General features: G+C 42.9%; 93 protein-coding genes, 1 tRNA gene and 5 pseudogenes. 48 read left to right on the forward strand and 51 right to left on the reverse strand.

Features of this window, described 5'->3' with window-relative positions:
* A partial coding sequence (locus tag EAE93_RS16200; RefSeq protein ID WP_214040141.1) for a helix-turn-helix domain-containing protein occupies window positions 1–77 on the reverse strand: 77 nt, incomplete at its 3' end.
* A gap of 437 nt (window positions 78–514) precedes the next feature.
* Between EAE93_RS16200 and EAE93_RS16205 the strand changes: the two genes are divergently transcribed.
* From EAE93_RS16205 to EAE93_RS16220, 4 genes are all read left to right on the forward strand, one after another.
* A complete protein-coding gene (locus EAE93_RS16205) occupies window positions 515–979 on the forward strand; it encodes an antitoxin PaaA2 family protein (RefSeq protein WP_036813788.1) in 465 nt (154 codons plus the stop codon).
* 17 nt (window positions 980–996) lie between these two features.
* Window positions 997–1,305 carry a type II toxin-antitoxin system RelE/ParE family toxin gene (locus EAE93_RS16210; protein WP_036813791.1) on the forward strand — a complete coding sequence of 103 codons (309 nt, stop codon included), beginning with the start codon at window positions 997–999 and terminating at the stop codon, window positions 1,303–1,305.
* Window positions 1,306–2,182: 877 nt separating this feature from the next.
* Window positions 2,183–3,397, forward strand: coding sequence for an RCC1 domain-containing protein (locus EAE93_RS16215; RefSeq protein ID WP_214040100.1), 1,215 nt, complete (start codon window positions 2,183–2,185; stop codon window positions 3,395–3,397).
* Between the two features lie 81 nt (window positions 3,398–3,478).
* Window positions 3,479–4,789 (forward strand): RCC1 domain-containing protein, encoded by a 1,311-nt coding sequence (locus EAE93_RS16220; protein ID WP_214040101.1) that lies wholly within the window; start codon window positions 3,479–3,481, stop codon window positions 4,787–4,789.
* 575 nt (window positions 4,790–5,364) lie between these two features.
* Here EAE93_RS16220 and EAE93_RS16225 read toward each other — a convergent pair.
* From EAE93_RS16225 to recG, 3 genes are all read right to left on the reverse strand, one after another.
* Window positions 5,365–5,625 (reverse strand): hypothetical protein, encoded by a 261-nt coding sequence (locus EAE93_RS16225; protein ID WP_046395291.1) that lies wholly within the window; start codon window positions 5,623–5,625, stop codon window positions 5,365–5,367.
* Between the two features lie 96 nt (window positions 5,626–5,721).
* A complete protein-coding gene (locus EAE93_RS16230; RefSeq protein WP_214040102.1) occupies window positions 5,722–6,000 on the reverse strand; it encodes a hypothetical protein in 279 nt (92 codons plus the stop codon).
* Window positions 6,001–6,655: 655 nt separating this feature from the next.
* Window positions 6,656–8,737 carry an ATP-dependent DNA helicase RecG gene (recG, locus tag EAE93_RS16235; RefSeq protein WP_214040103.1) on the reverse strand — a complete coding sequence of 694 codons (2,082 nt, stop codon included), beginning with the start codon at window positions 8,735–8,737 and terminating at the stop codon, window positions 6,656–6,658.
* Window positions 8,738–9,178: 441 nt separating this feature from the next.
* Between recG and EAE93_RS16240 the strand changes: the two genes are divergently transcribed.
* From EAE93_RS16240 to EAE93_RS16300, 13 genes are all read left to right on the forward strand, one after another.
* The gene (locus tag EAE93_RS16240; RefSeq protein WP_036778403.1) at window positions 9,179–9,745 is read left to right on the forward strand and encodes a tyrosine-type DNA invertase; all 567 of its coding nucleotides are present in this window, start codon (window positions 9,179–9,181) and stop codon (window positions 9,743–9,745) included.
* Between the two features lie 426 nt (window positions 9,746–10,171).
* A complete protein-coding gene (locus EAE93_RS16245; protein ID WP_046395295.1) occupies window positions 10,172–10,798 on the forward strand; it encodes a fimbrial protein in 627 nt (208 codons plus the stop codon).
* Window positions 10,799–10,915: 117 nt separating this feature from the next.
* Window positions 10,916–11,659, forward strand: coding sequence for a fimbrial biogenesis chaperone (locus EAE93_RS16250; RefSeq protein ID WP_214040104.1), 744 nt, complete (start codon window positions 10,916–10,918; stop codon window positions 11,657–11,659).
* Window positions 11,628–12,263, forward strand: a complete 636-nt coding sequence (locus tag EAE93_RS16255; protein WP_332009205.1) for a fimbrial protein — start codon at window positions 11,628–11,630, stop codon at window positions 12,261–12,263. The genes EAE93_RS16250 and EAE93_RS16255 overlap by 32 nt, the downstream gene beginning before the upstream one ends.
* A 62-nt stretch (window positions 12,264–12,325) precedes the next feature.
* On the forward strand, window positions 12,326–13,015 hold the full coding sequence (locus EAE93_RS16260) for a fimbrial protein (RefSeq protein ID WP_214040105.1): 690 nt from the start codon (window positions 12,326–12,328) through the stop codon (window positions 13,013–13,015).
* 163 nt (window positions 13,016–13,178) lie between these two features.
* Window positions 13,179–13,757: a fimbrial protein gene (locus EAE93_RS16265; RefSeq protein WP_214040106.1), complete on the forward strand. Its 579-nt coding sequence runs from the start codon at window positions 13,179–13,181 to the stop codon at window positions 13,755–13,757.
* Window positions 13,758–13,813: 56 nt separating this feature from the next.
* Window positions 13,814–14,551: a fimbrial biogenesis chaperone gene (locus tag EAE93_RS16270; protein WP_250151059.1), complete on the forward strand. Its 738-nt coding sequence runs from the start codon at window positions 13,814–13,816 to the stop codon at window positions 14,549–14,551.
* Window positions 14,552–14,579: 28 nt separating this feature from the next.
* Complete coding sequence (locus tag EAE93_RS16275) at window positions 14,580–15,374, forward strand: fimbrial biogenesis chaperone (protein ID WP_036813816.1); 795 nt, start codon at window positions 14,580–14,582, stop codon at window positions 15,372–15,374.
* A complete protein-coding gene (locus EAE93_RS16280) occupies window positions 15,334–15,501 on the forward strand; it encodes a hypothetical protein (RefSeq protein WP_214040107.1) in 168 nt (55 codons plus the stop codon). Before EAE93_RS16275 ends, EAE93_RS16280 begins: the two co-directional genes overlap by 41 nt.
* 18 nt (window positions 15,502–15,519) lie before the next feature.
* Window positions 15,520–18,255, forward strand: coding sequence for a fimbria/pilus outer membrane usher protein (locus EAE93_RS16285; protein WP_250151060.1), 2,736 nt, complete (start codon window positions 15,520–15,522; stop codon window positions 18,253–18,255).
* A gap of 119 nt (window positions 18,256–18,374) precedes the next feature.
* Complete coding sequence (locus EAE93_RS16290) at window positions 18,375–19,724, forward strand: hypothetical protein (RefSeq protein WP_214040109.1); 1,350 nt, start codon at window positions 18,375–18,377, stop codon at window positions 19,722–19,724.
* Window positions 19,725–19,855: 131 nt separating this feature from the next.
* Window positions 19,856–20,347: a CaiF/GrlA family transcriptional regulator gene (locus tag EAE93_RS16295; RefSeq protein ID WP_036813822.1), complete on the forward strand. Its 492-nt coding sequence runs from the start codon at window positions 19,856–19,858 to the stop codon at window positions 20,345–20,347.
* A gap of 96 nt (window positions 20,348–20,443) precedes the next feature.
* Window positions 20,444–20,830, forward strand: coding sequence for a hypothetical protein (locus EAE93_RS16300; protein WP_214040110.1), 387 nt, complete (start codon window positions 20,444–20,446; stop codon window positions 20,828–20,830).
* Window positions 20,831–20,868: 38 nt separating this feature from the next.
* Here EAE93_RS16300 and spoT read toward each other — a convergent pair whose 3' ends face one another.
* Genes spoT through gmk form a run of 3 tightly spaced genes read right to left on the reverse strand, consistent with a single transcriptional unit; the run spans window position 20,869 to window position 23,957 of the window.
* Window positions 20,869–22,986 (reverse strand): bifunctional GTP diphosphokinase/guanosine-3',5'-bis pyrophosphate 3'-pyrophosphohydrolase, encoded by a 2,118-nt coding sequence (gene spoT, locus EAE93_RS16305; protein WP_110086257.1) that lies wholly within the window; start codon window positions 22,984–22,986, stop codon window positions 20,869–20,871.
* Window positions 22,987–23,003: 17 nt separating this feature from the next.
* A complete protein-coding gene (gene rpoZ / locus EAE93_RS16310; protein ID WP_011144672.1) occupies window positions 23,004–23,279 on the reverse strand; it encodes a DNA-directed RNA polymerase subunit omega in 276 nt (91 codons plus the stop codon).
* Window positions 23,280–23,333: 54 nt separating this feature from the next.
* Window positions 23,334–23,957 carry a guanylate kinase gene (gene gmk / locus EAE93_RS16315; protein ID WP_214040111.1) on the reverse strand — a complete coding sequence of 208 codons (624 nt, stop codon included), beginning with the start codon at window positions 23,955–23,957 and terminating at the stop codon, window positions 23,334–23,336.
* A gap of 344 nt (window positions 23,958–24,301) precedes the next feature.
* On the opposite strand from gmk, the gene EAE93_RS16325 reads away from it, so the two are divergent.
* A complete protein-coding gene (locus EAE93_RS16325) occupies window positions 24,302–24,739 on the forward strand; it encodes a type II toxin-antitoxin system HicB family antitoxin (protein WP_214040113.1) in 438 nt (145 codons plus the stop codon).
* Between the two features lie 240 nt (window positions 24,740–24,979).
* Here the strand turns inward: EAE93_RS16325 and EAE93_RS16330 are convergent, their stop codons facing one another.
* The 8 genes from EAE93_RS16330 to EAE93_RS16365 all read right to left on the reverse strand — a co-directional run bounded on the left by EAE93_RS16330 (window position 24,980) and on the right by EAE93_RS16365 (window position 34,594).
* On the reverse strand, window positions 24,980–25,894 hold the full coding sequence (locus EAE93_RS16330; protein WP_250151061.1) for a hypothetical protein: 915 nt from the start codon (window positions 25,892–25,894) through the stop codon (window positions 24,980–24,982).
* A gap of 841 nt (window positions 25,895–26,735) precedes the next feature.
* A complete protein-coding gene (locus EAE93_RS16335) occupies window positions 26,736–27,578 on the reverse strand; it encodes a peptidase associated/transthyretin-like domain-containing protein (RefSeq protein ID WP_250151062.1) in 843 nt (280 codons plus the stop codon).
* A gap of 819 nt (window positions 27,579–28,397) precedes the next feature.
* A complete protein-coding gene (locus EAE93_RS24670) occupies window positions 28,398–29,990 on the reverse strand; it encodes an RCC1 domain-containing protein (RefSeq protein ID WP_250151063.1) in 1,593 nt (530 codons plus the stop codon).
* Window positions 29,991–30,780: 790 nt separating this feature from the next.
* Window positions 30,781–32,199, reverse strand: coding sequence for an RCC1 domain-containing protein (locus tag EAE93_RS16345; protein WP_110086254.1), 1,419 nt, complete (start codon window positions 32,197–32,199; stop codon window positions 30,781–30,783).
* 81 nt (window positions 32,200–32,280) lie between these two features.
* Complete coding sequence (locus EAE93_RS16350) at window positions 32,281–32,976, reverse strand: RCC1 domain-containing protein (RefSeq protein WP_110086253.1); 696 nt, start codon at window positions 32,974–32,976, stop codon at window positions 32,281–32,283.
* A 667-nt stretch (window positions 32,977–33,643) separates the two neighbouring features.
* Entirely contained in the window at window positions 33,644–34,030 is a 387-nt protein-coding gene (locus tag EAE93_RS25120) for a KilA-N domain-containing protein (RefSeq protein ID WP_332009212.1), read from the reverse strand.
* Window positions 33,999–34,277, reverse strand: a complete 279-nt coding sequence (locus tag EAE93_RS16360; protein ID WP_036779863.1) for a helix-turn-helix domain-containing protein — start codon at window positions 34,275–34,277, stop codon at window positions 33,999–34,001. The genes EAE93_RS25120 and EAE93_RS16360 overlap by 32 nt, the downstream gene beginning before the upstream one ends.
* Window positions 34,274–34,594, reverse strand: coding sequence for a type II toxin-antitoxin system RelE/ParE family toxin (locus tag EAE93_RS16365; RefSeq protein WP_214040114.1), 321 nt, complete (start codon window positions 34,592–34,594; stop codon window positions 34,274–34,276). The genes EAE93_RS16360 and EAE93_RS16365 overlap by 4 nt, the downstream gene beginning before the upstream one ends.
* A gap of 468 nt (window positions 34,595–35,062) precedes the next feature.
* Here EAE93_RS16365 and EAE93_RS16370 point away from each other — a divergent pair, with 468 nt between their 5' ends.
* The 3 genes and pseudogenes from EAE93_RS16370 to EAE93_RS16380 form a co-directional block, all read left to right on the forward strand.
* Window positions 35,063–35,317 carry a hypothetical protein gene (locus EAE93_RS16370; RefSeq protein WP_214040115.1) on the forward strand — a complete coding sequence of 85 codons (255 nt, stop codon included), beginning with the start codon at window positions 35,063–35,065 and terminating at the stop codon, window positions 35,315–35,317.
* Window positions 35,314–35,955 (forward strand): AAA family ATPase, encoded by a 642-nt coding sequence (locus tag EAE93_RS16375; protein ID WP_036814297.1) that lies wholly within the window; start codon window positions 35,314–35,316, stop codon window positions 35,953–35,955. The genes EAE93_RS16370 and EAE93_RS16375 overlap by 4 nt, the downstream gene beginning before the upstream one ends.
* Window positions 35,864–36,118, forward strand: a pseudogene (locus EAE93_RS16380) (zinc ribbon domain-containing protein); the annotation flags it as partial. The gene EAE93_RS16375 and the pseudogene EAE93_RS16380, both read left to right, overlap by 92 nt.
* 431 nt (window positions 36,119–36,549) lie before the next feature.
* Here the strand turns inward: EAE93_RS16380 and EAE93_RS16385 are convergent.
* A pseudogene (locus EAE93_RS16385) lies at window positions 36,550–36,872 on the reverse strand (CcdB family protein).
* The gene (locus EAE93_RS16390) at window positions 36,872–37,114 is read right to left on the reverse strand and encodes a type II toxin-antitoxin system CcdA family antitoxin (RefSeq protein WP_036768299.1); all 243 of its coding nucleotides are present in this window, start codon (window positions 37,112–37,114) and stop codon (window positions 36,872–36,874) included. The pseudogene EAE93_RS16385 and the gene EAE93_RS16390 overlap by 1 nt, the downstream one beginning before the upstream one ends.
* Before the next feature lie 154 nt (window positions 37,115–37,268).
* Between EAE93_RS16390 and ligB the strand changes: the two genes are divergently transcribed.
* Window positions 37,269–39,161 (forward strand): NAD-dependent DNA ligase LigB, encoded by a 1,893-nt coding sequence (gene ligB, locus EAE93_RS16395; protein ID WP_250151064.1) that lies wholly within the window; start codon window positions 37,269–37,271, stop codon window positions 39,159–39,161.
* On the opposite strand, the gene EAE93_RS16400 is transcribed toward ligB, so the two are convergent.
* Entirely contained in the window at window positions 39,155–39,772 is a 618-nt protein-coding gene (locus EAE93_RS16400; RefSeq protein ID WP_036779852.1) for a trimeric intracellular cation channel family protein, read from the reverse strand. The two genes, ligB and EAE93_RS16400, sit on opposite strands and share 7 nt — an antisense overlap.
* 134 nt (window positions 39,773–39,906) lie before the next feature.
* On the opposite strand from EAE93_RS16400, the gene EAE93_RS16405 reads away from it, so the two are divergent.
* Window positions 39,907–41,196 (forward strand): DUF3748 domain-containing protein, encoded by a 1,290-nt coding sequence (locus EAE93_RS16405; RefSeq protein ID WP_214040116.1) that lies wholly within the window; start codon window positions 39,907–39,909, stop codon window positions 41,194–41,196.
* 62 nt (window positions 41,197–41,258) lie between these two features.
* Here the strand turns inward: EAE93_RS16405 and EAE93_RS16410 are convergent, their stop codons facing one another.
* From EAE93_RS16410 to EAE93_RS16420, 3 genes are all read right to left on the reverse strand, one after another.
* Window positions 41,259–41,579: a YceK/YidQ family lipoprotein gene (locus EAE93_RS16410; protein ID WP_036779848.1), complete on the reverse strand. Its 321-nt coding sequence runs from the start codon at window positions 41,577–41,579 to the stop codon at window positions 41,259–41,261.
* Between the two features lie 636 nt (window positions 41,580–42,215).
* Window positions 42,216–43,469: a valine--pyruvate transaminase gene (locus EAE93_RS16415; RefSeq protein ID WP_036814394.1), complete on the reverse strand. Its 1,254-nt coding sequence runs from the start codon at window positions 43,467–43,469 to the stop codon at window positions 42,216–42,218.
* A 206-nt stretch (window positions 43,470–43,675) separates the two neighbouring features.
* Window positions 43,676–44,233 carry a DNA-3-methyladenine glycosylase I gene (locus tag EAE93_RS16420; protein ID WP_214040117.1) on the reverse strand — a complete coding sequence of 186 codons (558 nt, stop codon included), beginning with the start codon at window positions 44,231–44,233 and terminating at the stop codon, window positions 43,676–43,678.
* A gap of 195 nt (window positions 44,234–44,428) precedes the next feature.
* Here EAE93_RS16420 and glyQ point away from each other — a divergent pair, with 195 nt between their 5' ends.
* The 3 genes from glyQ to EAE93_RS16435 all read left to right on the forward strand — a co-directional run bounded on the left by glyQ (window position 44,429) and on the right by EAE93_RS16435 (window position 47,699).
* On the forward strand, window positions 44,429–45,343 hold the full coding sequence (gene glyQ, locus EAE93_RS16425; protein ID WP_036814305.1) for a glycine--tRNA ligase subunit alpha: 915 nt from the start codon (window positions 44,429–44,431) through the stop codon (window positions 45,341–45,343).
* Between the two features lie 9 nt (window positions 45,344–45,352).
* Window positions 45,353–47,422, forward strand: coding sequence for a glycine--tRNA ligase subunit beta (gene glyS / locus EAE93_RS16430; RefSeq protein WP_214040118.1), 2,070 nt, complete (start codon window positions 45,353–45,355; stop codon window positions 47,420–47,422).
* 200 nt (window positions 47,423–47,622) lie between these two features.
* Window positions 47,623–47,699, forward strand: a tRNA-Pro gene (locus EAE93_RS16435).
* Window positions 47,700–47,797: 98 nt separating this feature from the next.
* On the opposite strand, the gene EAE93_RS16440 is transcribed toward EAE93_RS16435, so the two are convergent.
* The 4 genes from EAE93_RS16440 to EAE93_RS16455 form a co-directional block, all read right to left on the reverse strand.
* The gene (locus EAE93_RS16440) at window positions 47,798–48,874 is read right to left on the reverse strand and encodes a methyltransferase domain-containing protein (protein ID WP_250151065.1); all 1,077 of its coding nucleotides are present in this window, start codon (window positions 48,872–48,874) and stop codon (window positions 47,798–47,800) included.
* Between the two features lie 131 nt (window positions 48,875–49,005).
* Entirely contained in the window at window positions 49,006–49,341 is a 336-nt protein-coding gene (locus EAE93_RS16445) for a PadR family transcriptional regulator (protein WP_214040119.1), read from the reverse strand.
* Window positions 49,342–49,709: 368 nt separating this feature from the next.
* Entirely contained in the window at window positions 49,710–50,945 is a 1,236-nt protein-coding gene (locus EAE93_RS16450; RefSeq protein WP_036814311.1) for a cytochrome P450, cyclodipeptide synthase-associated, read from the reverse strand.
* 85 nt (window positions 50,946–51,030) lie between these two features.
* Window positions 51,031–51,807, reverse strand: a complete 777-nt coding sequence (locus EAE93_RS16455; protein ID WP_235319518.1) for a tRNA-dependent cyclodipeptide synthase — start codon at window positions 51,805–51,807, stop codon at window positions 51,031–51,033.
* A 1,027-nt stretch (window positions 51,808–52,834) separates the two neighbouring features.
* On the opposite strand from EAE93_RS16455, the gene EAE93_RS16460 reads away from it, so the two are divergent.
* The 14 genes from EAE93_RS16460 (at window position 52,835) to EAE93_RS16525 (ending at window position 69,975) form a co-directional block, all read left to right on the forward strand.
* On the forward strand, window positions 52,835–53,755 hold the full coding sequence (locus EAE93_RS16460) for a DMT family transporter (protein ID WP_110087118.1): 921 nt from the start codon (window positions 52,835–52,837) through the stop codon (window positions 53,753–53,755).
* 446 nt (window positions 53,756–54,201) lie between these two features.
* Window positions 54,202–55,143 (forward strand): cysteine synthase family protein, encoded by a 942-nt coding sequence (locus EAE93_RS16465; protein ID WP_046395278.1) that lies wholly within the window; start codon window positions 54,202–54,204, stop codon window positions 55,141–55,143.
* Window positions 55,144–55,145: 2 nt separating this feature from the next.
* A complete protein-coding gene (locus EAE93_RS16470; RefSeq protein WP_036814321.1) occupies window positions 55,146–55,709 on the forward strand; it encodes a phosphoribosyltransferase family protein in 564 nt (187 codons plus the stop codon).
* A gap of 103 nt (window positions 55,710–55,812) precedes the next feature.
* Entirely contained in the window at window positions 55,813–56,733 is a 921-nt protein-coding gene (locus EAE93_RS16475) for a DMT family transporter (RefSeq protein ID WP_110086671.1), read from the forward strand.
* Between the two features lie 11 nt (window positions 56,734–56,744).
* Window positions 56,745–57,992, forward strand: coding sequence for an ATP-grasp domain-containing protein (locus tag EAE93_RS16480; protein WP_214040120.1), 1,248 nt, complete (start codon window positions 56,745–56,747; stop codon window positions 57,990–57,992).
* 628 nt (window positions 57,993–58,620) lie between these two features.
* Window positions 58,621–60,231, forward strand: a complete 1,611-nt coding sequence (dppA, locus tag EAE93_RS16485) for a dipeptide ABC transporter periplasmic-binding protein DppA (RefSeq protein ID WP_036814323.1) — start codon at window positions 58,621–58,623, stop codon at window positions 60,229–60,231.
* Between the two features lie 227 nt (window positions 60,232–60,458).
* Window positions 60,459–61,478 carry a dipeptide ABC transporter permease DppB gene (gene dppB, locus EAE93_RS16490; RefSeq protein ID WP_036814325.1) on the forward strand — a complete coding sequence of 340 codons (1,020 nt, stop codon included), beginning with the start codon at window positions 60,459–60,461 and terminating at the stop codon, window positions 61,476–61,478.
* A gap of 10 nt (window positions 61,479–61,488) precedes the next feature.
* A complete protein-coding gene (dppC, locus tag EAE93_RS16495) occupies window positions 61,489–62,388 on the forward strand; it encodes a dipeptide ABC transporter permease DppC (protein WP_214040121.1) in 900 nt (299 codons plus the stop codon).
* Window positions 62,389–62,400: 12 nt separating this feature from the next.
* Window positions 62,401–63,381 carry a dipeptide ABC transporter ATP-binding protein gene (dppD, locus tag EAE93_RS16500; protein ID WP_036814330.1) on the forward strand — a complete coding sequence of 327 codons (981 nt, stop codon included), beginning with the start codon at window positions 62,401–62,403 and terminating at the stop codon, window positions 63,379–63,381.
* A complete protein-coding gene (gene dppF / locus EAE93_RS16505; RefSeq protein WP_036814335.1) occupies window positions 63,378–64,397 on the forward strand; it encodes a dipeptide ABC transporter ATP-binding subunit DppF in 1,020 nt (339 codons plus the stop codon). Before dppD ends, dppF begins: the two co-directional genes overlap by 4 nt.
* 357 nt (window positions 64,398–64,754) lie before the next feature.
* Complete coding sequence (locus tag EAE93_RS16510) at window positions 64,755–65,726, forward strand: isopenicillin N synthase family dioxygenase (protein ID WP_036814341.1); 972 nt, start codon at window positions 64,755–64,757, stop codon at window positions 65,724–65,726.
* Window positions 65,727–65,759: 33 nt separating this feature from the next.
* On the forward strand, window positions 65,760–66,500 hold the full coding sequence (locus EAE93_RS16515) for a hypothetical protein (protein WP_036814346.1): 741 nt from the start codon (window positions 65,760–65,762) through the stop codon (window positions 66,498–66,500).
* Window positions 66,501–66,676: 176 nt separating this feature from the next.
* Complete coding sequence (locus tag EAE93_RS16520; protein WP_214040122.1) at window positions 66,677–68,197, forward strand: MFS transporter; 1,521 nt, start codon at window positions 66,677–66,679, stop codon at window positions 68,195–68,197.
* A gap of 134 nt (window positions 68,198–68,331) precedes the next feature.
* On the forward strand, window positions 68,332–69,975 hold the full coding sequence (locus EAE93_RS16525) for an OPT/YSL family transporter (protein WP_236545713.1): 1,644 nt from the start codon (window positions 68,332–68,334) through the stop codon (window positions 69,973–69,975).
* Here EAE93_RS16525 and EAE93_RS16530 read toward each other — a convergent pair whose 3' ends face one another.
* Window positions 69,976–71,001: an AraC family transcriptional regulator gene (locus EAE93_RS16530; RefSeq protein WP_052105921.1), complete on the reverse strand. Its 1,026-nt coding sequence runs from the start codon at window positions 70,999–71,001 to the stop codon at window positions 69,976–69,978. It abuts the gene before it with no gap.
* Between the two features lie 545 nt (window positions 71,002–71,546).
* On the opposite strand from EAE93_RS16530, the gene EAE93_RS16535 reads away from it, so the two are divergent.
* Together EAE93_RS16535 and EAE93_RS16540 are read left to right on the forward strand one after the other, a co-directional pair.
* Entirely contained in the window at window positions 71,547–72,254 is a 708-nt protein-coding gene (locus tag EAE93_RS16535; protein ID WP_214040123.1) for a HAMP domain-containing protein, read from the forward strand.
* Window positions 72,255–72,432: 178 nt separating this feature from the next.
* On the forward strand, window positions 72,433–73,923 hold the full coding sequence (locus EAE93_RS16540; RefSeq protein ID WP_036814357.1) for an insulinase family protein: 1,491 nt from the start codon (window positions 72,433–72,435) through the stop codon (window positions 73,921–73,923).
* Between the two features lie 42 nt (window positions 73,924–73,965).
* Here EAE93_RS16540 and EAE93_RS16545 read toward each other — a convergent pair whose 3' ends face one another.
* Together EAE93_RS16545 and yhjD are read right to left on the reverse strand one after the other, a co-directional pair.
* A complete protein-coding gene (locus EAE93_RS16545) occupies window positions 73,966–74,172 on the reverse strand; it encodes a 2-hydroxymuconate tautomerase family protein (protein ID WP_036814360.1) in 207 nt (68 codons plus the stop codon).
* A 53-nt stretch (window positions 74,173–74,225) separates the two neighbouring features.
* Window positions 74,226–75,218, reverse strand: a complete 993-nt coding sequence (gene yhjD / locus EAE93_RS16550; protein ID WP_214040124.1) for an inner membrane protein YhjD — start codon at window positions 75,216–75,218, stop codon at window positions 74,226–74,228.
* A 150-nt stretch (window positions 75,219–75,368) separates the two neighbouring features.
* On the opposite strand from yhjD, the gene EAE93_RS16555 reads away from it, so the two are divergent.
* From EAE93_RS16555 to EAE93_RS16565, 3 genes are all read left to right on the forward strand, one after another.
* Entirely contained in the window at window positions 75,369–75,560 is a 192-nt protein-coding gene (locus EAE93_RS16555; RefSeq protein WP_011144706.1) for a hypothetical protein, read from the forward strand.
* A gap of 539 nt (window positions 75,561–76,099) precedes the next feature.
* Entirely contained in the window at window positions 76,100–77,494 is a 1,395-nt protein-coding gene (locus tag EAE93_RS16560; RefSeq protein ID WP_051560903.1) for a DUF6973 domain-containing protein, read from the forward strand.
* Window positions 77,495–77,735: 241 nt separating this feature from the next.
* Complete coding sequence (locus EAE93_RS16565) at window positions 77,736–78,284, forward strand: hypothetical protein (protein WP_036783164.1); 549 nt, start codon at window positions 77,736–77,738, stop codon at window positions 78,282–78,284.
* 247 nt (window positions 78,285–78,531) lie between these two features.
* On the opposite strand, the gene EAE93_RS16570 is transcribed toward EAE93_RS16565, so the two are convergent.
* The 3 genes from EAE93_RS16570 to EAE93_RS16580 form a co-directional block, all read right to left on the reverse strand.
* The gene (locus EAE93_RS16570; protein WP_214040125.1) at window positions 78,532–82,974 is read right to left on the reverse strand and encodes a hemagglutinin repeat-containing protein; all 4,443 of its coding nucleotides are present in this window, start codon (window positions 82,972–82,974) and stop codon (window positions 78,532–78,534) included.
* Window positions 82,975–83,039: 65 nt separating this feature from the next.
* Window positions 83,040–84,707, reverse strand: coding sequence for a ShlB/FhaC/HecB family hemolysin secretion/activation protein (locus EAE93_RS16575; RefSeq protein WP_214040126.1), 1,668 nt, complete (start codon window positions 84,705–84,707; stop codon window positions 83,040–83,042).
* A gap of 657 nt (window positions 84,708–85,364) precedes the next feature.
* The gene (locus EAE93_RS16580) at window positions 85,365–85,955 is read right to left on the reverse strand and encodes an inclusion body family protein (protein ID WP_036783173.1); all 591 of its coding nucleotides are present in this window, start codon (window positions 85,953–85,955) and stop codon (window positions 85,365–85,367) included.
* A 512-nt stretch (window positions 85,956–86,467) separates the two neighbouring features.
* On the opposite strand from EAE93_RS16580, the gene EAE93_RS16585 reads away from it, so the two are divergent.
* The 3 genes and pseudogenes from EAE93_RS16585 to EAE93_RS16595 all read left to right on the forward strand — a co-directional run bounded on the left by EAE93_RS16585 (window position 86,468) and on the right by EAE93_RS16595 (window position 89,533).
* Window positions 86,468–87,196 carry a LuxR family transcriptional regulator gene (locus EAE93_RS16585; RefSeq protein WP_036783176.1) on the forward strand — a complete coding sequence of 243 codons (729 nt, stop codon included), beginning with the start codon at window positions 86,468–86,470 and terminating at the stop codon, window positions 87,194–87,196.
* Between the two features lie 448 nt (window positions 87,197–87,644).
* Window positions 87,645–88,349, forward strand: a pseudogene (locus EAE93_RS16590) (PTS transporter subunit EIIC); the annotation flags it as partial.
* A gap of 11 nt (window positions 88,350–88,360) precedes the next feature.
* Entirely contained in the window at window positions 88,361–89,533 is a 1,173-nt protein-coding gene (locus EAE93_RS16595; protein WP_214040127.1) for a MalY/PatB family protein, read from the forward strand.
* Between the two features lie 437 nt (window positions 89,534–89,970).
* Here EAE93_RS16595 and EAE93_RS16600 read toward each other — a convergent pair whose 3' ends face one another.
* The 20 genes and pseudogenes from EAE93_RS16600 to tssI all read right to left on the reverse strand — a co-directional run.
* A complete protein-coding gene (locus EAE93_RS16600; protein WP_214040128.1) occupies window positions 89,971–90,279 on the reverse strand; it encodes a hypothetical protein in 309 nt (102 codons plus the stop codon).
* A 773-nt stretch (window positions 90,280–91,052) separates the two neighbouring features.
* Entirely contained in the window at window positions 91,053–91,715 is a 663-nt protein-coding gene (locus EAE93_RS16605) for an Imm43 family immunity protein (RefSeq protein ID WP_250151066.1), read from the reverse strand.
* Window positions 91,716–92,156: 441 nt separating this feature from the next.
* On the reverse strand, window positions 92,157–92,531 hold the full coding sequence (locus tag EAE93_RS16610; RefSeq protein ID WP_214040130.1) for an SMI1/KNR4 family protein: 375 nt from the start codon (window positions 92,529–92,531) through the stop codon (window positions 92,157–92,159).
* A gap of 2 nt (window positions 92,532–92,533) precedes the next feature.
* A complete protein-coding gene (locus tag EAE93_RS16615; RefSeq protein ID WP_214040131.1) occupies window positions 92,534–92,947 on the reverse strand; it encodes an HNH/ENDO VII family nuclease in 414 nt (137 codons plus the stop codon).
* Between the two features lie 9 nt (window positions 92,948–92,956).
* Window positions 92,957–93,067, reverse strand: a pseudogene (locus tag EAE93_RS25125) (RHS repeat-associated core domain-containing protein); the annotation flags it as partial.
* A gap of 212 nt (window positions 93,068–93,279) precedes the next feature.
* Window positions 93,280–93,615 carry a hypothetical protein gene (locus EAE93_RS16625; RefSeq protein WP_214040132.1) on the reverse strand — a complete coding sequence of 112 codons (336 nt, stop codon included), beginning with the start codon at window positions 93,613–93,615 and terminating at the stop codon, window positions 93,280–93,282.
* A complete protein-coding gene (locus EAE93_RS16630) occupies window positions 93,608–94,018 on the reverse strand; it encodes a hypothetical protein (protein WP_214040133.1) in 411 nt (136 codons plus the stop codon). Before EAE93_RS16630 ends, EAE93_RS16625 begins: the two co-directional genes overlap by 8 nt.
* Before the next feature lie 85 nt (window positions 94,019–94,103).
* Window positions 94,104–94,496 carry an immunity 50 family protein gene (locus EAE93_RS16635; protein ID WP_214040134.1) on the reverse strand — a complete coding sequence of 131 codons (393 nt, stop codon included), beginning with the start codon at window positions 94,494–94,496 and terminating at the stop codon, window positions 94,104–94,106.
* 9 nt (window positions 94,497–94,505) lie between these two features.
* The gene (locus tag EAE93_RS25620) at window positions 94,506–94,667 is read right to left on the reverse strand and encodes an HNH/endonuclease VII fold putative polymorphic toxin (protein WP_214040148.1); all 162 of its coding nucleotides are present in this window, start codon (window positions 94,665–94,667) and stop codon (window positions 94,506–94,508) included.
* A gap of 102 nt (window positions 94,668–94,769) precedes the next feature.
* Window positions 94,770–95,150, reverse strand: coding sequence for a hypothetical protein (locus EAE93_RS16645; RefSeq protein WP_036814391.1), 381 nt, complete (start codon window positions 95,148–95,150; stop codon window positions 94,770–94,772).
* 9 nt (window positions 95,151–95,159) lie between these two features.
* A pseudogene (locus EAE93_RS25625) lies at window positions 95,160–95,654 on the reverse strand (HNH/endonuclease VII fold putative polymorphic toxin); the annotation flags it as partial.
* 108 nt (window positions 95,655–95,762) lie between these two features.
* Window positions 95,763–96,203 carry a hypothetical protein gene (locus EAE93_RS16655; RefSeq protein WP_214040135.1) on the reverse strand — a complete coding sequence of 147 codons (441 nt, stop codon included), beginning with the start codon at window positions 96,201–96,203 and terminating at the stop codon, window positions 95,763–95,765.
* A gap of 372 nt (window positions 96,204–96,575) precedes the next feature.
* Window positions 96,576–96,704, reverse strand: coding sequence for an RHS repeat-associated core domain-containing protein (locus EAE93_RS25135; RefSeq protein ID WP_269468845.1), 129 nt, complete (start codon window positions 96,702–96,704; stop codon window positions 96,576–96,578).
* Between the two features lie 214 nt (window positions 96,705–96,918).
* Window positions 96,919–97,224 (reverse strand): hypothetical protein, encoded by a 306-nt coding sequence (locus EAE93_RS16660; RefSeq protein WP_214040136.1) that lies wholly within the window; start codon window positions 97,222–97,224, stop codon window positions 96,919–96,921.
* A complete protein-coding gene (locus EAE93_RS25630; RefSeq protein ID WP_214040137.1) occupies window positions 97,224–97,382 on the reverse strand; it encodes a toxin C-terminal domain-containing protein in 159 nt (52 codons plus the stop codon). Before EAE93_RS25630 ends, EAE93_RS16660 begins: the two co-directional genes overlap by 1 nt.
* 136 nt (window positions 97,383–97,518) lie before the next feature.
* A complete protein-coding gene (locus tag EAE93_RS16670) occupies window positions 97,519–98,067 on the reverse strand; it encodes a hypothetical protein (RefSeq protein WP_214040138.1) in 549 nt (182 codons plus the stop codon).
* A complete protein-coding gene (locus EAE93_RS16675) occupies window positions 98,064–102,638 on the reverse strand; it encodes an RHS repeat-associated core domain-containing protein (RefSeq protein WP_250151068.1) in 4,575 nt (1,524 codons plus the stop codon). Before EAE93_RS16675 ends, EAE93_RS16670 begins: the two co-directional genes overlap by 4 nt.
* A 15-nt stretch (window positions 102,639–102,653) precedes the next feature.
* The gene (locus tag EAE93_RS16680) at window positions 102,654–103,106 is read right to left on the reverse strand and encodes a DcrB-related protein (RefSeq protein ID WP_214040139.1); all 453 of its coding nucleotides are present in this window, start codon (window positions 103,104–103,106) and stop codon (window positions 102,654–102,656) included.
* 57 nt (window positions 103,107–103,163) lie between these two features.
* Window positions 103,164–103,532, reverse strand: coding sequence for a hypothetical protein (locus EAE93_RS16685; RefSeq protein ID WP_051560905.1), 369 nt, complete (start codon window positions 103,530–103,532; stop codon window positions 103,164–103,166).
* Window positions 103,526–105,798, reverse strand: a 2,273-nt coding sequence (tssI, locus tag EAE93_RS25340; protein ID WP_214040140.1) for a type VI secretion system tip protein TssI/VgrG, incomplete at its 5' end; no start/stop codon positions are given. The genes EAE93_RS16685 and tssI, both read right to left, overlap by 7 nt.

Raw genomic sequence — 105,798 nt, forward strand, 5'->3', positions numbered from 1 at the left:
ACCGCACCGAACTGAGCATTGAGATAATCAGCCTGTTCGGGTGTCGGGTAAATGCGGACTTTGGTGGCTCTTAACATCATCAGCGCTCATCGGGATAGTTTATGTATTTTAACCGCTTTTTTTGGCCATGTCCCCCCCAAGCTGCCAGTGAACGTGATGGTTAATAACCTGAAAGCCCTGCGGGCTTTTCGCCTTATATCACCTCCCGCATTGGGCGAGGGTTTACGGCGGATTTTGCTAAAATGGCTCGAATAGCTATTATGGTTAAAAATGCATGGAGCTACCAGTAATCAAAATAGCCAACCGCCAACCAAGATGATTTTTGGACCCCGCTCGTCAAGTGAGAGCATTTCTGGCGGGAAAGTCTGGGGAGGTGGTGTTCTGCTCCGTTTGGTGAACGGAGCTTAATGTCCATTAAATGTTGTCCAACCTTTTTTGTCTAGGTGATTGCGCATTTACTAGGAAACATGCACAATCAACCCTGTTACTTTCATCACCCTATAAGGAGTGAATCATGAAAAGCATGACCATTGAGCAGCTACGCGCCGCAAGCGATTCCGGCGGCGTGGAAGGTGTGACCCTGAAAGGGCAGGGCGGAACCTTCCTTGTGCAGATCGCAACCCGCAGCGGTGTCGCCGCTTTGCTGGCGAAGGCCCGCAGCCAGGAGCCGCGCCGTTTCGGCAACCCCATTGCCGCCCTGAACGTGTTGCGCGACGTAGGCATCACCATCGGCCAGTTCGACGCCAGTGAGTGGAACCCGGACGAGAAAGAAGAAACCGCTGGCAATCGTGGCCGGGCCGAGGCAATGCGTAAGGCCCACCAAGCCGCCGCCTACTCGGAGTGGCTGGCCGCCGAGATTCAGGATGCTATCGACGACCCGCGCCCGAATCTTTCACACGATGAGGTTATGGCCGAGATGGACGCTGATATTGCCGCCTTGGCCGCCGAACACAAGCCTGCCAAAAGGAAGCGCGCTTGAGCGCGGCTGGCTGATTTATGGCGAAAGCAAAGACCCCTTACCGCATCGAGTGGCGACCGAAGGCCCGCGAGGATTTGCGCGCCATTGTTCGATACATAGGCAAAGACAACCCGACCAGGGCGCGCAGCTTCGGTCAGGAGCTACGCGACAAGACTTTGCCGCTTGCGCAGCACCCGGAGCTTGGCCGCACCGGGCGGCCCGGCCTGCCGGATTATGTGCGCGAGCTGGTCGCGCATCGGAACTACATTATTTTTTATCGCGTGCTGGACGAGGCGCGCACCGTCGAAATTTTGCGAGTGAAACACGCGACGCAGCAAACGCCGTGACATGGTGACAGCGGATCTCCCAGCAGGAGATGGAGAGCGTAAAAAAGCGCCCCAGACTTTTTTATGCTCTCAATTAAAAGGGGTAGTGGCCGGGTAGCTGCGATAACTGCCAACAAATGCAGGGCTGGCGTAGCCCCGCATTTACTATTGCTTAATGCTTTAAGATGACCAGCGACATTTCGTCACACAGACGATATCCGCAGCTTTTAACTTGCTCTTTGCTACCGTTGTCACTGACTTTGTAATATTGTCCGTGAATCATAATCGTCTAATAGATCATTCTGAATGTCGATAATGAATGGGTATTGCTCTCTCGATTTAGTTAATCTATTAAGTATTATTTTGTTATTGCAGACCATTAACCAATGGCTGAGAAAAATATAATAATTCAACCTATGGAATATTCACTTTAAATTTTATCACTCCCGCTCTCTACGAAATAGTTTTTAATGTAAATCCTAAAGAAAAAAAGTAATTCATTTCTTTATAAATAGAAAATATATTGCGCCCCTTTTGGTGATTTTTATTCTTTGCTTTTACAGATAATACTTAGTAGATTAAGTTACATGTATGCGTATTAATAAAAGTAGCAATAAGGATGTACATTCCCCCTAAATTCTGTTGCCCAAGTCTCATAATTTTAATTTTTACGCTTTATCGATAAAAAATAATCTAAAACCAACTACCAAAAAATCAATTTAGTATTAACCTATAATTGTCAGTCGATAATTTTTTTCTATTATCTTCTTCATCAAAGAATAGTTAGTACTAAATTGCAGTAGAAATTCAGCTTAACCCGCAAGGGATAGGTTTTATGGCATAGATTCCCCTGTGGGTAAGAAGGTTAATCCGATATCACCATCATTAGGAGAATAATATGAATCAAAATAACGAGCCATCACCAAGCATGGATGCCGAAGGTAATCCTATCAAGCAATATTGGCAACCGGACAGGAGTAGCGCCTCTGAGAATAATACTTCTATCGCTTCTACCAGAGGGGCAACCGCCATGTTATTACCAAGTGGCAGAGTGATAGCTTGGGGAAATGACCCTAGTAGTCAAATCCCGCCCGATATTGCCGAATTGCAGGATATCGTTAGTCTAAGTGCAACCGATGACGCTTTCGCTGCTCTGCGGAAAAACCGTAGTGTGGTTGCCTGGGGAAATGAAAACGAAGGTAATGGTGGTGAAATTCCGCCAGAAATTGCCCAATTACAGGATATTATCAGTTTAAAGGCAACAGGTTCTGCTTTCGTGGCCCTTCGGGCAAACGGTAGCATAGTTGCCTGGGGAGATGAATTTTATGGCGGTAAAATACCTGATGAAATTGCCCAATTGCAGGATATTACCAGCCTGAGTTCAACAATAAGCGCATTTACTGCCCTGCGGGCAAATCGCAGCGTGGTCGCTTGGGGAATTAAAAATTGGGGCGGTCAAGTTCCGCCAGAAATAGCTAAATTGCAGGATATTGTCAGTATCAGTGCAATAGTTTCTGCTTTCGCAGCTCTACGGTCGAACCGCAGTGTTGTCGCTTGGGGGTTCAAGAACTCAGGTACTCAAATCCCGCCAGAAATAGCTCAATTGCGGGATATTGTCAGTCTAAGCGCCACAAATTTTGCTTTTGCAGCCCTACGGGCAAATCACAGTGTTGTTGCTTGGGGCGACCAATCTTCGGGTGGCAGTATTCCGCCGGAAATTGCCCAATTACAGGATATCGTCAGTCTGTGTACAACATCGAGCGCTTTCGCGGCCCTGCGGGCAAACCGTAGTGTGGTCGTCTGGGGAGGTGATGATATCAAAACCCCACCAGAAATTGCCGCATTGCAGGATATTGTCAGTATCAGCGCGACAGAAACCGCATTTGCAGCTCTACGGATGGACGGCAGTGTAGTCGCTTGGGGATATGGCAATTATTCAGACAATGATCACGGTAATCAAGGCAATCAAGTCCCACTTGGGATAGCTCGGTTACGAGATATCGTTAGCCTAAGCGCATCAAGAAACTCATTTACAGTATTGAGAGCTGATGGTCAGAGAGTTGGTTGGGGATCGGCTAATGATAATAAATTGCATAATGAATATGACAATTAATTAATCCATTAAGCAGAGGTTTTACGGTACAGACTCCCTGTGAGTAAGGTAAATCCGATATAACCTTATTAGGATAATAATATGAAACAAAATAACGAGTTCTCATCAAACAACCTATTCCCGCAATCTGGGATTGGAATACATAGTAACTCTGACAACAAGATCTCCATCGCTTCTACTTACGACTCAACTGCTATGTTATTACAAAATGGCAGTGTGATCGCTTGGGGGAGACGCCGTGTACCGCCAGAAATTGCCAAATTACGGGATATCGTCAACCTGAGTGCAACAAATTATGCATTCTCTGGCCTGCGGGCAGACCGTAGCGTGGTCGCTTGGGGAAATTCGTGGTATGGCGGCCAAGTTCCGGATAATATTGCCCGATTACAGGATATCGTCAGCCTAAGTGCAACAAATAGTACTTTCGCTGCTCTACGGGCAAACCGTAGCGTGGTCGCTTATGGCGGCCAAGTTCCGGATGATATTGTCCGATTACAGGATGTAGTCAGCCTAAGCGCAACAGATGGTGCTTTCGCTGCTCTACGGGCGAACGGTAGCGTGGTTGTTTGGGGAAATCAGGACTATGGCGGCCAAGTCCCATCTAAAATTGCCCAATTACAGGATATTATCAGTCTGAGTTCAATAGGTAATACTTTCATTGCCCGGCGAGCAAACTTCCGTGTAGTCACATGGGGTAGCTATCCTATGCCCCCTGAAATTGCAAAATGGCAAGATATTGTCAGCATAAGTGCAAACAATCTCGCGTCCGCAGCTCTGCGTGCGAACGGTAGCGTGGTTGCTTGGGGAGATGAACGTTATGGCGGCTATGGCGGCTATGGCCGCCAAGTTCCTCCAGAGATTGCCACATTACGGGATATTGTCAATATAAGTGCAGGAAAGAGGGCATTTGCTGCCTTGCGAGCAGACCGTAGCGTAGTTGCCTGGGGGGATAGTAGCTCAGGAGGTGTAATTCCACCCGAAATTGCCGCATTAAAGGATATCATCAGCCTACATTCAGCAATAGGCTCATATAATATAGGAAGCTCATTCACAGCTCTACGGGCAGACCGCAGCGTGGTCTCCTGGGGTAATATCAGTGTTCCACCCGAAATCGCCAAATTAAAGGATATTGTTAGCCTGAGTGCAGCAAAGGATGCTTTCGCTGCCCTACGGGCGAACGGTAGCGTGGTTACTTGGGGATACCAAATGGGTGATTATAATGAAAAAATCCCTGGCTCTAACGTCCAGGTTCCTCCCGGAATAGCCCGATTACAAGATATCGTTAGCCTAAGTGCATCAAAAAATGTATTCGCAGCTTTACGGAGGAATGGTCAGATGGTGGCCTGGAATACTAATAACGATAATATAGTACACAGTGAATATGATGATTAATCCACTGTCATTATAAATGACTAAAAAACCTAAAACCAAGGCTGAGCTATAATACCTCAGTTCAGCCTATCGTTTATTCCATTTGAAATATTAGTTCTCCCATCCTGTTATTACCAAAATAACTCACTTTTTTATAAACAGAAAATATATTACGATTCTCTTGATGATTTTTATTTTTTGCTTTATGGTTAATGCTTAGTAAATTAAGTTACATGTTTGCGTATTAATAAGAGTAGCAATAAAGATGTACATCCCCCCTAAATTCTGTTGCTCAAATCTCATAATTTTAACTTTTACTCATTATCGATAAAAATAATCTAAAACCAACCACCAAAAAACAATTTAATATTAACCTATAGGTATCAGGCGATAATTTTTTCTATTATCTTATTCATCAAATATTGGGACTAAGCACCTAGTCTGGAAATATCTTTATCAATCAAGCATAAAAGAAGCATTAGGGGCAAAAGTAGCAAACCGTTGAGTATAAATAGTTCAGGAATGGAGGTTCCATTCCTGATTATGGTGATTTAATTTTGTCTAACATTCAATTAAATCGGATGACAAGTTCTTATTTATTTCTCTTGATGAGATATATTGGTGCCGCTATCTTGTACATAATCATCAAAAATAATAATAAAACTGTTATGAGAAGCAGAATATGATTTCTCAATACCTCTCTGTATGACTGACAATATAAAACCATGCGTATCGGATAGATCCCACACATTTACATCTTCACAATCAAGGGCTAAATATTCCTCTCTACTTTCCTCTCCACATTTATTAACCGAAACTTTAACCGGTTCAGTTGAGAGGTTTTTAACATAAATCATAAATCCTCCACTATATCAATAATGAATATTTTCCATTAAATTAAAAGGCATGCGAACAAAAATTAAATTAAAAAAACTAGTGCGATAATAAATTTTTTAGGCAGATGGTATCGAATATAAAGAGTCTATCCGGCTACCGTTATTTACAACTGAGTTATCATAAATAATTATGTAGCCGTTTAATCTTACTGAATATAACAATGTAACACTATCTTTTCGTGCTACTGACATTAAAAAACCGCGCTGATCTGATCTATTCCATTGAGCCACCTCTCCTTTATTAATTTCAATATATTCGTCATTACCTTCGTCACTACTCCATTTGCTAATTGCGACTTTAACCATATTATCTGAAAGACTTTTGACATAAATCATATTAAACTCTCCATTATATCAACGTAGATTTATTTAGTTCTAATTTAAAAACATCCTAATATGTACCATAACGAAATATAAGTATAGATAAGAAAACCAATAAAACTACTATTATTTGCGTGACCTCCATCAAGGTTTTATACTTCGAAAAGAAAATATTTAAAATTAAATTCATTGAGTTAATAGGAATATTTACTATTTAAACTTAGTAATTCAATGTTACATTAATTAAAATTTCCTATCATAGATTTATATCTATTCCCATTTTAACCTTTGAGCATAACGTTGCGCTGATACCGCACACACCATCAACTGAATTTGATAAAAAATGGCGAAACCGCCTGTTACCCCAGTTAGCTGGTAAAAGGCTTCGGATGGTGACACGTCGTATCAATTAACCCGAGGTATTAGATTCGATTTTTTAAGAAAATAATAAAAAACCATTTATATTTTGTGGGGATATGTTGTAACGCTGGTGCCAATTTAGAAATAATCGTAGTTCTATTTTGCATTCCTTTGGAAATAATACATTAACAATTAAACGGAATAATTAAAAGAAAGCTCTATAGCAGAGCATCTTAATTATTGGATAAAACCAGATATCTGTATTTTTGACAGCGTTGAGAAACAAAAAAACGCTCCAATATATCCTCAATCACGCATTACCATAATGTGTCCGTTCTGGTAGCCAGCGTTCAATCAAGGCACGGGCATGTTCAGGATAATGCTGGTGGAGATGGCGGGCAATACGCTGAACTTCCGGCAACATTCCCTGATCTCTTAGCAAATCAGCCACCTTAAATTCCGCATTCCCAGTTTGGCGTGTTCCTAATAGCTCCCCCGGACCACGAATTTCCAGATCTTTCTGCGCGATAACAAAACCATCATTACTGTCTCTAAGCACTTGCAGACGTATTCTGGCAGTACTACTCAGCGGCGTTTTGTAAAGTAAAACACAATGAGAAGCGATAGCCCCACGGCCAACTCGTCCACGTAATTGATGAAGTTGCGCCAAGCCGAGCCGTTCCGGGTTATCAATAACCATCAAACTGGCATTTGGCACATCCACGCCCACTTCAATAACCGTTGTTGCAACCAAAAGCTGTAGTTCTCCACGCTTGAAAGCCTCCATCACTGCCTGCTTTTCTGCGGCTTTCATGCGGCCATGCACCAGCCCGACTTTCAGTTCCGGTAAAGCAAGAGTAAGTTCTTCACTGGTGGCTTGCGCGGCTTGAGCTTCCAGCACATCGGAATCTTCAATTAGCGTACAGACCCAATAGACTTGTCTATTTTCATCAAGGCAGGCGTTTCTGATCCGTTTGATAATCTCTTCGCGGCGTGTATCCGGGATAGCAACGGTCGTCACCGGCGTTCTCCCCGGTGGTAATTCATCAATAATAGAAGTATCGAGATCCGCATAAGCGGTCATGGCTAAGGTGCGGGGAATCGGGGTGGCCGTCATAATCAATTGGTGAGGATGAAAACCCTGCTCACGTCCTTTTTCCCACAAAGCCAGACGTTGATGAACGCCAAACCGATGTTGCTCATCAATAATCACCAGCGCCAGACCGGAAAACTTCACCTGTTCCTGAAACATGGCATGGGTACCGACAATCATGGCGACTTGGCCGTTGGCAATGGCTTCTTGTTGCTTCTGACGCGCTTTCCCCTTTTGCTTACCCGCCAGCCAGCCGACCTGAATACCCAACGGTTCCAGCCATTGCCGAAAGGTATTAGCGTGTTGTTCTGCCAGTAGTTCAGTCGGCGCCATCAAGGCGACCTGTTTACCATGCGCAATGGCACGCAACGCAGCCAATGCGGCAACCAGCGTTTTTCCTGAACCTACATCGCCCTGAATCAGTCGCATCATGGGAACATCTTTTGCCAGATCCTGTTCAATTTCCGAGACAACCCGTTGTTGCGCATGAGTTGGAGAAAATGGCAGGCGATTAAGGAATTGCGGTTTTAACTTGTCCTCAGTCGGCAGCGACTGAGCGTGATAGCGTTGTACGCCGGCTCTGACGGCTAGCATACTCAAATGGTGAGCTAAAAGTTCTTCCAGAACCAGACGGCGATAAGCGGGATGTTTGCCGGTTTCCAGATCCGCCAGAGCAATATCCGGTGTCGGGCGGTGCAAAGTATGCAGTGCTTGCGGCAGACTAATCATGGAGCGGCTAAGTTCTTCCGGCAGGAGTTCATTGATTGCACAGGTGTCCAGCAATTTCAGCGCTTGATCAATGAGATTACGCAGCGTCGCCTGACGAACACCTTCTGTTGTCGGGTAAATGGGGGTTAATGTCTCTTGAAGCTGTACATTTCCAGTACGATTTTGAATCTTATACTCAGGATGAATAATTTCGGCGCCCTGACTGCCTCTTCTGATTTCACCATAGACAACAACCTGTTTCCCTTTCGCCAGATTGTTTCTCATTGCCGCCGAAAAGTTAAAAAAGCGCAGCGTGAGCACGCCGGTGCCATCACTCATTTTGCAGATCAGGGTTCGGCGACGACTAACAGTAACATCGGTACGCAGGATTTCACCTGCGACGGTGGCGGAAATACCCGGCAAAAGATCATTAATAGTATAAAGGCGTGTCTGGTCTTCATAACGCAGCGGGAAATGCAGCAGAAGATCCTGCAAATTAACCAGCCCTATTTTTGCTAATTTGGCGGCCTGACTTGCCCCGACGCCACGCAGGGAAGTCAGAGGGATGGCATCAAGCAATGGGCCTCTCATAAGGTTTCTTTTATCTCCGTTAATTGCATGGCATTCCATCAGGTTTTACAGGTCACGGCCTGATCCTGTTTACCAGCCATAATAATACAGGCGAGTTTAATGTAATCAATGGAATATTTTCCTCGGTAACTGGTTGAAAACCATATCAATACCTTTAAGAGTAAGCCGCTATAACGAAAAAGACGATTTGTAACGACAGGTTCTTGTAGCCTGTTTTGAATAATCTGTCCTGTCGGTCAAATGTAAACTAACGTGCTTGCGAGGTGAAAAAATAATCAAAAAAGGTGTTTAAATTTTGCCCCATATCTGTATAACCTCTTGTAGCCTCGGTGAACAATAGGCCATCGTTTTGGGTAGCGGTGTCTATTTTATCCTAGCTTATATCTGCTCTAAGCGGGATATCGCCGGGTTGTGCTATCAATATATTTTGGAGAAATAATCATGGGCCAAAGAAAATATCTGACTCAATCAGAAGTAGAAAGCATGTTGGAAATGGCGAAAGTGGGGCCTAATCCAGAACGAAATTACTGTCTGGTTTATATGAGCTATATCCACGGTTTTCGTGTTAGCGAAGCCAGGCATTTGCGGTTATCTGACATGGAGTTAAAAGAAAAATGCCTATATATCAGGCGATTAAAAGGCGGATTTTGTACTAATCATCCCCTTTTGCAGCGTGAAGTTAAGGCGATTAAGGCATGGCTTAAAGTGCGCAAAACTTTTCAGGGCGCTGATAGTGATTGGTTATTTCTATCGCGTTGTGGGAAACCACTGACTCGCCAGCGCATCTATCAGATTATCAACCAGTTAGGGCAACGGGCGAATATCGCGGTAGAGCCTCATCCACATATGTTGCGTCATGCCTGCGGTTTTGCCCTTGCAGATCGAGGAATCGATACCCGGCTAATACAAGACTATCTTGGACATAAAAACATTCGCCATACGGTACGTTATACCGCGAGTAATGTTGAGCGTTTTCAAGGAGTTTGGGGTGTAAAAGGTAGGCGTTAAGGTACGACAGTTAGGACCATTTTGACTATCGAAACACGATCGCCTAGAAATTGTACTAAAAGTTTTCTAATAAAAAAAGAGATAGATTTGTATATATTTGTAAAACTCAATAACCCTACCACAGAAACATTCCAATAATCCACTCTTTTTATTACAACATGCAAAAACATTGCCCTTTTGTTGTCACTTTAGCAAAATTTTTGTTTTTAATTTTAGGATAGGTAAAGATGATATCCTTAAAATTTGCGAAATAATCGCATATTAACTCTGTATGGTGCTGTTTTTATACAGAAAAATAGCTATGTTTCGATAGTCAAAATGGTCCTAATTGACAAATTTTTGTACAGCTAGATGCCTCTGTTTATCAAAACATGATGCGCGAGCTTGAATCAGACTTTAGTTAGGTAGTTAAAAGAGATTAATGAAATGAAAAAGATATTAAAGATAAGCGTCGTGGCGGCGTTGGTTATGGGGGCAGCTTCGGCAGCTTTGGCAGATGGGGAGGAAAATAAAGGGGGGCATAATGCCACAGTAACTGTTACTGGTACTGTCTCAGATGTGACATGTGACATTACCAGTGGTGTAAAAAACGGTGATGTGAGTTTGGGTAACCATAAGCCAGGTGAATTCAAGCCTGGTGAGGGTAAATTTGTGGGCATGCATGTTGTTAATGGATATGAAACTTTTACTGTTGGTGTCAGTGGCTGTGATGGTACTGTTACGGCAAAAAAATCGCTTAAGCTGTTGGTGTCAGGGACTACGATAGGAGCAAGCACTGACATATTTAATGATGGTCAGGGTAATGCGGAAGGGCAAACTCCAAATGCGGGTGTTGCATTAACCTATAAGGTTGATGGTTCTGCTGATGGAACGGAAGAGCTTTTTAAGAAAGACAGCCGTATCGTATTAGCTTCATCAAGTGATAAAACTCCTAAAGCGGCAGATTTTAATAACAAGTCTGTGGTCTTTAAAGCTTATATGGCGTCAACGACTGATAAACCATCTCCTCAGCACATTCATGCCCCTCTTACTTTTTCCATAGCGTATGAATGATTATTGATTCAATAACCAGCCTGAGGAGCCTTTCTTCAGGCTTCTTTGATTGCAAATTCTGGATGATTGAAACGGTGCTTTATAAACCGCTATTGGCTGAGTGAAAAGAGAAAAATGATGATCAATAAACTCCGACTTCCCAACATCATAGTAAAAAGCCTTGTATTGGGCGCATTTTTGTTCGCGTCACAAAGTCAGGCCGAAGGCGGGTTTGGCATCGATGCTACACGCATTATTTTCTTACAGGATAAAGCTGCAACAACAGTCTCAGTACGCAATACAACAACCAATATCCCTTACTTGGTGACAACTAAGATTACTCGCACCGTTGACGGCAAGGGTAAAGCGCCTTTTTACGTCTCTCCTCCTTTATTCCGTTTGGACCCTAAAGGAACCAATGTTCTGCGCATCTTAGGCGATACCAGTAAGCTGCCGACTGATCGGGAGAGCGTCTTTTATTTTAATGCCTCTGCTATTCCCGGTAGTAATAATCCTCCGGGCCAGCGTTCTGAAAGCGCACAAATTGGCGGCGGGATAACTTATGCCATCGGCAATACCATCAAACTATTTTATCGGCCAACGGGATTGGTGGGTACGCCAGAGCAGGCATACAAAGCCCTGCGCTTTACCCATGCTTCCGGGGGCGTTCAAGTTAGCAACAATTCGCCTTATCACATCAGCTTTACCCAGATCAAAGTTGATGGCGTGCCGGTGAAGTTTTCTGAAAGCCATCCACAAATGCTGGCGCCTTTCAGTAGCCATGTTTATCCCGCTCAAAATAATCAGAATAAAAAGAAAGTGGAATGGGCGGTGATCAGCGATCTCGGCGGTGGAGAGAACTTCAATGGTGAAATTCAGTAAAGCCGGTATCTCAAGGGTTCAGCGTCTACGCAGGTACCTAAATTACATCGGCGTGGGTGGAGTTCTGTGGCTCTCTTCTGGCCCCTTGTGGGCGGAGAATTCCGCCATCGTCACATTTAAGGCCGATATTGCCTACGGGACGTGTGATATCGCTGTGGATAACAACAATATCGATCTGGGCAAAGTGCAATTTGCCAGCCTGGTATCAGGGAGCGCCTACGGGGAAACCAATCTCACTCTGAGGAATTGCTCAGATGTGATCGATGCAAACAGGGTTGCTCCTGCGATTACCATTACCGGAGAGCATTTTGGTACAAATGATAAGACGCTGTTTCGTAGTCAAAACACCGAGGCTCCAGTTTCAAAGGCGGTGGGCGTCACGGTGCGCTTGAAGAAGCTTAATGGAACGGAATGGTCCTCAAATATAGCGGATAGTGAACCATTTTATCTGGCGGATAAAGGCACAGTCATAAATGCTCAAACTCCTTCTGTGCCGGTGAGGTTTTCACTGGTATGCGCCCCGGCAACAGGGGAGACGGTAATGGTCTGTAAAAAGCCAGGAAAAATCTATGCCAACGTGAATTTTACATTTGATTATCGTTAAGTTTGCTGCGCGATTCATTAAACAGAATAGCTGTAAACGAGAGAGTTTTAAGGTGAACCAAAGTGACAAGGCGAGAAAAAAACAGAGTGAGTGACCAACCCGCTTTTCTGAATAATGGCGGCTGTTCGATGTTGCGTATGGTGATACTCCGCCTTTGTTGCGGGATGTTAGTTTTGTTGTGTCTGGCAGGCGGCGTCATGGCTGAATCTGAAGATTCTAAAGCCCCTCCACCGACGAAATCGAGTGGGATAAACGTAGATCTGCTCATAACTGTTGTGCCTGAACCTTGTGACGTAGGGATCAGTGGTAGTGATATCAATGGTTCGGAGTTGAATTTCGGCTCGCTGCCAGCGGCGGAGTTCAGTCAGGCAGGGCATATATCAAGCCCCAGAAGATTTAATCTGGAATTAACCCATTGTGGTGATCCGGATGCTGCACCGTACGGACCCGCTATCACCGTGTCAGGAAACACCATCGACGCTGAACAAGGTTCAATATTCCGTGATCCTGTCTCTGGTTCCGATGATAACGCCTCTGAGGGGTTGGGGTTTATTGTTCATTTAGGAGATGAAGGGAAAATAGGTTGGGGTAATTTGGTAGTAAATAATCGTGAGAATCCTCTCAATTTGTTATTTGAGGATGGTCGTGCACAGCTTCAGGTGACGGCAGCGGTTGCGCGTGGAAAAGATATTAAGGTTATTCGACCTGGCTCATTAATTGCGCGAGTCGCGTTTACCTACTCTTATCCCTGAGATGCGGTTGATCACAGATGATAAAAATGGGAACCAATGAGGGGAAGAGAGTTAGATGAAAGCGAAAAATAACACTCTTATAAAGCGTGAGTTAATAACATGTCACAGCAGAACGAAATATTCGTTACTCATCATGGTGCTGATTGGATGGATCATCGGTTGCGTGGCTTTGTCGGTTCAGGCGGATGGTAAGAATAATATTGAGATCACAATTAAAGGCAATCTGTTACGTCCGACCTGTGCGTTGAGTGTAAACGGCAAGTATGGCGGCGATGCTGGTATTTATGCCGGTCTCATGCCTCAGGTCTATGCGAGTCAACTTAGAAATAGCAAATATGTGGAAAGTTCAGCCTTAGATTTGGAATTTCAACTCAGTCACTGTAGTCCAGGCCAATCGCCAGCTTTGTATATATGGAGTATGAATGATAACAACTCAGGTGATTCGGAACTGTTCATGCCAGCAGATGGTGGTACTACCAAGGGAGTGGGGATTAGGTTACAGGATCTTGGCAACCAGCAGTTTGTAGAGGTGAAACCTAGCAATAAGCCGTTTCAGGTGTCGTTACCGTTGGTAAAAGATGGAGTAACGAGGACATTCAGGGCTTATGTGGGGGGGAGGGGCGACAAAAATAATCCAGTAACGTGCAAAACTGAGAGTAACGAGGCCAATATCAATATGTTATGCGGAGGAACTGCGAATGTGCGGATACATTTTGAGTTTTCGTATGAACACTTGAAGTAGATAACGTTATCAGCCGGGTGTATTTGAGGAATAGTGTCTGAAATGAAGTGGGATATATGAAAAAGCTGATAGTTATGGGGATGCTGGGGATATGGGCGGTTATGGCGTCGTCGTCAGCCCATGCGGGCCTTATGTTGAGGAAGACACGCATTATTTATCAGCAGGGTGACAAGGTGCAAAGCATCTCACTGCAAAATTCAGGTGAAGAGGTCTATCTGGTACAAGCTGCCGTGACGCCGTGGGATAACTCAAATACCCGCTCATCGGAGTTTACGGTGCTGCCCCCGTTGTTCCGTATGGAGGGCAATAGCTTGAATGTGATGCGCCTTGTACGTACCGGTGGTGATTTCCCAGCTGATCGTGAGTCTCTGTTTCGTTTTCGGATTAATGCGATTCCGGCGAAGAAAACAACTGATGAGAGCAAGGAAAATAGCAACGGCAAACAAGATGAGATTGGCGCGTCGCTATCTATCTCGCTAGGTATGAATATTAAACTTATCTACCGCCCGGATAAGCTGCCGATGACGCCGGAACAGGCCCGTGGTCGGCTGACGTTTACACGAACGGGCAATAGTGTCGTAGTGACCAATCCAACACCGTATTACCAAACCTTTGCCCAACTGAAACTCGACGGCAAGGCGGTAGATTTTGATAAAGCCCCGTCAATATTGGCGCCTTTCGGTCAGACGACTTTTCCCTTGGCTGGCAAGGTTGGCGGTAAGGTGGAATGGTCGATGATCACCGATATTGGCGGGGTGAGTAAGCTACAGAGCGGTACGTTACAGGCTGGCTAACTATATTTTGAGATTGGAAGAGCATCACATGGCGGAGCGTAAGGTTTCAATCAAGCAGAGAGTGACGTCTGTGTTATGCGCTCTGGCAATGATATCACCGGTTTTGCCACTGAGGGCGGAAGAGAGTCTGGACGGGGTGTTATATATCAATGACGCCCGGGTGATTTACCTTGAATCATTTAACAATGGCGTCCCTTCGACATTCATTAATAACAGCGACAGCAACTATCTAATTCAGTCAACGGTACGGGAATTGGACCCTGCCACCGGTTTACCATTGGATGCTAAGGCGCCATTTATCGTGATTCCGCCTATTGCCAAGGTGGATGCTCATGAACGGCAGGTGCTGAAAATCCTGCGTACCGGCGGAGATTTTCCGAAGGATCGAGAATCTCTGTTCTTTCTGAATGTGCGTATGTTGCCTTCTGAGAAACCGTCATCGGCATCTAAGGGTTTCTCCGGCAAGGTGAAAATGACGGCGGCTCTGGCGGTGAAGGTGTTCTATCGTCCTGAGGGGTTGCCAAAAGAGGGAGTGGCCGGTGCGGTGAGACAATTAAGCGCGTCAGTAAAAGAGAGTGTTGTGACGCTGACTAATCCGTCGCCGTTTTGGATAACGTTGCAGGCTTTACAGGTGAATTCGTTTGCCGTACCGGATCAGGATTTATTTAGGATGGTGCCGCCATTTGGTCAGCAGAGCTGGTCACTGCCGGTGGGCAAAATGTCCCTGGGTAATAATGTCACGGTATCGTGGCGTGCTATTGGTGAGTTTGGGTTAAGCACCGATGAAGAGAGTCGATCTATTGCTGTGTCTGGCAGTGGTTAATAGCAATGTCGTGGTTAATAACAATGTTGTGATTAATAACAATGCCGTGGTTAATAACGATGTCGTGGTTAATAACAATATTGCAGATACCGACAGAGTAGATATTAAGTTGAATATATTTAAATAAGAGATGGCGATTTTAACAATGAAAATGTTAATTCCGGTGATAAGCTGCCGTTTAGAGCGACCGCCTATTTATCATCGTGTAAATCAAAATATTTCTATTTCTCTGGTGCTATCAAAGTGTCCGGTGAAATTGCGCCTTTCTCTGGTTTTCTGTCGGATGGTGCTGGCGTTTGTGACTGGATGGAGTGCTCAGGCGATAGGACGCGACTATTTTGACCCGGCCTTATTGGACTTTGGTTCGAATTCAGGGCAAACGGTGGATTTATCACAGTTTGAAACCGCCGGAGGTCAGGCGCCTGGGACTTATCGTGTTGACATTTACGTGAATGGCACTTTTTTTGATTCACGGGATATTACGTTCCAGCGTCATGGCGACAGCGAGCTGGTCCCGGTATTGACGCCAGATTTGTTAGATATGGCCGGTGTCAATATCAGCGACACACCGGCACTGAAAACCTTGCCGGTGGATAAGCCGATAGGGAGTCCGTTAGGTAAATTGATTCCTCAGGCTACGGCCCGCCTGAACTTTTCCCAGATGCGGTTAAATTTGAGTATACCCCAAATAGCGATGAAGCCTTCAACCAATGGTCAGGTTGACCCGAAATTATGGCAAGAGGGTATCCCGGCTTTTATATTGAACTACAGCGTTAATGGCAGTCAGAATCAGCGCTCGCAATTTGGTAATAAACAGACTAATCAGAGCCTGTTCGGTAGCTTCAATTCTGGATTGAATCTCGGGGCCTGGCGTCTTCGTAACACGGCGACCTATTCTTATAGTACCCAAACTTATAACCGGTATGACTCACTCAATGACGCCATGAAAAAAACCACCCAATCCCGGCAACGGTGGAACTTCCTGCAAACCTATTTGCAGCGGGATGTGGTGGCGTTACGCAGTGATCTGACGATAGGGGATACTTCGACCGGCAGTGTGGCGGGGCAGGTATTTGATGGTTTCCCCTATCGTGGGATTGGGCTGGCCACCAGCGATTCGATGATACCGGGTAGGCAGAGTGGTTTTGCTCCGATTATCAGTGGGATAGCTAAATCTAACGCGCAGGTGACGGTGACACAGAACGGTAGTGTGATTTATCAAACCAATGTCGCGCCAGGTCCATTTCGGATCACAGATTTGGTGGGTAGCAGTACCGGCGGGGATTTACAGGTGACGATCACCGAGGCTGATGGTACCCATCATGGTTTCAGTCAAGCTTATTCTAGCCTGCCGATGATGTTGCGGCAGGGGCAATTCAAGTACGAAGCGGCGGTAGGGCGCTATCACACCAGTGGGTATAGTAGCGGCGGGCGTAAGCCGGTGTTTGGCATGGTTTCAATGATTTATGGTCTGCCCGCCAACGTCACATTATATGGTGGGGGGTTGGTAGCGCAATCGTACCAGTCCGCGGCGCTGGGGACCGGGCTTTCCCTTGGTATGATGGGGGCGTTATCTGCGGATATCACCACTTCTCGGGCGCGGTTGAAGAATATGGCTGACATTCAGCGCGGAGAATCTTACCGGGCGAAGTATTCGAAAAGTATGCTGACCTCTGGCACGACGGTGGATTTAACCGCGTACCGCTATTCAACCCGTAATTACCTCAGTTTTTCCGATGTCAATACCCAAGGTTACAGTGTTTGGGGGGAGCTTCCCTCTTGGATGTCTCAGCGACGTCGTAGCAGCTGGCAAATGAGATTGAGCCAGTCATTGCCGGGTAACTACTCCCTGTGGCTCAGTGGTCAGCGGGATAACTACTGGGGCAGTTCTAAAACTAACACCACCCTGTCGATGGGATTGAATGGTTCTTTCTACCGTGTGGGCTGGGGGCTTAATTACAGCATCGATCGCATACGCGGCAATGGCGATTGGCCTGAGAACCGGCAAGTTTCGTTGAACGTCAACATTCCTCTGAGTCTGTTTGGCTCCTATGCGGCGCTGAACAATGCGTATGCCAACTATAGCTTATTCCACGATAGCACGGGGCGCGGCAGTAACCAGCTAGGTATGGGCGGTTCATTGCTGGATGACAATAGTCTGTCCTGGAGTGTCTCGCAAAGTCAGGCGAATAAAGGGCAGGGAAACAGCGGGTCAGTATCAATGGGATACAGTGGTTCCCTTGGGCAGGCCAGCTTGGGATACAACTACGATTCATCGGGCGGGCGGGGTGTGAACTACGGGGTTAGTGGTGGATTGATCGCCCATCAGCATGGCGTCACGTTGGCGTCGCGTATTGGTGATGCCGCGGTATTAGTGCGGACATCGGGGGTTGGCGGTATTCGTGTGATGAACTCCAACTCGATTACGACTAATCACTGGGGATATGCGGTGGTGCCTTATGCCCAGACGTACAGCCGAAATAGTATCAGTTTAGATCCGTCATCGCTGCCGGAAGGGGCTGACATGGCACAAGGCAGCAAGAACGTATTCCCGACCAAAGGGGCGGTTGTGATGGTGGATTACCCTGTACGTATCGGGCAGCAATTGCTGATGAATTTGCTCTATCACGGTAAGCCGGTACCGTTTGGGGCAATGGCGGGGCTTAAAGGGGATACAGCAACAAATCTGGCGGCGATCGTCGGGGAAGGAGGACAAGTGTACCTGAGTGGTATGCCCCCTAGTGGGGTACTCAAAGTGAAGTGGGGCAGTGCGCCGGACAGTCAGTGCGAGGTGGTGTTTAACCTGGGGCCGCCGCCGGTAAAAGCGAAGCAAGATAAGAGCTGGAGTCCCATGAGGCAATTGAACGAAACCTGCCGTTAAGATGGCAAGGTTAACATGAGGTGGTGCACAGAACCTGATGTGAATAACCATCGTTATTAGAGGAAGAGGAACCGCTGAAAGGTGGATGTAATCTGGCCGGGATGGGGGGAGATCAACGAATGAAAATTTCTAATATGGCAACTGGGAAGTTACTCCCGGTTGGGCAGCCGATGAATACGAAGAAGACGTTTATTAACAAGATAAAACAGGATATTGGTCGGATGGTGGTTCGTTGCCGTGAATGGCCGATATGGATGGCAATGATATGCCTATTCGTGGGTATTTTTTCTTCTCCCTCAGTGTTTGCCGATCAGTCCCGAAATTGGAATGCTGATGTAGCTTTGAAAGCTTTGGGGCCTGAGCGGATGGTAAAACGGAGTGATGGAGTCATCAATTACCCGGCAGCGGGTAAAGCGACCTTAGATCTGTTTCAAATTCATAGTATGAGGGATATGGAGCATGGTACCACTTCATATGATCAGAGAAATCTGAATCAGGTCCGGTTCCAGCTCAGAGCACGTGGGGAAATTTTTAAAGTCCCGAAAGTGGTCTCAGGCAGTTACGAATGTACAATTATAGCCAAAACTAAATATTCTAGATGGATTAAAGATAATGATCCACATATACAGGGAACAGGCATTCAACACCTTACGGTAAATCTTGATAAGCCATACCCTAATGAAAATCTTTCCGACTCAGTACAGATCAAGCCGGAAAATCCTAATAGTGAAGCTGATGATGATCTTGTACATACAAGAATAAGTGACCTCTATTTTGACGTGTCTTGTCGTGGGGTAAATTTTTCATGGCAGCGAAGCCCTGATGAAAAAGTCGAATTTGATAGTGACGATAACTCACCAATTTTGAGTGTCTTAATTAATGGCGAGGAGCTTATGTCGTGGTCCAAACCAAGTCTTCCACCCATCAAAGACCCGGTAACAGTACTGGACCCGCCGGTTTGTGGTTTAGATGCAGGTCCCTCTACCTCTCATGGGGGGCTAGTACTGATGGGAGAGGTTCTCCGGTCGCCCGGGCCATATCCGGCACAGCTCCCAACAGGTGCATTCAGCGGGATTGAGGGATCTCTTCCTATGAACATTACATGCACTGTAAGCGATAAGAATAGTGCCGGCGGAGTGGCCACTTTGCAGTTTTCCGCCCCACAGCTAGCTGATAATAATGAAAGTATCGTAGTGCCTGGCTTCGATGACGCGTTGAGGATAAAAGTGACTCCGAACAAGATAGGTGGGAATACTAAGCTGGCGGCGTCAAACGCGATGGGTAGGCCAGTAAAATTTGGTCCTCCAACTAACCCGGCTGATGTTCTGTACTTTACTGTGGGTGATACGCCAAACACCTATTTATCTGAAAACCAATTCTTTGTGCAACTTTGGCAAGCAAAGGCGTTAGACCCTGGTACTTTTGGTGAATTTCAGGCCACTATGAACGCAACGTTAGTCGTACGATAACGCCTACGATGGCAGGGTATTTAAATATGGCATGGTGGCTTAGCCGCCTAAGTGCTTCATCTCAATAAATCACACTATTTCATTTCTCATGTGGTAACCGATCGACCAGTTAGTCACCAGGGGAGAGTAAAATGACAATCAATGTTAATGATTCAATGGCGCTTCAAATGAGCGGCAGTCAGGCTGATTTGCCCGGAAATCAGACTATTACTGGCAAGCAGAGTAATCATGGGACTTTTCGTCTGCCTGTCTGCTTGTCTCATTTGAATGATACACCGTTGTACATGGCGGTCGCGTATTGGGGGTTATTGAAGGGGCGAGGATTTACCAAAAGTGAAATCAGTCAGGTGTTTCGGGTGTCGGAACGCCGGGCAAGGGATGTGATGAATTATATCTACAATGAGCGGAGTGATGTGATTTCCTGTGAAAAAGTCTTTTTTCGTGAAAAACATGGGAGTCGGCGTCTGATGCTGATTGTTACGGCGGTCGCTAAACCTATGCCTCAGAGGAGCCAGACACTGGCGACAAAAACGGTGAAGTCGGCGCATTCCCGGACATCATCACAGATTAATCATATGCGTAGTTGGTTTTTGCAACGCGCTTGCGGTCCGTTTATTTCTTAACGGTTCGTTTTATTTCAGGGGTATGACACAGGTGGCTGTCTGGCGGGATATGGTGGAGGATGAGTTTTTATCGATTCTATGGGTGATGCCTTATGGATGCTGATAAGCCGAGTGGTATTGGTTATCAGCATCGTATTGTTCACTGTCTGTGGGCTGTTATTGGGTAACAAAGTTCGCCACTCCCGGTATCCCCGTATGCTGCTAGCGTATTGGTGCCGGGCATGGATTTTGCCGCTATTGTTTATTGCAATTGGGTTGGTGTTAATGTTTGGCGTGGAGGGTGAGGGGTGGTTAGGTCGCATACTGGATGAGGTTGATTCCGTATTGATGGGCCTATTCCTTGAGCATCGGAATGACGCGCCGTCGGCTCTGTATCCGGCGCAGTCATCGACAGTGGTCTCTTGTGGGGCGGCGGTGGATAGCGCTGTTGGCTATTCACCGGCTGATCCGCACGGGTTGCCCGGAGTTGAAAAGAATAATTAAAACCAGATCCCCTGAGCGACGAGGGGAGTCTGGCCGGTTTAGTTTCTGTTACGGCTGACTCGCATCACATCCGGCATAATGCGGATTTTGCGCATAATGTTGGCTAACTGGATGCGGTCCTTGGTGGTCAGCCGGATAAACGCGCAGTAAACACGGCCATCTTTCTCTTCTGTGTTCATGCTCTGAATATTGGAGTTTGCCGCGTTAATCGCGGCGGTCAGATTTGCCAGCGCCCCTTGATGGTTAAACATATCCACTTTTATTTCAGCAATAAAATCACTGCTAACATCTTTATCCCACTCTACCGCCATAAATTTCTCCGGCTCTTTCTGATAGCCGCGAATATTACGACAGGATTCATGGTGGATAACCAACCCTTTGCCGGGGCTGATGTGGGCGATAATCGGGTCGCCGGGGATCGGCCGACAACATTTGGCAAAAGTAATCAGCACACCGTCAGCGCCTTTGATCGGTAATTTACGTGCTCCGTTGTTATTGCTACTGGTGCTTGCGCTGCTCTCCTGCGCGCCTAGCAGGTTGCGGGCGACGACGATACTCATGGTATTGCCAAGCCCGATTTCAGCCAGCAGATCCTCTATTGTCGCGAGTCTCATTCTCGTCAACTCTTTATTGATATTTTCCTGTGGAATATCAACCAGCTTTTTCCCATTGCCCAACGCGTGATTTAGCAGGCGGCGACCTAGCCCAATCGAATCTTCCCGCTTAAGGTTTTTTAGCAATTGACGAATTTTGGCGCGCGCTTTTGAGCTGACGACAAAGTTTAGCCAGGCGGCGTTTGGCCGAGCGCCCGGCGCGGTAATAATCTCAACTGTCTGGCCGTTGGTCAGCGATTGCGATAATGGATATGGCTGGCGATCAACTCGCGAACCGACACAGGCATGACCAATATCGGTGTGTACGGCGTAAGCGAAGTCAACCGGGGTAGCGCCCGCGGGTAATTCCACAATGCGCCCTTTCGGGGTAAAAACGTAAATCTCATCAGGAAACAGATCAGATTTAACGCTTTCAATAAATTCAAAAGAGTTGCCGGCGCTTTGTTGTAATTCCAGCAGGCTCTGCATCCAGCGTTGTGCGCGAACTTGCGCGGCGGTGCTCGACTCTTTCTGTTCCTTGTAGGCCCAGTGTGCCGCGACGCCCATTTCAGCCATTTGATCCATATCTTCGGTGCGAATCTGGATTTCAACCGGTACGCCGTGAGGGCCAATCAGAGAAGTGTGCAAGGATTGATAGCCGTTGGCTTTAGGGATGGCGATATAATCTTTTATTCTGCCTGGACGGGGTTTATACAGGCTGTGCATCTGCCCCAAAACGCGATAGCAGATATCAACATTGTTGACGATGACCCGAAAGGCATAGATATCCATAATGGAATGGAAACGCTGCTCTTTGAGGTGCATTTTCTGGTAGATAGAGTAGAGATGTTTTTCCCGCCCGCTGACTTTGCACTCAATATTGGCTTCGGCCAGTCTGCCTGCGATTTCAGACAGAATTTTCTGGATCATCTCTTTACGGTTGCCACGGGCCGCTTTTACCACCTCTTTGATAACCCGGTAACGGTTAGGGTGAAGGGCCTCAAATCCAAGCTCTTCTAACTCGGTTTTCAGATGGTGAATACCCAGACGATGAGCCAAGGGGCTGTAAATCTCTAACGTTTCCCGGGCGATACGACGGCGTTTATCTGGACGTAACGCCCCGAGAGTACGCATATTATGGGTACGGTCTGCCAGTTTGATCAAAATGACGCGGATATCCTGCACCATCGCCATGATCATTTTGCGGAAGTTCTCCGCCTGCGCCTCTTTTTTATCGCGGAAATTGAGCTTATCAAGCTTGGAAACCCCCTCGACTAACCCGGCGACCACCGGGCCGAAAGGTTGGGCGATATCTTGAAAGGTGGCGGGCGTGTCTTCAATAACATCATGCAATAAAGCGGCCATCAGTGTTTCATGGTCGAGACGCATTTCGGCCAGAATACAGGCGACCGCGACAGGGTGCGTAATGTAGGGTTCGCCACTGGTGCGGGTTTGCCCGTCATGGGCATCCCGCGCGACAGTGTAAGCCTGCTTGAGGAGTTCAATTTGACTCCCAGGCAGATATTTTTGGATAAGCAGATTCAGGCTTTCGAACAGATACAAGGCAGACCTACCGTAGATTAACGACGACTTTCCGCGATAGCGGAAACCGCCTGCATTTCCGCGGCTTCCTGCTCTTGTTGTTCCTGGCGCTCACGGACATCCAGGATCTTACCGTTAATCAGCCCCTCTTCCACTTCACGCAGAGCGATAACCGTCACTTTATCGTTCTCTTCCGCCACCAGCGGGTCTTTACCGCCTGTTTGCAGTTGACGCGCTCGACGAGCGGCGACCAACACCAGGTCAAAACGGTTACCAATTTTTTCTACAGCGTCTTGAACAGTTACGCGTGCCATATGTGTGCGACTCCACAGGTAAAGAAATGACTGGGCATCATACTGAAATTGGGTTCAGTCTGCCAATAATTTGCTGATTAAAGCATCATGCCGTTGCGCCTGGCGCTCCCGATGCAGGCGTTCTGAACGGATGATGGTGTGCAGATCGGCCAATGCAGTATTGAAATCATCATTAACGATTAAATAATCATACTCGTTATAGTGAGCCATTTCTGCAACGGCTTGCTCCATACGTTTTTCAATAACGTCTTCACTGTCCTGCCCCCGGCCACGCAGACGGCGACAAAGCTCCTCTTTTGACGGCGGCAGGATAAAAATGCTGCGGGCAGATGGCATCTGTTTGCGGATCTGCTGTGCTCCTTGCCAGTCGATATCAAGAAAAACATCCACCCCACTGGCAAGGATCTCTTCAATCACTTTCCGGGATGTACCGTAATAATTATCAAAAACACGGGCGTGTTCCAGAAATTCATTATTATCGATCATCTGGCGAAAGGCTTCTTCGGTGATAAAAAAATAGTGTTCACCATGATTCTCACCGGGGCGCATTGCACGCGTGGTATGAGAGACAGAAACCTGAGTATCATACAAAGGTTGAGTTTTTAACAAAGCCTGAATCAGACTTGATTTACCCGCTCCGCTTGGCGCAGAGACAATATATAACGTGCCTTGGATCATGATGGTGTCTTGGTTGATTGGGTAACAATAACAATGAAGCAGAATAAAATTCTTTTACAGTATACACGTACCTGCTTATATGTGTCGCGTTGCCGATGCATTTCTGCCGAAATTTTGCTGGCGAAGGATTGCTAATGGGTATTTTGTATCGTTAGGGGGGACTTCTCAAGGAGTGCTGATAGAAAAGGCTAGGGGTGGAGGAAGCCACCGAAAGGTATCTATAAATGGTAAATCGTCGGTTTTCCCCGATCATGGCTCCAAAGAGATCCCTGAACCATTGAGGAAGAAAATAATGAAGGATCTGGGGCTTTAAGTTCCGGTTATCTATCTTAAAGAGAGGTATTATGTTTAATTATCCGATAAAACTAGAATATGACGAAGAGACAGGAAGTTATGTGGCTAGTTGTCGTGATCTTCCCTTATTCAACTCAGTAGGTGACTCAGTTGATGAAGCTCTTCTCGAATCTATTGATGGGTTGGTTACGGCTATTGCTATAGAAATTGACAAACGTCGGCCTATACCTGAAGCATCCCTGTTGGAGGCAGGTGAATATGTTATCAGTCTCCCTATTCTCGTCGCAATGAAAGCGGCATTGCATAATGCAATGATAGAGACAGGAACACGCAAAGTCGATCTTGCTCGACGATTAGGGCAAAAGGGGCCACAGATTGATCGGCTTCTTGATGTTGAACATTCATCAAGGGTTGAAGTTGTTGAATTGGCTTTGCATCAGTTAAATAGAAAGTTAGATATAGCGGTTAATACTACATTACATCATTAAATAAAATATCACATAAATTGAGATATTTTGCGAATGAAAGTAATTGAAAGAGTAACATGAACAAGTAAGCGGATAATATGATTAAGTGTGAATGAATTAGAAAATCAGTATAATAACTGGAATTAAATATTCTGATATTTCAGATTAATAGCAAATAAGATGAATTATAACTCGGTCTATTATCTGTATTGCTTGGATATTCAACCGGGGATTGCTCCCCGGCTGTTTTATTAATGATCTTTATTGATTATTGCTATCCGCTTTTCTCTTCCAGGGGAGATTATCTGGGTTATCATGGGGGGCTGACTGCTTCTGGTTAGCACTTTCCGCACTAGTCGGCCTCATGACGGCCGGGTCTTTAAACTTATCATTTGGATTATCGTCTGGTGGCGTCCAGAAAGCGACATTATGAATCCAATGGCAGTTGTCTTGCATCTCAATTGACGGCACCCCGTTTGCCCACTCACTTTCCCACTCAAATTTCTCGTCGGGTTTACGTTCCCATGAAAATCCGGCCCCTTTGCAGGTTGCTGTGTAAACCAGGTCTGTTATGCTGGATTCCATAACATTTTGGTCCCCCTGGAACCAGTGGATCTTATGATTTACAACGGCAGCATCCGTATAAAGGTCTACTGTGGCTTTGCCGGGCGCGCCATCTTTACGCTTGGCAGTCATCTTACAGTAATACTTACCTGTGATCACATGCGGAACCTTGAAGATTCTGTTTTGTGCTCTAACCCAAAACATGCCGTCTTTTAACATCAAATCTCCGGTCGGCGTTGGAAACTCCTGATCGATTACTGGCGGAAAGACATTCGGTAAGTTAGTGGACCCCCTTGCTGGGTAATGAACCGGTTTACCTTGGTTGTCTTTCCCATTGATGATTGGCTGCCCGAGAGCTTTGAATATGACTTCTGCGTTCCAGGGGGGAGTAGCAGGGTATATTGGGTCTGGTGTTGGTTTCTTGGGGCAGTTATTAGTAGCGGCCAATACTGAGGTAGAAAAAAGCGCCCCGATAGACACGCACATTACCCATACCGGCCAGCGTCGATTTCGGCCAACATTCTGCTTGACGCTGTTGATGAACGTTTTTTCAGTATTCATCGGATATTCTGACGGGGATTGTTCCCCGGTTGGTATATTAAAAATTTTCATTCTCTGTGATAACCCTGTCCCGGCCAGATTGCATTGGCCTTTTAAGGGCACTCCTTCTTTAAATGATTATTTTCTGCATCGGGTTATCCGTGCAGGCCAACATTACAGATTGCATTCATATAAGGGTATTGCAGGAACTTATGTTTGAGGAGAAATCGTCTGGATTCATATTACCCTCCTAAATTTAAGGTTGTAGTGGATTAACCTTTTTACCCACAGGGGAGCCTGTACCGTAAAACTAAACCCCTTGCGGATTACGCTGATTTTCTATTGCGACTAACAAGACATAAATAAGTTTAGCAACTCTTTAAAAAAAAGATAATAGAAAAAGCAAAAGATTAGAAAAATGTGATAACGAAAAGTTATCAATCGATAACTATAGGTTATCGCTAAAGTGGATTGTTAATGATGGTTGCTAAGATTGTTTTTCACAAATAAATGATAAGAGTGATAATAATGAGATTTAAATAGAAGAATTTAATCGGGATTTACATCTTTATGGCTATTATTACGTGAACGAGTAACTTAATTAACTAATAACCTATTGTCGGGCTGGAAATAAGGTGTTGCTAAGTTGTTTTCGTAATTTACGTTCTATATGATTTATAAAATATTAGTTATTTTGGGGTTTTTGATGTTTGTTTTTCACACTTTTTCGTAAAGTTATTGTCTTTTGAACTTTATTTAGAAGGTGATTTTGCTAATAACAGCGGGCGGGGGGATGATATTTTAAATGAGATAATGATAGGCAGAGCCGAGTGTTATGGCTCAGCCTTGGTTTTAGTAACAATTATTGCGTGCTCAACCGGGGATTGCTCCCCGGCTGTTTTGTTGACGATTTTTATTTATTGCTGCTATCCGTACTAGTCGGTCTCATAACGGCCGGATCTTTAAACCGATCATTCGGGTTGTCTTCTGGTGGCGTCCAGAAAGCAACATCATGAGCCCAATTGCACAGGTCTTGCATTCTAATTAACAGTGCTGGGTTGTCCCAATCACTTTCCCATTCAAATTTCTCTTCGGGTTTACGCTCCCATGAAAATCCGGTCCCTTTGCAGCTTGCTGTGTAAACCAGGTCTGTCACATTAGATTCCAGAACGTTTTTGTCTCCCTGGAATCTGTGGATGATCTGATTTGCAACGACAGCATCCGTCTCAAGGGTTGCTGTGGCTTCGCCAGGCGCCCAATCTTTACGTTTGGCAACCATCTTACAGGTATATTTACCTGTTACCACATGTGGCACCTTGAAGATTCCGTTTGGCGCTCTAACCCAAAACAGGCCCTCTTTCAGCTTCAAATCTCCTGTCGGCGTTGGAAACTCATGATCGATTACTGGCGGAAAGACATTCGGTAAGTTAGTGTACCTCCTTGCCGGGTAATGAACCGGCTGACCTTTGTTGTCTTTCCCATTGATTATTGGCTGCCCGAGAGCTTTGAATATGTATTCTGCTCTCCAGGCAGGAGTGGCAGGGTATATTGGGTCTGGTGTTGGTGCACTGGGGCATTTTGCAGCGGCCAATACCGAGGTGGAAAAAAGCACTCCTATAGACACACCCATCACCCATGTCGGCCACCGGCGTATTCGGCCAACATCCGGCTTGACTCTGTTGATGAGTTTTTTTTCAGTATTAATCGGATATTCTGACGGGGATTGTTCCCCGGTTGGTATATTAAAAATTTTCATTTTTTGTGATAACCCTGTCCCGGCCAGATTGCATTGGCCTTTTAAGGGTACTCCTTCTTTAAATGATTATTTTCTGCATCGGGTTATCCGTGCAGGCCAGCGCCAACGTTACAGGTTGCATTTATATAAGGGTATTGCTGGCACTTATGTTTGAGGAGAAATCGTCTTGATGCATATTACCCTCCGAAATTTAAGCTTGTATTGAATTGATTTTTTTACCTACAGGGGAGTCCGTTAACAAAAACTTAATCCTTTTTGGGTTAAGCTGATTTTCTATCGCGACTAATAAGACATAAATAAGTTTAGCAACTCTTTAAAAAAAAGATAATAGAAAAGGCAAAAAACGAAAAGAATGTGATAACGAAAAATTATCAGCCAATAACTATAGATTAACGCTAAAGTTGATTGTTGGTGGTGGTTTTCAAGATTGTTTTTCACAGGTAAATGACAATAATGAGATTTGGGCGGAATAATTTATCGGGGATGTACATCTTTATGGATATTATTTATTACGTGTGTGAGTAACTTAATTTACTAACAACTGATCGCAAGACGGAAAATAAGTCGTTGTTAAGTTGTTGCCGTAACTCTCGTTCTGTGTGGTTTATGAAAAATTAGTTATTTTGGGATTTTTGATATTTGTTTTGAGAACTGTTTCGTAAAATTATTGTTTTTTCAATCTTTATTTGTAAGCTAATTTTGCTAATAACAGTGGGTGGGTGAGATGATATTTAAAGTAGAATAAGCGATAGGCTGAACCGAGGTATTGTGGTTCAGCCTTGGTTTTACTGTTTTTTAGTCATTCATAATACCAATCGGCTAATCATCATATTCGCTATGTACTATATTGTCACCCAGATCCAAAAGGTCCCAGGCTAATCTTTGGCCATTCGCCCGTAAAATGGTGAATGCGCTGCTGGATGCACTTAGGCTGATGATATCTTGTAGTTGGGCTATTCCAGGTGGTATCTGGATATTAAGTTCTTTGGACCCCCAAGCGACCACGCTACGGTTTGCCCGTAGAGCCGCGAAAGCATAATGACCTCGCGAGGAATCATCAAGATCGGTTGTACTCAGGCTGACGATATCCTTTAATTTGGCAATCTCGGGTGGAACACTAATAAGACCCCAGGAGACCACACTGCGGTCTGCCCGTAGGGCTACAAATGTGTTCCTTGATGAGTATAGGCTGACGATATCCTTTAATGCGGCAATTGCGGGTGGAACCTGACCACCAGAGTCCGGATCCCCCCAGGCGACGACACTGCGATCTGTACGCAAAGCGGCGAAAGCACCATTTGTTGCACTTAGACTGATAATATCCCGTAATGAGGCGATTTCTGGTGGGACTTGGCCGCCATAGTCTTGATGCCCCCAAGCGACTACGCTGCGGTTTGCCCGCAGGGCGGCTAAAGCATAAGTTGTTATACTTAGGTTGACAATATCTTGCCATTTTACAATTTCAGGAGGTATGGGATATCCGGGCCAGGTGACCACGCTGAGGTCTGCTCGCCGGGCGATGAAAATGTTATTTATTGAACTGAGACTGATAATATCCTGTGATTTGGCAATATCGGGCGGAACTCGGACTTTTCCCCAAGCGACCACGCTACCGTTTGCTCTAAGGGCGGTAAAGGTATCATTTGTAAAGCTATATTGTACAATGAATTTGTACTTGCCAATGCTCTTATTTTCGCAATGGGCTCGATTACGGCCTGGCCACCAGGCTGCACAGACACTATCCGAAATGTTATGTATTGAACTTATGCTTATAATGTCCTTTAATTCAGCAATTTCTGCTGGTAATTTGCCGCCATATTCCTGATCTCCCCAAGCGACTACACTACCGTCTGCCCGCAAGGCTGAGAAAGCATAATTTGTTGAACTCAGGCTGACAATATCCTGTAATTTGGCAATTTCTGGCGGTATAGAGCCGCCATACTTCTCATCTCCCCAAGCGACCACGCTACGGTCTGCCCGCAGGGCCGCGAATGCATAGCCTGTTGAACTCAGGCTGACGATATCTTGTAATTTGGCAATTTCTGACGGTATAGAGCCGCCACCGCTCTCATCTCCCCAGGCGACCATTCTGCCATTTGTTAATAACATGGCGGTTGCGGTGTAAGTGGAGGTGATGGAGACCTTGTTGTCTTTCCCATTGATTATTGGTTGCCCGAGAGATTTGAATATGTATTCTGCGTCCCCTAGGTCTGGTGTTGGTTTACTGGGGTATTCAGTAGCAGCCAATACCGAAGTGAAAAAAAGCGCTCCTATAGATACGCACATTACCCATGCCGACCACCGGCGATTTCGGCCAACATTCTGCTTCACTCTATTGATGAACGTTTTTTCAGTATTCATCGGATACTCTGGCGGGGATTGTTCCCCGATTGCCATGTTAAAAATTTTCATTCTTTGTGATAACCCTGTCCCGGCCAGATTACATTGGCCTTTTAAGGGCACTCCTTCTTTAAATGATTATTTTCTGCATCGGGTTACCCGTGCAGTCCCTCATTACAGGTTGCATTTATATAAGAGTATTGCTGGAACTCATGTTTGAGGAGAAATCGTCTTGATGCATATTACCCTCCTAAATTTAAGGTTGTATTGGATTGACCTTTTTTACCCACAGGGGAGCTATACCGCAAAACTGAACCCCTTGCGGATTACGCTGATTTTCTATTGCGAATAACAAGACATAAATAAGTTTAGCAACTCTTTAAGAAAAAGATAATAGAAATATAAAAAGATTAAAAGAATATGATAACTGTAGGTTAACGCTAAATCCGATTGTGAATGATGGTTTTTAAGATTATTTTCTACAGGTAAATGACGATAATGAGATTTAGGCGGGAGAATTTGTCGGGGATATGCGTCTTATGACTATTATTTATTACGTGTACGAGTAACTTAATTTACTAATGATTTATTGTAAGTCGTAAAATAAGGCGTTGTTAAGTTTTTGTCGTAATTATATTTTTGTGTGGTTTATGAAAAATCAGTTATTTGGGGTTCTTTGATATTTATTTTTCGAACTATTTCGTAAAGTTATTGTTTTTTAATCTTTATTTGCAAGCTGATTTTTCTAATAGCAGCGGGTGGGTGAGATGATCTTTAAAATGGAATAAGCGATAGGCTGAACCGAGGTATTGTGGCTCAGCCTTGGTTTTATTGTTTTTTAGTCATTCATAATACCAATCGGCTAATCATCATATTCGCTATGCACTATATTATTCCCCCTATCCAAAAGATCCCAGGCTAATCTTTGGCCATTCGCCCGTAAGACGGCGAATGCGCTGCTTGATGAACTTAGGCTGATGATATCTTGTAGTTGGGCTATTCCAGGTGGTATCTGGATATTAAGCTCTGTGAACCCCCAAGCGACCACGCTGCCGTTTGCCCGTAGAGCCGCGAAAGCGTAATTACCTCGATCCGCTGAATCATCAATATCAGTAGTTTTCAAGCTGACGATATCCTTTAATTTGGCAATCTCGGGTGGGACACTGATAGTACCCCAGGAGACCACACTGCGGTCTGCCCGTAGAGCTATAAATGTGGTCCTTGATGAGTATAGGCTGACGATATCCTTTAATACGGCAATTTCGGGTGGAACCTGACCACCAGAGTCCGGGTCCCCCCAGGCGACGACACTGCGATCGGTACGCAAAGCGGCGCAAGCGCCATTTGTTGCACTTAAGCTGACAATATCCCGTAATGCGGCAATTTCTGGTGGGACTTGGCCGCCATAGTTTTGATGCCCCCAAGCGACCACGCTACCGTTTGCCCGCAGGGCGGCTACAGCATAGGTTGTTACATCTAGGTGGATAATATCCTGCCATTTTGCAATTTCAGGAGGTATGGGATACCCGGGCCAGGTGACTACGCTGAGGTCTGCTCGCCGGGCGATAAAAATATTATTTATTGAACTTAGACTAATAATATCCTCTAACTTTTTAATGTCTGGCGGGACCGGGACTTTTCCCCAAGCGACCACCCTACCGTTTGCCCTAAGGGCGGTAAAGGTATCATTTGTGAAGTTATATTTTACAATGGTCTTGTGCCAGCCAGGGTGGTCGTCATCTCCGCAATCGAATTGATTACGGTCTGGCCACCAGGCTGCACAGACACTATCCGAAATGCTATGTATTGAACTTATGCTTATAATGTCCCTTAATTCAGCGATTTCTGCTGGTAATTTGCCGCCATATGCGTAACCTGTATGACCTCCCCAAGCGACTACACTACCGTTTGCCCGTAAGGCCGCGAATGCGCAATTTGTTGAACTCAGGCTGACGATATCCTGTAATTTAGCAATTTCTTCTGGGAGATTGCCGCCATACTGCTCATCTCCCCAAGCGACCACGCTACGGTCTGCCCGCAGGGCTGCGAATGCGTAACCTGTTGAACTCAGGCTGACAATATCCTGTAATTGGGCAATTTCTGGCGGTATAGAGCCTCCACAGCTCTCTTCTCCCCAAGCGACTATTTTGCCATTGGTTAATAACATGGCGCTCGCAGTGTAAGTTGAGGCGATGGAGGATTTGTTGTCAAAGTGACTACATATCCCACCTCCAGATTGCTGGTATAGTTTGTTTGGTGAGAACTCGTTATTTGGGTTCATATTATTCTCCTAATAAGGTTATATCGGATTGACCTTACTCTCAGGGAGTCTGTACCGTAAAACCTCTGCTTAATGGATTAATTAATAGTCGTATTCATAATGTAATTTATTATCATTAGCTGAACCCCAGCCAACTCTCTGACCATCGGCCCGCAGTACGGTAAATGAGTTTCTTGATGCATTTAGGCTAACGATATCTTGTAACTGAGCTATCCCGAGTGGGACTTGATTGCCTTGATAATTGCCATATCCCCAGGCAACGACGCTACCGTTTACCCGTAGGGCGGCAAATGCGGTTTCTGTTGCGCTGATACTGACAATATCTTGCAATGCGGCAATGTCGGGTGGGGTTTTGATATCATTACCTCCCCAGACGACGACACTGCGATCTGCCCGTAGGGCCGCGAAAGCCTTCGATGTTGTGTACAGACTGACGATATCTTGTAATTGAGCAATTTCTGGCGGGAGTTGACCGCCGTTACCTTCGTTTCCCCAAGCGACGACGCTCCGGTTTTTCCGCAGAGCCGCGAAAGCATCATCTGTCGCGCTTAGGCTAACGATATCCCGTAATTGGGCAATGTCGGGTGGGATTTGACTACTGGGGTCATTTCCCCAGGTGATCACCCTGCCATTTGGCAATAACATGGCGGTTGCCCCTCTGGTAGAAGCGATAGGCATATTATTATCAGCGTGACTACTCCTGTTTGGTTGCCAATATTGTTTTATAGGATTACCGCCGGTATCTATGTTGGGTGAGGGATCGTTATTTTGATTCATATTATTCTCCTAATGATGGTGATATCGGATTGACCTTTTTACCTACATTACCCACAGGGGAATCTACGCCATAAAACTTATCCTTTGCGGGTTAAGCTGATTTAATACTAGCCATTCTTTGATGAGTAAGATAATAGAGAGAGGTTATCGGCTAATAACTATAGGTTAATACTAAATTGATTTTTTGGTAGTTGGTTTTGGATTATTTTTTATCGATAAGTGATGAAGGTTAAAATTATGAGGCTTGAACGACAGAATTTAGAGGAAATGTACATCTTTATGGCTATTGATTAATACATGAATATGTAACTTAATCTACTAAGTATTAATTGTAAAATAAAGAATAAAAACACCAGGGTGGTTATCTTAATATTCTATTTTTCCTGTTTATAAAAGTGTCAGTTATTTTTTGGTTTTTGATCTTTATTTGAAAATTGATATTGGTGATAAAAGAGGGAGGGAGAACTAAGATTTAAAATGAATGCTTGATAGGCTGAGTTATTATATCTGTCTCAGCCATTGGTTAATGGTTCACTTAATGGATTAACTAATTATATTCGCCGTGAGCCTTAGCGAAATCCGCCGTAAACCCTCGCCCAATGCGGGCGGTGATATAAGGCGAAAAGCCCGCAGGGCTTTAAAGATCCGTTACTGTGTTGATGAGGGATCAGGTAATTGTTGTGGTCTCCCTGCCAACTGTTTGACACCTGGCTGACCAATCAGGGAACGCATCTGAGTAGTGAAAACTGTTCAAACCCGCCTGGCTTTTAAACCTCTCGAATTCGACAGGTTTAAAATTGGCTGAATTGTAGAGCTGCTCCCATATCCCCAGAAACTCAATAGTATTTCGGTTACGCAGCCAATTATAGAGGATACTCTCGTCCCCAAAGTTCTTGACCATATCGGTCAACGAGATGTAGTCCTGATCATTATCTATCGTTGAAAAATGCGGATGTAGCTGACTGTTACAAGAGAAAACAAATATGAAAAACACCCGAAGATGCTTTTCTATGTCGTTTGGATTAAGTTGTTTTGAAGCCAAAATGTAGTTCACAATTGCAAGCTTTGGCGTAGTTCAATAATGTCTTAAGTGTTGGGTTTCCATTTCCTTTTTCAAGCCTGGAAATATTCGCTTCTTTTGTTCCCATACGCTGGGCAACTTGGTTTTGAGTTAAACCAGCAGCATGCCGCATGCGTAATAGAGTATTAATTAGCTCGAATTCTGGTTTTAGCGCATCATACTCAGCTTTTACATCTGGGTTAGATAATGCTTTGGATTTTAGCGACTTTAAACTACTCATTTTGTAACCTCTTTCATTCGTTTATAAGCGAGATCAAGATCCTTTTTAGATATCTTCTGGTTTTTCTTAATAAACGCATGAAGGACGATGATATTTGGGCCTTGTAGGTAACAAAACAATCCGCGTCCAATACCTTCTTGCGCTTTGGCTCGAATCTCGAATAGACCTTTTCCCATTGACTTAGTGTGTGGCTCTCCAAGATTAGCGCCATATTCTTCAATGAGTTCAAGTAGTTTCAGCATACGAGCTTGAATTCTGGGTGGCATATTGAGGATCGCATCCTCGAGACCATCATAGAGTTCAACGTTCCAGTTCATATTCAATATTGCCCTAAAGCTTATCTTATATGATAAGCTTGTGAGTTGCCAAACCTCTGTTTTCGATGAAAACCACAGGGGTGGGAGTTGTTATGGCAACCCTGAACTAAATATTAAATGCATCAGCTTTTCACCATAATATCCGCTCTATGCAGTATATAAAAAAGTCCATTACCTTGGGATTTCAGGCAGTTATTCCTTCGAACCGCTTCGCAAAGTTATTATTTCTGCCTTGGACAGTATCTCTTTATCCTCTATTGTGCCGTTATGCATGGATAGCCAAGGAGCAGCGGATGCTTAATTTATTGATGTAGTCACATGGATGTATCAGAAAAGAGTTGTCCTGGGTGGGAATGGAATTTACACTGCATACTATGGTGTGTAATTTATCTACAGTTGTTACCTTTATATTCATTAGTTAATTTTATTTGTCATAAGTTTGTGGCGCAAATTACAGGGGTTACAGCGATGAGGCTTGAACTGCAAAATTTGGATGAAATGTCACCGGCGCAAGAGCGCGCTTTTATGGCTATCTTTGATGCTCAACTGGCAAATGACGATGGTTCAGAGGCGCGTGCTCACCTTAATTCTGGTGAGCCAATTTATTATGCGGAGTTTGACACTCCAGCAGGGATGGTGATTAAGGAATATCTAGGCGGCCGTAGGGAGCTGGTTAGTTTTATGAGTGGTACCGAGGAGGTAGTTGAGGTTTTGGAAGAGTGACGCATCGGCCTCAGCTATGGGTTATTGCAGGACCTAATGGAGCTGGCAAATCGACACTGGTTCGACGTCATCTAACTGGCAAGGTTCCTGTAGTAAATCCCGATGATATAGCACGAGAACTCAGCCCGCATAATCCATCACTGAAAAATGCGGAAGCGGGTCGGTTAGCTATCAAACAACGAGCGGTTTTTCTCCAAGAATGCCGCTCATTTGCTGTCGAGACGACTCTCACGGGTAAAGGAGAAATTAAGCTGATGGAGCTGGCTGTTAGTGCCGGTTACAAGGTTAACTTTATTTTCGTCGGTGTTCATGATGTGGGTTTGTCTGCCGCACGAGTGGCGCTTCGTGTAAGAGCGGGAGGGCATAATGTGCCAGTTGTCGATATATTCAGGCGCTATGATCGTTCTATAATTAACCTACCGCTGGCTATGAATATATCAGATAGGGTCTGGATTTTTGATAATAGCAATAAGCGCAGGCAGCTATTGTTGGCTCGGGACCGTGACAGAGTGAAGCAATTGGCCAGTTATTTACCTGAATGGTTTAGGCGTCCATCTGGTCAAACTGGATCAGTGGTTCGCCAGTTCGAAAACCTGTCACTGTTGCGGTCACAAAATGCTGGAAATGCCGCTGCGTAAGCGGCTCTGGCAATGCCCTTTCTGTCGAGTCGAACATGACCGCGATATCAATGCGGTGCTCAACATCCAGCGCAAGGGCATAACAGAATTACAGGCGGCGGGACTCGTCGTCTCTGCCCACGGAGGCCAGCGTCAATCCGTCATAAAGACGGTGGCGGCCTGAGAAGTGGGAAGCCTCGCCGTTTTTACGGCGGGGAGCAGTCACAGTAGCATATGCATTTAACTATTAATTGCAATGCGATAAATAGTTAAATGAGTCAGCTTTTCACCATAATATCCGCTCTATACAGTATATAAAAAAGTCCGTTACCTTGGGATTTCAGGCAGTTATTCCTTCGAACCGCTTCGCAAAATTATTATCTTTGCCTTGGACAGCATCTCTTTATCCTCTATTTTGCCGTTATGCATGGATAGCCAAGGAGCAGCGGATGCTTAATTTATTGATATTGATTCTGTTTATTGTTTTCAGTACACCGATAGTTGCGGCTGAGATATCAGATACAGAGAATAATTGTCCTGATTGAGCCGGTATTTTTTACATTCTCCGCACGAAGGGGTCTGACGGTTCTAGTTGTCTTTCTTCTCTTTGCGGGTTCAGGTGTTCGTTATGATGGCATCGAGGGCTGAGATAATTTCATTTCTGGATGAGGCTACGTTGCATACAAAATCTGATTTGTTGATTTTTTTTGCATCCAGAAACGTTATTGCCGGTGTAAATATATAATAACTATTATTATTAATGACCACCTGAGGGGTGATTCTTTTCTGGTTGAGGCAATGTCATTTTTAGATACCAGAGGAACAATAATCCTTGTTGTTAAATCATCAAAATAATCATTCTGGATAATAAGGTAAAACGGCCAAAGCCTGTTTGTTTTGGCCGATGGATTACGATACACATCAAATTGCTGTGGCATTACAGGCTCCCGAAAAATTCATCGTCTGTGAGCATTCCAGCTTTCGCCATGAATATGTTCATAGCCTGCATATCTTCTTTCTCTTTCTCATCCTGTTTAGCTTTTATAGCCTGCGCCAGAAGGATATCTAGTGTTGCTGAGAGATTCATGTCCATACTGTGGGCTTTATCGACCAGTGAAGCCGTCAGGTACACGTTGGTGCTTCTTTTGGTACTGTTACGGGGAGAGGTAACGGTATTCATGGTGTTTACTCCTATGCGCAAAGGTATGATGGGTAACGGAAAAACAATCAAGTATCCTACTTCTTGAAAGACTTAGAATTTAATTATTAATTGCAATGCAATAAATAGTTAAATGAGTCAGGTTCTCACCATAATTATCGGTTTTGTGCAGTATATGAAAAAGTTCGTTATCTTGGGATTTCAGGAAGTTATTCCTTCGAACCGCTTCGCAAAATTATTATCTTTGCCTTGGACAGCATCCCTTTATCCTCTATTTTGCCGTTATGCATGGATAGCCAGGGAGCAACGGATGCTTAATTTATTGATATTGATTCTGTTTATTGTTTTCAGTACACCGATAGTTGCGGCTGAGACATTGAATATAGAGAAAGATTGCCCGGCATGGTCGCAGGATAAATTGCAATATGAAACAAAAAGTCTGATGCAACAGATGGCTCAATGGGATCAACTTTATCGTCAGAAAGGGATCAGCGAGATCGATGATGAAGTTTATGATCAATTAATGGCGGAGCTAATTCATTGGCAGCTTTGTTTGAAACAATCACCTGATTCGAACTTTCCGGTAGAAGTTGTTGCGGATAATAAGCTGGTTCATCCGGTTGCTCATACCGGATTAAGTAAACTGAAAGACGAACGGGAAATTAACCGATGGTTGCACGGCAGATTACCTGTCTGGTTACAGCCAAAGATTGATGGCGTGGCGGTAACACTGGTTTATCAGAACGGGAAACTGGTTTCATTGATCAGCCGGGGCAATGGTGCCGAAGGGGTAAACTGGACAGCAAAAAGCCGACAGATTCCCGATATTCCCCAAGAGATAGAAAATGCACCGCCTTATATGGTACCGCCTTATATGGTATTACAAGGGGAGCTTTTTCTGCATAAGGACGGGCATATACAGCAATATTCTGGCAGTGATGGCGCTCGTAATCGTGTTGCCGGTTTAATGATGCGTAAGGAGCATTCGCCGGAATTAAAGCAAGTCGGTGTGTTTATCTGGAGCTGGCCGGATGGTCCTGTTGATATGGAAAGTAAATTACAGAAGTTGGCAAGTATGGGTTTTCCATTAGCGCTTCGCCACAGCCATAAAATAGAGAGGCCAGAACAGGTACAGAAACTACGGATGCACTATTTTGAACAATCCATGCCTTTTGCCACAGACGGTATCGTGCTGAAACAGGAAATTGAACCTAAAGGGAATCAGTGGCGGTCTGGATCTAACAGTTGGGCTGTGGCATGGAAACACCCTTTACGCCATCAGGTAACACAAGTCAGGGAAGTGAGTTTTACTATTGGCAGAACGGGCAAAATCTCAGTTGTGCTTGGGCTGGATAAGGTGAAATTGGATGACCGACAAGTCAGCCGAGTCAATATTGGCTCAGTCCGTCGTTGGCAACAGTTGGATGTGTTGCCGGGGGATCAGGTGACTCTCACGCTGGCCGGTCATGGTATCCCGAAATTAGCTCAAGTGGTGTGGAGGATTAAAGAGCGTCAGAATATTCAGCCGCCAGATAAGCAGCGTTATCATGCGCTGAGTTGCCTGACGTTAACGGCGGGCTGCGAACAACAGTTTAATGCACGATTGAAATGGCTTGGTGAAAGTTTGCAAATGACAGGCGTCAGTAGCGGTAGCTGGGCAATGTTGACCGAACAGAAATTAGTCACTGATTTAACCGGTTGGTTGGCGCTTTCAGTTCAACAAATTGCGGCCTTACCGGGAATTGGAGATAAACGAGCACAGGCTATTTATTCACAATTCAGCAAGGCAAAAAATCAGCCTTTTTCCTATTGGATGAAAGGGATTGGAGTGCCTTATATGGATAAGCTGTCAGACGATGTTGATCACTGGCGGCAACTGGAGCAGAAATTAGCCGGATCACAGTTAAAACAGCAATTCACTAGCGGGCAATTGAAAAAGTTGTCTGATTTTGTCAATGACACGCAGGTTAAAGCAATTGCAGAGAAACTGTCAGTGGCTGGTATCAAGGGGTTTGATCGGGAAAACGGGGCTGTGGTTAACCCCGTAGGTATAGCTATAGCTCAGTGATCAGAATGTTCATAATTAAAAACAGGTAATCCAAGGCGATAGCGAATAGCAACCAATCTTGCTGTCAAACCTGCGATTAAGGTAATCAGTACAATGCCATCCTGCGGTAATGGCGTATGCTGTAACCCGATGTATAACCAAGCGGCGGCAAAAGAGACACCGGCATAAATCTCTTTCTGGAAAACCAACGGGATGGTGTTACACAGCATATCGCGTAACACGCCACCGAAAACACCGGTGATAACCGCCGCGATGGAGGCGATGATTGGGCTATAGTTCATATCCAGTGCAATCTGTGCGCCGAGAATGGAGAAAACAATCAAGCCAATGGCATCAAGGATCAGAAACAAGCGGCGCAAATGCTTCATCATGGGGGCAACCCAAGTGGTTATTACAGCGGCACAGGCGACGGTGACGATATATTCAGGGTGTTTAACCCAACCTAGAGGGTAGTGCCCCAGAAGTATATCCCGAACGGAGCCGCCGCCAATGGCGGTGACAGAAGCAATAATAATCACGCCGAACATGTCCATTTTACGGCGGCCCGCAGCTAAAGCGCCGGTCATCGCTTCGGCAGTAATACCAATGATATAAAGAACACTTAGTAACATAGGTTATTCGATGTGCATAACGTAAAAAGGTAAGAGTAATGTCGAAGTGGTAAAGTCTCGACTGAAATTTTTTAGTTCCATCCATTTCGGATTAATATTATTTATCCGAAAAAACCTGATGTAAGGATAATAAAATGGCCTTTCAGGAACGGCAAATCACGTTTGATAATCGCAGCCACCAGCTTACCAATATTAATGTCTGGACGCCAGACAGCCAGTGGTTAGCTTATGATGTTCGCCCTCATGGCGCTTCTTTTACCGGTTTAACGATAGAAAAAATTCATGTACATAGCGGCAAAACAGAAATTATCTATCAGGCTAAAGAGGGGGCTCATGTTGGCGTGGTGACAGTCAGTCCAACAGAACCTGTCCGTTATGCGTTTATTCACGGGCCAGAATTCCCAGATGAGCAATGGCATTACGATTTTCATCATCGGCGAGGGGTGATTGTCAGCGAAGATTTACCGGGAAAAGCGGTCACTCTGGATGCGATGGATGTTACTGCTCCTTATACGCCGGGAGCGTTGCGCGGAGGCAGCCACGTTCATGTATTCAGCCCGGATAGTAGCCGTCTGAGTTTTACTTATAACGATCATGTTATGCATGAACTTGATCCAGCGCTGGATTTACGCAATATCGCCGTGGCTGTGCCTCTCAAATCAGTTGAGCCACCTAAACATCATCCCCGTGAATATGATGGTAGCTATTTCTCCGTTGTAGTCAGTCGTACCACTTTTCAGCCGGAGCCGGGTAGTGATGAGATTAACCGTGCTTATGAAGAGTGTTGGGTCGGCCAATCTGGATATCGTAAAGCGGATGGAAATTGGCAGCGTTGGGCGTTGGCATTTATTGGCGATACTATTTCTGCAACAGGGGAAAAAGTACCGGAAGTTTATATCGTTGATTTACCAGAACAGGATGCTGATTATGCCGTAGCAGGGGAAAAACCACTGCAAGGGACGGAAACAACATTACCTGCACCGCCTGCTAATATCATGCAGCGTCGTCTGACATTGACCAATCATAGGCGTTGGCCGGGGGTAGCGAATAATCCACGCCACTGGTTGCGGGCTTCACCGGATGGTGGGCAGATTGGTTTTCTGATGAAAGATGATAATGGCATTGTGCAACTGTGGACAATATCGCCAAATGGCGGCGAACCGCGTCAGATAACTCAGAGTCATTATGGTATTCAATCTGCTTTCAGTTGGGATCGAAGCGGTCAATATGTTGCTTTCATTTGTGATAACAGTGTGATGTTGTGTGATGTCAACAATGGTCAAATGCAGCGTCTGACAGAGCGTACAGAAAAAGCGCCTGCCGCGGATGCCGTTGTGATTTCACCGGATAACCATCATGTTGCCTTTATGCGTGAAATTGATGGCTATATGCAAATTTTCCTGGTGGAAACAGGACTGAAATAAATATATTTGCCGCCAGTTCACTTGCTGCTGGTGGCAATAAATAAACCGGAACGGATTATCAATTAATTGTTTTTGGTTTGATGTTGTGCTTTTTCTATTTTTTCAATTCGCTCTTTTGGTGAACTGGCTGATTGATCTTCGTCAGATTTTATATAGTCATAAGGTAATAACAGAGTATCTAATAGCGCGGAAAAGGGCAGATCGATCGCGAGTAGTGGTTTCATTACCCAGCCTGTATCTTGGTCTTTTAACATTTCAATGTCAGTTTTAGCGCCGGGATAATAACCGCGGCTAGGCCCGGAATGTGTCATGATGCTGGTACACCCGCTGATTAACAGCCATCCTAATGTGACGCAAAATAGAATTAGTTTATTACTCTTCATCGGTTCTATCGATCTCGTATAGCTAAGCCGCTGAAATAGTTCGCCCTTGAGTAAGTTTGTTGGGTGATCTTTATTTCCCCAAATTTATCCAAATCCCTTAATGAAGGGTTTTGACATCAATCACTATAATCACGTCACGCAACGTTGACCATAGTGTTGAGATCAAAAAGTCGTGAATTTTTTATGTAACAGGATTTTTTTCTGTATTTTAATTAATAAAAAGTAATGTAAGTCATCATAATGATCTGAATAGTCTATAGATTAAATATTTCTTAAGTATATGCCCAATGGATTTCAAGATGCATCGCGATGGCGAGTGAGTATCGCCAACAAAGAGGCAACTTGAAAGATAACGGGTATAGAAGTACGTTTTTACTTTGACTGCCATTAAACGCACAAAAACCCGCCTATTCAGGGCATTGGATTTAGAAATTTCTGATTGAATAGAGGTTGCTTAAGGAGAGCAGGCAAGCAAGGAGTGTTTCTTTCTCTTCTTATGCACAAAGCATTCTACAAATTCTGAGAATAATTATGTAAAGTCCTCGTTGTCATTTAGCTCCTGCATTTCCGAGCAGGAGCTTTTTTACTATATTTATTACGATTGATGATTACATTATTGATTTGATTATATTGATTTCAGGCGGCTTGCTGATGCGCTAATTTAATTTCTTCCGCCAGAATCGCAATCCCTTTGGCAATACTTTCCGGATCAGGAACATAATTCATACGCATGCATTCATGAGTATGCGGCCAATCTTGTTCCAGTCCGGGGAAGAAATAGTGACCTGGAACCATTAACACACCCCGTTTTTTCAATCTGTGATAAAGCATTTCTGTGGTTATCGGCAAATTTTTAAACCAAAGCCACAGAAAAATAGCGCCTTCTGGTTTATGGATAAGGCAAAGTTCTGCCGGCAGATAACGACGGATAATTTGGATCACGTCTTGAACCCGTTGTTGATAGAACGGGCGGATAACTTCCTGTGACAAACGAAGCAAGTCATTGCGTCGGATCATTTCCAATGCCATTGCGGGGCCTACACCGCCCGGCGCAAGGCTGATGATGCCATTCATATTACTGACGGCATTGATGATTTTCTCGTTAGCGATAATGATTCCGCAGCGTGAACCCGGCAACCCTAATTTGGATAAACTCATGCACAGAATAATATTGGGATTCCACAATGGCGTAGCTTCGCTAAAAATAATACCTGGGAATGGCACGCCATAAGCATTATCAATGAGTAATGGAATCTGGTGTTGTTGAGCCAGACAATCTAGCCGTTGTAACTCTTCATCAGTGATGACGTTACCCGTTGGGTTGGTTGGGCGAGAAACACAGATCAGGCCGATATCTTCGGTAATATTGAGATGGTCAAAATCAACATGATATTTGAATTGGCCTTCTGGCAATAACTCAATATTGGGTTTATTGGCAACAAATAAGCCTTCGTCCAGCCCTGAGTCAGAATAACCAATATATTCCGGTGCTAGTGGAAACAGTACCTTGCGGACAGTGCCATCTTCTCCGCGCCCAGCCAGCAGATTAAATAGATAGAAGAATGCACTTTGGCTGCCATTGGTCAGGGCAATATTTTGTGTGCCAATCTCCCAACCCAATTTTTCGCGCAACATCTCTGCCAATGCTTGAATCAATGTATCCTTTCCTTGAGGCCCATCATAGTTGCATAGCGTGTCAGTGAGTTGGCCGTTGGCGACCATCTCTGTCAGTAGTTGCTGAAAATAGTCATCCATTTCTGGAATGTGCGCCGGGTTGCCGCCGCCTAGCATAATTGCTCCGGGCGTCCTCAACCCTTGATTAAGGTCATTCATCAGGCGGGTGATGCCTGCATCTTGTGTGAACTTGTTACCAAATTGAGAAAAAATCATAGCCGCGTTCGTTGTCGGTGTGTTATTGGGATTAAGAGACATAACACCATACTCCGCGCACTATTGGGGTGCAATCTGGAAAATTATGACTATTAGTTATTTAATATTGCGTTTAATTTAGCATTTAAAATAAAGAACTGAATGTTTGGTTAATATCCAGCTTTATTATTCATTTTAATCTTAAGTGCGATAGTAATTCACTGAATTTATTTTCTACATAAACAGTTTATTATATGGTCATTGACCAAACCGGTAGCTTGCATGAATGCGTAGCAGGTGGTGCTGCCGATGAATTTGAATCCTCTCTTTTTCAGCGCTTGCGATAACGCCTCTGAAATCTCGGTCTTTACCGGTACCTCTGTAATGGTTTCCCACCGATTAATAATGGGTTTGTTATCAACGAAGCGCCAGATAAAAGCGCTGAATTCTTCTCCTTGTTGCTGCATCTTAAGATAGGCTCGCGCATTGCTGATAATCGCGTTAATTTTGGCGCGGTTACGGACAATCGAGGGATCAAGCATCAGCCGTTCTACATCGTTTTCATCCATGACGGCAATTTTTGCCGGATCAAACTGATGAAAACATTTACGATAACCTTCGCGTTTTTTCAGAATAGTCAACCATGATAGCCCAGATTGTTGTCCTTCCAGACAAATCATTTCAAACAACTTTTGGCTATCTTTTAGCGGCTTTCCCCATTCATTGTCATGGTAAGCCAAATATTCCGGGTCAGAAGTAACCCAATGGCAGCGTGTTAATTCCATAGTTGAGATTTCCAATATGAGTGGTTGATAATTGACAGTACCTTAACTGTATAAATATACAAGTAAAATAACTCGATTAAGATTTTTTTATTTCAAGGTGAAATTAAGAGCGAATTCAGGGCTGTATATCTTAAGGTCAAAGGGTATACTGACCAACTTCCTTTCAAATTCATATGTATCGCGTGCGGATCTAACATGCAAAAGTTTGATACCAAGACCTTTCAGGGGCTGATCCTGACATTACAGGATTATTGGGCGCGCCAGGGCTGTACCATTGTCCAACCACTGGACATGGAAGTCGGTGCGGGTACTTCTCATCCAATAACTTGCTTGCGTGCGCTTGGCCCGGAGCCAATTGCCGCGGCTTATGTGCAACCTTCCCGTCGTCCGACAGATGGCCGTTATGGTGAAAACCCTAACCGTTTACAACATTACTATCAGTTTCAGGTCATTATTAAACCATCCCCGGACAATATTCAGGAGTTATATCTAGGTTCTCTAAAGGAACTAGGATTAGACCCAACAGTTCATGACATCCGTTTTGTTGAAGATAACTGGGAAAACCCAACGTTAGGCGCTTGGGGATTAGGCTGGGAAGTGTGGCTTAACGGGATGGAAGTGACTCAGTTTACTTACTTCCAACAGGTAGGCGGCCTTGAGTGTAAACCTGTCACCGGTGAGATTACCTACGGTCTTGAGCGTCTGGCAATGTATATCCAAGGCGTAGACAGCGTTTATGATCTGGTTTGGTGTGATGGTCCGCTGGGTAAAACTACTTATGGCGATATTTATCACCAAAATGAAGTAGAACAATCCACCTATAACTTTGAGCATGCTGATATCGATTTTCTGTTTACCTGCTTCGAGCAATATGAAAAAGAGGCTCAGGACCTGCTGGCGTTAGAAACGCCGCTACCGTTGCCAGCTTATGAACGTATTCTCAAAGCGGGTCATACATTCAACTTGTTGGATGCCCGTAAAGCTATCTCGGTGACTGAACGTCAGCGTTATATCCTGCGTATCCGCACCCTGACCAAAGCTGTTGCCGAAGCTTATTATGCCTCCCGCGAGGCGCTAGGCTTCCCTATGTGTAACAAGAATCAGAACTAAGAGGCTGTCATGACTCAACAGACTTTCCTGGTGGAAATCGGCACAGAAGAGTTGCCGCCGAAGGCTCTTCGTTCATTGGCTGAATCATTTGCTGCTAATTTTGCGGCAGAGTTGGATAACGCGAATTTGGCGTATGGTGAAGTAAGCTGGTTTGCAACGCCGCGCCGTCTGGCGCTGAAAGTTGCTAATCTGGATGAGGCGCAAGCTGATCGTGAAGTAGAAAAACGCGGTCCGGCGATTGCTCAGGCATTTGATGCTGAGGGTAAACCGACAAAAGCGGCAGAAGGTTGGGCTCGCGGTTGTGGTATCACGGCGGCTCAGGCTGAACGTTTAGTGACAGATAAAGGCGAATGGCTATTGTATCGCGCGCTGGTAAAAGGCCGCCGTGCAACAGAGCTATTGTCGGGTATGGTCAATCACGCTCTGAGTAAGTTGCCCATCCCTAAACTGATGCGTTGGAGCGATAAAGAGACTCAGTTTGTTCGTCCAGTTCATACCGTTACCATGTTGTTTGGTGATGAACTGATTGAAGGCGAAATTCTGGGTATTAAATCCGCGCGTGTCATTCGTGGCCACCGCTTTATGGGTGACTCTGAATTTACGATTGATAATGCAGAACAGTATCCCGCGATTTTGCAGCAACGCGGTAAAGTGATTGCAGATTATACAATCCGTAAGGCGTTCATTAAACAAGATGTAGAACAGGCGGCGATTAAGCTGGGCGGTATTGCTGACATCAGTGACAGCCTGCTGGAAGAAGTCACTTCACTGGTTGAATGGCCGGTTGTGCTGACGGCGAAATTTGAAGAGAAATTCCTTGCTGTGCCGTCAGAAGCGTTGGTTTACACCATGAAAGGTGACCAAAAATACTTCCCGGTTTACGACAATGCCGGCAAGTTGATGGCGAATTTTATTTTTGTTGCCAACATTGAATCTTCTGATCCACAACAAATCATTGACGGTAATGAAAAGGTAGTCCGCCCACGCTTAGCTGACGCTGAATTCTTCTTTAAGACGGATCGTAAACAGCGTCTGGAAGACAATCTACCTCGTCTGGAAACAGTGCTGTTCCAGAAACAGCTTGGTACTTTGCGTGATAAAACCGCTCGTATTCAGGCGTTGGCCGGTTGGATTGCAGAGAAAATCGGCGCTGATGTGAATCATGCTACCCGTGCTGGTTTGCTGTCCAAATGTGACTTGATGACCAACATGGTATTTGAGTTCACCGATACACAAGGTGTGATGGGGATGCATTACGCCCGTCATGACGGTGAAGCAGAGGATGTTGCTCTGGCATTGAATGAACAGTATCAACCGCGTTTTGCCGGAGATGAACTGCCTTCTACCGGCGTTTCTTGTGCGTTAGCGATCGCTGACAAAATGGATACTCTGGCGGGTATTTTTGGTATCGGTCAGCATCCGAAAGGTGATAAAGATCCGTTTGCGTTGCGTCGTGCTGCGTTGGGCGCTCTGCGTATTATCGTTGAGAAAAAACTGCCTCTGGATTTGCAGACATTGACAGAAGAAGCGGTTCGTTTGTATGGCGACAAGCTGACAAATACCAAGGTTACGGATGATGTGGTGGAGTTTATGCTTGGCCGTTTCCGCGCCTGGTATCAGGAGCAGGGCTACAGCATTGATACCATTCAGGCAGTATTAGCACGTCGTCCGACGCAGCCTGCTGATTTCGATGCTCGTGTTAAAGCGGTGACTCACTTCCGTACACTGGATGAAGCCGCAGCGTTAGCCGCAGCGAATAAGCGTGTTTCTAACATTCTGGCGAAATCAGAAGAGACATTGAACGAGAAGGTAGATGTTTCTGCGTTGAAAGCGCCGGAAGAGGTGAAACTGGCAACACATCTGGTGGCTTTGCAGGATAAGCTGGCACCTTTATTTGCTCAAGGATGCTATCAGGAAGCGCTGATTGAGTTGGCATCTTTGCGTGAAGCTGTCGATGTTTTCTTTGTCAATGTGATGGTGATGGATGAAGACTTACAGGTGCGAGTAAATCGCTTAACCCTGTTAAGTGAATTGCGTGACCTGTTCCTGAGAGTTGCTGATATTTCGTTACTGCAATAATGACCTGAAATAATCGGTTTCGGCGGTAGTGAAAACAGTCGCCGGAACCGTAGTTTTTCCTCTACAGATAAAATTTTTTATAAAAACTGTGTGAAAGTGCGGCATAGCGACGTTCACGCTGTTTTTATCAGCAACTAACCCATGATTATCAAAAAGGTATTGACGGCCTGTAGCGAGCGCAGTAAGATTCGGCTCGTTTTCGGCGAGTAGCGCAGCTTGGTAGCGCAACTGGTTTGGGACCAGTGGGTCGGAGGTTCGAATCCTCTCTCGCCGACCAATTTAGAGTTTGGGGCTGTCAAATAAGCCGCAGGCTTGAAGAAATAGAGAAGCCTTACAGTGATTGCTGTAAGGCTTTTTGTCATCTGGCTGTTTACTCTAACAGCCACAGCCGTTTGGTGCATAAGCTTGCATAACTTTGCTATCAGCATCAAAATGCTTCGGCCTTCCACCGTTGAAAAGGCCATAATGTTTTTTCCCATCACCAATTAAATCAAAAAGTGTATGGTAACGACTTTTGCTGATCATATCGGCAGTATTCCGGCATACTGGGACCGCTCTACCTGTTTCAAAAATATGTTCTCGATCAAGCACAAACTGATCCGGGGCATCCGATAAATTGCCTTTGTAAATGGCAACTTGACCATAATCCTCACAACGGTCTTCCAAATCTAATTTTAACAGCCTCAGCGTCATTGAATACAGTTTTGCACCGCCCAGTTTTGCTTCGATCTCCTTATTATTTATGGATTTCAAACTGCTATTAACGACACGAACATCATTAAAACCGGCTGCTTTTGCCAGCCGTATGAAATCTTCAAAATACAATGCATCACCAATACACTCACAAACAACTTGTTGGTCATTTTTCAGTGATTGGTCCAGCCTTCTATCCAAAAAAATGTCAGAAAAATAGATTTCACCACCCGATTTAAGTAAACGGGCCATACCAGCCAACACACTTGCTTTAGATACAGATAGATTGATGACACAGTTTGAGACGATAACGTCGATACTTTCAGGTGGTAAATTAAGTTGTTCTAGCGACTCGATATAGCCTTGCTGAAAATGCACATTGGTGGATGAATAGTTAAAGATTTGACGATGATAATCCACAAAACGCTGGGCAAATTCGATTTGTTCTGCCGTTGCGTCAATACCAATAACTTTACCCTCAGTACCTACGAGGTGAGACAGAATAAAACAATCACGCCCACTCCCACATCCCAAGTCTAATACTGTTGTTCCTTCTAACAAGGGAGGAAAAGGCGTACCACAACCATAAAAACGGCTCTGTACATCAGGATGGATAAGTTTAAGAATTTCTCTGATTCTGTCTGAAGTGGTGTTGTCCACCGCGCATACATTTATAGCAAGATCCTCTCTACTAGATAGGGTTTTGCCATAATAGTGTTGTATGTCTTCGATTCGCTGTTTAATCGATTGTTCGTTCATATCTATTTCCTTCAAATTAAATCATTAATAGGCCGATATTACGTTTCGGTAATTTGGCGCCAGATTTACAATGGGTTCTCATATTCCTGATCAATGCATAGATGATCAATGTATAAAATCAAAAAAAATCGTCATTGCTGACGATTGATATGTGCGGCGACTTCCATCCAAGCTTCTACCGCGACAGTAAAAGCTTTACGTCCTTTATCTGTTAATGTGTATACTTTGCGTCCACGACCTGCAACGGTTTCGTTGTGTACCGTGACATATCCACCCTGCTCAAACTCACGCAGTACCGGATAAATCGTACCTTCAGTAGGTGAACAACACCCTTGGGTAGAATGTTCAACCTCACGGGCAATTTCGTAACCGTGCATAGGCCGTTGTTGTAAGACACTGAGAATGAAAAACTTGGATAAGCTCATCTTAATGATGCCATTCCAGTACATTCTATCAGTGTAGTCCACTGTGGTTCGTCCAACAGTGTTAAGTGTTTTCTTCGACTTGTTCATAACGGCATAGTATACATTGAGCATCGAGGTGTCAATGTATCAGGTAATCTGTTTAATTATTGACTGTATTCATCATCATGAGTCACCTCTTTTCGATAATAAAATGTAGGTATCTCCTGGCTGGTTTCAAGGGATGCCTACTTCCGGCATCCCTTTGATCAGTATTTCAGATGGATCTTCTGAACTATTTCACACAAGTCTGATATTTTTCCAGAATTGCCACATACTTACCATTATGTCGCTGTCCCATATAGGTGATAGTGTTCCTTGTTACACCACAGTATGAACTTTATGTTCTTATTCCATCGTTCCCATAGTCATTTTCAGATCAGGCTACCATGTTTTGGAATGGAAGATATTTTTGGATCAAAACTCAAAAGGAGTTTAGAAGGTCCTCGTGTATACACACCTGTTTCTTGATAATGATAGTTATCAGCAAAACGTAAATTGTGCAGGCGATCCAAAATAATATTGGATGAGACTTCCAACTGACTGAGTGAAAACGCAGCCGCAGCACAGGCATGAGTACCTGCTCCAAAAGCTAAATGTCTTTTTCGATTTGCTTTCTGTTGAGAAGTTGTATTTTTTCTTCGATATAGATCAAATTCATTTGGTTTGTGAAAAACCGATGGATCGCGATTAGCTGCGCCAATCATACAAAATATTACAGCGCCTTTAGGTATATCGATACCAGAAATAGTGACGTCTTCACTCGCTTCTCTTGGAATTAGTTGTACAGGTGATGTCAGACGTAAAGTTTCTTCAAATGCATCTCGAACCAGACTGCGATCTTTGAGCACTGCATCAAGCATACTGGGATTAGATATTAAGTGATTAAGCATCATTGCTAATATCTTGTCAGCAGGTTCTATCGCAGCTAATAGAATGTTTAAACACAGTGCTGTAATTTCACTCATGGACATCCCTGTATCTTGACAGAATATAGATATAATGTCCCCGCTAGGATTACGCCGTCTCTGATCTATTATAGGGTTTAGTAAGCGAATTAATTTCTGACTACATTCAAGACTGTGCATTTTTTCTGGTTCTGTTTGGTCAAACTGGGTAATAAAACTGGCGATACCCTTGTGCCATTCAGCTATATCACGATAGTTATCACTTGGCAGTCCGAGAATACCTAATGTTACTAATACGGCATAGTCGCGGCCAAAGTCATTAACAATATCTATATTTCCTTTTTCCATATAAGGTTGTAAGAGATCTTCAGTAATCTTTCGAATCATGGGTTCGTAGTAGCGATTAAAATAATCTTTTGAAAGTCCTTGCATTATGAGTTTTCGTTTACACGCATGCTCTTCACCTTCCATTTGAGCAAGAACGCGATCCCCCATAACCGGTTCGGCAAGTGCAGTTAATGGCTTAGTATTGAAAATTGAGGATTTTAAAATAGCGTCAACATCCTCATATTTGCCAATAAAATAGCTGTTTTGGGATTGTTCAAAATAAACTAAATCTTGTTTATGCAAGATGTCGTAAAAATCATAAGGATTTTTTATGAATGTTGGTTCGTGAATACTAAAAGAACTTAATTTAGCCATTATTGCGCTTCCTTTCTAAAGATATTTGGTACTAAGAGCTTATTAACTTTAAATACAATTACTATTTCATCAGACTGTTTGGATTTTATAATTGAGTAACGATTCCGTAACTTTGTTTATCTCCTACTTGTATAGGATAACTACCGTTAAACAACCCTTTTCCGATTGGCCAAGGACGATGATAAAGTAACGTAGAATATTTTACCCCAAGTAATCGAGGGGTATCGAGGTAGAAGGGAATTTCAGCGAAAATATATGGTAACGCTTTATATACTAATTGTAGGTCAATTAGACCAAAGTATTGCCCGGTACCTTTTAGTCGCCCTTTTATGGCTTGAAAGGACATATCAATACAAATTTTTTTAAAAGATTCTGATTCATTAAACGCGTTTTCAACTTGTGTTTTAAGAGATTGATAGTCATGGTTTAGTGCGAAGTCACTAAATTGAATGACTCTGATTTGCTTACTTTTTAGCATTGCTATGGACATCGCATAATCAAGGTTACATAAATGACGTCTAATTTCTCGTTGTGTTTTCTTGATTGCCTTAGCATTCTCAGTTCCACCAGCGACTAAAAGGCGTGAAGCTTCACGTTCACAAGGTAACAATATGTCGACTTGCTGGAAGTAATGACTTGACCACTGAATAAGGTCCACTACATAGTCCTTTGAAAAACGCGAGTTAAAGGGGCTTATCCCTATTAGCGCGTGGTCGCCTTTTTGAATAATTTGGCCACAACGAGGGGTTTCACCTTGGACAATAAATGATGGTGAATTCTCGTGCAGCAATGTTGAATGGAGTGGTAATATCTGATTGTTCGTTTCTTTTAAGAATTTTTTTTCAGTAGATAACATTTCCATTGACTTTCCATTTTTTTAATGTGATCCCGCATAATCCTGGTATGAATTTTTTAATTTTTATATAGGTTCATTACATCTCCATTAAGATATTTATACAGAAATTTGATCTAACTTAATCTCGTAAAAATGTCAAAAATTATCGAAAGTCAGAGTTAGATAAACCCCATTTCGAATCGATCAACGAATTGATGTTAAATGAGTTTTTACCGATTCAGGTTGCTGTTGAGAAAGTGATACGAAAATCGGGTACAAAAATGCATCGTCATCCTTGGAGACAAGATAGCATTCTCTAATAAGGAGGTTGTTCAGATAACAACACCTAATGCTGTATTTTTAACTTTATGTCAACATGCTTCGCCATATTAGTCATGTGGCGACTTTATCTGAGTATATTGAAAGATATTCTGTTTATATGGCTAGAATAATGGCAAGAAGATATAACTATTTTTCTTTGGTAAATTTATCGGATTTTATTGATAAATTTAAAAATCCATATATAAATTATGCTATTTAACTTGAGTTTTATTTAATCTCTTGTGTCAGTAATCCTGTAGAAAAATTACGTATATACTAATAATATCATAGTAAAAAATAACATTTAATTACTATCCGTGATATTTAATTTATCCATCTGAGAAATATCTCTCATTCATTAAATGACTTGATTGAAAAAACGTAAGAATGGTGTATGAATATTATCTTCTATGAACATCAAATGGAATGTAAATGTGGAATTAAATGATATAGGTAACACAGTTTTACTTGAAATTAATAAGTTTAGAATAAACGGCAATCGAGTATTTTCAAAGTGTGAATATCAAAATTCTATCAGTAGACATAAAGATAGGATATTTTTGCATATCGTTAATACGTTAGGAAAAGAAGTTAAGATACGGCCAAACATGACATTGATTGACTGTTCGACAGGAAATATTGAGACAGGTGAGATTAAATATGAATCCGCAATAACAAAAGGAATCCAATGTCGGAAATTTACTTTTTGGAATAAGAGAATAATAGGTGATATATGTCTTCACATAGTGGTGTAGTATATGGGGTTATTTTTTGCCTTATCAGTGCAGCATTTGATGTGTTTGTTGCGTATTTAACACAATCGATAAACTCAGCTATTGTCATATTCTATTGTTTCACATCATCTACTTTATTATTTATGATGATAAGCATTTTCAAAGGGATTGATCAATTAATTGAAAAGATCCGCAAAAATTTTTTATTGGTGGTGATTATTAATGTCTCAATTTTACTAAATTGGGGAGGATTAATCATTGCGCTACGTTTTCTTGAACCTGCAATAGTGGGTGTCGCTTCAGTAGCTTGCGGCCCTGCGATAACTATCCTTCTCTCATCTTTTATCGATAAAGACGAAGCAAAAACAGAAAAATTGGAAGTTGTCATATCCTGGTTAGTTCTCATTGGGGTAGGTGTGATGCTGGTAAATTCATTTTTGGGAAATAGTGGGTTTTCATCAACTTCAATTCAGGACAGGATTATTGGTATTGTTAGTGTGATATTTGGCGCCATAGGAACAGTATTATACACTATTTTTTCTAAGAAATTATTCAAGGAGAAATGGCAAACGTATGAGATATTGTCTGTTAGAAGTATTTTAATGGTAGTACTTTCATTTTTTTATGTTTCAGTATCCAGTGTTTCTCTTAGTTTAGATATCGATATGATTCTTCCGATGTCGATTCTTGTTATCGTTGGACATTTACTTCCAATCTATCTAGTATTAAAGACAATTAATGCCATTACCCCTCTTCATGTCTCTTTGTTATTTCTGCTAATACCTGTATTTACGATCATTTTTCAATATCTTGATTCACGTATAGCGTTTTCTGTTGAAAGTTTGATTGCAGCTTCGGTTATAGTTTCTTTATTAATCATTCTTGGGGTGAGTAAGATAAAAAAGACAAATAGGGTATAGAATGAAAAAGACTGCTATTGTAGATGATTTTTCTTTTGGTAAGGTTATGGTTAATGATTTTATAGTGTAATTACAAAGATGCCCCTTTTTCTATGAGGCTGCTTTTTGTGCTGATGAAAATAAGTAATTATTTAAAGGAATATGGACATGTTTACTTCTAGAGTAAACATGTTGTTTTTATTATATAAACTTACTCAATTAATCAAGAAAGTCCATATGTAAATTACGTATATACTAATAATATCATAGTAAAAAAATAACAATTAATTATTATTAATGATATTTAATGTATTTATTCTTATCCCTCTATTTTATTAATTTCATGATAAATAAGGCTTAATTTATCCATCTGAGAAATATCTCTCATTCATTAAATGACTTGATTGAAAAAACATAAGAATGGTGTATGAATATTATCTTCTATGAACATCAAATGGAATGTAAATGTGAAATTAAATAACATAGGTAACACGATTTTACTCGAACTTGATAAGTTTAGAATAAACGGTAATCGAGTATTTTCGAAGTGTGAATATCGAAATCCTACTGGCAGCCATAAAGATAGGACATTTTTGCATATCGTTAATACATTAGAAAAAGAAGGTAAGATACGGCCAGGCATGACATTGATCGACTGTTCGACTGGCAATGGCGGGGCGGCACTAGCATGGATAGGAAGAGAGAAAGGGTATAAGGTCAAGATATTTATGCCGGAAGGCATGACAGATGAGCGTAAAGAGCAAATAAGATCTTATGGTGCGGAAATTTATGAGACACCAAAGGAACTGTTTCTGAATGGGGCTGTTTCGGCAGCAAAAGATTGTGCTGAAAGCGGAGATGATGTCTTTTTTCTTGACCAATCAGGTACAACCTTAAATAAGGAAGCTTGGAATATATGTGGAGAGGAGATCGTCAAAGAATTAAAAGAAAATAATCTTATTCCAGATTATTTTATTTGCTCGATAGGTACAGGTGGAACTTTCTCAGGAATTGCCGAAATATTAAAAAGAGAATATAGCAATATAAAAACAATTGGTATTGAAGTAAATAGTTCTGCGCCATTATATGCACTGAGAAACGGCCTTCATTTTGAACATCATAATCATAATTTGATGGGGCTTGGCGCGGGTGTTCTTTCGGTCAATACTGTCCAAGAATTAATTGATGAGGTATATACAGTAGAGGGGGATGATGCATGGAAAAGAATGAAAGAATTTATATTAAGCGATGATCTTGGTATAGGTCCTACCTGTGGTGCTAATTTACTAGTATGTGAGAGGATGCTGCAAAAAGTGCATAATAAAGTATTCATTACGTTATTCTTTGATAGTGCATGGAAATATAAAAGTCGTTGGGATGGTATTTATCCTGAATATAAGGCAGATTGAAAATGTTATTAGAAGATGTTTATGAAAACGCAAGGGTTGTTAATTCGGGGAGAGCACTTACAACAGTTAATGAATTTACAGATCAATTACCTGCATTGAGGCCCCAGGTTTTGATCGAGGTTGCTCATAGAATAATCCAATTAATGGATCTTAAAGTAGATAAAATTGTTACAGAAGAAGATAAAGGCGCTCCACTGGCAACAGCTATCTCCCTCCTTACAGGAATACCATTAGCAATGGCTAGGTGGTATCCCTATTGTTTGGACGAGATGAATAATACTGTTGTACAGATCAGCTCTGAATATTTTGAGGGAAAAATGTATCTCAATGGAATAGAGCCAGGTGATCGCGTCTCTATTATTGATGATACGTTAAGTACTGGAGGGGCAGTGATATCCCTTATAGAAGCGGTACAAAAGAGAGGGGGTGAGATTAAAGATGTTATCTGTGCGGTAGAGAAAATCCAGAATAATGGTAAAAATAAGGTGAAAGATAAAACGGGCATAGAGGTGAAAACGATTATGAAAATTTATCTTGATCATAAAAGTGTTAAGGTTATTGATTAATAACAAATATGAAGACAATAACGATTAAAGATGAATTTGCAATAATAAGAGGGCTCTAATGTCGGAAATTTACTTTTTAGAATAAAAGAACGATAGGTGATATATGTATTCGTATAATGGCGTAGTATATGGGGTTGTTTTTTGCCTCATCAGTGCAGCATTTGATGTGTTTGTTGCGTATCTAACGCAATCGATAAATTCAGCTATTGTTATCTTTTATTGCTTCGTATCATCTACTTTGTTGTTTGTGATGATAAGTATTTGCAAAGGGATTAATCAATTAATCGTGAAGATCCGCAATAACACCTTATTGGTGTTAATTGTTAATGTCTCAATTTTACTAAATTGGGGAGGATTAATCATTGCGCTACGCTTTCTTGAGCCTGCAATAGTAGGTGTTGCTTCAGTGGCTTGCGGCCCTGCAATCACTATCCTCCTCTCATCTTTTATCGATAAAAGCGAGGCAAAAACAGAAAAATTGGAAGTTGTCATATCCTGGTTAGTTCTCATTGGGGTAGGTGTGATGCTGGTAAATTCATTCTTAGGAAATAGTGGATTATCATCAACCTCAATTCAGGACAGGATTATTGGTATTGTTAGTGTGATACTTAGTGCTGTAGGAACAGTATTATACACTATTTTTTCTAAGAAATTATTCAAGGAAAAATGGCAAACATATGAGATATTGTCTGTTAGAAATATTTTAATGGTAGTAATTTCATTTTGTTATATTTCAATATCCGATGTTTCTCTTAGCTTGGATATTGAGATGATTCTTCCGATGTTAATTCTGGTTATAGTCGGACACTTACTTCCAATCTATCTCGTACAGAAAACAATTAATGCCATTACCCCGCTTCATGTCTCTTTGTTATTTTTGTTAATACCTGTATTTACGATTCTTTTTCAATATCTTGACTCACGTATAGCGTTTTCTGTTGAAAGTCTGATCGCAGTTTCGGTTATAGTTTCTTTATTAACTATTCTTGGTGTGAGTAAGATAAAAAAGACAAATAGGGTATAACGAGGTATAAAATGAAAAAGGTTGCTATTGTAGATGGTTTTTCTTCCGGTAAATTTATGGCTAAAGCGTTGTATGAGAAAGGGTGTTATCTCTTGCATATAGCTTCGAAACCGGATTTACATAGTTATTATTATAAAGGATTTGATTATTCAATCTACCAAGAGCGCCATGTTCACGACACGATAGAAGATACAGTCAACTTCCTTAAAAAACAGGAAGTTGAATTTATTATTGCCGGGAGTGAAAGTGGTGTTTCGCTTGCTGATGAGCTTAATAATCATTTTGAATTGAATTATAGAAATGATTTTGCTAAGACATCTGCAAGGCGCAATAAATATGAGATGATTGATACACTGAAAAAATGTGGAATTCCTGCGGCTGAGCAAGGCAGATTTTCAGATTGGCCTGCTGCGGAACAATGGATTAAAGCCTTTAATAATTTTCCTGTGGTACTTAAGCCATTAGAGAGTGCAGGCTCTGATGGTGTTTATATTTGTAAAGATGTGCACTCTGCTAAGGAAGCTTTTCATAAAATACTGGGAAAATCTAATAAACTTAATCTCTGTAATCATCAGGTTTTAATACAAGAATTTCTTAACGGAACTGAATATGTCGTTAATATGGTGTCGCTTAATCGTCACCAATTAATTACCGAAGTAGTAAAATATAAGAAACGCAAACTTGATACTGGTAGTATAATTTATGATATTGATGACATTATCGATTCCTCTTATCCAGAATATAATGTTTTAGTAGAATATACGAGAAAAGTTGTCATTGCTTTAGGTATATTTAATGGCCCCAGTCATGCGGAAGTGATGTTAACACCTGATGGTCCAAAACTTGTTGAAATTGCCGCGAGAATAGACGGAATATTACGACCGACGATAGCAAAATTAACAACAGGTTTAGGACAAATTAGGGCTGCTGCCATGTCTGTTGTTGAACCAGAAAATTTCTATAAGGCTATACAAAGAGAAGCTTATACTCTGATTAATCATTCCTATAATGTATGCTTGATTAATCATCGTCCTGGCGTATTTACGGCTAATGATTTTATGGCAGAACTAAAGAAATTGCCCTCTTTTTGTGAAGCTATTTTTTATGTTGATGAAGGTGATGAAATCGAAATAACTAAAGATGTTTTTAGCCAACCTGGGACAGTTTACTTAGTTCATCATGATAAGAATGTTATCCAGCAAGATTACGAAAAAATTAGGAGAATGGAAGAACTGGGTGGGTATTTGAAACCTATTTAGAATTATATGTCAGATAATAATAATGGTCGCTAACCAGAGAGGCGTTATATTTTCCAGTAAATTTCTGGCTCTGGCGGCTATAAACTATCAATGGATAAGACTAGATTTAGTCGTTTAGATATTATCTAAATTTACCGGTAAACCGTTAATGAAACCCAAGGTGATGGAAAGTAGAAATAGATAAACTAGTAACAGGTTTTTGTATTTATTTATATAACTGATGTTATACTTATTGGATTAACTTTTCAGGTACCGATTTTATTCGGAGCACAGCATTTTATACCAGTTATCATCTTTTCTCGTGAAATAATCGTTTACTAATTAATCAAACAACCACAAATTTTGCGCCCAGGTTAATAGTGATTAGTACTATCGCTATGTGCTTTTTATGGTCTTTTTGTCTATAAAATGTGTTCTTTGTCATATTTTTGTGCTAACTATGTTAATTATTAGTTTCCTTTGTGTTTTCCTGTTGTTTGTGACATCTGTTGAGATCTTATTGACGCAAGAGACAACAGTTGTTTAATTGATAAGCTGAAAATAATAAACAAAACCTAAACAGCGCAGTTTCGGACAGGAAGTGCAGATTCTGGCTGTACACAACAACATCACAAATGGAGTGCAAGAAATGACTACTTTCTCTAAAAGAGCGAAGTTATTGAAGCTAGGGGTCAGCTTAGTTGCATTGGCAGTAACCGCCAGCGTTCAGGCAAAAACATTGGTTTACTGTTCCGAAGGCTCACCGGAAGGCTTTAGTCCACAATTATTCACTGCCGGTACAAGCTATGACGCCAGCTCTGTACCGCTGTATAACCGTTTGGTTGAGTTCAAAGCCGGTACCACCGAAATCATACCTGGGCTGGCGGAGAGATGGGATATCAGTGATGATGGCAAGACATATACTTTCCATCTGCGCAAAGGCGTTAAATGGCATGAGAATAAAGAGTTCAAACCCACTCGTGATTTTAATGCTGATGATGTGATCTACTCTTTCATGCGTCAAAAAGATGAAAATCACCCATACCATAAAGTCTCTGGTGGTAGCTATGAGTATTTCATTGGCATGGGCATGAGTGAGATGATCGATAAGATTGTAAAAGTTGACGATTATACTGTCCGGTTTGAACTGACCCGTCCAGAAGCCCCGTTCCTGGCTGACATAGGGATGGATTTCGCCTCTATTATGTCCGCGGAATATGCAGATAAAATGATGAAAGCCGGTACGCCGGAAAATGTCGATCTGAATCCAATCGGTACTGGCCCATTCCAGTTGGTTCAATATCAGAAAGATTCTCGTATCCTGTATAAAGCGTTCAAATCCTACTGGGGTGATAAAGCGAAAGTAGATCGGTTGGTCTTCTCTATTACTCCTGATGCATCTGTTCGTTATGCAAAACTACAGAAAAATGAATGTCAGATCATGCCATATCCAAATCCAGCGGATATTGCCCGTATGAAGAAAGATAAAGATATTGTCTTGTTAGAACAACCGGGCTTGAACGTGGGTTATGTTTCGTTCAATGTCACCAAAAAACCATTGGATAATCTTAAAGTCCGTCAGGCGTTGACGATGGCGGTCAATAAAGACGCTATCGTTGAGGCGGTTTATCAAGGAGCAGGTCAAAAAGCGAAAAACCTGATTCCACCGACAATATGGGGTTACAACGATAACATTAAAGATTATCCATATGATCCGCAAAAAGCGAAACAGTTACTCAAAGAAGCGGGTTTAGGAGATGGTTTTACTATCGATCTGTGGGCAATGCCGGTACAGCGTCCGTATAACCCAAATGCTCGTCGTATGGCGGAAATGATCCAGGCTGACTGGGCGAAAATTGGTGTGAAAGCCAAAATTGTCAGCTATGAATGGGGCGAATATCTGAAACGAGCTAAAGACGGCGAGCATCAAATTGTGATGATGGGGTGGACCGGGGACAATGGTGATCCGGATAACTTCTTCGCAACCCTATTTAGCTGTGCGGCCAAAGAGCGGGGTTCTAACTACTCTAAATGGTGCTACAAACCATTTGAGGACATCATTCAGCCCGCGCGCGTAGCTTCTGATCACGCCAAACGTGTCGAGCTTTATAAACAGGCACAGGTTGTGATGCACGAACAGGTTCCAGCGCTGATTATCGCTCATTCCGTTGTTTATGAGCCCATTCGTAAAGAAGTTAAAGGCTATGTTGTTGAGCCATTGGGTAATAAACACCGTTTCGATACCGTGTCCCTCGAATAATCCTATTCTTACTTTGTTGTGATACGCCATCTTCCTGATTTCTAACCGAAGATGGCGGTTTTCTCCAAGCGATCATAACTGGTGGAAAACTAACAAGAAAAGTAGAGGCAAGATGTTTATTACGTTGTGAGCCAAAAGATTGTGAGCCAAAGGGGGAAAGTCCTCCCCCTTATCAAGCCAAACGGCCTGAGAGCTGTAACCGGCATTTAAAAAAGAGAGTTTGGGATATGTTGCAGTTCATACTCCGACGTCTGGGGTTGGTAATCCCAACGTTTATTGGCATTACTTTACTGACTTTTGCTTTTGTCCATATGATCCCCGGCGATCCGGTGACCATTATGGCCGGGGAACGTGGAATATCTGCTGAGCGCTATGCTCAGCTAATGGCCGAAATGGGGTTGGATAAACCACTTTGGCAGCAATACTTTCATTATGTCAGTAATGTGTTACATGGCGATCTGGGTATCTCCATGAAAAGTCGTATCTCGGTGTGGGAGGAGTTTGTTCCCCGTTTCAAGGCAACGCTTGAACTGGGGATATGCGCTATGTTGTTCGCTATTGCTGTAGGTATTCCCGTTGGCGTCCTGGCGGCGGTAAAGCGTGGTTCTGTTTTTGATCATACTGCGATAGGACTTTCTCTCACTGGATACTCCATGCCGATCTTCTGGTGGGGGATCATGTTGATCATGCTGGTTTCTGTCCAGTTGGATCTGACGCCGGTATCCGGGCGAATAAGCGACAGTGTTTTCCTTGATGACAGTTATCCGCTGACGGGTTTTATGCTAATCGACACCCTATTCTGGGGTGAAGCCGGTGATTTTAAAGATGCGGTGATGCACATCATTTTGCCTGCCGTTGTCTTGGGGACGATTCCACTGGCGGTGATTGTCCGTATGACCCGCTCTTCCATGTTGGAAGTACTCGGTGAAGATTATATCCGTACTGCACGCGCTAAAGGCTTGAGTCGTATTCGTGTGATTGTGGTCCATGCGCTTCGCAATGCATTGCTGCCGGTTGTAACTGTTATCGGTTTGCAGGTGGGCATTATGCTGGCGGGGGCGATCCTGACTGAAACTATCTTCTCTTGGCCGGGCCTGGGACGCTGGCTGATCGACGCCCTTCAACGCCGGGATTATCCGGTGGTGCAGGGAGGCGTATTACTGGTGGCGATCATGATCATCTTGGTTAACCTGATAGTTGACTTGCTATACGGCATCGTTAACCCGCGTATCCGGCATAAAAAATAGGGAGCACATTATGTCTCAAGTAACTGAGCCTGCAATCAGTGCGCCTAAGATTATGACGCCGATGCAGGAGTTCTGGTATTACTTTAAGCGCAATAAAGGGGCCGTTGTTGGTCTGGTTTATATTGTGCTGATGTTATTAGTCGCTCTGTTGGCGGGGGTGCTTGCCCCACACAGTGCGTCTGAACAGTTCCGTGATGCTTTGCTGACACCACCGGTATGGCAGGACGGAGGAAGTTGGCAATTTATTCTGGGTACTGATGATGTTGGACGCGATTTACTTTCACGTCTGATGTACGGCGCTCGGCTTTCATTGCTGGTAGGTTGTCTGGTGGTGGTGCTATCCCTGTTGATGGGGGTGGTTCTGGGTGTGCTGGCGGGTTATTTCGGTGGTGTGGTGGATATTATCATCATGCGTATCGTTGATATTATGCTGGCGTTGCCAAGCCTGTTGCTGGCTTTGGTGCTCGTGGCGATCTTTGGGCCATCGATTGTCAATGCTTCGTTGGCGTTGACCTTTGTCTCTCTGCCACATTACATCCGCTTAACTCGTGCTGCGGTATTAGTTGAAGTCAACCGTGACTATGTGACGGCTTCACAGGTGGCGGGAGCGGGTTCCATGCGTCAGATGTTTATCAATATTCTGCCTAACTGTCTGGCGCCGCTGATTGTGCAGGCTTCTCTGGGTTTTTCTAATGCCATTCTTGATATGGCTGCTTTGGGTTTTCTGGGGATGGGGGCGCAGCCACCCACACCGGAATGGGGAACAATGCTGTCTGATGTATTGCAATTTGCACAAAGTGCTTGGTGGGTAGTGACGTTCCCCGGGATAGCAATTTTGTTGACAGTGTTGGCGTTTAACCTGATGGGTGACGGTTTGCGTGATGCACTTGATCCTAAACTCAAGCAGTAGTGAGGTAGTGAAATGGCACTGTTAAATGTAGAAAAATTATCGGTTCACTTCGGTGACGAAGAGGCACCGTTCCGCGCCGTTGACCGCATCAGTTACCGAGTTGAGCAAGGGCAGGTTGTCGGGATTGTCGGAGAGTCTGGTTCTGGTAAATCGGTCAGTTCATTGGCGGTGATGGGATTGATTGATTATCCGGGCAAGGTAATGGCTGACAAACTGGAATTTAACCAGCGTGATTTGACCAAAATTTCCGAACAAGAGCGTCGCCAACTGGTTGGTGCGGAAGTGGCAATGATCTTCCAAGATCCGATGACCAGCTTGAATCCCTGCTATACCGTTGGGTTTCAGATTATGGAAGCGCTGAAAGTGCATCAAGGCGGCAATCGTCGTACTCGTCGCCAGCGAGCGATTGATCTGTTGACCTTGGTGGGTATTCCTGATCCTGCATCACGTTTGGATGTGTACCCGCACCAATTATCCGGTGGTATGAGTCAACGGGTGATGATCGCAATGGCGATTGCCTGTCGGCCCAAATTACTGATTGCTGATGAACCAACAACGGCTTTGGATGTCACCATTCAGGCGCAGGTTATTGAACTGTTGTTGGAGTTGCAACAACGGGAAAATATGGCGCTGATATTAATCACTCATGACTTAGCATTAGTGGCGGAAGCCGCTCATCACATTATCGTGATGTATGCTGGGCAGGTGGTGGAATCCGCCAAGGCATCGGAGATCTTCCGGGCGCCACGTCATCCCTATACTCAGGCATTGCTCCGGGCATTACCTGAATTTGCCACGGATAAATCCCGTCTTGCTTCTCTACCGGGAGTTGTGCCGGGAAAATATGACCGGCCTGTTGGTTGCTTACTGAATCCACGTTGTCCATATGCAAATGACCATTGTCGTCAGGTGGAACCGGAATTAAGAACGGTAGGGGAACGTCAGGTGAAATGCCATATACCGTTGGATGATGTGGGGAGGCCGACAGTATGAGTGAGTATCTTTATCCGGCGCAGCAAATATCCACTGTGCCGTTATTAAAAGCGACAGATCTGAAAAAATATTATCCGATTAAAGGAGGGCTCTTTTCGCCTGCTAGAACGGTAAAAGCGTTGGATGGCATCTCTTTCGAACTGGAAAAAGGAAAAACGCTGGCAGTTGTGGGGGAATCGGGGTGTGGTAAATCCACGCTGGGGCGATTGCTGACGATGATTGAAAAGCCAACTGACGGGGAGCTTTATTATCAGGGACAAGATCTGCTGGTGCCAAATAAAGACGCTGAAAAGCTACGTCGTCAGAAAATCCAGATTGTGTTTCAAAATCCTTATGGTTCACTTAATCCGCGTAAGAAAGTTGGTCAGATCCTGGAGGAACCTCTGCGGATCAATACCAAGTTGAGCGCACAGGAACGTAAAGAGAAAGTGTTGCAGATGATGGATAAAGTGGGGCTAAAAACTGAACACTACAGCCGTTATCCGCACATGTTCTCTGGTGGTCAACGCCAACGGATTGCGATTGCCCGCGGCTTAATGTTGGACCCGGATGTGGTGATTGCGGATGAACCGGTTTCCGCGTTGGATGTCTCGGTGCGGGCGCAGGTGTTAAACCTGATGATGGATTTGCAGCAAGAGCTGGGACTCTCTTATGTCTTTATTTCCCATGATTTATCGGTGGTTGAACATATCGCTGATGAAGTGATGGTGATGTACCTCGGTCGTTGTGTGGAAAAAGGCAGTAAAGAGATGATTTTCAGTCATCCACGTCACCCCTATACACAGGCGTTATTATCAGCAACGCCAAGGCTAAATCCTGAATTACGCCGTGAACGGATAAAATTGACAGGCGAATTGCCAAGCCCAATGAACCCACCACCCGGTTGTGCGTTTGCAGCGCGTTGCCGCCGGGCACTTAGCATTTGTACTCAGCGTCAGCCAAAACTGAATCAATATGGTAATCAATTGATCGCCTGTTTTGCGGTTGATCAGGATGAAAATGTTGCAGTGGAATAATTGGTTAAGTTAATAAATTTTAAGGATGGTGAGGTTGAACCATCCTTAATTTCCCATAATAGCGTTTGTATAAACGCTATTTTTCTTTCTGATTTCCCCTTTCAAACATAAGCTACGGCAATTTACCTAAAAAGAGTTAGTTAAAAGAGATTAGAAAAATCGACTCTTTGACAATGATAGGCTTGTTGCTACAAATGCCATTCAGCAACTCATTCATTATACGTATAAAAATCCCTTATGGGATGAAATATCCGTTTTCTGGGACGGAATGCTTACCCTGTAAATATTCTTATGATTTATATTCTAAAGGAGAGAATTCATCATTATTTGACATTGAGTCGTCAGGGAGAGTCATGTATGAAAAGTTTTGAGAAAATACCTCATATTGACCTTGCGCCAATATTTACCCATACAGATACGGGATTATTGTCAGTTGCTGATCAAGTTCGCCAAATATATACGAATGTGGGGTTTGCTTACCTTATTAATCACGGCATATCAGAAGATTTAGTGCAAGCCACTTTTCAGGCAGCAAAAGATTTCCACAATCTACCACTGAATAAGAAATTAAAAATTCGTCAAAATAAGTTCTTTCGGGGTTATATGCCGAGGAGCACATCTCGATTTGAATTATCTACTTTGGAAAAAGCGAATAAGCCTAATCAAAGTGAGGCTTTTATTATTGCTAATGAAGTATCGGAGGAAAGTGAAGACTTTAAACTAGAACAAAACTTAGCAGGCCCAAATCAATGGCCGGAAGATATGCCGGAATTCAAGGAGACGATCACAACATACTATAAATCTATGCAGGCTTTGGCTAAACGGATGGTACAAGTTTTTGCAATGGCGTTCGGCCTGAGCCCCGATGCATTAGATAATTATTTCAGGGAACCGACTATTTTCTTGAGGCTTCAATATTACCCGGAACAGCCAGACATCATTCCTGAAGACCAGTATGGCATTGCCCCGCATACGGATTATGGATTTTTGACCTTATTAGCACAAGATACCATTGGGGGACTGCAAGTCAAAAATCAAGAGGGAGAATGGATTGATGTTCCACCTGAACCGGGTTCTTTTATCTTAAATAGCGGAGATATGATCAAATGGATGACTAACGATAACTTTATTTCTACTCCCCATCGGGTAATAAATCGCTCTGGAAAGAAACGATACGCTATCCCTTTCTTTTTTGAGCCAAGCATGCATGCTCAAATAGCTCCATTAGATATATTTAAGGATGCGGATAATCCGGCAAGATATCCTCGTATTGAGTATGCAGATCATCTTATGACGAGAATAAAGTCAAATTACAGTATTGGTGCTTAGGGGATAATAAAGCTTCAATTTGGGGGCAAGAATATGGCTAGTTACACATTCTTTTCAAAAGCCGCATTCAATTTTGATAAAGAAAAAACGGCCTTGTCGGGTAGTAAGGTCATCTTACTTATCAGTGTCGGCCAAAAATATCATGAAGGCGATAAACTCGCAGCAACCATTGATCTGATTAATAAGAGTGGATTTTCTTCATGCACAATCGCGGTAGCTGATACCTTACAGCGGCATAATTATCTGGGAATGAGTTATGAAGCAGCCTATCGTTTTACATATGAATTGGGTACTTCTTGGATCGCTCGAAATTCCGAAGTTCTCGCTGCACTTTCAATTCCCAATAATATTCTCCGCTGGGATGAAGCCTTAAACGATATATCATATTTGGCATTTCGAGAAGATATAGAAGGATTATATGTCAATGATCCTGCTTATAAAGAGGCAATTAACGAAACCATAGGCATATTTATTGATCGAATGGTAAAGCGGGACCCAAGTATTGATACCGTTCAGGCGTTCATACGTTGTTTAAATTATCTTATGGAAGAATGTCCCATAATCATGCCGATTTGGGCAGCTAAAGGTTACGATTTCGTCATCTATCCACAACCAATGACTGCGGCAATGGATGCTACACGCGAGCGTTTCGTTGTTGAAAAATATCCTGGAAAAGAACGCTGGTTATCTCTACGCTTTAAGAAGCGGTCTATACCAAATTTTCTTAATAATGCATTCCTTCAGGAAGATGCGATTCATTGTATGGTGGAATAAATCAAAAAGACATGAAACATCAGTAATCTGATAGATATGAAATAACTAAAGAAGATAAGGTTATAGTCTGTCCTTCCAGGAAATTCCCGGCACATGCTAAGCCGATACTCAAGCCTGTTTCAGCGAGGTTCCGGGAATTTTTTAGATGAACTACTGAACACAGAGGAGGCTATTTGATGATTTTTTTCTCAGAGAATCACAGAAAGTGGTGGGTTTTGACTGGCGTGAGTATTGCGAGCTTTCTTGGTTGTATTGACTTTACTATCGTCAACACGGCTTTGCCCGCAATAAGAGCTGATCTTCATGCTACAGTGGCTGAACTCCAGTGGATTATCAATATTTTTCTCTTGGCACTATCAGCTTTCATGGTTGTGATGGGGCGTATGGCTGATATCTATGGTCGTCGGCGCGTACTCTACCTTGGCGCCATATGCTTCGGACTTGCATCACTTGGTGCTGGGCTCGTTACAAATATAAACTGGCTTATCGCTTTTCGCTTTGCTCAGGGAGTATCCTGCGCAGTCTTATACACAGCCTCTGGTGCCATAGTTTCCAATGCCTTCCCTGAGGAGGAGCGTGGAAAAGGTATCGGTTTGCTCTTTGGGGTTAATGGACTCGGACTGGCAATTGGCCCGGTAATAGGAGGAATCATCGTTAGCACTCTAGGTTGGCGTTGGATTTTCCTAATAAACGTTCCATTGATTGTCTTAAGCCTATTAATCTGTACGGTTAGCGTCAAAGAATCTAGGAATAAGGAACAAGGGACGACGTTAGATTGGGGGGGATTGATTTTTCTGATCACCGGTCTGTCGGCCTGCATTGTTGTACTCAGCTTAGGTAGTGAGTGGGGATGGCTGTCATTCTCTACGCTAGGTCTTTTAATCATATCGGTCGTCGCGTTGGTCATATTTTATCATATTGAACAACGGGTCTCTGCGCCGATCCTTCAACTCCATCTGTTTAAAAACCGGACTTTCATTGGTGCGGCTATAGCCAATGCGGCACTGGCCTTTTTTTACTGTCTGGCTTTTTTCCTGATGCCTCTGTACCTACATACGATAAAAGATCTTGAGGGATATCAGATAGGTATGATGTTGCTTCCTACTACGGCGATGGTTGCTCTTCTTTCACCGATTGTTGGTCGGCTTACTGACCGAATGGGAGTCAAAATAATACTTGTCAGCGGCTTTTTATTTTTTGCTATTTCAGCATTTCTTCAAACACTCTTTTCCGAATACAGCAGTCTATTCAGTATTGCGATTGCGTTTACGCTTATGGGTATTGGTTGGGCTTGTGTACTGGGGCCATCCACAGTGGCTGCGCTGTCATCTGTACCGGAACGTATGGGGGCGGTTGCTATGGGATCATCGTGGACGGTGCATAATATTGGTGGGGCCGTAGGGCTTGCTTTTGGCCTGTTACTTTATCAGCAAGTTGCTACCAGCAGCTTATTACTCAAATTAGGCGCGTTTGGCGTGGCGCCTGGTCAATGGGTGGAGAAAGTTATCGCTGAACCAGAAGGGGCGCTTTCAGCTTTACATCAACATGCTGGTCTTGACCTTGCAGATGCGCTGAATGTTTTTCATACGTTCTTTATTGAGGGATACCGTGCGGCAATGGGGTTGTTGTTAGCTATCTCTCTTTCAGTTTTATGTATCCTTTGGATGACATTGAAACGACAACAGTCGAAACAATAGGCATTACAGGAAGATGCCACGTTGTTCGGCGGCTATCTGCAATAGATTTAAAAATCGGTTTAAATTGAAAATAGATGATGAAACAACAGAGAGACAGTGACTATTACCAACTTTGAAAATTAGGGGAGAGCACCGTGGGGAAAGAATCAAGCCACCAGCGTATGACGAATATCTCATCACCTCACCCACGGGCGTTTTCTCCATTAATGTTAGTTGTATTGATTCTGGTAAGTTCTCTCGGATCAATCATTGGTATCCAAACACTTGTCACTCTGGGTGTCACACCAAGCACATCTATAATTGGTGCTCTGGTTGCTATGGCGATAGCACGGCTCCCAATCTATCAATTCACGCTTTTCCGTTCTGTTCATGCACAAAATTTAGTGCAAACCAGTATGTCCTCTGCCACTTTTGGGGCAGCTATCAGCCTTCTCGCCCCGCTTGGTATCGCGTACGTCATGGAGATGCCTGAACTCATTATGCCGATACTGGTAGGGGTAAGTTTGGCTATGTTGTGGGATGCTTTCCTGCTATATCGTATGTTTGACTCCCCGGTATTTCCAGCATCAGGTGCTTGGCCTCTTGGGATGGCTACCGCTGAGGTGATCAAAACCACTGATCGAGGAGGTTATCGAACGATCACATTAATTTGTGGGGTGATAAGTGGGTTTATCGGCAGTCTTTTAGGTTTGCCAATGTCGGCTGCCGGTATTGCTTTTATCGGGGGCTTTGCGGCTATGCTGTCATTCGCGGCTGGACTGCTATTGGCTCCCTGTCTCTATATTGTGTTTGCATTGGATATCAGTACCCTGAGAATGCCTGAAGGGATTTTGGTTGGTGCTGGTATGGTGGCAGCTTTGCAAATTGGTCTTTCCATGTACAAGCGGAAAAAGGCACACATCACTATTCCCGCGGGCTGTCATCAACATCAGATTGATCAGCCTGGTGCCTCATCTTTTCGGGCTTTACTCGGTATCGGTAGTTTGGGTTATCTGCTTTTGGCGATGATACTTGCTCTAGGGACGGGTCTGTTTGAACAACTCAGTTTACCTATGTTGATTGGATTTGTTGTATTTGGCACGATCTCAGCGCTACTTCACGAACTCATCGTGGGAATCGCAGCCATGAACACCGGGTGGATGCCTGCGTTTGGCGTAGCGCTACTATCATTGGTAATTGGTATCTGGATCGGTTTTCCAGTAAAAGCCTTGGTCGTATTAACAGCGTTTACATCGGCAACTGGGCCTGCATTTGCTGATATGGGCTACGACCTTAAAGCAGGATACATATTGAGAGGTGATAATCGTGATCCCATATTTGAGCAAAGAGGGCGGCGAGAACAAATGATCGCAGGCATGTTAGGTTTTGGCGTAGCGATTATCGCTGTTCTACTGACCTGGCGGGATTTGTTCGCTCATAACCTGTTTGCCCCAGTCAATTTGGCTTATGCCGCGGCTATTAAAACAAGTATAGATCAAAGCAACTTAATGAATTTCACCAGCTGGGTAATACTGGGCGCGCTACTACAAGTTATTGGCGGCACTCGAGGCCAATTAGGTATCATGCTTGCAACAGGACTATTGATAGCTAAACCTACTGTTGGCTGGATGGTTCTCCTTGGGTTGATTTGTCGTTTATGGGTAAAACGCAAGTATCGCAACCACCCTTCCCACGGACTGGAGTCTTTCGCGGGCGGGATGATTGCAGGAGATGCTCTTTGTAGCATAATGTTAAGCACTCATTCACCCACAGTAGGGCAGAGCGCAAACGAACATTAATCAACGAGACCGTAGCCAAAAATCGCTACTAGACTGCAAGACAGATGAATCTTCATCGGTAGGGAGAACGATTCTTTTCGTTTCGCTTGGAGAATAGCTAAATTTCCTCTTATAGGCGCGCGCAAATTGAACCGGGCTACTGAACCCATACTGATAAGCCAAGTCAGCAATACGTTGACGTGGGGTGATTTGGGAACTCAGAATTGAATGAACTTTAGATAAACGTCGTGAACAAATGTAACTTGCTACACCGCCTACCGTTTCGAAGAGCCGATATAAATGACTCCTGGAAATACCGATTTGTTCACAAATCTGGTTAACGTTTAGTGTATTTGAATTAAGATTTTGATCAATATAGTGTCTGATCCTGTTGAACAAAGTCGTGTCAATAGCAGTTTGTGCCTGAATAATATTATCTGGGGTCGCAGAAAGCGTCGCATTCAGGAAGCCCAAAGTAGCTTGCATAACCTGTGGCATATCGTTCTTAGGCAAGTGGGGAGCATGCAGAAATAGTGCTCTAATATGTTCAGCAAAAAGCTGTCCCAGGCTGTGATCTAAGACTGCCCCGTGGAAATTAGCCGTTGTTGTCGGGAGAAGATCTCGAGGAACCATCAACATGATGACCTCACCTTCGGCGATGCTCAAATTATAGGGTTGACCTAAATCGATAACAGCCAATTGCGAAGGTCTTACCTTAGTTTGGTGGCTAGCATCATTATAAATCCACATATCAGAAAGGCTAAGGCGAAAATAATAGTGGTCAAGATTATCCTTGCGAATCTTGTCTAATGAACGATGAGCAAAGTTATTGATTGTATTCTCGCGCTTGCTAAGGAAACGCCAACGTCCAAGCATCAGCTCCCCTATATGCATCCCGCAGAAATTAGCATCTAAGATAATAATTTCACGCATTTTTAGCGAAATATTATGATGCTGGTGCTTTTCACGCCAAGCATCAAACCGTTCAGCTTTAGAATAGGAGAGTGCTGAAAAACGATAGGGGTATAAATCTTCAAGATCACTCATACACACCATCCTTTCACACAAGGTTAATAGTGTCATGTTGAGGAGTCAGGACATACAGTGAATTACTGTGGTTAATATATACTTCTCCGAAACAGGCGCATACAATAGAATATAGTATAAATTTAAACTTTCATTACGTTTTGCTTAATGATGTCGTGTATACAGTGAGTTAAATCACGACAACATAACTATTAGGAACGTGTCTTGGGCAGAATAAGTAAAGGTGGATCGCCAGGAAAAAACAAGTAGCTTGGCTTGATACTTTTCTTCGTATAATGCTAAAAGAGTGACTAATTTAAGTTTCTGATTGGCGGCTTGGTTTCATCAATGTTACACATTGTGGTTAAATCAGACGCTTTTAAATAGGAAAATTGAATATTTATATGTTTTTCTAATAGTTACAGATAACCACCAAAGGCAATTATTTCAGGAAAATAACGACTTGGATAAGTGAAACAGGATCGTTGGCGATAAAATCAAGTATACTCAATTCCATAGATCACGTGTTATAACTGCGATATCCACAGGCATTGGTTTAAGTGAAAATGAAATTGCGCGTCAAACGTTCGTTAACCATTAAACAGATGGCCGCAGTGACCGGCGTCACGCTGGTGACCATTGCTATTTTTATTACGATTCAATTGTGTCATTTTATACAGCAACGTAAAGATGATTATATCAGCCAGCTTAATAATGCGGCAGTTCAGGTACAGGTGCCTTTAACGGAAGCACTACTTAATTCCGATCTCAGTAAAGCAAAAGAGTTGCTGATAGGGCTGCGTACTGTAGGTATCTTAGGACGGGCAGATGTGGTGTTGCCGGAGGATATCCGGGTGATACGATTGAGCTTTGCTACCCATCGCCCAATTCCCGGACTGGCTAAACGAGTTTTTGGTATCCCTGTGGAAGTGAGTATTCCTCTTCATGTTTATGGTTCAGTATCGACAGGAGCTAAACCGCTAGGGCATCTGATTTTGCAAGTGGATTCCAATCGAGTATATCGTTTTGCTATTAATACGTTGGCGCTGATGCTGACAACTTATTTATTACTGGCCCTTATCCTTACGGTGTCGATAAGCTGGTGTATCAACCGGATTATTGTGCACCCATTACGTGACATTGCTCGGGATCTTAATAACGATCAACCATCAGAGCCAATGGCTTGCCCTAAATATCATCAGGATGATGAATTGGGTATGCTGATCAGGGGATATAATCGTCAATTTGATAAGCATAAACCTCCGTCATCATGAAACCATCCGTGGCGATCTGAGGTCTAATCCTCAGTTATAATCCTGACAGGATTTTGCCTGTTAAAATTCAGGTTTTTGCTTTTTCTACCGTTATTATTGGTCGAAGGGAACATATTCTGTCATCAATGGTGAAACCTTCGAAGGCTAAAACCAAGGATAGACATCTATAGGGGTTCACATGCAGGGTTCGAAAATTCGTTATTTTATTGGTGGGATAATGCTGGCAATTGCGGGCCAGACGCAGGCGGAAGCCTTGCAGCCTGACCCTGCCTGGAAACAGGGTAAACTGGAAAATGGTTTTAACTGGCAAATCTTGCAGACGCCGCAACGTCCTAACGACAGAATACAGTTGCGCCTTGTTGTGAAAACAGGGTCACTGGCGGAGAAAACCCAACAGGCGGGTTATACCTGGTTGATTCCGAAAGTCGTGCTCTTTAGTAGCAAAAGTTTATCTTCCACCAAATTAGACCAGTTATGGAACAGCGCTATTGATCCAAAATACCCACTGCCTCCAGCTATTGTTTCATATGATTTCACACTTTATAGCTTGAGCTTGCCACATAATCAGCCTGAACTACTAAAAGACGCGTTGAACTGGTTGGCTGATGCAGCGGGCAAGGCGGTATTTACACCTGAGACTCTACAACATGCCATGAAAATGGCTAATACATCCGTCGCAACCTATCCACCGGATATACAAGATCCCGTGTGGCGTAGACGTTTGAAAGGTTCAACGTTGTTAGGGCACGATCCGGCGCAAAATGCGCCTCAACCTATTGATTTGGAGAAACTTAAGCAGTTTTACCGGCAGTGGTATACCCCTGACATGATGACGTTATACGTTGCGGGCCATGTGGATAGCCGTACTCTGCCGGAAAATATCAGCCAAGCGTTTTCATCATTGAAAGGTAAACGCCATACTCCGGCCACCATTGCAGCGTTGTCACCAATGAAACCGGAGACCATAGGGATTATCAGCGATAAAAAGAAGGAAGATACTTTATCCTTGATTTGGGATCTCAATTGGCAGCCGATTAATGATTCACATGTGCTTAATCACTATTGGATCAGTGATATTACCCGCGAGGCACTTTATCGTTATCTGCAACTTGGGCTGGAAAGAAAAAATGATAAAGCGTTGAAACTGGGGTTGGATTGCAAAGTCCAGTATCATCGTGCGAGTTGCGCCCTGAATCTCAACACGGCGGCAGGTAATCTAAAACCCGCAATGGAGTATCTGGCGGCTGAATTGGTCACACTACGGGATAAAGGATTGCCGAAGGGACAATTTGATGAGCTATATGCGCAAAAACAAGCACAACTCAGCCAGTTGTTTGCCATGTATGGTCATACCAGCACGGATATTCTGATTAATCAGCGTCTTTTGTCCCAACAGAGCAATGTGGTGGATATCGCTCCTGAGCAGTATCAGCGTTTGAGACAAGCATTTTTAGCTTCCTTGACCCCTGAAATGCTTAATCGTGAGTTGAAGCAGATCCTTTCACAAGAAGTTGCATTTATTCTGATTCAACCGAAAGGGGAAGCGGAGATGGATGTCGATCAGTTAAGAAACAGCTTTAATCAGATTATGTCGTTGACACCACATCAGGATAAAGTTGATATTCCGGCACAACCACCGATACCTAAACCTGATGCAAAAGCGTCTTAAAGTGGTAAAAGGGCGGGCAATACCGCCCTTCATCATTGGAGACTACTTTTTAGCCTCAGCTCTAAGTTCAGTCACATTCTTACCGCCGATGCCCCAATTATCAGTATCGACTTCATCAATAATGACAAAAGTTGTCGCCGAATTTTTTCCTAATACATCAACCAATAACTGAGTGGCTCCTTCAATTAATTGCTTCTTTTGTTCTGCTGTAGCACCTTCACGAGTAATTCTGATATTAACAAATGGCATAAACAGCTCCTTTTCATCGGTTATTATTGGCAGATAGCTCTGCCAGGGCATATTTATTCGGTATTTTTATGATTATTATCCGCAGTAGCTATCCAGGCAGCGCAGAATAGCGTTAAACGGGCAAAGAGATAGAAAAATGTCATCAAGCCGATAACAGAACCAAATGCGGCGCCAGAAGGGGAATTGGCGAGGCGTGGTAACGTCATGGTCATAATATATTTGAGCGCTTCAAAGCCTATTGCTGCCATCAATGTCCCTTTTAATAGAGCCTTGCGTTCTGGCTGGTGGCGAGGCAACACCCAGAATAGCCATAGGAAAAGCAGATAATTAGCTGAAATAGAAATGGCTAATCCAATCAAGAACCAGGATGGACGAAGCCATTCAATGCCATCTAACCCTAACATCTTGACAATGGTTGCTTGGGCGGAGCCTGCGATAGAGGTCAGTGATAGCGTGATGACCAGCGCTAATAATAGCCCGATCAGAGAAATAGAATCACGAAGATATTTAAAATAGATTTTCTCATTATCTTCCTGATTTCTCACCCAGACAGGATGGAACTGGGCAAGAATAGCCTGACGTAAATTACTGACCCAATTCACACCCGAATACAGCGCAATTGCCAAACCGGTTAATCCCACGGTAGTACGTTGTTTAATTGCTGTATCGACACTATTTTTCAGCGTATTGGCAAGAGTCGGATCACTAATACTGTTGGCGATACCATTAATCAGTTTTGCCAGCAAATCGGGATTAGAGGCTAGAATAAAACCGGCAATGGCAAAAGAGAGCATCAGAATGGGAATAAGTGATAAGAAGGAAAAATACGTTATTGCGGCGCCAAACTGATTACCCATCCGATCATTAAAACGCAGCGTTGCCCGGATAAAGTGGGCAATAATAGGAATATTGCGGATATAATTTCCTACTCTGACTGTCAGGGAAATCGCTTTTTTACCGTGATGAATGCCCTTCTCTAAAGGTGTTCTGGATAACCTTTTCGGCTGATATTGGGCTGTTTCCTGTTTTTCTGTGCGCTTTGGCATGTATAGCCTCAAATAGTTACCTTGCTTGAATATGAGTAATCTCATCATGCCATGTTTCTACGAGATGATTCCGTTGTCAAATCCAGGTCACTTGTCAAAGTGATAGGCCACCAGCCCAACGAGGAAAGATTTTCCAGGCGATAGTCTTGGGTGAAATTTAATCTTCCATTAATTCTTTCTGAGAAATTAAATAAAAGTGAAGTAGCTATTATTCTACAACATGAAATAGCTAAGGCTGAAAGGGACAAAGTACTGCATGATAAACATGAGTTTGATGATGTTTATTTATCTCAGCCGATTTATAGGCAAATGTATTATGTAACATTATATCAAGAAATTTAAATAATTTTTCAAAATAATAGATTCCTTGAAGGGAGCTTAGTCCAATTTTGGCGTTCTGATCAATCGCCAAAAATCACTAAAAGGACTGAGTTACGCCAATTATAGTACCCATATCCCAAAATGAGCGAAGCTTAATATAAAAAATTATTCAGACAACTCAAGACAAAAATTACTAATATATATGGGATCATAAAGTACAATCACATCTAAATAAGCTGAAAAAATAAACCAAAAAAAATTAAATATGAGGATGAAACATAAACGAATTTGGATGGAAACTCAACTTTTGGAGTAAGTATTATAAGCGGGGTTTTTGCGTGTGGATAATATTTAATTATTCATACGATTCTCCTAGTTTTGTAACAGTAGTAATACAAAAAAACTTGCTATTAAAATAGATAATAAAATCTATAATAGCACTGTGTCGGAATAACCATTTTTGCAAAAATAATATAATAACTCACTCGACACGATTACGTGAAACGCTAGGTGTAATCTAGATAATTATTTTTGCAATTATATTCTATAAGGAACATATTATGAAAATTTCTCCTCTGAACTTTCCGCCTATTAACGTTACTATCCCTGGCAGTGATGGTTATAAATTTCACTTTGAAGGGCGTGTAACTTCAATTACTCAGGGCCACATAACTGCCTCAGGATTGGCAGATTTTATAGATGTGCCGATTAATTGGGGGGCAGGTGCCATTTCTGGTGCTGAAAGAAACTTTGATATTCCTTTCATCAATTTTGGCGATTTTAATATTAAAGTCGATTCGATAAGAGCTGACAATATTATCAATGCTATTCCTGGTTTTACGCATGAACAAAAGGCTAAATTAGAAAGCATTATTACTGAACAGAAAGCATTAACTAATAAGACCCCTCAAGAAGCGACAAAAAATTTAGCGGGTATGACGCTTGAAGAACTAGTTTTATATCAACGTTACATCTCAGAATTTCAAAAATCCAAATCTGAAAAAGCAATTGAATCAGTGAATAAAGCACTTAATATTATTAACAATACACCTGAAGGATTAACGTTAATTGATGCTAATAAGTACCCTTACGATAAGAAACATACGACAAATGTGGGCATAATTAAATTGACATCTAGGGTAGTGATTAATTCCCAGAAGAATTTAGATGATTTTTTAAATAGTGAGATTAAAAAGTCTGATGATTTTTGGAATGAGATTGGAAATAAATATCGAAGAGCTGTTAGAAATTTGTTTTTGTATTATAAGGAAATGAAAGCTAAATTAAGTAGAGCGCTCACTACAGAAGTCGCTCGATTAAAAAGAATTAAAGAAGATCTTGAAAAATCAAGAATAGAAATTAATGAAGCTATTCATGACGGTCAAAACACAGCAATTCCGCCTTCGGTGAAGCAATTAATTTTTGCCAAGTTGTACCCGAAAGAAGCGTTCGAAATTGGCCTTTTTAGTCAGGGTTCGACAAATATCACCACCAATGCAGTGCGCTTTGCAACCCAAGGTGATGAGAAAAAAGGGGGATTCACTCAACTCAAGGACATGCAGGGTGAAGGAACGCAGGTGAATGCTTTTCGACATACTATTTGGCAGGCTACTCTGTCAGCCAGATATGGGGAAAAAATTGCTAAACATGCAGGTGATGCACATGAAGTTGACCCTCGGGTTGATCTGAATATCCGGCAATTTGTAGTTCTCAATGATGCTGATCAGACTATTGATTTACTTAATAACCAAATAGGCCGCCATATTGGGTTGAGCTCAAATACAACATCAATGAAAATGTTAGCGCTCATCGCATTAGAAAAATTTCATAAAGAAGGGTTATATGTTGCCGTTAAGAATGCTCATGGTTATGAAGTTGTTAAAGAAAAAATTTCCGATGTACAATACGCTTATATGAAGTCTGTATTTGAAAGCCTTGATGAAAACGGCAAATAAAACAGTATAACTTATTGAAAAATAATAGCTAATACAAAACCTCAGATGAAGATCTGAGGTTTTGTGTTAAAAGCAGAAAAAATTATGGCATATGGTTACTATGTATAACTTATACTATATCTATCCTGATATAAAAGACATTCAAAATCCTCAAAAAATAATTACTAATAAGTGACATTTTATTATAATATAAGAAAGAAGTATGAATAAAAATTAGTTATGTATAAGGAGAAAATTGAAGATGAAATTAATGAATAAAAATTTATCTATTGTTTTAATCATATTTTCTATTTTTGTCTCTGTTTATTTTATTTTTTTCAAAAAATGGGATGTTAGAGAGGCCATTGCCGATTATACCAATGAACATTGCCAAATAAATCAGGAATGCTTAATTGATTTAAGTAAAATAACACCATTTCATTGGGATCGTGCCTATATATTCCCTACAGGAACTCGTCCTAAATCTATAGAAAAGGCGATTGGTATGCATTATCAATTTATTGATGTTGGGGTGAAATTTATTTTTATCAAAAACAAAGAAATCGTTTATTTTGAAGAATACTTCCCTTATCCTGATTATCGTGACAAAAATCAAATTGTACCTAATTTTGCCAGTTTACTATATCCAGAGAGTAATTTCCCTGAATATTACTTTTTAACAAAAGAAAACAGTCAACTGTTTATCAAAAGATATCATGGCACATCGAGCAAACGTAAGCGTAATATGTTCTATGAGATATCTCCCTCAAATGAAAATCAATCCGAAAAAAATAACCTATATAAGGAATAGTTGCTTATTTTTATAGAAAATATTGTTGGAAGTGTAAGACGCTATGGTTTTGCTTTACAGTTAGCGGGCATTTTATGATGGTTTAAAAGGCATGTTGGCTCTACTATGGTATGAAAGTGGAAAAATATATAACCTGCAATTTACTATTTTGAAAAGTTGTTTATTTTCAATTGGAATTATTGAAATATTCAATATACGTAGCAATAAAAAGATCCCTCATTTGAAGGATCTTTTATAAAAGAACAAATTAATCAGATTTACGATTAATTATTTCGCCATTAGTTGTACTAGCTTCGGTTTCATTACTATACGTTTTCACCAAAGGTATTTTGCCGGACAATACACCTTCCTGAACTGCCTTAACAATTCCGCTAACAGAATCAGGTAATGCAACATTGCCGCCTTTACTATTGTCATAGCCGGTAACAGATTGTTGCTCCACATTTTGGGTATTAAGAATGACATTACCTTTCTCGCTACCAATCTGTCCGCCAATTAGATGAGTATTTCCTTTTACATCTAAATTAACCCCTTGATTACCGGAAATAGCCGATTGTTCGCCGACATTTTCTCGATCTTTAATATCGACATTGCTTTTAAGTTTACCTGTAACCCCATTAATACCTTTAATATTATTAAGACTATCAAACGCGGAGGTTAATCTTTCCTGCCACCCTTTCGGTTGTGGATCTTCGGTTGGGTTTTTAGCTGGATCATCTTTCAATACCTCATCTTTCGATACATCGTCTTTAGACGAATCATCCTTAGTTGCCTCGTCTTTAGGAATATCGTCACTTTTTACTTTGGATTCTTTGGTGTAATTAATGCCAGCATCAACACCGACATTTAACCCATGTTCAGTATCTTTACGGCTTTCAACTCGTAAATCACCACCAATATTGCCTTTTACCTGATCAGCCTCTATCCGTGCTCCGGCAACTGTTGTATCACCGCCGCTATTGATCACGACATTTTCACCTTTGATATGGCTATTACGTTGGGTTGTTGCTTGCAGGCGATCAATACCTGCTTTGACTTCCCCGCCGAAGTTCTGTTTTGTGGTCGTGGTGGTAGTGTCATCCTCAGCTTTCTTGATCGAATTTGCATTCCCCCCATTGCCTTTCAGGTTAAACTCCCAACCATCGTTATTAATGCGATCCTGAGCAGATACCAGTTCAACATTACCTTGTTTAGCATTCAGGTCGATTTGCTTACCGGTCACTTCAGCGCCTTTCAGCGTCAAGTTATTGCCTGCATTTAGATTGATGCCTTGTTTACCGCCAATCTCACTGACCTGAGCTGTGGTACTATTCTTGCTATCCGTGTTGTAGCCGCCGCCAAGACCGAGATGAACATTCTTGCCCTCCGGCGAATTCCCCCCTTTAGCAGAAGCTTCGCCGTTATAACCGGTCGTTGTTTTCGTTACGCTATTGGTGGCGTTATCAAAACGGATATCACCTTTAGCATCGATATTGACTTTACCGGCGCCAGCATTCAGAGATGTGCCTTGATATTCGGCATCCCTTTCGACACGAATATTAATGTCATCCGTTGCGGTAATCCGACTGGTTACTGCTTCGGTTGTCACAGTATGGCTGCTTTGTGTGCCGCCTTTGCCTTTACCATTACCGGAGATATCTTCACCGGTGGTGGTGTAAACACGTAAGTCAGCATTGCCGCGGGTTTCACTGTGGCTGCTTTGGTGATGATTCTGTGCTGCTTCACTGTTATGGCTACCGGCAGTCAGTGTAACGTTACCCTTATCAGCACGATATTGAGTACCTTGGTCATACAGTTCGCCGTTGGTTTTAATGACGATATCGCTAGCCTGAACAGAAGTCACAACCGCTTCGGATTTTTTGTTCGCGGTTACGATGCTACTGCCGTTAGCGGCAATATCCGCGCCGAAATTGGGTATGCCTTTTTTGGTTAAAGTGCCATCCAGCGCAGATTTAGCGGGTTCTTTGACCACTTTCTCCATTGGGCGAGTGACCGCGCTATAATCGACATTGACACCAATATCTGTGCCAACTTGTAGTTTGTGGTTGGTATTTGCTGTCGTATTCGATACGGCCAGATTGCTGACTTTGCCTGCCTCAGCGGTATAAGCGCCATTGACTTCATGCTTCGTCCCTTCCTGAACCAATTCACCGTTGGCTTTAATGTTCAAATTACCTGCGATCTGAGAACCGGAAACAATGGCAGTCGTACTGATATGATTGCTGTTGTTGCCTTCATAACTACCATGAATACCGGAACCGACTTTATCGATTCCTCCAGTGAGATAGGTGCCAACATACTTTTTACTCTGAGATTTCTCTTCGGATTTTTTATTATCCGCGGCTAACAGATGAACATTCGCACCGGTGATCTTAGCATCACCTGTAGTCGTCACCAGATTGGAACCACGTAGGGTGACATCTTTATCAGCATCGAGAGTGATGCTACCTCCACTTAACGTGGAAGCTTGCTGTGTTATCGTCTGATTTTTTTGACTGTTACTGGTATGTTCAATGCCTATTCCGGCACGATACTGTTTATCCCCCTTTGGTTGGAAGTGGATTTGCGGCTCCAGAGAGGTGCTTTGTTTATCAACCTGTTTCTGTTCGCCATAAGAGAGCACGTTGACATTACCGGATGTGTTCAAGCTAAGCGCGCCGCTACTTTGCACTTGACTGCCGATAATATTGATATCTTCATCACTGAGTAATTTGAGATCCGCTTCAGAAACCAACTCGCTGCCATGAGATTTCTGTTGCTGGCTATTGGCTCTTTTTGAACTATTAGTGATGTTGAGTACGGTGCCTGTTCGCTCATCAACTTTCTGGTCGATATAACTGACTGCATTATCGATGGTTAATTTGCCACTATTAGCATTTACAAAAGCACCTTGGGTCGCTTTCACTTTGCTGCCGGTAATGGCAATACCCTCATAGCCTGACAGCAATAAACGCCCATTCGCCGTTAATTCAGATGCATGGCTGGTTTCTTTCAACTCACTATTGTCTTTATTCCCACCGCCGCCGATACCGCCCCAATATCTTTTATCATCACGTACCGCACCGTTGTTAGCCGTTTTCTGAACATCGATTTGCAGTTGTTTACCGGCTTCCAGAGTCAGGTTTTGACCTGCATGGACTTTCGCCCCAAAAATCTCGGCTTGATTTCCTGCTTTAATATCAAGATGACTACCTGCTTGTAATTCACTGGCAATCAAGCGCTCGGTCTGTTTACTCTCTTCCCAACTTCCGGTCTGCAATTTAGCCGTGTGATTTTTTTTATAGCCTTTTTCTGATGATGTTTCTATTTCAGTTAAACCGGCAATCTGTACATCTTTTTTCGCTGTAACGGCCAGCTTATCGTTGGCATTTATTTGGCTGCCACGGATCTTAACATCGCCTGCAACGGCATTTAAATTCACATTCTGCCGGGCGGTTATCGTATTCCCTGCCTGATGCAGTTTTTCACTTTCCTTAGTCACCTCATGGCGCCGGGAATAACTCCATTGGTTATCAATATTTTTAGTGGATTGCTTTAACTGCTGCCCATCTAAAGTCAGATTAGCGCCACTCAGATTAACATCATCACCCACGATATCAGTGGCTGTAATTCGGTTATTACTGTTGGCGACCAATGAGATATTTTTGCCTTCAAGTTTAGTACGGGCAAGTGACTGGCTACTTTTACTATTATTGACATAAGAACCGCTGAAATAGCTTTGGTAATTATTGCTACCATCACGGCTATATGATGATTCGCTAACTTTACCTTTTACTTCAATATTATTACCTGTGAGCGCAACATTTCCGCCTTGCAGGTGTGCCGCTTCTAAATTGAGATTACCGTGGGCATTAACCGTAATCTCATCACTGGCAGTGAGAGAACCTTGCAAATTAACTCCACTGCCTTTTGCCGTATTAAGTAGCCGGATACGTCCGGCTTGCATACTGCCGAGATAATAGCTATCCAGCACATTGGTTAACTCTTGTTGAGAATCAATGATTTCCCCTGTGGCTGAGGTTTTATTTTCGCCGCTGATTGCATTAATCTCTTTCTGAGCGGTGACTGAGCCTCGGTTATCAATTTTCGGTGCGATAAGATCAAGGATCGCATTGGCGATCAAACCATCCGATTTAATTTTCAGGCTGTTCTGATTATCAAATGTACTGAAACCTTGTAAATTACCTTGTTCTACCAATGGATTACCCACCACCAGAGACGCGCGGTTAGTATTAATAAAGCCACATCCATTACAGGTAATGCCGTTTGGGTTTGCCAGTACATAATCTGCTGCGATACCAAACACCTCCTGCTGACCTAATAACAGGGAAGGGTTCCTGCTGATAACTTCATTCAGAATCAGACTAGCGGCTTGACCATTTAAATTAGGGTTAGCGGCGAGCTGACCCGCTAATTGTGATTGCCCCTCCTTCAACGCGTTATTTAGGACGACGCCCATCTGACCGACGTTGTAATCCAGATATTGGTTATGTGACAGCCCGGAAGAGGAGGGTGTCACGATATTCACAACCGTTGCTTTACCTTCGGCCGCGAAAATATCGGGATGGTGTGCTGGATCGCCACCACCAACGATTTCACTGGCAAAACTGGTAGAACAAGAGACAAGAATGATTGCCATAGAAGCGGCGAGCTTGCCGGTAGGGGATAACCTGAATTTTTTGTTTTTCATACATTAAGTCTCTATATATTTAGTTATATTGCTGTGTGTACAGCGTTGGGTACTGCTTAAAACCATCAAAAGGTGTAAGAAAAACGGACTAGCACCTGAATGGGCTCATCAGATGCTTGGCGATTGGAAAGCAACTTTCCTCGGCTGGTTTCTATATCGAATACCATGCGCTGGTATTTCAGCGTGGCGCCGGAACTGATACCGGCGCTGCTTTGCCAACCTTGTGGGCTGCGATATCCCTGAACCCGGCCAGTATCAATGCCGATACGCATTGATAATGTGCTGCTGGCGAGGGGAAATGTCCGGGATAGCGTATTTTGCAGATACCAGCCGTTATCCCCGGATAGCGTATTTTTGCTAAATCCCCGCACTGCATTCCGATCAGTGATATTTAGCCATTCGACGCCGGGCAGACCGCGCCGGTTGTATTGTCCATAAAACAGGTTATTGAGCTGATAAGGCGAGTTGAACAGCATAAAACGCTGATGCAGATTGACCATCAACTTGCCTTTGGTGAACTGTTTATCGAGATAAGAGGTGCCGGTTTGTGCTCCAAACCAAGGTAAACCCTGTTCAACACTCAGATTGAGCGTGATTAATCCTGTTGGAATGATATGTAAATGATTAACGCCGAGCTCAAAGACACTCAATGTTTGGCTACTGACGCCAATCTTGGCATTGTCGATGTAATTATTGTAATTTTTGTAAGTCAGTTGCCCGCTGACACTATTAATCTGAGATTGATTACGATAGAAGGCAAAATCGGAACGCATGCCGATTTGTTGTGTATCACCATAAATCTTTATGGTTCTCATTTGTAAATGGGGGCGGCTGGTATATTGGGAATAACTACCAAACCCACTGAATGTTGCCGCGCCATAGGGCGCCGAATAAAGCAGAGTATAAGCACGGCTATACCGGTTTGATGGGCTATCTAACGTACTACTGGCATTCAGACTGATGAAATCGGATAAACCAAATGGACTGTCAAAACTGATATTTGTGCGGACCAGCCATTTCCCAGTACTCTTTTGCCCATAATTATCAGTTTTAATATTCAATAACCAAGGCTTACTGCGCTGATTATGCAGTTTGATCACTGAGCCGCCATTTACCGTTCCCGGTAAAATATCCAGGGTGACTTTATTGGACTGTAGCCGGTTAGCCTGATCTAAACCTTGATCGAGTTGTGTGATATTGAGCGGTTGTTTTTCCAGACCAGGAAATAACATACGACTATTCACCCAGCGATCACCGCCTTCAATTTTCTCAATAAACCCTTCGATAAGGTTTAGCCCTAACTCTCCATCGGCATTAGGCGCAATAAACTGAATACGGGCGGTGATATAGCCTTTACTGATATAAAGGTGAGTCAGTTCGTGGCTGAGCCGGTTGATATCATGACTGCTGATACACTCCGGGGACAAAGCGCTGAGCGTACTTAAATCCCGAACCGAGAGCAGAGAAATCCCTTTAAGGTAAACACCGGTTAACGGCAGACATTGCTTAGATTCCGGCAATACCGGCGCAGGAGTTGACTCAGGAGCGGTATTGGCCTGCTGCTTCAATTGCTGATATCGGCGTTGTTCTATCAGTTGGTTAATTTCCCTGGAACTATCTTGCAGCGTTCTTCTAGCCTCAGTCATTGGCAGATTATCATTTACCTCTGCCGGTGAAGCGATTATCTGAAAGGAAATACAACCCAATATTAAAATAGATATTCTTTTTATCATTCATTCACCGATAAGGATGATATTTTATTCCATAAAACATAAATATAGGGTGATAGCCCGATAGTAATGACATGCGTATTGGCTAGTTTATTTGTTATTAAAGCACACTCCTGGTTATATCTTGCTCTGATTAACGAGTGGCGTTTCTTTTATATCTCGATTTTCTATTAGAAATTTCAATTAGTTGGTTATTCGGATAATAATGAGTTAATAAGAGCAATGATTTTATTGCTTATTAATGAATTAACTTAAGTGGAATAAGTAACAGGTGATGTTTTTTTAAATAATAGCGTGGGTTTTACTAGGAAGATTTTTAAAGAAAGGCTTAATCTAAGCAAGTAATAATAAGCTAAATTTTAATTCACTGTTACTTAGCTTGATAGACGATAATATCAGATGTAATAGTCCCTGTAAGTTATTTTAGCTAAAGGAATCAATAATAGAGAGAAAATCATTTGAATAGATAACAGAATAATTGTCGGAAGATTGTTAAACTCATGGAGAAGAATAGACTTACCTGGATGTTAGATGCTTTTCTCTATACGGTGGTGATATTATTATATAAATTAGTGTTTATTGCAGATATTTAAGTAAAGTGAAAAATACTGGAAAACTATTTTAATAATTTTCCAGTAGAAAATGACAATATACAAATGATTAGTTATTAGTTACTTCAACATATGGATCATATCGATAATAGCCTAGGAGTTTTTTGCCATCATAAGCAGCAAAGAACCAGGTATATTGCTCTACACCTGGTCTATGAGCTATTGCTTGGAAATAACTGTCTTGAGATTCAACAAAAATTACCTTAGGTTCATCCTCATTCGCATTAACTCCTGAAGGGACCATTGGAACTTTTTTGCCTATAGGGTTCTGTGACCATATTTGTGATGGGACAGAGACGACATCTTGTCCTGTACTAAGCTTTTTGAATTTATACAGTATAATTGTATAGTCGAAATTATTGGATACAGTTGTCGCCCTCCACCTAATATTTGCATTAATAGGAACAGTTACACGAGCACCAGATGAACTCGCCACTTTTAGTCCAAACTCTGGAGTATAATTAGCTATATATACATGCTGACGGATAATTGTTGGCTCTTTAGGGTCCAGAGAACTTTTAAGATTATTAGTGCTAAGATATTCAATTATTGAATCAATATCAATAACAAAGGTCACATCAGCTGTAACAGCGTTCCTGGTTATAGCAATATCATCTTTACCCTGAATGATTTCACTCATTATAACACCTCTTTACATATTTAAACTATTTATTAGGAATTGAAAGATTATTTTGTTTACTAATTATTATTCTAATAACTTTCTTTTTATATAATTAACTATTAAAGTTGAAACAGCTACTGGTATAAATCATAGTTTATACGGGAAAATTACTCATATATTTATTAGGTATTACTTCATATGATTCAATACTTTAATTAATTTATTGTTGTAAAGAACAAAACATAATTTTTTAGAGTAAAATATTAAATAATTACTTATGTTGACTTGAAAATGGTTTAATATTCTTCATATGGCTATAATATGTTTTTATATATATAATTTTTCATGATTATTAAATTTTCAATCCTATTGATATAATTTCTCTTGTTTACGAATAATACATGGTGGCTTATCAGATTATGCCTCTGTATAACAGTAAAGAATTATTTTCTCTATTAAGTTTAAATTCTGCTACTATAATAAATATTAGGATTCACTATCAATATTCTTAATTTTCAAGAGGACATTGAATGAATATTTATCGACCATATACCTTACCTTATAATTTTCATAAATTAGACGTAGATCCCCATTTTGTGGCTGAAATTTGTGAACTTATTAACAAAATTTCGGGGTTTAGTTTGTTCTCCCTTTTATTAAAGGCGCGTTTTCCTATATCTAACCGAGAAGTGTATTTCTTTAATAATTATCATGAATCTTGGAGAGCCCTTTATATAGAAAAAAAGTATTGGATGATTGATCCCGTTCTAAATTTCCGGCCAGTGCCGCCTTCTTTTTCAAAAATATGGGATTTGGATTTCTTTTCAAAATCTAATGGGCAAGAACTTTGGTATGTGAATCAGAAATATGGGTTTCGCTCTGGGATCACCTTTGGTCTTCCTGCATTTTCAGGAACTTATGGAGTATTTTCTGTTGCGGGAAAAGAGGGGCCTATTGATAACGAGACAATGTATAAATGTAGTGGAGAAATTTTAGGAGTATATATTAGGATAATAAGATACTTAACATCACACACAAAGTATTTACAATCGTTCTATATCGATAATACCTCATTTTCACATAGAGAATTAGAAGTATTAAGGTATACCGCAGATGGGATGACATCAATTGAAATTGCATCAACCATTTGTGTCACTAAAAGTACAGTTGATTTTCACCTAATGAATATCGTCAAAAAACTGGATTGTAAGAACAAATTCCAGGCAATAGCTAAAGCTGCATTACTTGGCTATATATAACTAATATCAATTTGTAATTATCAGATGATTATATTTTCTATCTTATAAATTAACTCAATAATTAATCCTATTGTTCAAATGGATTATTAGGAGAATTTGAACAAAAACTGACTTTTTACCTTTGTATCTTTATTGGTGCCATTGTAAATAGGAATTGGAGATATTTTCCTGACAAGATGACAATGATATCTATTCAAAATATAAAATCAGGCTCAACCAACACACTTTTCCTTTGGCAGAATTGTAATATTACGGTTCTGCCTGTTCTTTACTTAATATATGAATGACTTAAAGGATAATAATGATTTTTTGAGCAGCTTTTACGTGATCCTAGCAAACTAATAATCCTTCTCTAAAATATTTATCAATAGTAAACCATTTCACCAGATAATCCGTAGTGTTATTGATTAAATAATTCCTAATAGTATCAGCTGGAGTCATTATGCTCATTATGTTCGCAATTGCAATCCCGCTAGGTATGGCACGCGAAAATAAAGGTGTGGCAGCTTTTACCGGCTTCGTAGGTTTTACAGTATTTCATCTGGGATAAACTTTTATTTAACAACCACAAATATCTTGCCAACGACAGATTCCACGATATTGAAAGCCAATAACATCCAAAATATTCTTGGCATTCAATCCATTGATACTGGTATTTTGGGGACAGTTATAGTCGGCATTATTGTTTATCTACTTCATGAGCGTTGTAATACCATTCGATTGCCCGATGCATTGGCCTTTTTTGGCGGAGTACGTTTTGTTCCTATCATAACGACATTAATTTTAATACCTGTTGTTGTGGTGATTTGGTTTGTTACCTATTACATTATTTTCCGATTTGCTATCATCCGATTTAATATCAAAACACCAGAACGCGAAATTGACAATAATCACAAAGTGAATAGACCGCCAGCGGTTACGAATAAATCGGATTATGATATTCCGGCAATAGGGGGTAAAGATAATATCGTTATCACTGGATAATTGCATTACTCGTCTACGTTTATCTGTTAAAAACATATCCTTGGTTGATAATGAACAATTGAAGAACTTACGGATACTGGGGATTATTTACCTCAATCAACATAACTTACAAATCGTTATCGGGCCGCAAGTACAATCAGTAAAAGATGAACTTGATGTATTAATTTAAGGAAGAAAACAATGTTTGACTTTGACACCTCGGTTAATCGCCGTGGTACTTGGTGTACCCAATGGGACTATGTTGGAGATCGTTTTGGTGTTGATGATCTTCTCCCTTTTACCATCTCTGATATGGATTTTGCTACCGCTCCCTGTGTGATTCAGGCGTTGCAGAAACGCTTGGATCATGGCGTGTTCGGTTACAGTCGTTGGCAGCATGAAGAATTTCTTAGTGCTATTCATCATTGGTACCAGCAACGTTTTAATTGCGAAATTAATACAAATTGGGTGGTTTATGGTCCTTCTGTAATTTACATGGTATCGCAATTAATCCGTATTTGGTCTAAACCTGGTGAAAATATCGTTGTTCACACTCCTGCTTATGATGGTTTTTATAAAGTTATTCAGGGGAACAAGCGGCGGTTGCTTCCTTGCTCACTTGAGAAACAAGGCAATAACTGGGTGTGCGATATGAATCAACTTGAAACTTTGCTATCCCAACCAGAAACCAAAATATTATTACTGTGCAACCCACACAACCCAACAGGCAAAGCCTGGAGTCACTCTGAACTTAAAACGATGTCTGAGCTGTGTGAGCGTTATAATGTTAACGTCATCAGCGATGAAATTCATATGGACATGACTTTGAGAGACACAAAACATATTCCCTGGAGTGAAGTTGCCACGACGCATTGGGCATTAATAACCTCTGCATCCAAATCATTTAACCTTCCTGCCCTTACGGGTGCTTATGGTTTTATTAATGATGATCATAGCCGTGCGGCATATACTCATCAACTAACGCAGAGTGATGGATTATCTTCTCCTGCTATTTTAGCGATATCAGCCTATATTACAGCTTACCGGGAGGGACATATCTGGCTTGATGAACTGCGCAATTACTTGAGTGATAACTTGAATTATGTGGCACAGGAACTGAATGCTGCATTTCCACAATTGAACTGGCAGCCACCACAGGCAACTTATTTGGCTTGGATAGACCTGCGTAATCTGAATATTGATGATGATAAATTGCAGCAGATACTTATCCATGAAGAGAAAATTGCCATTATGCCGGGTAAAATTTATGGTGAAGCTGGTAAGGGATTTCTTCGTTTTAATACAGGATGCCCCTGTAGTAAAGTTGAATTGGGAATTCAAAAATTGATCTCAGCATTGAGAAAACTTTGCTGAAAATAGTTAATACTGGCAGATAAACTATTGCCATTATATTTTCAGTCAGCCGATAATTTAATGAGAACCGGGACAGTTAGCTACACCGACGATATATCTTAAAGGGAAGAGCATGAGATGACGATAGCGATTGAACATGTGCAGGACATTCAATTAACCCACATTGAAGCGTTGGCTCAACTGGTAACTGGTTAGAGATACGCGCCTGCGCCGTGAATGACAAGGAAGTGTATTAGATTAAGGATGCGATCGGTAAGGCTCCAGTTGGCCCTAGTATTGTGGGTATGCGCCACGGTAGATCAATAAGAACATCGGAAGATCTGGTGATTGTGAACTTCCTTTCTAAATCTAGTCATTAAATGTTGAATCTAGTTTTTGAGGGAAGTTCATTTATAATTTCATTAGCTATTCTTCAAAAGAATAGGATTGAAAATAACTCATGTCTTTTTATCTTTTTTTATACCGCACGGCATAACTCCTTTTTTAAATATAGAAAATATTTCTTCTAATTTAGAGTCTTGATTAAAAGAGAATAAATATCGATAAATGCTTGTTATATTTAACCTGTTATTACATTTGTCATTTACTTCATTTAGAAAGTTATCGTACTCTATGTTATCAACTAACCCTTGTTTCTTTCTTATAAGATATAGTTTTCTTTTTCTCATATTTTCTTTAACTTGATCCTGGGTCGATATTTTTATTCTGTCAAGGATATCCTTTTTTTGCTGTTTTATAATCCTCATGAAGATAAAACTCGGATACCAGATCAGAGAAAAAATCACTCCAAACCATATAAGTTACATGGTACGTCTTGATCGAAAAGAAGCTTTAATGCCCTATCTTTATTATGAATAATTTCATATTCATTAAATTCTTCAATAGAACCGGATAAAAAATCCGAACTTTTAAAGAATTCAACAGGTTCCATATAAAAATTTATTATCTCACCCAGATTAAATTATCCTAAAATTTTACTCCAGAGATCAAAGATGCTTTGTCTTACTTTTTAATTTACGTCTTCCCCCTGAATATTAGTGTTATACCTATCTTTGGATTTAATAATATTGCTATTCTCCATATCTTTTTTAGCTATATTTTGGATGTTAGATACTTGTTTCGATATGGTATTAATTGATTGATGTAGATTTATTTTATCCAGAGCATTGCATCAGTATATCCGTGATTACCTTGATGCCTTGCCATTGCACTAATCCGTCGGCGTGGCATGGGTATTCACCTCGGTAAGAAAGAATCCCGCCGGAAGTGATTCCGGCTTTTTGCTGTTTCAGAAAGAAAACAGAATAAAATAGCTAAAATATATCCTATGTATATATTTAATATGAATTTTATATTTTTCTGTATTATTACTTTTTTTATCTTCTTATTTATTTTATATTTTTGTGGTTTTAAGTTATATATTTAATATATAATATCAATCTTGTAAAATATTTATTTTAAGCATAAAAATAACAAAGCCGAAAGATCACGGGGATCTTCCCGGCTTTTTACTATTAGCTTAGGGTAATTTTATTTTCCCTTTTTTGAAATTAACTTTAATGTCGTACTTAAAATCTACACAATAGTGATTCAAGACTTCATCTAATTTAATTAGTTTTATTCCTTTGATATTTTCTTTAATTAGTCTGTTAGCGACTTTTTCTGACATAAAGATAAATCCTGCTAATAAAGTAGTCCGTATTGAAAAAATATCATAATTTAATGATTCATTATGAAAAGATAATTTATGAGGAATTAAATTTCCATATTTATCTTTTTCCAATATTGAATATTTTTCATTTATAAATAACTCCTTGTCAGTAAAAAAAAGATAATTTAATGAGTTATTGATAATTTTTCCATCTTTAATAGATGTCGCAATTAATTTTTTTAAAACATGATCACTTAATTTAAACTCATTGATAATATCGAAAAATCTATCAGATAGGATATGAGCCATATTGTGTTGATAATAATTTAACCCTAATTTTCCAATATTTTTATTACATAACAAATATAAAGTGTCAGGGCATTCCTTATCTAATAGATAATAAGGTATATCATGCTTGGAACCTTCATAATCCCATTTTTCATTAATTTGCTTTTCGGTATCTACTATAGCATGAAGATATCTTGGCATTAGTGAAGAATTATAATCGTTCATTAATACATAATAATTCATTAATTTAATATCCCACATTTGGTTGTAGACACTTGACCAGACCATATTTTATTTTTCATATCCATCTGATTATTGTTTTTAAAATCATATTTTCTTCATATGGATGAAAAGCATCATTAAGAATCATTCCAATTATATTGTCCTGCTCATGGATAAAGAAAATTTCATTTTCTAAGAAATATAACCTTGACAATAAACTGGATTTTTTTAAGACGGAATTAAACCATTGGATTCATTCTCTTATAAATATACCATCGATAAGCTCCAATCGGCGCTGGCTTACCGTGGGTATGTGCCAAAATAGATCATAACAAGGCCGCAAGATCATGGAGGATCTTTCTGGCCTTGATTGTTTATCTATACATCGATATTATTCTATTACCTTTAAATATCATCCACGTTGCTTTCGTCAAAATACCATATTAAAAAATCGTTAAACGTTTACCATCGTGGGCTTATTTTGCCTTTCATAAAAGTATCATATTCGGATAGATTAAAATCATAAACTGAACCATTCTTCTTGTTAAATAAATACATACCCTCACTTTCATCTGAAGTTAAAGGAATATATTCATCAGGTAAATCATATCTATCTTTTACATAATAAAATTGCTCTTTTATATCATCAATATCTAATAAGTCAGCTATTGGTTTGGGACTGATCAGATCGCAATATATTTCCTGATAGAAAGATGAGAACTCTGATGAAAGGTCTATATCCAGAGAATGTATAGTATCAATACAATTAATTTTATCCTCTCTTAAGATATACGAACCTTTGGACTTAATATAATTACTTACTTTTTCTGGTATCATGATCAGCCTCCACATTTAGTATTCCTGCGATCTAACTTTTGTCTAGCTCTTTCTTCGCAATATTGTTTCCTGTCGGCATCGAATGCTTTTCTATCGACTGGGTAATCAGGGTGTTGTTTATTTCCATAAGGGTGTAATGCTTCTTTTCCTTTGCCACTACGTGCTCTATGGGTGATATTACTAACTTCAAACAAAGCCCCCCTGGCATCTTGACGTGAATGATGCAGATTTAGTTGAGCAGGTTTACCATCCTTTATTACATAAGGTGTACCTCCCATCATTGTACGCTGTAAGTTAGTTTTCCCTTTGACTTTTAGATCCCAATCAATTTGTTGTTGATAAACATCATATGTATAGCCGGTCCCTTTATTTGCAGTCGAAGTCCATGAAACTTTATCTACAAAGAACTGATTCAACCCCAGAGGGTCAATCCAATTGACTGGATCATGGATATAGCTATACGGATTAAATCCACCCAGCAGCCCAATCGGGTCGGCACAGAGATATTGCCCGGTCTCGTTACTTATCCTTTGCAGCGCTTTACGCCAAACACCCGAGGTAGGAGCCGGATGCGTTAGTAGCGCACGTCCGGATCTGTGCGGGGGAGCCGGTAACGGCTATTCCTACTGCGACCGATCAAAGATGCGATCGCTAAGCTTCAATCTGCTCTGGCTTACCGTGGGTATTCGCCAAGATAGATCATAAATAAGGCCGGAAGATCATGGGGATCTTTCCGGCTTTTTTTAATTTATTTAAACTTAAAAGGATGAAGTGCTTCTTTGAATATTTCTTGTAATACACTTTCGTTCATTTTATTTATACTTTTCTCTTGATCATCATTGATTTTTTTCATGACAAAATTTTCGTTATTAATATTCCTCTTACTATAAAATTCTCTGGCTGCTTTTCCAAAGCAATCAATGTCAATTAATTTATCAAAAAAACTATTAATTGAATAACTGCTTGCATATTGTAGTGATTCATTTTCTTCACAAGAAAATTTAACGTACATTATTAGTTTTTTCAATGCATTAACTTCATCCTGTGTAATATCTATAGTTTTACTTTCTATATATTCAACCACCGCATTTACTCCTAGCATCGAGTTGGTTATTAGTCATTTTATTACGTGTTTCATAATCTAAATATGACACAATAGAATATGGATTTTTTCCGGCATGTAAAATTTCCTTCATTTTCAATTTTCCTGAATGAATATATTCAAACTCAGAAACTTTATTAATATTATTCAGTTGTACAGAATCAGCTTTAAATATAATCGCGTAATCACCACGTCCCACATACTTAGGATTATTGATGAGGAGATTTCGTGTAACATTATCAGGTGTCATAAGTATGTCGGTTACATAGACTTTTCCCTGACTATTAGGATTAAGAACGCCGGTTTTCATTATACTGTCAAAACCAGCTTTATCCGTATAATGGATAAAAGTATTTTCACCAAGTAACCCAAGTAGGTCATCCAATTGACCGGATCATGGACATATCTGTATGCCAAGATAGATCATCAGAAAGCCGGAAGATCTCGTGGGATCTTTTCGGCTATTTATATTATTTAGTCCATCGTACATCCCAATGCGGTGTAATATCCTCTATTACCATTGTTCTGGTAGAACAATGGAGGTAAAAGTCATCATTTTTTATTGTAATTTCTGTTTTTTCCTTCGTTGATTCAATAATGGGAGCACATTCAAATGCAACTCCTCCCCCATTAATTTCCAATACAGAAACATCAATACATGTCAATGTGATCATAAAACAATTAAACTTTTTCCTCCTCCATTTTTCTGGAATAACGTTTGGTATATTTTTGCTACAGAAAAAAAGTTTTAATCTAGATGTGTCATAATATAAAAATTGTTCAAATTCAATATGTTCCATCGATAGTTCATTATTAAATATGAACTTAATTTTTTCTTTAAAAATAGCATGATCAAACCACATTTATTTGCCTCAAGGAAAATTATAATGTTCTGGTAATCCATCGACACTTTTGTTTCTAAATCCATCTCCAGACTCAGGATTATATTCTCTAGGATTAAAATGAGGCCCCTGATTTCCAGGAGTCCCCGGTGGGCCATATATATGCCTTGCTGAATGTTCCTGTATTACTATTTTATTCCTTTATTTATATTCTTATTTATTTTATATTTTATCGATTTTAAGCATAAAAATAACAAAGCCGGAAAGATCACGGGGATCTTTCCGGCTTAAACATTATTTACTATATATATCACATCGTTGGAACGTTAAGGCTTCCAACTCCAAAGAAACACTCCACTCGTCTCCTTTGAGATTGAAAGAGTAAAAATCACCTTTTTCTAAAAAAATTAATTCAGATGAAGTGATCTTCTGCCAGTTAACTATTTCAACTTTTCTCAAAAACTGACCAATGATTTTAATAACAATGACATTATAATCTTTCCCCCACACTCCCCATTTAGCGACTTCTTTTTCTGGTCTTTGTGTTACATGGATATTTAGTGATACCTGATCTGCTATATCAAGTCCAACTTGTCCAAGAAGAATGTCATCTTTTAATCCTTCAGGAAAAAGTGAAGTTAAGAATTTGTTATTTATGACTTCAATAATGTTCATGTTATTTCCCTAAAAGTTATAGTGACCATGAGTTCCCGGGACATCACCTGTATTCAAGTTATCGGGTGGCCTGACGTTAAAATGAGGTTCTGCTCCATGTAAAGGTGCTGCTTTTGCGTGCCCTAAGCTGTGTTCTTGAATAATTACCGTAGAACCATTTTTATCTTTAAAATGATATTGCCGTGCTTCAATCGCAACGCCTTTGGAATCACGAATAAAATCACCATAACCATCTTTCAATTTAGCTTTGGATATTTCAAATGGATGCTGACTATTAGGGATTCCCGCATCTCTCTTGGCCTGCCTTAATGCATCACGACGACTTGTGCTTTCATAGGTCGTTTTCTTGTTCTTAGTCCCTGGACATCCAGCTAACCACAGCGGATCAATCCAATTGACTGGATCATGGACATACCCGTACGGGTTAATGCCACCGCTAAGATTTAGTGGGTCGGCACAGAGATATTGCCCGGTCCCGTTATTGTAATATCTAAAGCGATTATAGAGAGTGGATTAGCTAACTGAATGAACAATCCTCCATAAGGCCGGAAGATCACGGGGATTTTTCCGGCTGATTTCATGGATTATTAATCTCCACTTTAAGACGATACTTTATATTTTACTTTTATCAGAACAAGCTATAGATATAAATTCTTCAAAATCACTATTTTTATTTAACTTACCAATTTCGAATGCTGGAGCTATATGATTAGAAAAAATAAACATATATCTTGATGCTATTTTTGCAGCATCAAATCTATTATTTGCCACCTGTTCACCAGTATATATCCCTTCATTGTCTTTCTTTCCAAGAAAAATAGAAAGATCAATATCATAAAAACAAGAATAATTTCCACTGTAATCTTCTGAGTTAAACAGCCTGCCATGTATTGACACTACTGCTATAATTTCTTTAGTCGTAGACAATGGATAATTAGCTCTAGAGATAAATATATCATTACGAAAGAAAGCGTCTTCTACTAAAAAATGCTCCTCCTCATTAGATATATCAGCTAAAACACTTGGAGATACATCATACATGTTGTTTTTCATAGTAAACCAACCTGCCGGAATATGAAAGCATTCTAACGGGTTGTATTTCTGGAAAATATTAATCATCATTTAACCTTTTTCAAATAGCCATAATAATCCTGAGCAGAAATAGGATGCCCATGAAATTCATTTGTACTTTTTGTTACTTCAACTCGCATATATTGGGTGGGTTTACCATTGTTATATCCAATATTTCTCCCAGAATCGTAAATATAATAATCGGAACCTCCTGGTTGAGGAGAATATGTACCTTTTTGCAAGGCTTCTTTTTCTATTATGTTTCTAAATTTAGTTGCTTGATCACCTGTTATTTTCCCATGCCCAATACTCTCATCCCAATATTGGGCTGCCCCTCCTTTGCTAGAAAGCCCCTTAGCTTCTTCTTGCTCGGTCTTCCTTCGCTAGTTTGCTTTCTTGCTCTAACGCATTACCACAATCTTTTCCAGCTAACCCCAGCGGGTCAATCCAGTTGACCGGATCATGGACATAGCTGTATACCAAGATAGATCATCAGAAAGCCGGAAGATCTCGTGGGATCTTTCCGGCCTATATATTGTATTAGATATTATTCATCTAAATATGGAGATCTATATCTTTGTACTGTAAGTAAAGTATTTATTTTATCTATGCATTCCTGTGGATCTATTTTTGATACAAAATACATATAAAAATCATATCCAAAATGAAATTCGCATTGATCTGATATGAGTTTGCACTATATATCTTCTCTCAAAATTGACTGAATTATGTTTCTTAATTGGCTGATATCTATAGATTCACCGTCAAGATAAGAAACTTCGTCAATATTTACTTCTAGCTCTTTGATTCTGAGGAGATTAATTTTCAAGCAGTGACATAAGTTAATAACATAATCTATATATTGATTTTCAATCTTCTCATATTCATCTTTTTCTACCTTTTGACCAATATCAAAAAAACTAGTCCATTCATCAGAACTAGAAAAAATATCGCCATTTTCATTGGTATTATTATATTTTGTTATTCTGTATGAATATTTCATTAGTCACCTATCCTATTCAGGTCAGCATCATACGTTCCCGATCTTGTTCGTCTACTGCCTAGATTTTTCACACTATCGGCAGCCTTCCAGACACCACCATTATGTTGATCAACATCAGGCGTAATATATTTCATTTTGTTCGATGCTTTTTTATTCATATAAAAAAGAAAATTTCATTCTCTTATAAATATATCATCGATAAGCTCCAATCGGCGCGGGCTTACCGTGGGTATGTGCCAAAATAGATCATAACAAGGCCGGAAGATCGCGGGGATCTTTCCGGCTTTATTTATATTAACTTATATCAAAATTGATTTTTTTATCATACAAGTGATTTAATAATTCTCTTTTCATATTCAGATGGTGATCCAAATCAGTTTTAAAACCATATTGATTTATTGCATCGATAACGTTTTCAGAAAAAAACTGCATCAAAAAATTAACTTCATCGATCATTGAATTTCTTTCATTAACTATTTTATCAAATGAATAGAAGCTTACTTTAGATTTTCCTTTATATAAAGATAATGTTATTTGATAACGGATTGCACCATAATTAAATATATCTTCTTGTTCTGAATCAAGATCTTCTTTGTAGAACAAGCATCCAACATCAATAACACCTTTCATGTATATATTATTTCCAACAAAACATTCACTATATGAATAAAATATATTGGATGAGAAAAAAATATCTTTTATCAAAAATTTATCATCATTACTTAATTTATTAAATATATTTAGATCAGCGTCAATTAGGTGGTTTTTAGCTATAAGCCATCCTGATGGCGCATACATTTTTTTTAAAGGAAACAAGTTATGTATTTTCTGAATTATATTCATTTTTTAGATCTCATATACGCATTGTAATCACTTTGTGATATTGGGTGTCCATGAAATTCAGGGTTAGGAGAATTGGTAACTTCCACTCTCAAATATTGAGTTGGCTTGCCATTATTATATCCAATTGGAGATCCTGCATCGTGAATATAATAAGATGAACCTTTATTATCGCCTAGGTTAATTTCTGCGCCATTACTTAACGCATCTTTTTCTACCTTATTTCTAAAAGCAGTAACTTGTTGTGCTGTTGCATTGTTAGGTAAGTTATCCCCCCAATATTGTGCTGTCCCTCCATTTGAAGAAAGAGATTTAGCTTTTTCTTGAGTTCTAGCTTTAGTGTGCTTTTCATATGCAGCAGATCGAGAATGGTATCTTCTTCTGCGGTCATCTTTTTTAGCCAATACTTCTGGACAAGATGTCAGCCCGAAAGGATCAATCCAATTGACTGGATCATGGACATAGCTGTACGGGTTAAATCCACCTGCTAATCCTATCGGGTCGGCACAGAGATATTGCCCGGTCTCGTTATCGTAATACCTAAAACGATTATAGTATAGCCCGCTTTCCTCGTCTTCATACTGACCGGCGAACCTGAGATGACACGTCAGATTCCGCGGGTCATTGACCGTCAGCACCGGCCAGCATTCCGGCTCGCCCCAGGTGAGTAACCGGCCGGCCCATATCAGTTCCCCGGCCTCGGTCAAAATTTCCCGTACCGTCCCCTGGTGGTCGCTCACGACATAATATAGCTGGCCTTTTTCAAACCGGGCCGAAGGGGTCAGGGCGCCCGGCTCATACAGCCAGTGAATACTGTGTGCATAGTCAACGGTGCCGTCCGCCCGGACCGGCGTCTCTTCAATCAGCTGCTCCCCGCTCCACAGGTAATCATAGCCGATTATCGCGGTCGGTTTCACCGGCGGTCCGGCGGCGTCTGTCTCCTGCCGCTTGCTAATCCGTCGCCCGAAAGCATCATAGCAATAACGCCAGCGCACCCCTTCCGGGCTGATAAACCCGGTCAGCCGGTCGTGCGCGTCCCAGCGGTAGCGCCTGGTCCGCGGCCGGTAGCCCCGGCGCTGTTCGGTTTTCTCTGTCCGCCGCCCGTTTTCATCGTAGCGATACGTGCAGGCGCCGTGCTGAATCACCCGCCCCGCCTGCTGGGTGTGGTAGCTCTGGCGCAGGTCTTCACTGAGCCGTTCCGGCACCCGTTTTTGGTAATGCAGGTGCTGGCCGGCGTCGTACACAAACAGTTCATCACAGGCCCGCATTCCGCCAAACTGCGCGGTCACCACCTGGTCATTCACATTGTAGCCGTAGCGCGTCTCGTCCCAGCGGGTGTCTTCTATGCAGGCCACGTTGTAGGCCGGGGTGTAATGCCAGTGGCGGGTCACCGCGCTGCCCCGCGGCGGGAAATGCGGGTCGGCCTCGTACAGGGTCTGCTTGAACCAGTCGGAGCTGCGCCCGGCGGTCTGATGGGCCAGCAGTCCCACCGGGGTGTAAGCGTGTGACTGGATAAAGCCGGCGGCGCTTTCCCGCGCGATTTCCCGGCCCAGCCCGTCATGCTGCATCTGCAACGGGGCATGGCCGTCAAGCTGCCACTGCATCAGCCGGCCGTTGAGGCCGTAGTACCAACTGACCGCGGGCTGGGTGTCCGCCTGGTATCCGGCGGGCAGGCCGCTCATCGGGTCCCACTGATGGCTGACGGCGCGTCCGTTAATTGTCTCCCGGGTCAGGCGGCCGGCTTCATCGTATTCAAACGCCACCACCGCGTCCGGGTTAGTGGCCCGGACCAGTCGTCCCTGCGCGTCGTGGTCGTAGGTGGTGACTGAGCATAACGTGCACCGGTCATCCTCTTCCTGCCACGCTTCCTGGCGGGTCAGGCGGTCATCGTCGGTGTAGCACCAGCGCAGCAGCTGGTGATTGGGGTAACGGGCAGTCAGGCGGCGTCCGGCGGCATCATACTGATAATGAATCGTCCGGCCGGTAAAATCGGTTTCGCTCATCACCCGGCCGGCCGGGTCATGGGTGTAGCGATACGTTTCACCGGTTTCATTGGTCACGGTTTGCAGGCGGGTCAGTCGGTCGTAGCCAAAGGTCAGGGCCGCGCCATCCGGGCGGGTGAGGCGGCTGAGCCGGTCAAAGGCGTCATAGGTATAGCGGGTGGTCCGGCCTTCCCCGTCGGTGACTGCCGAGACCCGGCGCTCGCTGTCGTAGTCAATCGTCTGACGAATGCCATCCGGTAACTGTATCTCGCTGACGCTGCCCGCCGGGCTGGCATGAAACGGGCTGTGGTGATAGTCGGTCTGCTGATGTAACGCGTCGGTGACCCGCAGCAGCCGGCCCAGTCCGTCGGTGTCAAACCGGGTCAGGGCGCCGTCCGGGGCCCGAATTTCACTGAGCTGCTGCCGCTCATAGCCGTAGCGCCAGGCGCGGCCGTCGGGCAGGACCTGGCGCAGGATTTCCCCGCGCGGCCCGTAACGGGTCTCTTCCACCCGCCCCTGGGGGTCGATAACGCTGTCCAGGTTGCCCTGTTCGTTGTAATGCAGTCGCCAGCGTGCGCCATCCGGCTGAGTGACCTGGGTAAGCTGGCCGTATTCATTGTAATCGTAAGCGGTGAGGTCACCGGTGGATGACAGCAGGCCGGTCAGCTCGCCGTAAGGGCTGTACTCATACGCGGTGGTCCGGCCCAGCGGGTCGGTTTCGGCGACTTTGCAACTGAAATCCCATTCGGTCCGGGTTTCATGGCCGAGCGGGTCCACCAGGCGGGTCACCAGGCCGTCGGCGTTATAGTGGTAGCGGGTACAGCCGCCTTCGGCATCGAAATAGGTGGTGACGCGGTGTTCGTCATCGTATTCAAAACGGTCCTGCCAGTACCCCTGCGGGGTGGTGGTGGCAATTACTCGGCTTGCTTTGTCATAGTGCACGGTGACATCGGTTTTATCGGTGTCGTGCCAGCGGGTCATGTTCCCCTGCGGACTGTATTCGTGCCACAGATGGTGAAACTGAAAGGTGTCACATTCCGCCAGATACCCTTGGTTATCATAGCGGCAGGTCACCAGCCGCTGGCGCTGTTCCGCGTGCAGCCAGTCAATGGCCGTGAGCTGCTGGTGTTCGTAGTGCAGCGCCAGGGTCGCCGTGTCGGCATGGACCAGGCGGGTCAGGCGGTGGTGTTTATCGTAATGAAAGACGGTCTGGTTGCCGTTGCGGTCTTCTATCAGGGACAGGCGGCGTTTATCCCCCTGCACCTCGGTAAAACTCAGTATCTGCTGAGTACGGCGGTTGAACAGACGCAGCTCGCCGTCGCGCCGGCCGTACAGCAGGTAATGCCCGGCATGGAGGTTGACCGAGAAGACGTTTTCCGTCGGGGTATGGAAGGTGTAAATCACCCCTTCGCCATCAGTGAAATGGGTTTCCTCGCCGTCGCGGCGCAGGTGCTGCGACCAGTCATCGGCCCATTTGGGGCCGAACAGCCCGGACAGGGCGGCGGTGGAGCGGTAAGTCCGGTTCAGGGTCAGCGGTAATACCCCCGGCAGGGCCAGCACCGGCCAGACCTGGAGGAAGTCGCCGGTCGCCACGTCGACCGGCTCGCCGGCTTTGCTACAGAGCTGACTGTCACAGCCGGTTTTTTTCACCGATGGGGTGGGTTCCGCCCCGGATTTGGCTTTGCCGCCGTTGTCTTTCCGGCCCCGTGGCAGCGGGAGCAGGCCGGCAATGGCGACCAGCCAGCGCAGGTCTTTGTTGCTGGCGGTCAGGATAGTCAGGGCGTCACCGGTTTGTGTGGTGAGGGCAATCGAGGCGGCGGCGCTGTTGATATTGGCGTCACAGGCGGTGCGGTGGCCCAGCCGGGCAATCGGCCTGCCGTTGGCAAACACGGTTTTGGCGCCTTCGGCAATCACCACCGGGCCGGGGTGGTCGCTGCACACAATTTTGTCCCCCTGACGGGCCACCGGCCGGCCTTCAAAAAAGACATCCGGCGACCCCTCGACAATCTGGCCTTTATTCGCCCCGTACTGCCCGAGCGCCGCGCCCACGGACGAGACCAGTCCGCCGACAAAACCGCCCGCCAGTCCGACCGCCGCCCCGGCGACCACGGCCATCGCCAGGCCGCCGGTCGCCACAACTAGCCCGCTGACGGCCACCGCCGCCAGCGCGCCGAGCAGCACGCCGCCCAGCGCCCCCCATAATCCGGCGCTTTTATTCTGGTGGGCAATCGCATCCCCGAGCCGGGCCGGGGCCTGGCCTTCGGTGGCGACGGTGCGCTGGCCCCAAAGCGACATCACGCCATGCGTGAGGCTTTCGCCGATATCACTGCCTATCTGCGCCCCCAGCTTCCCGGCGGCCACCCCGGCGACCAGCGGAAGGGCGGCGGAGGCGCCGCCCACGGCTACGGTATACGTTATTGCCGCCGCCAGCGAATGACGCTGAAAATCCTCACTTTCCAGATAATTCAGCACCGTATCGGCAGAAGAGCTGCCTTCGGTCGGCGGCGGAGCATTATCCGCGGCGGCCGTCTTTGTTTGGGGTGTACGCTGCGCGGCACCGGCCCCCAGCCAGGCCATCATCAATACGCTCATGGCTCCTCCCGGACACTATTGTGGGTTATCATCCCGGCGGGGCTGAAACGAGGTCATGATGGCCAGCATCTGCTCGCGCTGAGCCGGGGTCATGGCGCCGTTGCAGGTGCCGGTCAGAATCAGCACCTGGTGTGGCAGGTTGAGCATCATCATCAGCTGATGCAGGGGGCCCTGCGGGGCGGACCAGGTGAACTCGGCGGTCAGGGTGTCGCCGCCATTGAGCTGGCCGGGTTCCTGGGCGATAAGCTGCCAGTCTTTCAGCTGCTGACTGAGGGCGTTGATTTCGCGCCCGGCAAACTGGGGGAAGTCGAGGCCCCAGGGCAGGGTGTCGCGGGACACGGTGAAGCTGCTGCCGTTGTGGTCATCGGGGCTGGTGAGCACCAGCATGCTGACATCCCGCCAGTCGCGGGGCACGTTGAGGGTGCCGGCGTTAAAGTGAAAAGGGATGAAGGTATTTTCCTGCGTCATCGTATTTTCCTGCTAAAAAATGAGATAGAAAAAAGCAATTTATTTAATATGAAATCATTATTGGGCGTGCCACTTTCCGACTTCTGATAAAAGCAACTTCTTCCCTTGAGTAATTTCTAATATCCCGTCGAGATATATTGTATATGTCGTACCACGATTAATGAATTCATAACCATATAAGTTACAGGTTCCTGTCTGACAGTTTTTATTTAATGTTTTTCCTTTAAGTCTTAGCGTGGCGCTATCTTTTTTTCTTATTCCAGTATACACAACGTCATCACAGGTAACTTCACCTTCTGGGCAAAGAACATTAATAGTGATAATAAATTTTTCCGTTTCCAATGACGAAGTATAAGACGCAAACGATGTATAAGAATGGGAAATAGAAATAATCCCAATAAGAGTAGAAAATATTTTTTTTACCATTTTTCATAGACTCCATTATTAAATATTTTTAACTCAGCTGCTCGTCGGTTTATTAAGCCCTGATTGACCTTGCCCTGTGATTTATTCCATACTTTCCAGGCATCATCAATGCTGTCATAACCTGTCTTCGCATTTTCATCATTTATCATTTTGACAACAGATGATTTTTTGAATCCACCGATACCAATGTTATATGACAGCAAAACTAAAGCGTCGTACTCGTTTTGTTTTATTTCCTTTGTTATTCCATCATTTACCGCTTTTTCATAAGGTGCAAGAGTATCTTTGAAGAGCTGTTCTGCTTCATCTTCCGTAATGCCATTTTTATATGTATCCCATTCACTTTTTGAAATCAATTTACCATATCCGATAGTTGCCCCTTCAGTCCAGTTGTCTATATTTTTGCCTGTTTGGTCATTATATGGTTTCAATCGCAGTACTTCGATTTCTTTTAATAAATTCAATCCATCCTGGCTTATTGATTTTTCATTATCAGCTGAAATAGCACTGCTTTTGGGTTGAAGTGATTGGCTTGTAGGTGTTGCCGTAATCGGACTATTTACAGGTACAGATGGTTTTTTTCCTTCCTGACTTGTCGAGGGTAAAATTATAGGGGCAGTATCAGGAGCAGGAGATTTAGTTATTGTCGTAGGTGGAACAACACTGCTTTGACCACTACCGTTATTTAAGCCAATTTTGGAACCATTAATCAACACCCCGTCGGCGTTCAGGGTAATGACTGAGCCGCCAAAGGTGAGCGTGATATGCGTTTGGGTCATCTCAATGCTGCCCGCGCCGACGGTCAGGGTGATGTTGTCGCTGGCCGTATAGAACTGGGTGCCCTCGCCGGCTTTGCCCGCGGCGGCTTTCACCTGTATCTGGTTGGCTTCGGTGCTGCGCAGCCGGCAGATGGTTTCGGTGAGGCTGCCCTGTTCAACGCGGGTCTGTTCATCCCCGGTCTTTACCGCCACCTGGCGGTTGCCGGTTTCCACCACCAGGGTCTGGTCGTGTTTCACCACGGTGTGCATGTCCCGCTGGGCGTGCAGCGCCAGTTCCTCACTGCCTTTGGCATCCTCGAAGCGCAGCTCGTTGTAGCCTTCCCCTTTATGGGTTTTGGAACGAAAGGTCATCCGGGTTTTACTGCCCGGCAGGTCCCCCGGCGGGAGATTGCTGGCATGGTAGGTGCGTCCGGTGACAATCGGCTGGTCCGGGTCGCCGTTAAGAAAGTCCACCACCACTTCCTGACCGATACGCGGTATCGCCAGCATGCCCCAGCCCTGACCGGCCCAGGGCTGGGTGACTCGTATCCAGCAGGAGCTGTTATCGTTGCTCCGGCCGTAGCGGTCCCAGAGGAATTGCAGGCGGATACGGCCGTAGGAGTCGCAATAGATTTCTTCGCCGGCCGGGCCCACGACTTTGGCAATCTGCGGACCCTCCATCACCGGTTTGGGTAACGGGGCCGGGCGCCAGTGCTGATTGTCGGCAATGAAGGTGAAGTCGTTGCTCAGGGTGGTGCCGCTCTCCCCGGCGGTCTGTTCCAGCGCCTGCGGCTGGCTGCCCCGATGAGTGACGCTGACCAGCTGCCAGAGCCGGTTGAGGTCAGGCCGGGGATGGTGAGTCAGGGTGAACAGCACGCCGGGCCGCATCGTCGCGGCATTACTTTCCCCGTCGCCGGTCAGGGCGTTGTTGCGCAGGGCTTCCAGCCGGTAGCGGGTGAAGTCGGCGCCGTGCTGCCCGTCTTTGAAGCGGCCGGGAAAATCGAAGTGTTCGTACCCGGTATGCTGGAGGTCCTGTTCCCGCATCTGATGACGGAACTCCGCCGCCCAGGCCGGGTTTTTGAAGGTGTAATCTTTGAGCTCGACCACCGCCGGCCGCACCTGCGCCTGGCGGGTCAGCCGGGTAATGCACAGTTGCTGGGCCTGTTCGGCGTCTTCGGGGTGATAGGGCAGCACCGGGCCTTTGACGACAGAGCCCGCATCGTCGGCAAACACCAGGGTGTTTTTATTGCCGGTGAACTCAAAGCAGTAAAAAATCCCTTCTTCGGCGGTGAGCCGTTGCAGGAATTCAAAATCGGTTTCGCGGTACTGGACGCAGAACTCCCGTTCCGGGTGGGGATTGCGCAGACTGAACGCCACATCCCGGACGCCGTTCTCTTTGAGCAGGGTGGTGATGATGGTTTTGATATCCTGCTGCTGAAAAATCCGGGCATTCTGGCGCAGGGTGGCGCGCCACATATCGGGCCGGATGGTCATGTCATAGCGGGTCT

This window comes from Photorhabdus akhurstii, from assembly GCF_018448925.1.
GTDB lineage: Bacteria > Pseudomonadota > Gammaproteobacteria > Enterobacterales > Enterobacteriaceae > Photorhabdus > Photorhabdus akhurstii.

Excerpts from the sequence above, each read along its gene's own strand:
- EAE93_RS16275 (WP_036813816.1), top strand. The coding sequence starts at position 14,580 with ATGGCGGAGCGTAAGGTTTCAATCAAGCAGAGAGTGACGTCTGTGTTA.
- EAE93_RS16280 (WP_214040107.1), top strand. The coding sequence starts at position 15,334 with ATGAAGAGAGTCGATCTATTGCTGTGTCTGGCAGTGGTTAATAGCAAT.
- EAE93_RS16475 (WP_110086671.1), top strand. The coding sequence starts at position 55,813 with ATGTATTCGTATAATGGCGTAGTATATGGGGTTGTTTTTTGCCTCATC.
- EAE93_RS16405 (WP_214040116.1), top strand. The coding sequence starts at position 39,907 with ATGGCCTTTCAGGAACGGCAAATCACGTTTGATAATCGCAGCCACCAG.
- EAE93_RS16470 (WP_036814321.1), top strand. The coding sequence starts at position 55,146 with ATGTTATTAGAAGATGTTTATGAAAACGCAAGGGTTGTTAATTCGGGG.
- EAE93_RS16250 (WP_214040104.1), top strand. The coding sequence starts at position 10,916 with ATGATCAATAAACTCCGACTTCCCAACATCATAGTAAAAAGCCTTGTA.
- EAE93_RS16225 (WP_046395291.1), bottom strand. The coding sequence starts at position 5,625 with ATGATTTATGTTAAAAACCTCTCAACTGAACCGGTTAAAGTTTCGGTT.
- EAE93_RS16455 (WP_235319518.1), bottom strand. The coding sequence starts at position 51,807 with ATGGAAATGTTATCTACTGAAAAAAAATTCTTAAAAGAAACGAACAAT.
- EAE93_RS16480 (WP_214040120.1), top strand. The coding sequence starts at position 56,745 with ATGAAAAAGGTTGCTATTGTAGATGGTTTTTCTTCCGGTAAATTTATG.
- EAE93_RS16410 (WP_036779848.1), bottom strand. The coding sequence starts at position 41,579 with ATGAAGAGTAATAAACTAATTCTATTTTGCGTCACATTAGGATGGCTG.
- EAE93_RS16585 (WP_036783176.1), top strand. The coding sequence starts at position 86,468 with ATGAATATTTATCGACCATATACCTTACCTTATAATTTTCATAAATTA.
- rpoZ (WP_011144672.1), bottom strand. The coding sequence starts at position 23,279 with ATGGCACGCGTAACTGTTCAAGACGCTGTAGAAAAAATTGGTAACCGT.
- EAE93_RS16460 (WP_110087118.1), top strand. The coding sequence starts at position 52,835 with ATGTCTTCACATAGTGGTGTAGTATATGGGGTTATTTTTTGCCTTATC.
- EAE93_RS16335 (WP_250151062.1), bottom strand. The coding sequence starts at position 27,578 with ATGAAAATTTTTAATATACCAACCGGGGAACAATCCCCGTCAGAATAT.
- EAE93_RS16675 (WP_250151068.1), bottom strand. The coding sequence starts at position 102,638 with ATGAGCGTATTGATGATGGCCTGGCTGGGGGCCGGTGCCGCGCAGCGT.
- EAE93_RS16660 (WP_214040136.1), bottom strand. The coding sequence starts at position 97,224 with ATGAAATATTCATACAGAATAACAAAATATAATAATACCAATGAAAAT.
- dppD (WP_036814330.1), top strand. The coding sequence starts at position 62,401 with ATGGCACTGTTAAATGTAGAAAAATTATCGGTTCACTTCGGTGACGAA.
- EAE93_RS16605 (WP_250151066.1), bottom strand. The coding sequence starts at position 91,715 with ATGAATTATTATGTATTAATGAACGATTATAATTCTTCACTAATGCCA.
- gmk (WP_214040111.1), bottom strand. The coding sequence starts at position 23,957 with ATGATCCAAGGCACGTTATATATTGTCTCTGCGCCAAGCGGAGCGGGT.
- EAE93_RS16360 (WP_036779863.1), bottom strand. The coding sequence starts at position 34,277 with ATGAGTAGTTTAAAGTCGCTAAAATCCAAAGCATTATCTAACCCAGAT.
- EAE93_RS16245 (WP_046395295.1), top strand. The coding sequence starts at position 10,172 with ATGAAAAAGATATTAAAGATAAGCGTCGTGGCGGCGTTGGTTATGGGG.
- EAE93_RS16285 (WP_250151060.1), top strand. The coding sequence starts at position 15,520 with ATGAAAATGTTAATTCCGGTGATAAGCTGCCGTTTAGAGCGACCGCCT.
- EAE93_RS16240 (WP_036778403.1), top strand. The coding sequence starts at position 9,179 with ATGGGCCAAAGAAAATATCTGACTCAATCAGAAGTAGAAAGCATGTTG.
- EAE93_RS16290 (WP_214040109.1), top strand. The coding sequence starts at position 18,375 with ATGAAAATTTCTAATATGGCAACTGGGAAGTTACTCCCGGTTGGGCAG.
- dppA (WP_036814323.1), top strand. The coding sequence starts at position 58,621 with ATGACTACTTTCTCTAAAAGAGCGAAGTTATTGAAGCTAGGGGTCAGC.
- EAE93_RS16610 (WP_214040130.1), bottom strand. The coding sequence starts at position 92,531 with ATGATACCAGAAAAAGTAAGTAATTATATTAAGTCCAAAGGTTCGTAT.
- dppF (WP_036814335.1), top strand. The coding sequence starts at position 63,378 with ATGAGTGAGTATCTTTATCCGGCGCAGCAAATATCCACTGTGCCGTTA.
- EAE93_RS16270 (WP_250151059.1), top strand. The coding sequence starts at position 13,814 with ATGAAAAAGCTGATAGTTATGGGGATGCTGGGGATATGGGCGGTTATG.
- EAE93_RS16535 (WP_214040123.1), top strand. The coding sequence starts at position 71,547 with ATGAAATTGCGCGTCAAACGTTCGTTAACCATTAAACAGATGGCCGCA.
- EAE93_RS24670 (WP_250151063.1), bottom strand. The coding sequence starts at position 29,990 with ATGAAAATTTTTAACATGGCAATCGGGGAACAATCCCCGCCAGAGTAT.
- EAE93_RS16685 (WP_051560905.1), bottom strand. The coding sequence starts at position 103,532 with ATGGTAAAAAAAATATTTTCTACTCTTATTGGGATTATTTCTATTTCC.
- EAE93_RS16390 (WP_036768299.1), bottom strand. The coding sequence starts at position 37,114 with ATGAATACCGTTACCTCTCCCCGTAACAGTACCAAAAGAAGCACCAAC.
- EAE93_RS16210 (WP_036813791.1), top strand. The coding sequence starts at position 997 with ATGGCGAAAGCAAAGACCCCTTACCGCATCGAGTGGCGACCGAAGGCC.
- EAE93_RS16540 (WP_036814357.1), top strand. The coding sequence starts at position 72,433 with ATGCAGGGTTCGAAAATTCGTTATTTTATTGGTGGGATAATGCTGGCA.
- EAE93_RS16440 (WP_250151065.1), bottom strand. The coding sequence starts at position 48,874 with ATGAACGAACAATCGATTAAACAGCGAATCGAAGACATACAACACTAT.
- EAE93_RS16670 (WP_214040138.1), bottom strand. The coding sequence starts at position 98,067 with ATGAATATAATTCAGAAAATACATAACTTGTTTCCTTTAAAAAAAATG.
- glyS (WP_214040118.1), top strand. The coding sequence starts at position 45,353 with ATGACTCAACAGACTTTCCTGGTGGAAATCGGCACAGAAGAGTTGCCG.
- EAE93_RS16215 (WP_214040100.1), top strand. The coding sequence starts at position 2,183 with ATGAATCAAAATAACGAGCCATCACCAAGCATGGATGCCGAAGGTAAT.
- glyQ (WP_036814305.1), top strand. The coding sequence starts at position 44,429 with ATGCAAAAGTTTGATACCAAGACCTTTCAGGGGCTGATCCTGACATTA.
- EAE93_RS16680 (WP_214040139.1), bottom strand. The coding sequence starts at position 103,106 with ATGACGCAGGAAAATACCTTCATCCCTTTTCACTTTAACGCCGGCACC.
- yhjD (WP_214040124.1), bottom strand. The coding sequence starts at position 75,218 with ATGCCAAAGCGCACAGAAAAACAGGAAACAGCCCAATATCAGCCGAAA.
- EAE93_RS16370 (WP_214040115.1), top strand. The coding sequence starts at position 35,063 with ATGAGGCTTGAACTGCAAAATTTGGATGAAATGTCACCGGCGCAAGAG.
- dppC (WP_214040121.1), top strand. The coding sequence starts at position 61,489 with ATGTCTCAAGTAACTGAGCCTGCAATCAGTGCGCCTAAGATTATGACG.
- EAE93_RS16580 (WP_036783173.1), bottom strand. The coding sequence starts at position 85,955 with ATGAGTGAAATCATTCAGGGTAAAGATGATATTGCTATAACCAGGAAC.
- EAE93_RS16325 (WP_214040113.1), top strand. The coding sequence starts at position 24,302 with ATGTTTAATTATCCGATAAAACTAGAATATGACGAAGAGACAGGAAGT.
- EAE93_RS16565 (WP_036783164.1), top strand. The coding sequence starts at position 77,736 with ATGAAATTAATGAATAAAAATTTATCTATTGTTTTAATCATATTTTCT.
- EAE93_RS16520 (WP_214040122.1), top strand. The coding sequence starts at position 66,677 with ATGATTTTTTTCTCAGAGAATCACAGAAAGTGGTGGGTTTTGACTGGC.
- recG (WP_214040103.1), bottom strand. The coding sequence starts at position 8,737 with ATGAGAGGCCCATTGCTTGATGCCATCCCTCTGACTTCCCTGCGTGGC.
- EAE93_RS16300 (WP_214040110.1), top strand. The coding sequence starts at position 20,444 with ATGCTGATAAGCCGAGTGGTATTGGTTATCAGCATCGTATTGTTCACT.
- EAE93_RS16515 (WP_036814346.1), top strand. The coding sequence starts at position 65,760 with ATGGCTAGTTACACATTCTTTTCAAAAGCCGCATTCAATTTTGATAAA.
- EAE93_RS16420 (WP_214040117.1), bottom strand. The coding sequence starts at position 44,233 with ATGGAATTAACACGCTGCCATTGGGTTACTTCTGACCCGGAATATTTG.
- EAE93_RS16570 (WP_214040125.1), bottom strand. The coding sequence starts at position 82,974 with ATGAAAAACAAAAAATTCAGGTTATCCCCTACCGGCAAGCTCGCCGCT.
- EAE93_RS16595 (WP_214040127.1), top strand. The coding sequence starts at position 88,361 with ATGTTTGACTTTGACACCTCGGTTAATCGCCGTGGTACTTGGTGTACC.
- EAE93_RS16560 (WP_051560903.1), top strand. The coding sequence starts at position 76,100 with ATGAAAATTTCTCCTCTGAACTTTCCGCCTATTAACGTTACTATCCCT.
- EAE93_RS25630 (WP_214040137.1), bottom strand. The coding sequence starts at position 97,382 with ATGAATAAAAAAGCATCGAACAAAATGAAATATATTACGCCTGATGTT.
- EAE93_RS16400 (WP_036779852.1), bottom strand. The coding sequence starts at position 39,772 with ATGTTACTAAGTGTTCTTTATATCATTGGTATTACTGCCGAAGCGATG.
- EAE93_RS16415 (WP_036814394.1), bottom strand. The coding sequence starts at position 43,469 with ATGATTTTTTCTCAATTTGGTAACAAGTTCACACAAGATGCAGGCATC.
- EAE93_RS16350 (WP_110086253.1), bottom strand. The coding sequence starts at position 32,976 with ATGAATCAAAATAACGATCCCTCACCCAACATAGATACCGGCGGTAAT.
- EAE93_RS16365 (WP_214040114.1), bottom strand. The coding sequence starts at position 34,594 with ATGAACTGGAACGTTGAACTCTATGATGGTCTCGAGGATGCGATCCTC.
- ligB (WP_250151064.1), top strand. The coding sequence starts at position 37,269 with ATGAAAAAGTTCGTTATCTTGGGATTTCAGGAAGTTATTCCTTCGAAC.
- EAE93_RS16205 (WP_036813788.1), top strand. The coding sequence starts at position 515 with ATGAAAAGCATGACCATTGAGCAGCTACGCGCCGCAAGCGATTCCGGC.
- EAE93_RS16330 (WP_250151061.1), bottom strand. The coding sequence starts at position 25,894 with ATGAAAATTTTTAATATACCAACCGGGGAACAATCCCCGTCAGAATAT.
- EAE93_RS16230 (WP_214040102.1), bottom strand. The coding sequence starts at position 6,000 with ATGATTTATGTCAAAAGTCTTTCAGATAATATGGTTAAAGTCGCAATT.
- EAE93_RS16530 (WP_052105921.1), bottom strand. The coding sequence starts at position 71,001 with ATGAGTGATCTTGAAGATTTATACCCCTATCGTTTTTCAGCACTCTCC.
- EAE93_RS16635 (WP_214040134.1), bottom strand. The coding sequence starts at position 94,496 with ATGTGGTTTGATCATGCTATTTTTAAAGAAAAAATTAAGTTCATATTT.
- EAE93_RS16295 (WP_036813822.1), top strand. The coding sequence starts at position 19,856 with ATGACAATCAATGTTAATGATTCAATGGCGCTTCAAATGAGCGGCAGT.
- EAE93_RS16655 (WP_214040135.1), bottom strand. The coding sequence starts at position 96,203 with ATGAAAAACAACATGTATGATGTATCTCCAAGTGTTTTAGCTGATATA.
- EAE93_RS16345 (WP_110086254.1), bottom strand. The coding sequence starts at position 32,199 with ATGAACCCAAATAACGAGTTCTCACCAAACAAACTATACCAGCAATCT.
- EAE93_RS16220 (WP_214040101.1), top strand. The coding sequence starts at position 3,479 with ATGAAACAAAATAACGAGTTCTCATCAAACAACCTATTCCCGCAATCT.
- EAE93_RS16545 (WP_036814360.1), bottom strand. The coding sequence starts at position 74,172 with ATGCCATTTGTTAATATCAGAATTACTCGTGAAGGTGCTACAGCAGAA.
- EAE93_RS16600 (WP_214040128.1), bottom strand. The coding sequence starts at position 90,279 with ATGAGGATTATAAAACAGCAAAAAAAGGATATCCTTGACAGAATAAAA.
- EAE93_RS16645 (WP_036814391.1), bottom strand. The coding sequence starts at position 95,150 with ATGAACATTATTGAAGTCATAAATAACAAATTCTTAACTTCACTTTTT.
- dppB (WP_036814325.1), top strand. The coding sequence starts at position 60,459 with ATGTTGCAGTTCATACTCCGACGTCTGGGGTTGGTAATCCCAACGTTT.
- EAE93_RS16450 (WP_036814311.1), bottom strand. The coding sequence starts at position 50,945 with ATGGCTAAATTAAGTTCTTTTAGTATTCACGAACCAACATTCATAAAA.
- EAE93_RS16575 (WP_214040126.1), bottom strand. The coding sequence starts at position 84,707 with ATGATAAAAAGAATATCTATTTTAATATTGGGTTGTATTTCCTTTCAG.
- EAE93_RS16510 (WP_036814341.1), top strand. The coding sequence starts at position 64,755 with ATGAAAAGTTTTGAGAAAATACCTCATATTGACCTTGCGCCAATATTT.